General features: G+C 73.2%; 117 protein-coding genes, 1 tRNA gene and 1 pseudogene (2 of these 119 running past the window's edge). 51 read left to right on the forward strand and 68 right to left on the reverse strand.

Features of this window, described 5'->3' with window-relative positions:
- On the reverse strand, positions 1–283 hold the start of the coding sequence (gene glgP, locus BLS70_RS07430) for an alpha-glucan family phosphorylase (protein WP_091765304.1). Its footprint begins 2,267 nt before the window's first position; 283 of the gene's 2,550 nt are visible here — the first part of the coding sequence; the start codon lies at positions 281–283; its stop codon lies off the left edge, out of view.
- Between the two features lie 148 nt (positions 284–431).
- Here glgP and BLS70_RS07435 point away from each other — a divergent pair, with 148 nt between their 5' ends.
- The 5 genes from BLS70_RS07435 (at position 432) to BLS70_RS07460 (ending at position 10,128) form a co-directional block, all read left to right on the forward strand.
- Positions 432–2,465 (forward strand): alpha-1,4-glucan--maltose-1-phosphate maltosyltransferase, encoded by a 2,034-nt coding sequence (locus tag BLS70_RS07435; RefSeq protein ID WP_091765307.1) that lies wholly within the window; start codon positions 432–434, stop codon positions 2,463–2,465.
- A gap of 103 nt (positions 2,466–2,568) precedes the next feature.
- A complete protein-coding gene (treS, locus tag BLS70_RS07440) occupies positions 2,569–4,410 on the forward strand; it encodes a maltose alpha-D-glucosyltransferase (protein WP_091765310.1) in 1,842 nt (613 codons plus the stop codon).
- Positions 4,407–5,792, forward strand: coding sequence for a maltokinase N-terminal cap-like domain-containing protein (locus BLS70_RS07445; RefSeq protein ID WP_091765312.1), 1,386 nt, complete (start codon positions 4,407–4,409; stop codon positions 5,790–5,792). The genes treS and BLS70_RS07445 overlap by 4 nt, the downstream gene beginning before the upstream one ends.
- A 98-nt stretch (positions 5,793–5,890) precedes the next feature.
- A complete protein-coding gene (glgB, locus tag BLS70_RS07455; protein ID WP_176946328.1) occupies positions 5,891–8,695 on the forward strand; it encodes a 1,4-alpha-glucan branching protein GlgB in 2,805 nt (934 codons plus the stop codon).
- Between the two features lie 44 nt (positions 8,696–8,739).
- Complete coding sequence (locus BLS70_RS07460; protein WP_369406222.1) at positions 8,740–10,128, forward strand: neutral zinc metallopeptidase; 1,389 nt, start codon at positions 8,740–8,742, stop codon at positions 10,126–10,128.
- Between the two features lie 10 nt (positions 10,129–10,138).
- Here BLS70_RS07460 and BLS70_RS07465 read toward each other — a convergent pair whose 3' ends face one another.
- The 5 genes and pseudogenes from BLS70_RS07465 to BLS70_RS07485 all read right to left on the reverse strand — a co-directional run bounded on the left by BLS70_RS07465 (position 10,139) and on the right by BLS70_RS07485 (position 14,869).
- Positions 10,139–11,095 (reverse strand): tetratricopeptide repeat protein, encoded by a 957-nt coding sequence (locus BLS70_RS07465; RefSeq protein WP_091765952.1) that lies wholly within the window; start codon positions 11,093–11,095, stop codon positions 10,139–10,141.
- Positions 11,096–11,143: 48 nt separating this feature from the next.
- Positions 11,144–11,617: a hypothetical protein gene (locus BLS70_RS20725; RefSeq protein WP_091765322.1), complete on the reverse strand. Its 474-nt coding sequence runs from the start codon at positions 11,615–11,617 to the stop codon at positions 11,144–11,146.
- Between the two features lie 100 nt (positions 11,618–11,717).
- Positions 11,718–13,733 (reverse strand): annotated as a pseudogene (locus BLS70_RS21615) (penicillin acylase family protein); the annotation flags it as partial.
- Positions 13,734–13,952: 219 nt separating this feature from the next.
- The gene (locus BLS70_RS07480) at positions 13,953–14,327 is read right to left on the reverse strand and encodes a VOC family protein (RefSeq protein WP_255362301.1); all 375 of its coding nucleotides are present in this window, start codon (positions 14,325–14,327) and stop codon (positions 13,953–13,955) included.
- 26 nt (positions 14,328–14,353) lie between these two features.
- The gene (locus tag BLS70_RS07485; RefSeq protein WP_091765325.1) at positions 14,354–14,869 is read right to left on the reverse strand and encodes a MarR family winged helix-turn-helix transcriptional regulator; all 516 of its coding nucleotides are present in this window, start codon (positions 14,867–14,869) and stop codon (positions 14,354–14,356) included.
- 351 nt (positions 14,870–15,220) lie between these two features.
- Between BLS70_RS07485 and BLS70_RS07490 the strand changes: the two genes are divergently transcribed.
- The gene (locus BLS70_RS07490) at positions 15,221–15,733 is read left to right on the forward strand and encodes a C40 family peptidase (protein WP_091765959.1); all 513 of its coding nucleotides are present in this window, start codon (positions 15,221–15,223) and stop codon (positions 15,731–15,733) included.
- A gap of 74 nt (positions 15,734–15,807) precedes the next feature.
- Here the strand turns inward: BLS70_RS07490 and BLS70_RS07495 are convergent, their stop codons facing one another.
- Entirely contained in the window at positions 15,808–17,286 is a 1,479-nt protein-coding gene (locus BLS70_RS07495) for a phytoene desaturase family protein (RefSeq protein WP_091765328.1), read from the reverse strand.
- Positions 17,287–17,422: 136 nt separating this feature from the next.
- Here BLS70_RS07495 and BLS70_RS07500 point away from each other — a divergent pair, with 136 nt between their 5' ends.
- Together BLS70_RS07500 and BLS70_RS07505 are read left to right on the forward strand one after the other, a co-directional pair.
- Positions 17,423–17,914, forward strand: a complete 492-nt coding sequence (locus BLS70_RS07500) for a hypothetical protein (protein WP_091765331.1) — start codon at positions 17,423–17,425, stop codon at positions 17,912–17,914.
- A gap of 5 nt (positions 17,915–17,919) precedes the next feature.
- Positions 17,920–18,813, forward strand: coding sequence for an HTTM domain-containing protein (locus BLS70_RS07505; RefSeq protein ID WP_091765962.1), 894 nt, complete (start codon positions 17,920–17,922; stop codon positions 18,811–18,813).
- On the opposite strand, the gene meaB is transcribed toward BLS70_RS07505, so the two are convergent.
- Together meaB and BLS70_RS07515 are read right to left on the reverse strand one after the other, a co-directional pair.
- The gene (gene meaB / locus BLS70_RS07510; RefSeq protein WP_091765333.1) at positions 18,777–19,805 is read right to left on the reverse strand and encodes a methylmalonyl Co-A mutase-associated GTPase MeaB; all 1,029 of its coding nucleotides are present in this window, start codon (positions 19,803–19,805) and stop codon (positions 18,777–18,779) included. The genes BLS70_RS07505 and meaB overlap by 37 nt on opposite strands.
- The gene (locus BLS70_RS07515) at positions 19,802–20,992 is read right to left on the reverse strand and encodes an acetyl-CoA C-acetyltransferase (protein WP_091765336.1); all 1,191 of its coding nucleotides are present in this window, start codon (positions 20,990–20,992) and stop codon (positions 19,802–19,804) included. The genes meaB and BLS70_RS07515 overlap by 4 nt, the downstream gene beginning before the upstream one ends.
- A 194-nt stretch (positions 20,993–21,186) precedes the next feature.
- On the opposite strand from BLS70_RS07515, the gene mce reads away from it, so the two are divergent.
- From mce to BLS70_RS07535, 4 genes are all read left to right on the forward strand, one after another.
- Entirely contained in the window at positions 21,187–21,648 is a 462-nt protein-coding gene (gene mce / locus BLS70_RS07520) for a methylmalonyl-CoA epimerase (protein ID WP_218122319.1), read from the forward strand.
- A gap of 128 nt (positions 21,649–21,776) precedes the next feature.
- Positions 21,777–23,108, forward strand: a complete 1,332-nt coding sequence (gene ccrA / locus BLS70_RS07525) for a crotonyl-CoA carboxylase/reductase (RefSeq protein ID WP_091765339.1) — start codon at positions 21,777–21,779, stop codon at positions 23,106–23,108.
- Positions 23,109–23,271: 163 nt separating this feature from the next.
- Positions 23,272–24,462, forward strand: a complete 1,191-nt coding sequence (locus BLS70_RS07530; protein WP_091765342.1) for a coiled-coil domain-containing protein — start codon at positions 23,272–23,274, stop codon at positions 24,460–24,462.
- A gap of 80 nt (positions 24,463–24,542) precedes the next feature.
- Positions 24,543–25,814, forward strand: coding sequence for a class F sortase (locus BLS70_RS07535; protein WP_091765344.1), 1,272 nt, complete (start codon positions 24,543–24,545; stop codon positions 25,812–25,814).
- Here the strand turns inward: BLS70_RS07535 and BLS70_RS07540 are convergent.
- The 3 genes from BLS70_RS07540 to nucS form a co-directional block, all read right to left on the reverse strand.
- Complete coding sequence (locus tag BLS70_RS07540; RefSeq protein ID WP_176946329.1) at positions 25,811–26,116, reverse strand: Rv1322 family protein; 306 nt, start codon at positions 26,114–26,116, stop codon at positions 25,811–25,813. The two genes, BLS70_RS07535 and BLS70_RS07540, sit on opposite strands and share 4 nt — an antisense overlap.
- 3 nt (positions 26,117–26,119) lie before the next feature.
- Complete coding sequence (locus BLS70_RS07545) at positions 26,120–27,877, reverse strand: 3-hydroxyacyl-CoA dehydrogenase family protein (protein ID WP_091765350.1); 1,758 nt, start codon at positions 27,875–27,877, stop codon at positions 26,120–26,122.
- 124 nt (positions 27,878–28,001) lie between these two features.
- Entirely contained in the window at positions 28,002–28,709 is a 708-nt protein-coding gene (gene nucS, locus BLS70_RS07550; RefSeq protein WP_255362302.1) for an endonuclease NucS, read from the reverse strand.
- A gap of 21 nt (positions 28,710–28,730) precedes the next feature.
- Here nucS and BLS70_RS07555 point away from each other — a divergent pair, with 21 nt between their 5' ends.
- Entirely contained in the window at positions 28,731–29,627 is an 897-nt protein-coding gene (locus BLS70_RS07555; protein ID WP_091765353.1) for a hypothetical protein, read from the forward strand.
- A 55-nt stretch (positions 29,628–29,682) separates the two neighbouring features.
- Here BLS70_RS07555 and BLS70_RS07560 read toward each other — a convergent pair whose 3' ends face one another.
- A complete protein-coding gene (locus BLS70_RS07560; protein ID WP_091765357.1) occupies positions 29,683–31,041 on the reverse strand; it encodes a dicarboxylate/amino acid:cation symporter in 1,359 nt (452 codons plus the stop codon).
- Between the two features lie 193 nt (positions 31,042–31,234).
- On the opposite strand from BLS70_RS07560, the gene BLS70_RS07565 reads away from it, so the two are divergent.
- Positions 31,235–31,987 (forward strand): YqjF family protein, encoded by a 753-nt coding sequence (locus BLS70_RS07565; RefSeq protein WP_091765360.1) that lies wholly within the window; start codon positions 31,235–31,237, stop codon positions 31,985–31,987.
- 34 nt (positions 31,988–32,021) lie between these two features.
- Here BLS70_RS07565 and BLS70_RS07570 read toward each other — a convergent pair whose 3' ends face one another.
- Positions 32,022–32,792, reverse strand: coding sequence for an enoyl-CoA hydratase-related protein (locus BLS70_RS07570; RefSeq protein WP_091765363.1), 771 nt, complete (start codon positions 32,790–32,792; stop codon positions 32,022–32,024).
- 18 nt (positions 32,793–32,810) lie between these two features.
- Positions 32,811–34,841, reverse strand: a complete 2,031-nt coding sequence (locus tag BLS70_RS07575; RefSeq protein WP_091765366.1) for a protein meaA — start codon at positions 34,839–34,841, stop codon at positions 32,811–32,813.
- Positions 34,842–34,991: 150 nt separating this feature from the next.
- Between BLS70_RS07575 and BLS70_RS07580 the strand changes: the two genes are divergently transcribed.
- Positions 34,992–35,309 (forward strand): hypothetical protein, encoded by a 318-nt coding sequence (locus tag BLS70_RS07580; RefSeq protein WP_255362303.1) that lies wholly within the window; start codon positions 34,992–34,994, stop codon positions 35,307–35,309.
- Positions 35,310–35,317: 8 nt separating this feature from the next.
- On the opposite strand, the gene murA is transcribed toward BLS70_RS07580, so the two are convergent.
- The gene (gene murA / locus BLS70_RS07585) at positions 35,318–36,598 is read right to left on the reverse strand and encodes a UDP-N-acetylglucosamine 1-carboxyvinyltransferase (protein ID WP_091765369.1); all 1,281 of its coding nucleotides are present in this window, start codon (positions 36,596–36,598) and stop codon (positions 35,318–35,320) included.
- 57 nt (positions 36,599–36,655) lie between these two features.
- Between murA and BLS70_RS07590 the strand changes: the two genes are divergently transcribed.
- The gene (locus BLS70_RS07590) at positions 36,656–37,258 is read left to right on the forward strand and encodes a cob(I)yrinic acid a,c-diamide adenosyltransferase (protein WP_091765372.1); all 603 of its coding nucleotides are present in this window, start codon (positions 36,656–36,658) and stop codon (positions 37,256–37,258) included.
- A gap of 1 nt (position 37,259) precedes the next feature.
- Here the strand turns inward: BLS70_RS07590 and BLS70_RS07595 are convergent, their stop codons facing one another.
- The 24 genes from BLS70_RS07595 to argS form a co-directional block, all read right to left on the reverse strand.
- Positions 37,260–37,661: a DUF2550 domain-containing protein gene (locus tag BLS70_RS07595; protein WP_091765375.1), complete on the reverse strand. Its 402-nt coding sequence runs from the start codon at positions 37,659–37,661 to the stop codon at positions 37,260–37,262.
- 37 nt (positions 37,662–37,698) lie between these two features.
- On the reverse strand, positions 37,699–38,088 hold the full coding sequence (locus BLS70_RS07600) for a F0F1 ATP synthase subunit epsilon (RefSeq protein WP_091765378.1): 390 nt from the start codon (positions 38,086–38,088) through the stop codon (positions 37,699–37,701).
- 120 nt (positions 38,089–38,208) lie between these two features.
- Complete coding sequence (locus tag BLS70_RS07605; protein WP_091765381.1) at positions 38,209–38,451, reverse strand: hypothetical protein; 243 nt, start codon at positions 38,449–38,451, stop codon at positions 38,209–38,211.
- A 112-nt stretch (positions 38,452–38,563) separates the two neighbouring features.
- Complete coding sequence (gene atpD, locus BLS70_RS07610) at positions 38,564–40,012, reverse strand: F0F1 ATP synthase subunit beta (protein WP_091765384.1); 1,449 nt, start codon at positions 40,010–40,012, stop codon at positions 38,564–38,566.
- 57 nt (positions 40,013–40,069) lie between these two features.
- The gene (locus BLS70_RS07615; RefSeq protein WP_091765387.1) at positions 40,070–41,044 is read right to left on the reverse strand and encodes a F0F1 ATP synthase subunit gamma; all 975 of its coding nucleotides are present in this window, start codon (positions 41,042–41,044) and stop codon (positions 40,070–40,072) included.
- 3 nt (positions 41,045–41,047) lie between these two features.
- On the reverse strand, positions 41,048–42,685 hold the full coding sequence (gene atpA / locus BLS70_RS07620) for a F0F1 ATP synthase subunit alpha (protein ID WP_091765390.1): 1,638 nt from the start codon (positions 42,683–42,685) through the stop codon (positions 41,048–41,050).
- Positions 42,686–42,741: 56 nt separating this feature from the next.
- Entirely contained in the window at positions 42,742–43,617 is an 876-nt protein-coding gene (locus BLS70_RS07625; protein WP_091765394.1) for a F0F1 ATP synthase subunit delta, read from the reverse strand.
- Positions 43,617–44,183 carry a F0F1 ATP synthase subunit B gene (locus BLS70_RS07630; RefSeq protein WP_091765397.1) on the reverse strand — a complete coding sequence of 189 codons (567 nt, stop codon included), beginning with the start codon at positions 44,181–44,183 and terminating at the stop codon, positions 43,617–43,619. Before BLS70_RS07630 ends, BLS70_RS07625 begins: the two co-directional genes overlap by 1 nt.
- A 41-nt stretch (positions 44,184–44,224) precedes the next feature.
- Positions 44,225–44,452: an ATP synthase F0 subunit C gene (gene atpE / locus BLS70_RS07635; protein WP_164704633.1), complete on the reverse strand. Its 228-nt coding sequence runs from the start codon at positions 44,450–44,452 to the stop codon at positions 44,225–44,227.
- Between the two features lie 64 nt (positions 44,453–44,516).
- A complete protein-coding gene (atpB, locus tag BLS70_RS07640) occupies positions 44,517–45,347 on the reverse strand; it encodes a F0F1 ATP synthase subunit A (RefSeq protein ID WP_091765400.1) in 831 nt (276 codons plus the stop codon).
- Positions 45,344–45,604, reverse strand: a complete 261-nt coding sequence (locus BLS70_RS07645) for an AtpZ/AtpI family protein (protein ID WP_255362304.1) — start codon at positions 45,602–45,604, stop codon at positions 45,344–45,346. The genes atpB and BLS70_RS07645 overlap by 4 nt, the downstream gene beginning before the upstream one ends.
- 94 nt (positions 45,605–45,698) lie before the next feature.
- Positions 45,699–46,199 (reverse strand): Cg1360 family ATP-synthase-associated protein, encoded by a 501-nt coding sequence (locus BLS70_RS07650; protein ID WP_255362305.1) that lies wholly within the window; start codon positions 46,197–46,199, stop codon positions 45,699–45,701.
- Positions 46,196–47,446: a glycosyltransferase family 4 protein gene (locus BLS70_RS07655; RefSeq protein WP_091765403.1), complete on the reverse strand. Its 1,251-nt coding sequence runs from the start codon at positions 47,444–47,446 to the stop codon at positions 46,196–46,198. The genes BLS70_RS07650 and BLS70_RS07655 overlap by 4 nt, the downstream gene beginning before the upstream one ends.
- A 174-nt stretch (positions 47,447–47,620) precedes the next feature.
- The gene (locus tag BLS70_RS07660; RefSeq protein ID WP_255362306.1) at positions 47,621–48,280 is read right to left on the reverse strand and encodes an L-threonylcarbamoyladenylate synthase; all 660 of its coding nucleotides are present in this window, start codon (positions 48,278–48,280) and stop codon (positions 47,621–47,623) included.
- A gap of 28 nt (positions 48,281–48,308) precedes the next feature.
- Positions 48,309–49,832 carry a protein kinase domain-containing protein gene (locus tag BLS70_RS07665; protein ID WP_255362307.1) on the reverse strand — a complete coding sequence of 508 codons (1,524 nt, stop codon included), beginning with the start codon at positions 49,830–49,832 and terminating at the stop codon, positions 48,309–48,311.
- 11 nt (positions 49,833–49,843) lie between these two features.
- Positions 49,844–50,698 carry a peptide chain release factor N(5)-glutamine methyltransferase gene (prmC, locus tag BLS70_RS07670; protein ID WP_091765406.1) on the reverse strand — a complete coding sequence of 285 codons (855 nt, stop codon included), beginning with the start codon at positions 50,696–50,698 and terminating at the stop codon, positions 49,844–49,846.
- Positions 50,695–51,765 (reverse strand): peptide chain release factor 1, encoded by a 1,071-nt coding sequence (gene prfA, locus BLS70_RS07675; protein ID WP_091765409.1) that lies wholly within the window; start codon positions 51,763–51,765, stop codon positions 50,695–50,697. Before prfA ends, prmC begins: the two co-directional genes overlap by 4 nt.
- Positions 51,766–51,849: 84 nt before the next feature.
- Positions 51,850–52,083, reverse strand: coding sequence for a 50S ribosomal protein L31 (gene rpmE, locus BLS70_RS07680; protein ID WP_091765412.1), 234 nt, complete (start codon positions 52,081–52,083; stop codon positions 51,850–51,852).
- Between the two features lie 188 nt (positions 52,084–52,271).
- Complete coding sequence (gene rho, locus BLS70_RS07685) at positions 52,272–54,500, reverse strand: transcription termination factor Rho (protein ID WP_091765986.1); 2,229 nt, start codon at positions 54,498–54,500, stop codon at positions 52,272–52,274.
- Positions 54,501–54,738: 238 nt separating this feature from the next.
- On the reverse strand, positions 54,739–55,677 hold the full coding sequence (gene thrB / locus BLS70_RS07690) for a homoserine kinase (protein WP_091765415.1): 939 nt from the start codon (positions 55,675–55,677) through the stop codon (positions 54,739–54,741).
- Positions 55,674–56,762 (reverse strand): threonine synthase, encoded by a 1,089-nt coding sequence (gene thrC / locus BLS70_RS07695; RefSeq protein ID WP_218122320.1) that lies wholly within the window; start codon positions 56,760–56,762, stop codon positions 55,674–55,676. Before thrC ends, thrB begins: the two co-directional genes overlap by 4 nt.
- Positions 56,759–58,066 carry a homoserine dehydrogenase gene (locus BLS70_RS07700; RefSeq protein ID WP_091765418.1) on the reverse strand — a complete coding sequence of 436 codons (1,308 nt, stop codon included), beginning with the start codon at positions 58,064–58,066 and terminating at the stop codon, positions 56,759–56,761. Before BLS70_RS07700 ends, thrC begins: the two co-directional genes overlap by 4 nt.
- Complete coding sequence (gene lysA / locus BLS70_RS07705) at positions 58,063–59,556, reverse strand: diaminopimelate decarboxylase (protein WP_091765421.1); 1,494 nt, start codon at positions 59,554–59,556, stop codon at positions 58,063–58,065. The genes BLS70_RS07700 and lysA overlap by 4 nt, the downstream gene beginning before the upstream one ends.
- Positions 59,553–61,214, reverse strand: coding sequence for an arginine--tRNA ligase (gene argS / locus BLS70_RS07710; protein WP_091765424.1), 1,662 nt, complete (start codon positions 61,212–61,214; stop codon positions 59,553–59,555). Before argS ends, lysA begins: the two co-directional genes overlap by 4 nt.
- Before the next feature lie 121 nt (positions 61,215–61,335).
- Between argS and BLS70_RS07715 the strand changes: the two genes are divergently transcribed.
- From BLS70_RS07715 to BLS70_RS07725, 3 genes are all read left to right on the forward strand, one after another.
- Positions 61,336–62,154 (forward strand): thioredoxin-like domain-containing protein, encoded by an 819-nt coding sequence (locus BLS70_RS07715; protein WP_091765427.1) that lies wholly within the window; start codon positions 61,336–61,338, stop codon positions 62,152–62,154.
- Positions 62,155–62,161: 7 nt separating this feature from the next.
- The gene (locus BLS70_RS07720) at positions 62,162–62,863 is read left to right on the forward strand and encodes a DUF305 domain-containing protein (RefSeq protein WP_091765430.1); all 702 of its coding nucleotides are present in this window, start codon (positions 62,162–62,164) and stop codon (positions 62,861–62,863) included.
- A gap of 56 nt (positions 62,864–62,919) precedes the next feature.
- Positions 62,920–62,991 (forward strand) — tRNA-Arg (locus BLS70_RS07725).
- A gap of 37 nt (positions 62,992–63,028) precedes the next feature.
- Here the strand turns inward: BLS70_RS07725 and BLS70_RS07730 are convergent.
- Positions 63,029–63,436 (reverse strand): RidA family protein, encoded by a 408-nt coding sequence (locus tag BLS70_RS07730; protein WP_091765433.1) that lies wholly within the window; start codon positions 63,434–63,436, stop codon positions 63,029–63,031.
- A 124-nt stretch (positions 63,437–63,560) separates the two neighbouring features.
- Here BLS70_RS07730 and BLS70_RS07735 point away from each other — a divergent pair, with 124 nt between their 5' ends.
- Complete coding sequence (locus BLS70_RS07735) at positions 63,561–64,451, forward strand: alpha/beta fold hydrolase (RefSeq protein ID WP_091765437.1); 891 nt, start codon at positions 63,561–63,563, stop codon at positions 64,449–64,451.
- On the opposite strand, the gene BLS70_RS21035 is transcribed toward BLS70_RS07735, so the two are convergent.
- From BLS70_RS21035 to BLS70_RS07760, 6 genes are read right to left on the reverse strand one after another with little or no spacing between them, the layout of a single operon-like run.
- Positions 64,427–64,729 carry a glycoside hydrolase family 16 protein gene (locus BLS70_RS21035; protein WP_218122321.1) on the reverse strand — a complete coding sequence of 101 codons (303 nt, stop codon included), beginning with the start codon at positions 64,727–64,729 and terminating at the stop codon, positions 64,427–64,429. The genes BLS70_RS07735 and BLS70_RS21035 overlap by 25 nt on opposite strands.
- Entirely contained in the window at positions 64,696–65,205 is a 510-nt protein-coding gene (locus BLS70_RS07740) for a hypothetical protein (protein WP_218122322.1), read from the reverse strand. The genes BLS70_RS21035 and BLS70_RS07740 overlap by 34 nt, the downstream gene beginning before the upstream one ends.
- Positions 65,206–65,230: 25 nt before the next feature.
- Positions 65,231–66,001, reverse strand: a complete 771-nt coding sequence (locus BLS70_RS07745; protein ID WP_091765440.1) for an SDR family NAD(P)-dependent oxidoreductase — start codon at positions 65,999–66,001, stop codon at positions 65,231–65,233.
- Between the two features lie 21 nt (positions 66,002–66,022).
- Entirely contained in the window at positions 66,023–67,660 is a 1,638-nt protein-coding gene (locus BLS70_RS07750) for an ABC-F family ATP-binding cassette domain-containing protein (protein WP_091765992.1), read from the reverse strand.
- A 35-nt stretch (positions 67,661–67,695) separates the two neighbouring features.
- The gene (locus BLS70_RS07755; RefSeq protein WP_091765443.1) at positions 67,696–68,739 is read right to left on the reverse strand and encodes an adenylate/guanylate cyclase domain-containing protein; all 1,044 of its coding nucleotides are present in this window, start codon (positions 68,737–68,739) and stop codon (positions 67,696–67,698) included.
- An 11-nt stretch (positions 68,740–68,750) separates the two neighbouring features.
- A complete protein-coding gene (locus BLS70_RS07760; protein WP_091765446.1) occupies positions 68,751–69,221 on the reverse strand; it encodes a universal stress protein in 471 nt (156 codons plus the stop codon).
- A gap of 244 nt (positions 69,222–69,465) precedes the next feature.
- Between BLS70_RS07760 and BLS70_RS07765 the strand changes: the two genes are divergently transcribed.
- The 6 genes from BLS70_RS07765 (at position 69,466) to BLS70_RS07790 (ending at position 76,741) form a co-directional block, all read left to right on the forward strand.
- On the forward strand, positions 69,466–70,410 hold the full coding sequence (locus BLS70_RS07765) for an ATP-binding cassette domain-containing protein (RefSeq protein ID WP_091765449.1): 945 nt from the start codon (positions 69,466–69,468) through the stop codon (positions 70,408–70,410).
- Positions 70,407–71,162, forward strand: a complete 756-nt coding sequence (locus tag BLS70_RS07770; protein WP_091765452.1) for an ABC transporter permease — start codon at positions 70,407–70,409, stop codon at positions 71,160–71,162. Before BLS70_RS07765 ends, BLS70_RS07770 begins: the two co-directional genes overlap by 4 nt.
- A 184-nt stretch (positions 71,163–71,346) precedes the next feature.
- Entirely contained in the window at positions 71,347–75,105 is a 3,759-nt protein-coding gene (locus BLS70_RS07775; protein WP_091765455.1) for a multifunctional oxoglutarate decarboxylase/oxoglutarate dehydrogenase thiamine pyrophosphate-binding subunit/dihydrolipoyllysine-residue succinyltransferase subunit, read from the forward strand.
- A 20-nt stretch (positions 75,106–75,125) separates the two neighbouring features.
- A complete protein-coding gene (locus BLS70_RS07780) occupies positions 75,126–75,311 on the forward strand; it encodes a DUF6104 family protein (protein WP_091765458.1) in 186 nt (61 codons plus the stop codon).
- A gap of 49 nt (positions 75,312–75,360) precedes the next feature.
- Positions 75,361–76,074: a metal-dependent hydrolase gene (locus BLS70_RS07785; protein ID WP_091765461.1), complete on the forward strand. Its 714-nt coding sequence runs from the start codon at positions 75,361–75,363 to the stop codon at positions 76,072–76,074.
- Between the two features lie 100 nt (positions 76,075–76,174).
- Complete coding sequence (locus tag BLS70_RS07790) at positions 76,175–76,741, forward strand: AAA family ATPase (protein ID WP_091765464.1); 567 nt, start codon at positions 76,175–76,177, stop codon at positions 76,739–76,741.
- A gap of 33 nt (positions 76,742–76,774) precedes the next feature.
- On the opposite strand, the gene BLS70_RS07795 is transcribed toward BLS70_RS07790, so the two are convergent.
- Positions 76,775–77,971 (reverse strand): NAD(P)-dependent malic enzyme, encoded by a 1,197-nt coding sequence (locus BLS70_RS07795; protein ID WP_091765467.1) that lies wholly within the window; start codon positions 77,969–77,971, stop codon positions 76,775–76,777.
- 53 nt (positions 77,972–78,024) lie between these two features.
- Here BLS70_RS07795 and BLS70_RS07800 point away from each other — a divergent pair, with 53 nt between their 5' ends.
- Positions 78,025–78,627, forward strand: a complete 603-nt coding sequence (locus BLS70_RS07800; protein WP_091765473.1) for a dTDP-4-dehydrorhamnose 3,5-epimerase family protein — start codon at positions 78,025–78,027, stop codon at positions 78,625–78,627.
- Between the two features lies 1 nt (position 78,628).
- Here BLS70_RS07800 and BLS70_RS07805 read toward each other — a convergent pair whose 3' ends face one another.
- Positions 78,629–79,006, reverse strand: coding sequence for a S26 family signal peptidase (locus tag BLS70_RS07805; protein ID WP_091765476.1), 378 nt, complete (start codon positions 79,004–79,006; stop codon positions 78,629–78,631).
- Positions 79,007–79,058: 52 nt separating this feature from the next.
- Between BLS70_RS07805 and sodN the strand changes: the two genes are divergently transcribed.
- The 6 genes from sodN to BLS70_RS07835 all read left to right on the forward strand — a co-directional run bounded on the left by sodN (position 79,059) and on the right by BLS70_RS07835 (position 83,725).
- Positions 79,059–79,460: a superoxide dismutase, Ni gene (sodN, locus tag BLS70_RS07810; RefSeq protein WP_091765479.1), complete on the forward strand. Its 402-nt coding sequence runs from the start codon at positions 79,059–79,061 to the stop codon at positions 79,458–79,460.
- A 141-nt stretch (positions 79,461–79,601) separates the two neighbouring features.
- On the forward strand, positions 79,602–80,867 hold the full coding sequence (locus BLS70_RS07815) for a PP2C family protein-serine/threonine phosphatase (protein ID WP_091765481.1): 1,266 nt from the start codon (positions 79,602–79,604) through the stop codon (positions 80,865–80,867).
- 31 nt (positions 80,868–80,898) lie between these two features.
- Positions 80,899–81,576: a phosphatidylserine decarboxylase gene (locus tag BLS70_RS07820; protein WP_091765484.1), complete on the forward strand. Its 678-nt coding sequence runs from the start codon at positions 80,899–80,901 to the stop codon at positions 81,574–81,576.
- Positions 81,577–81,584: 8 nt separating this feature from the next.
- Positions 81,585–82,382 carry a CDP-diacylglycerol--serine O-phosphatidyltransferase gene (gene pssA, locus BLS70_RS07825; protein WP_143030361.1) on the forward strand — a complete coding sequence of 266 codons (798 nt, stop codon included), beginning with the start codon at positions 81,585–81,587 and terminating at the stop codon, positions 82,380–82,382.
- A gap of 73 nt (positions 82,383–82,455) precedes the next feature.
- On the forward strand, positions 82,456–82,932 hold the full coding sequence (locus BLS70_RS07830; protein WP_091765487.1) for a GNAT family N-acetyltransferase: 477 nt from the start codon (positions 82,456–82,458) through the stop codon (positions 82,930–82,932).
- Positions 82,933–82,942: 10 nt separating this feature from the next.
- Positions 82,943–83,725 carry an HAD-IIA family hydrolase gene (locus BLS70_RS07835; protein WP_255362308.1) on the forward strand — a complete coding sequence of 261 codons (783 nt, stop codon included), beginning with the start codon at positions 82,943–82,945 and terminating at the stop codon, positions 83,723–83,725.
- A gap of 10 nt (positions 83,726–83,735) precedes the next feature.
- On the opposite strand, the gene BLS70_RS07840 is transcribed toward BLS70_RS07835, so the two are convergent.
- Positions 83,736–84,203, reverse strand: coding sequence for a hypothetical protein (locus BLS70_RS07840; RefSeq protein ID WP_091765490.1), 468 nt, complete (start codon positions 84,201–84,203; stop codon positions 83,736–83,738).
- A gap of 93 nt (positions 84,204–84,296) precedes the next feature.
- On the opposite strand from BLS70_RS07840, the gene BLS70_RS07845 reads away from it, so the two are divergent.
- Together BLS70_RS07845 and BLS70_RS07850 are read left to right on the forward strand one after the other, a co-directional pair.
- Entirely contained in the window at positions 84,297–85,322 is a 1,026-nt protein-coding gene (locus tag BLS70_RS07845) for a diacylglycerol/lipid kinase family protein (protein WP_091765493.1), read from the forward strand.
- 304 nt (positions 85,323–85,626) lie between these two features.
- A complete protein-coding gene (locus tag BLS70_RS07850) occupies positions 85,627–85,878 on the forward strand; it encodes a WhiB family transcriptional regulator (protein WP_091765497.1) in 252 nt (83 codons plus the stop codon).
- Between the two features lie 97 nt (positions 85,879–85,975).
- On the opposite strand, the gene BLS70_RS07855 is transcribed toward BLS70_RS07850, so the two are convergent.
- Positions 85,976–87,457 (reverse strand): sensor histidine kinase, encoded by a 1,482-nt coding sequence (locus BLS70_RS07855; RefSeq protein ID WP_091765500.1) that lies wholly within the window; start codon positions 87,455–87,457, stop codon positions 85,976–85,978.
- Between the two features lie 86 nt (positions 87,458–87,543).
- On the opposite strand from BLS70_RS07855, the gene BLS70_RS07860 reads away from it, so the two are divergent.
- The gene (locus BLS70_RS07860; protein ID WP_218122323.1) at positions 87,544–88,050 is read left to right on the forward strand and encodes a GNAT family N-acetyltransferase; all 507 of its coding nucleotides are present in this window, start codon (positions 87,544–87,546) and stop codon (positions 88,048–88,050) included.
- 7 nt (positions 88,051–88,057) lie between these two features.
- On the opposite strand, the gene BLS70_RS07865 is transcribed toward BLS70_RS07860, so the two are convergent.
- From BLS70_RS07865 to BLS70_RS07875, 3 genes are all read right to left on the reverse strand, one after another.
- Positions 88,058–89,011, reverse strand: a complete 954-nt coding sequence (locus tag BLS70_RS07865) for a hypothetical protein (RefSeq protein ID WP_091765503.1) — start codon at positions 89,009–89,011, stop codon at positions 88,058–88,060.
- Positions 89,012–89,085: 74 nt separating this feature from the next.
- On the reverse strand, positions 89,086–89,310 hold the full coding sequence (locus BLS70_RS07870; RefSeq protein ID WP_218122324.1) for a biotin/lipoyl-binding carrier protein: 225 nt from the start codon (positions 89,308–89,310) through the stop codon (positions 89,086–89,088).
- Positions 89,311–89,380: 70 nt separating this feature from the next.
- Positions 89,381–90,430 carry a biotin carboxylase N-terminal domain-containing protein gene (locus BLS70_RS07875; RefSeq protein ID WP_091765508.1) on the reverse strand — a complete coding sequence of 350 codons (1,050 nt, stop codon included), beginning with the start codon at positions 90,428–90,430 and terminating at the stop codon, positions 89,381–89,383.
- Between the two features lie 169 nt (positions 90,431–90,599).
- Between BLS70_RS07875 and BLS70_RS21705 the strand changes: the two genes are divergently transcribed.
- Positions 90,600–90,674: a 50S ribosomal protein bL37 gene (locus tag BLS70_RS21705; RefSeq protein ID WP_014742531.1), complete on the forward strand. Its 75-nt coding sequence runs from the start codon at positions 90,600–90,602 to the stop codon at positions 90,672–90,674.
- 68 nt (positions 90,675–90,742) lie between these two features.
- Here BLS70_RS21705 and rsrA read toward each other — a convergent pair whose 3' ends face one another.
- Positions 90,743–91,072, reverse strand: a complete 330-nt coding sequence (gene rsrA / locus BLS70_RS07880; protein ID WP_091765511.1) for a mycothiol system anti-sigma-R factor — start codon at positions 91,070–91,072, stop codon at positions 90,743–90,745.
- Positions 91,072–91,764: a sigma-70 family RNA polymerase sigma factor gene (locus BLS70_RS07885; protein WP_091765514.1), complete on the reverse strand. Its 693-nt coding sequence runs from the start codon at positions 91,762–91,764 to the stop codon at positions 91,072–91,074. Before BLS70_RS07885 ends, rsrA begins: the two co-directional genes overlap by 1 nt.
- 205 nt (positions 91,765–91,969) lie before the next feature.
- On the opposite strand from BLS70_RS07885, the gene ybaK reads away from it, so the two are divergent.
- Complete coding sequence (gene ybaK, locus BLS70_RS07890; RefSeq protein WP_091765517.1) at positions 91,970–92,443, forward strand: Cys-tRNA(Pro) deacylase; 474 nt, start codon at positions 91,970–91,972, stop codon at positions 92,441–92,443.
- A 9-nt stretch (positions 92,444–92,452) separates the two neighbouring features.
- On the opposite strand, the gene BLS70_RS07895 is transcribed toward ybaK, so the two are convergent.
- Together BLS70_RS07895 and BLS70_RS07900 are read right to left on the reverse strand one after the other, a co-directional pair.
- On the reverse strand, positions 92,453–94,003 hold the full coding sequence (locus BLS70_RS07895; protein ID WP_255362309.1) for a fused MFS/spermidine synthase: 1,551 nt from the start codon (positions 94,001–94,003) through the stop codon (positions 92,453–92,455).
- A gap of 1 nt (position 94,004) precedes the next feature.
- Entirely contained in the window at positions 94,005–94,751 is a 747-nt protein-coding gene (locus BLS70_RS07900) for an SOS response-associated peptidase (RefSeq protein WP_091765520.1), read from the reverse strand.
- Positions 94,752–94,884: 133 nt separating this feature from the next.
- On the opposite strand from BLS70_RS07900, the gene BLS70_RS07905 reads away from it, so the two are divergent.
- The 5 genes from BLS70_RS07905 (at position 94,885) to BLS70_RS21260 (ending at position 100,352) form a co-directional block, all read left to right on the forward strand.
- Complete coding sequence (locus tag BLS70_RS07905; protein ID WP_091765523.1) at positions 94,885–96,336, forward strand: NAD-dependent succinate-semialdehyde dehydrogenase; 1,452 nt, start codon at positions 94,885–94,887, stop codon at positions 96,334–96,336.
- A gap of 42 nt (positions 96,337–96,378) precedes the next feature.
- On the forward strand, positions 96,379–97,662 hold the full coding sequence (gene aroA, locus BLS70_RS07910) for a 3-phosphoshikimate 1-carboxyvinyltransferase (protein ID WP_091765525.1): 1,284 nt from the start codon (positions 96,379–96,381) through the stop codon (positions 97,660–97,662).
- Positions 97,663–97,688: 26 nt separating this feature from the next.
- Positions 97,689–98,678, forward strand: a complete 990-nt coding sequence (gene rsgA, locus BLS70_RS07915; RefSeq protein ID WP_091765528.1) for a ribosome small subunit-dependent GTPase A — start codon at positions 97,689–97,691, stop codon at positions 98,676–98,678.
- Between the two features lie 139 nt (positions 98,679–98,817).
- Positions 98,818–99,429, forward strand: coding sequence for a DUF6318 family protein (locus BLS70_RS07920; protein WP_091765531.1), 612 nt, complete (start codon positions 98,818–98,820; stop codon positions 99,427–99,429).
- Positions 99,430–99,899: 470 nt separating this feature from the next.
- Positions 99,900–100,352 (forward strand): PKD domain-containing protein, encoded by a 453-nt coding sequence (locus BLS70_RS21260; protein WP_255362310.1) that lies wholly within the window; start codon positions 99,900–99,902, stop codon positions 100,350–100,352.
- 17 nt (positions 100,353–100,369) lie between these two features.
- Here the strand turns inward: BLS70_RS21260 and BLS70_RS07930 are convergent, their stop codons facing one another.
- Both BLS70_RS07930 and BLS70_RS07935 read right to left on the reverse strand, forming a co-directional pair.
- The gene (locus BLS70_RS07930; RefSeq protein ID WP_176946330.1) at positions 100,370–101,203 is read right to left on the reverse strand and encodes a hypothetical protein; all 834 of its coding nucleotides are present in this window, start codon (positions 101,201–101,203) and stop codon (positions 100,370–100,372) included.
- Between the two features lie 74 nt (positions 101,204–101,277).
- Entirely contained in the window at positions 101,278–101,814 is a 537-nt protein-coding gene (locus BLS70_RS07935) for a DUF2087 domain-containing protein (protein WP_091765537.1), read from the reverse strand.
- A 51-nt stretch (positions 101,815–101,865) separates the two neighbouring features.
- Between BLS70_RS07935 and BLS70_RS07940 the strand changes: the two genes are divergently transcribed.
- Together BLS70_RS07940 and BLS70_RS07945 are read left to right on the forward strand one after the other, a co-directional pair.
- Entirely contained in the window at positions 101,866–102,048 is a 183-nt protein-coding gene (locus tag BLS70_RS07940) for a DUF2795 domain-containing protein (RefSeq protein WP_091765540.1), read from the forward strand.
- A 22-nt stretch (positions 102,049–102,070) separates the two neighbouring features.
- On the forward strand, positions 102,071–102,871 hold the full coding sequence (locus BLS70_RS07945; protein WP_091765541.1) for an inositol monophosphatase family protein: 801 nt from the start codon (positions 102,071–102,073) through the stop codon (positions 102,869–102,871).
- Positions 102,872–102,889: 18 nt separating this feature from the next.
- On the opposite strand, the gene BLS70_RS07950 is transcribed toward BLS70_RS07945, so the two are convergent.
- From BLS70_RS07950 to BLS70_RS07965, 4 genes are all read right to left on the reverse strand, one after another.
- On the reverse strand, positions 102,890–103,078 hold the full coding sequence (locus BLS70_RS07950; RefSeq protein ID WP_091765544.1) for a hypothetical protein: 189 nt from the start codon (positions 103,076–103,078) through the stop codon (positions 102,890–102,892).
- Positions 103,079–103,167: 89 nt separating this feature from the next.
- Positions 103,168–104,559 (reverse strand): FGGY family carbohydrate kinase, encoded by a 1,392-nt coding sequence (locus tag BLS70_RS07955; protein WP_091765547.1) that lies wholly within the window; start codon positions 104,557–104,559, stop codon positions 103,168–103,170.
- Complete coding sequence (locus BLS70_RS07960; RefSeq protein WP_091765550.1) at positions 104,556–105,347, reverse strand: alpha/beta fold hydrolase; 792 nt, start codon at positions 105,345–105,347, stop codon at positions 104,556–104,558. Before BLS70_RS07960 ends, BLS70_RS07955 begins: the two co-directional genes overlap by 4 nt.
- Positions 105,344–106,348: an aldo/keto reductase gene (locus BLS70_RS07965; RefSeq protein ID WP_091765553.1), complete on the reverse strand. Its 1,005-nt coding sequence runs from the start codon at positions 106,346–106,348 to the stop codon at positions 105,344–105,346. Before BLS70_RS07965 ends, BLS70_RS07960 begins: the two co-directional genes overlap by 4 nt.
- Before the next feature lie 95 nt (positions 106,349–106,443).
- Here BLS70_RS07965 and BLS70_RS07970 point away from each other — a divergent pair, with 95 nt between their 5' ends.
- The 4 genes from BLS70_RS07970 to BLS70_RS07985 all read left to right on the forward strand — a co-directional run bounded on the left by BLS70_RS07970 (position 106,444) and on the right by BLS70_RS07985 (position 109,872).
- On the forward strand, positions 106,444–107,838 hold the full coding sequence (locus BLS70_RS07970; RefSeq protein ID WP_091765556.1) for a cystathionine beta-synthase: 1,395 nt from the start codon (positions 106,444–106,446) through the stop codon (positions 107,836–107,838).
- Positions 107,835–108,971 (forward strand): cystathionine gamma-synthase, encoded by a 1,137-nt coding sequence (locus tag BLS70_RS07975; RefSeq protein ID WP_091765559.1) that lies wholly within the window; start codon positions 107,835–107,837, stop codon positions 108,969–108,971. Before BLS70_RS07970 ends, BLS70_RS07975 begins: the two co-directional genes overlap by 4 nt.
- 4 nt (positions 108,972–108,975) lie before the next feature.
- Positions 108,976–109,266 (forward strand): hypothetical protein, encoded by a 291-nt coding sequence (locus tag BLS70_RS07980; RefSeq protein ID WP_255362311.1) that lies wholly within the window; start codon positions 108,976–108,978, stop codon positions 109,264–109,266.
- 84 nt (positions 109,267–109,350) lie between these two features.
- Positions 109,351–109,872, forward strand: coding sequence for a GNAT family N-acetyltransferase (locus BLS70_RS07985; RefSeq protein WP_091765562.1), 522 nt, complete (start codon positions 109,351–109,353; stop codon positions 109,870–109,872).
- Between the two features lie 2 nt (positions 109,873–109,874).
- On the opposite strand, the gene BLS70_RS07990 is transcribed toward BLS70_RS07985, so the two are convergent.
- Positions 109,875–110,471, reverse strand: coding sequence for an HAD family hydrolase (locus BLS70_RS07990; protein ID WP_091765566.1), 597 nt, complete (start codon positions 110,469–110,471; stop codon positions 109,875–109,877).
- Between the two features lie 24 nt (positions 110,472–110,495).
- Positions 110,496–111,266, reverse strand: a complete 771-nt coding sequence (gene map / locus BLS70_RS07995) for a type I methionyl aminopeptidase (protein ID WP_091765568.1) — start codon at positions 111,264–111,266, stop codon at positions 110,496–110,498.
- A 53-nt stretch (positions 111,267–111,319) separates the two neighbouring features.
- On the opposite strand from map, the gene BLS70_RS08000 reads away from it, so the two are divergent.
- Positions 111,320–111,589, forward strand: a complete 270-nt coding sequence (locus tag BLS70_RS08000; protein WP_091765571.1) for a helix-turn-helix domain-containing protein — start codon at positions 111,320–111,322, stop codon at positions 111,587–111,589.
- 1 nt (position 111,590) lies between these two features.
- Here BLS70_RS08000 and BLS70_RS08005 read toward each other — a convergent pair whose 3' ends face one another.
- Entirely contained in the window at positions 111,591–111,896 is a 306-nt protein-coding gene (locus BLS70_RS08005) for an antibiotic biosynthesis monooxygenase family protein (protein WP_091765574.1), read from the reverse strand.
- Between the two features lie 27 nt (positions 111,897–111,923).
- Here BLS70_RS08005 and BLS70_RS08010 point away from each other — a divergent pair, with 27 nt between their 5' ends.
- Positions 111,924–112,388 carry a CoA-binding protein gene (locus BLS70_RS08010; RefSeq protein ID WP_218122325.1) on the forward strand — a complete coding sequence of 155 codons (465 nt, stop codon included), beginning with the start codon at positions 111,924–111,926 and terminating at the stop codon, positions 112,386–112,388.
- Positions 112,389–112,434: 46 nt separating this feature from the next.
- Here the strand turns inward: BLS70_RS08010 and BLS70_RS08015 are convergent, their stop codons facing one another.
- On the reverse strand, positions 112,435–112,491 hold the final stretch of the coding sequence (locus tag BLS70_RS08015; protein ID WP_091765577.1) for a GNAT family N-acetyltransferase. Its footprint extends 234 nt past the window's final position; 57 of the gene's 291 nt are visible here — the last part of the coding sequence; its start codon lies beyond the right edge, outside the window; the stop codon is at positions 112,435–112,437.

Consider the following 112,491-nt stretch of genomic DNA (forward strand, 5'->3'; position numbering starts at 1 on the left):
AGCGCGGCGTGGAGAGGTACTCCTCCAGGTCGTCGACGGCGTCCTGCAGGCGGCGCACGAACCGACGGTCCTTGGCCAGTGCGGCCAGCCGCTCGGCCGACACCTCGCCCAGGGCCTTGACGGGGTCGCCGCCGCAGCGCTGCCAGAGGCCGGGGTCCAGGGTCTCGAAGAGGTCCCTGGTCTCGGGGTGCCACGACCAGCGGAGGTTCATCACCAGCTGGGAGAGCGGGAGCAGCGGCTCCGGGAGGGCGGCACGGACTGTGAAACGACGGAGGGCTCGCACGGCCCGAGACTAGCCAGCCAGGGCGTCAGCGCCAGGGGTGCGCGGGAGTTCTCTGGCCACCTCCGCCCCACCCGTCCCACGCACGTGCCCACCCGGACGGGTGCCCGCCGAGGTGCCCGCACCCCGGGACCTCGATAGCGTTGCGGCAATGAATGGCCGCGCTGACCTCCGCCTCGGCATCACCGATGTCGCCCCCGTCGTCTCCTGCGGGACCTTCTCGGCCCGTGCGGTCGTCGGCGAGCACCTGCCGATCACCGCCACCGTCTTCCGCGAGGGCCACGACGCCGTCGCCGCGAACGTCGTCTGGACCGCGCCCGGCGCCGACGACGCCGGCGCGCCGTTCGTGCGGATGGCGAAGCTCCCGCCGGAGCCCGACCGCTGGATCGCCACGGTGGTCCCCGACCGCGAGGGGCCCTGGACCTTCCGCGTCGAGGCGTGGAGCGACCCGCTGTCCACGTGGCGGCACGCCGTCGAGGTGAAGATCGAGGCCGGCCAGGGTCCCGACGAGCTGGCCAACGACCTCGAGGAGGGCGCGCGTCTGCTCGACCGGGTCGCGGCGGAGGCCGGCGCCGACTGGCGGGACCGGGTCACCGCCGCGGCCGCCGCGCTGCGCGACGAGTCCCAGGAGCTGACCGTCCGGGTCGCCCCGGCCCTCGCCTCGGGGCTGCAGCAGTACCTCCACGAGCACCCGGTCCGCGAACTGGTCACCCGCACCGAGCCGTTCGAGGTGTTCGTCGACCGGCCGCGGGCCCTCTACGGCTCCTGGTACGAGTTCTTCCCGCGCTCCGAGGGCCCCGTCGTCGGCGGCGTCCCCACGCACGGCACCTTCACCACCGCCGGCGACCGGCTGCCGGCGATCGCCGACATGGGCTTCGACGTGGTCTACCTGCCGCCGATCCACCCGATCGGCTCGGTCAACCGCAAGGGGCCGAACACCGCCCAGTTCCCGGGCGGCAACCCGCACGAGATCGGGCCGGACGACGTCGGGTCGCCGTGGGCCATCGGCAGCGCCGAGGGCGGCCACGACGCGGTGCACCCGCAGCTGGGCACCCTCGACGACTTCAAGGCTTTCGTGGCGCGCACGCGGGAGCTGGGCATGGAGGTCGCCCTCGACCTCGCCCTGCAGGCCGCACCCGACCACCCGTGGGTGCAGGAGCACCCGGAGTGGTTCACCACGAAGCCCGACGGCACCATCGCCTACGCCGAGAACCCGCCGAAGAAGTACCAGGACATCTACCCGGTCAACTTCGACAACGACCCCGAGGGCATCTACGCGGAGGTCCTGCGGGTCGTCCGGCACTGGATGGACGCCGGGGTCCGCATCTTCCGGGTCGACAACCCGCACACCAAGCCGCTGAACTTCTGGCACTGGCTGATCTGGGAGGTCAAGCGGACCGACCCTGACGTGCTCTTCCTGGCCGAGGCGTTCACCCGGCCGGCGATGATGCACCAGCTGGCGCGGATCGGGTTCACGCAGTCCTACACGTACTTCACCTGGCGCACCGAGCGCGACGAGATCGAGGAGTACGGGCGCGAGCTCGCCGCGACCGCGCACTACATGCGGCCCAACTTCTTCGTGAACACCCCGGACATCCTCCACGAGTCCCTGCAGTTCGGTGGCCCGCCGATGTTCAAGATCCGGGCCGTGCTCGCCGCGATGATGAGCCCCACCTGGGGCGTCTACTCCGGCTTCGAGCTGTTCGAGCACGTCGCGGTGAAGCCGGGCAGCGAGGAGTACCTGGACAGCGAGAAGTACTCGCTCCGCCCGCGCGACTGGGCCGGCGCCGAAGCGGCCGGTCGCAGCCTCGCCCCCTACCTGCGGCGCCTCAACGAGATCCGGCGCGCGCACCCCGCGCTGCAGCAGCTGCGCACGCTGCACTTCCACCCCGTCGACAACCCGAACCTGCTCTGCTTCTCCAAGACCGACCCGGACTCGGCCGACGCCGTCCTCGTCGTGGTCAACCTGTCCAGCCGCGACACCCACATCGGGACGACGGCGCTGGACATGCAGGCCCTCGGCCTGGACTGGCACGAGCGCTTCTCGGTCACCGACGAGCTCACCGGCGCCTCCTACGACTGGGGGCAGTTCAACTACCTCGAGCTCGATCCCTTCCGCGAGCCCGCGCACGTCTTCGGGGTCACCTTCCCGCGCCCCGTGCAGTTCCCGCCCCCGGTCTCCTGAAGAAGGACCCCGTGCCCCCCGCCGCTCGCACGCTCGCGACGAGCTCCTGCACGGGGCCGCCACCGCCACTCCTATCCGCTACTCCCCGAGGGCTCCCGCAGCGATGACCGTTCCCGTTCCCGAGTCCGCCCCCGCGCACTCCGCCCTCCCCCCGCCGGGCACCGACCCCGAGTGGTACAAGCGCGCTGTCTTCTACGAGGTGCTCGTCCGCGGCTTCGCCGACAGCAACTCCGACGGCGTGGGCGACATCCGCGGCATGATCGACAAGCTGGACTACCTGCAGTGGCTCGGCGTCGACTGCCTGTGGCTGCCGCCGTTCTTCGCCTCACCGCTGCGGGACGGCGGGTACGACGTCAGCGATTACACCGCCGTCCTGCCGGAGTTCGGCGACATCGAGGACTTCAAGGAGTTCCTCGACGCCGCCCACTCCCGCGGCATGCGCGTGATCATCGACTTCGTCATGAACCACACCTCGGACCAGCACCCGTGGTTCCAGGCCAGCCGCAGCGACCCCGAGGGTCCCTACGGCGACTTCTACGTCTGGGCCGACGACGACTCCGGGTACGCCGACGCGCGGATCATCTTCGTCGACACCGAGAGCTCGAACTGGACCTTCGACCCGGTCCGCCGCCAGTACTTCTGGCACCGCTTCTTCTCCCACCAGCCCGATCTCAACTTCGAGAACCCGAAGGTGCGCGAGGCGATCATCGACGCCCTGCGCTTCTGGCTGGACCTGGGCATCGACGGCTTCCGGCTCGACGCCGTGCCCTACCTCTTCGAGGAGGAGGGCACCAACTGCGAGAACCTGCCGCGCACCCACGAGTTCCTCAAGGAGGTGCGCAAGGTCGTCGACGCCAACTACCCGGACACCGTGCTGCTCTGCGAGGCCAACCAGTGGCCGGCCGACGTCGTCGAGTACTTCGGCGAGGACGGCGACGAGTGCCAGATGGCCTTCCACTTCCCGGTGATGCCGCGCCTGTTCATGGCCGTGCGGCGGGAGCAGCGGTTCCCGATCTCGGAGATCATGGCGCAGACGCCGGACATCCCCGACAACTGCCAGTGGGGCGTCTTCCTCCGCAACCACGACGAGCTGACCCTCGAGATGGTCACCGACGAGGAACGCGACTACATGTGGGGCGAGTACGCCAAGGACCCCCGCATGAAGGCCAACATCGGCATCCGCCGCCGTCTGGCGCCGCTGCTGGACAACGACGTCAACACCCTCGAGCTGTTCAACGCGCTGCTGCTCTCCCTGCCGGGGTCGCCGGTCCTCTACTACGGGGACGAGATCGGCATGGGCGACAACATCTGGCTCGGTGACCGCGACGGCGTCCGCACCCCGATGCAGTGGACGCCGGACCGCAACGGCGGGTTCTCCACCGCCGACCCGCAGCGCATGTACCTGCCGCTCAACGCCGACCCGGTCTACGGCTACCAGGTCACCAACGTCGAGTCCCAGTTGCGCAACACGAACTCGCTCCTCCAGTGGGTCCGCCGGATGATCCAGGTCCGCGGCCAGCACCCGACCTTCGGCCTGGGCACGTTCGAGGAGATCGGTTCGCGCAACCCGACGGTGCTGTCGTTCGTGCGCCGCTTCGGCGACGACATCGTGCTGTGCGTCAACAACCTGTCCCGGTTCCCGCAGCCGGTGGAGCTGGACCTGCGGCAGTTCGAGGGCTACACGCCCGTCGAGCTGACCGGCCGGGTCGAGTTCCCGCAGATCGGCGTCCTCCCCTACATGCTCACCCTCGCCGGGCACGGCTTCTACTGGTTCGAGCTGTCGAGGTCCGCCGAGCCGGCTCCCGACGAGCACGAGGACTGGGAGAGCACCGGCAGCAGCTCGGTCGCCGACTCCCTGCTCGCCTCCGGGGTGGTCAGCGCCGCGGAGGAGACGCCCGGCGACAACCTCCCGGCACCCGACGACTCCTCCGGAGGATCCCGATGAGCGCACTGGCCGGTCTGCTCCGCGAGTGGATGCCCACGCAGCGGTGGTTCGGGAGCAAGGGCCGCGAATGGGCCGACGTCACCGAGGACGGCTTCTTCCTCGACCGCAGCGAGCCCGTCCTGTCCGTGCACCGGGTGCGGGTGACCTACACCGACGGCGGCGGGGACACCTACCTCGTGCCGATCTCCTGGCGCGAGCACCAGCTGGACGAGTTGGACTCGGCGTTCATCGGCACGGTCACCGGCGACGGCGGGCAGGAGTCGCACGCCTACGACGCCATGCGCGACCGCGACGCGACCACCCCTTGGCTGATCCACCTGGTGAACGCCTCGACCGTCGGCCCCATGCACTTCCACCCCGCGGGCGTCGCGTACATCCCCGAGGGCATGCCCGGCGACATCGTCTCGACCGAGCAGAGCAACACCTCGCTGGTCTACGGCTCGGAGGCGATCTTCAAGCTCTTCCGCCGGCTGGAGCCCGGGCTCAACCCGGACGTGGAGATCCACGACGCGCTGCGCCGCGCGGAGAACCCGCACATCGCGCCGCTGCTGGGCCACATCGAGATCGACTGGCTCAGTGATGACGGGGACCCGTCGAACGAGCCGGCCACGGTCGCGATGCTGCAGACCTTCGTCCCCAACGCCAGCGACGGCTGGCGCCTGGCGACGGCGAGCGTCCGGGACCTGTACGCCGAGGGCGACCTGCACGCCGACGAGGTGGGCGGCGACTTCGCCGCCGACAGCGAGCGGCTCGGTGCGGCCACGGCGTCGGTGCACAAGGACATGGCCGCCGTGCTGCCCACGGAGCCGGCCGACCGCGACTGGTACGCCACCATGGCCCGGCAGATGGGCGAGCGCCTCGACGCCGCCATCGAGGTGGTGCCGCAGCTCGCCGAGCACGCCGAGGGCCTGCGCCGGATCTACGCCACGGTCGCCGAGAGCACCGAGCCCACGGTGCGCCAGCGGGTGCACGGCGACCTGCACCTCGGTCAGGTCCTGCGGACGGCGACCGGGTGGATCGTGCTCGACTTCGAGGGCGAGCCGGCCCGCCCGCTGGCCTCGCGCCGCGAACTGGACAGCCCCATGCGCGACGTCGCGGGGATGCTGCGCAGCTTCGACTACGCGGCGCGACACATGCTCGTCGAGCAGCCCGAGGACACCCAGCGGGCCTACCGCGCGCAGGAGTGGGCCGAGCGCAACCGGGCCGCGTTCTGCACCGGTTACTCCGAGGCCAGCGGCCTGGACCCGTGCGGCGGCTCACCACTCCTTCGGGCGTTCGAGGCCGACAAGGCGGTTTACGAGTGCGTCTACGAGGCACGCAACCGACCGCACTGGCTGATGATCCCGCTCGACTCGCTGTCCCGGCTCACCAGCCGCGACTGAGAAAGGACCCCTCTGCCCCCCAGCGCTCGCGAGCTCGCACCGGGACCCTGCAGAGGGGCCACAACTGCTTCAGCACACGGCACCGGAGGAACACGACGATGAGCAGCGATGACCGGAAGGACCCGGTGGCCGACAAGGACGACCTGCAGCGCGCCGTCGAGGAGCGGGTGGCCGCCGCCGAAGCGGCCGCCGGCACGGAGCCGGTGATCAACGCCCCGGCGAAGAAGGCGACCCGCGCGGGCACCACGAAGGCGGCGGCGAAGAAGGCCGCGCCCGCGAAGAAGGCCGCCGCCAAGAAGGCGGCTCCGGCGAAGAAGGCCGCTCCCAAGCGTGCCCCCGCCGCGAAGCGGGCCACGGGCAACGTCGCGCCGGAGGGCGTGGAGACCACCGACGAGCAGCCGAGCACCGCCTCCAGTGCACCCGAAGGCGGACCCACGACCGTGCCGCCGGTCGTGGCCCCGGCGCCGATCGCCGAGCCGGGCGACCCGTCCGGCGCTCCGGCGGCGCCGCCCGAGCCGCCGGACCCCGACCCGGCGGAGCCGATGACCCCGCAGGCCCCCGCGGACGGTGCGCAGACCGGGGTGGCTGCACCTGCGGAGCCGGCGACGCCGCCCGCTCCCGCCGCCGAGGGCGCACCGGCCGGCGGTCCGGCGACCGCGGGCGGGCAGTCCAGCCTGGTCGAGGTGGGCGAGGGCGACCTGCGCGCGATCGTCGACGGCTGGTCCCCCGACCCGCACCGCGTCCTCGGCGCGCACGAGGCCGGCGGCGGCTGGGTGGTGCGCACCCTGCGCCCCGACGCCGTCTCGGTCGCCGTGCTGGACGAGGACGGCAGCCGCCACGACGCCCGCCAGGTGCACCCGGGGGGCATCTACGAGGCGCCGCTCCCCCAGCAGCCCGGCGACTACCGCATCGAGGTGGAGTACCCCGACGGCCAGGGCGGCACGACCCGGTACACCGTCGACGACCCCTACCGGTGGCTGCCGACCCTCGGCCCGCTCGACGAGCACCTCATCCGCGAGGGCCGGCACGAGCGCCTGTGGGAGGTCCTCGGCGCGCACGTCCGGCACTACGACACCCCCCGCGGCACCGTCGACGGCGTCTCCTTCGCCGTCTGGGCGCCCGGCGCGCAGGGCGTCAAGGTCACCGGCGACTTCGACTACTGGGAGGCGCGGGCCTACCCGATGCGCTCCCTGGGCTCCTCGGGCGTCTGGGAGATCTTCGTGCCCGGCGTCCCCGTGGGCAGCCGCTACCGCTACCACGTGCTGGGTGCCGACGGCGTGTGGCGGGAGAAGTCCGACCCGCTGGCCTTCGCCACCGAGGTGCCGCCGCTCAACGCCTCGGTCGTCACCGAGTCCACCCACGAGTGGGCCGATGATGCCTGGCTGGCCGACCGCGCGTCCGGCAACTGGCACGAGCGCCCGGTCAGCGCCTACGAGGTGCACCTGGGTTCGTGGCGGCAGGGGCTCTCCTACCGCGAGATGGCCGACGAGCTGGTCGACTACGTCGCCGCCGCCGGCTTCACCCACATCGAGTGCATGCCGGTGGCCGAGCACCCCTTCGGCGGCTCGTGGGGCTACCAGGTCACCTCGTACTACGCGCCGACGTCGCGCTTCGGCAGCCCCGACGACTTCCGCTACCTCGTCGACCGGGCCCACCAGGCCGGCATCGGCGTCATCGTCGACTGGGTGCCCGCCCACTTCCCCAAGGACGAGTGGGCCCTGGCCCGGTTCGACGGCACGCCGCTGTACGAGCACGGCGACCCCCGCCGCGGCGAGCAGCTGGACTGGGGCACGCTCGTCTTCGACTTCGGCCGCTCCGAGGTCCGCAACTTCCTGGTCGCCAACGCGCTGTTCTGGTGCAAGGAGTTCCACATCGACGGCATCCGGGTCGACGCGGTCGCCTCGATGCTCTACCTGGACTACTCGCGCACCGAGTGGCTGCCCAACAAGTACGGCGGCCGGGAGAACCTCGAGGCCGTGGCGTTCCTGCAGGAATTCAACGCCACGGTCTACCGGGAGGTCCCCGGGGTCATGACGATCGCCGAGGAGTCGACCGCGTGGCCGGGCGTCACCCGGCCCACCCACCTGGGCGGCCTGGGCTTCGGCTTCAAGTGGAACATGGGCTGGATGCACGACTCGCTCGGCTACGTCGAGCGGGAGCCGGTGTACCGCAGCTTCCACCACGGTCAGCTGACGTTCTCGATGCACTACGCCTACTCCGAGAACTACGTGCTGCCGATCAGCCACGACGAGGTCGTCTACGGCAAGGGCTCGCTGCTCCGGAAGATGCCCGGCGATCGCTGGCAGCAGCTGGCGAACCTGCGCGCCTACCTGGCCTACATGTGGGCGCACCCCGGCAAGCAGCTGCTGTTCATGGGCTCGGAGTTCGCCCAGGACTCCGAGTGGGCCGAGAGCCGCTCGCTGGACTGGTGGCACCTCGACGACCCCGCGCACCGCGGGGTGCTCCAGCTGGTCACCGACCTCAACGGCCGCTACCGCGAGCTGGACGCCCTCTACGCCCACGACGTCGACCCGTCGGGCTTCCAGTGGATCGACGCCAACGACGCCGCCGGCAACACGCTGTCCTTCCTGCGCTACGGCAAGTCCACCGCTCCTGAAGGGGTCGAGGGCGAGGACGCCGACGACGCCAGTGACGCGAGCCGCTCCGCGCTGGCCTGCGTCGTCAACTTCGCCGGCGCCCCGCACCACGAGTACCGGATAGGGCTGCCCCGCCCCGGGTTCTGGCGCGAGGTGCTCAACACCGACGCCGAGGGCTACGGCGGCTCGGGCGTGGGCAACCTCGGCGGCGTCGAGGCCGTCGCGGAGCCCTGGCACGGCCAGCCGTACTCGGCGACGATCGCGGCTCCCCCGCTCGGGACCGTCTGGTTGCTGCACGAGGCCTGACCGGCGGAAGTACGGGTAACGGCTGCCTCGTGGGGGAGATCAGCATGCGAGGGCGGCGGTGGGCGACGCTCACCGCCGCCGCGCTCTGCCTGCTCGTGCTCACCGGCTGCTCGGTCGTGGTCACCGGCCTGGCCAGCCCGGCGCGGCCACCGGCCACGGACGTCGCCACCGGGGACGTCGAGGTCGTCGGCGCGACCGACGACCAGGTGGACGTCCTGGCGCGCAACGCGCTCGCCGACCTCGAGACGTTCTGGGCCGGGCAGTTCCCCGACGTCTTCGGGACGGAGTTCCAGCCGCTGCAGGGCGGCTACTTCAGCGTCGATCCGGGGAACGCCGACCCCGCCGCCTACCCCCGCGGCATCGGGTGCGGCGCCGCTGCCTCCGACGTCGAGAGCAACGCCTTCTACTGCACGGCGCCCGACGCCCCCAACTCCGACTCGATCAGCTACGACCGCTCGTTCCTGACCGACCTCGGTGAGGAGTTCGGCCGGTTCATCCCGGCACTGGTGATGGCGCACGAGTTCGGCCACGCGGTGCAGGCCCGGGTGGGCGCGCCGTCGGCCTCGATCGCCGTCGAGACGCAGGCCGACTGCTTCGCCGGCACCTGGACCCGGTGGGTGGCCGAGGGCGAGGCGGAGCACTCGATCCTGCGGACCCCGGAGCTGGACGAGCTGCTGCGCGGCTACCTGCAGCTCCGCGACCCGGTGGGCACCAGCCCGCGCGAGCAGCAGGCGCACGGCTCGTACTTCGACCGGGTCGCCGCCTTCCAGGAGGGTTTCGACGACGGCGCCGAGGCCTGCCGGGACAACTTCGGTCCCGACCGGCGCTTCACGCAGCAGCCCTTCACCACGGACCGGGAGGTCGCCAGCGGCGGGAACGCGGCACCGGACGAGCTGCTCCAGATCATCGGCGACTCACTGCCCACCGCCTGGGGGCAGGCCTTCGACGACGTGTTCGAAGAGCGGTTCGACCCGCCCTCCATCGAGGCGTTCGACGGGGACGCGCCCGGCTGCGCGCCGGACGGCGACCTCGACCTCGTCTACTGCGCCGACGAGAACCTGGTGGGCTTCGACCAGCGCGACCTGGCGGCGCCGGCGTACGAGGACCTGGGCGACTTCGCCGTCGCCACCGCGGTCGCGCTGCCGTACGGGCTGGCCGTGCGCGACCAGCTGGGCCTGTCGACCGACGACGAGGACGCCGTTCGGTCGGCGGTCTGCCTCAGCGGCTGGTACGCCGCACAGTTCTACGCCGGCCAGGTCGGGGGCGAGATCAGCATCTCCCCGGGTGACGTGGACGAGGGCGTGCAGTTCCTGCTCGCCTTCGGCAACGAGCCGTCGGTGGTCCCCGACGCCGACCTCACCGGCTTCCAGCTCGTCGACCTGTTCCGCAACGGTTTCGTCGAGGGGCTCGACGCCTGCGGCCTGGACGTCTAGCGCAGGGCGCTCAGTACAGGGCCATCGTCAGCGCCCGGCGGGCGGGGCCGACGCGGGGGTCCTGGTCGCCCACGACCGTGAAGAGCTCCACGAGGTGCTTGCGGGCCTGGTCGCGCTCCTCCCCGGCCGTCCGGCGGATGACGGCGAGCAGCCGCTCGAAGGCGCCCTCGACGTCGCCGGTGCCGAGGAGGAAGTCCGCGGCGCGGGTCTGCGCGGTCACGTCGTCGGGCGCCGCGTCGGCACGGGCCAGCGCGTCGGGCCCGGCCTCCTCGGCCCGGCGGAACACCTGCACCTGCCGCAGCGCGATCCCGGCGTCGGGGTGGTCGGGCTCCTCGGCCAGGATCGCCTGGTAGGCGGCCTCGGCGGCCGCGAGGTCACCGCGCTCGAGCGCGGCCTCGGCGGCGTCCAGCCGCGGGTCCTCCAGCTCCGGTGCGGCCTCGCCGTCGCCCGGCACCGCTCCGCCGGTGGTGGCGCGGACCAGCTCGGCGACGAACTGCCGGGCCTGCTCCTCCGGGATGGCGCCGTTGAACTCGGCGATCAGCTGGCCCTGCCACACGGCCTTGACCGCCGGGATGCCCTGCACCCGCAGGCCCTGCGCGAGGGCCGGGTTGGCGTCGACGTCGACCTTGGCCAGCACCCAGGAGCCGCCGCCCTCCGCAGCCAGCTGCTCCAGGACCGGCGACAGCTGCTTGCAGGGGCCGCACCACTCGGCCCACAGGTCGAGCACGACCGGCACCTGGAAGGAGCGGTCGAGCACCTCGGCCTGGAACGTCGCCTCGGTGACGTCGACGACGGCGCTGCCCGGCGCCCCGGCCGGAGCCGCGGCGCTCGGCGGCGGAGCAGCCTGGGCGCGCGCGGCGGCCTCGGAGCGCGCCTTGACCGCGGCCAGGTCGACGGCGCCGGCCATGGTGGCGGCCATCTGGGCCTGCGCGCGAGGGTCGGGGCGTCCGGGGCGGGTCGGCTGCATGACCTCGATCATCCCACCGAGCCGTCGGGCGCGTCGGCCGCGGGTGGATCAGCGGTCGCGGTGCCCGGTGAAGCTCACCACCTGCTGGAACGTCGGCCGGTTCTGCCAGTCGATGTCGCGGACGCCGATCACGCCCGTGGCCGTGGCCCGGATGTCGTCGATGTGCTTGTCGTAGGCCAGCTCCGCCACCGATGCGACGCCCTGCTCGGCCAGCACGCGGTCGACGGCCGCCCGCAGGGACGCCCGCAGCTCCCCGGTGCACCGCGCGTCGTCGCCGCCGCCGCAGTACGAACGCGACCAGTGGTCGTCGGAGCCGGCCAGATCGCGGGCGACGTAGCCGTACCAGGCGACGTTGTTCCAGGCCGAGCCCAGACCCTGCCGGGGGTGGTCGTCCAGGCGCTGCGGCAGCTCCGTGACGAGGTCGCCGAGCGTGCCGCGCAGCACGTCGTGCGCCACCGATCCCGCGGTGCCGTCCTCGCCGGTGGCCTCCCACCAGGCGTCGAACAGCGCGATGGCGGCCATCGTAGGCGCCGTCGCGGTCGGCGTCGATCCGGTGTGCGCCGCGGGTCTGCCAGTCGCGCAGCAGCGCGGTCGCCACGGCCAGCTGCGGATCGTCGCCGATCGCGTCGAGCAGCGCGGGCAGGGTGTAGTCGGCACGGACGTCGACGGTCGCCGCGTCCTGCACGAGCGCCACCAGGTCCGTCGTCCGCACGCCGCCGTCCGCGACGAGGGCGTCGAGCCGGTCGGACAGCGCCAGGCTCCGCTGTACCGGGCCCCAGCCCCACACGTCGTCGGCGGCCGCCCAGCCCGGTGCGGGCTTGTTGTTCCACGAGACGAGGTAGCCCGAGGGCGGGTTCACCTGCTGCGGGTGGTCCTCCGGCGCGAGCCAGCCCTGCCAGCCGAACTGCTCGTCGGCCCAGCGCGGCAGGTGCGGGTCGGTGCCCTCGGCGCGCTCCGGCAGCAGCCCGGAGGAGTAGAAGGCGATGTCGCGGTCGTCGGCGTAGAACCAGTTGAACGTGTAGTCGATGGCGGACGCTGCCTCCTGGAAGCTGGCCGCGTCGTGCACGGAGTCCGGGTCGCCGAACCGCTCGAAGCCCACCACCGAGTCGAGCTCCCGGTGGTAGGTGCTGCGCTGCAGGACGATGCCGACCGGCTCGCCGTCCACCGTCGTCCGGAGATGGACGATGCCCTGCTCGGTGCGCAGGACGAGGAAGCGCAGCAGCTGCGGCGCACCGGCCCCGCCCAGCGTGGGGAGCGCCAGCTGCTCGTGGACCCGGCTGTCCATCGCGACGCACCGGTCGCCGTCGAGGTAGCCGGTGGACTCCACGGTGGCGGGTCCGCCACCGGGCTCGCAGAGCCGCACCACGACCGTGTCCACGTTGTCGCTGTTCGCGCTGGTGGCCGACCAGGCGTGGTCGACGCCGCGGCCGAGCTGCACCACGAAGTTGGTGCCGGCGAAGGAGACACCCCGCGCCTGGATGCCCGGCGCGACGACGGCCTGCTCCGTGAGCAGCTGGGGTGCGTAGTAGCTGGTCTGGGGGCCGAAGACGGCACGCGGGTGCCCGTCCTCGGTGTGCTCGCCCGAGACCAGGGCGGCATTGCTCAGGCCGTCGGCCATCGAGCCGAGGTCCAGCGTGCCGAACGGCCCGGTGACCTCCTGCGGCGGAGCGGCCGGCAGGCCGGCGAGCGGGTCCGGGAGCGCTCCCCCGACCGCGGAGCCCGAGCCGGGCGCCGTCGGGCCGTCGAGGTCGGGCAGGGCGACACCGGGCAGGGACGGGTCCACCGGGGTGCCGCCACCGTTCGGGGTCGGCACGGACGACGTCGTCGGCGCCTGCGGGTCGTCGGCCGAGCGCAGGTCGTCGAAGACGCGGCGCCCCTCCTCCGGGCCGAAGCGCTGCTCGAGCTGCTGGAGCCACCGCGCGTTGGCGTACTCGGCGCCGCCGCCCTTGCCGAAGATGCCACCGACGAGCGAGGCGATGTAGACGACGTCCGCGCGGTCCCACGGCTCCGGCACCTTCTGCAGCGCGACGTACTCGACCGGGCAGTCGGCGCCCACCACCAGACCGGGGCACAGCGCCTGCTGCCCGGCGTTGATGCCTTCGACGTAGGCGTCGGTGGCGCGCAGCAGCGCCTGGCCCTCGTCGCCGAAGCGTGCGGCGACGTCCTCGACCTGCGCCTGCGCCTCCTCCTCGGTGTAGAAGGCGGTGCGGAGCTGCTCCTGGTCCATGGCGATGTTCGCGGCACTCGGGCCGAGGAACTCCGAGGCACGGGCCGCCCCGACGTGGCGGAGGACGTCCATGAGGAACATGCGGTCCTGCACGCCCACGTAGCCCGACGCCCAGGCGGCCAGCTCCCGGGTCTCGGCCTCGATGTAGGGGACGCCGAACGAGTCCCTTCGGATCACCACGCCGTCCCGGGGGCGGTCGATGCGGACCGCGTCGGCATCGGAGAGCGTGAGCGGGGCGTCCTTGTAGTACTCGCCCAGCGACTCCTCGGTGAGCGAGCCGAGGTCGGCGGCGTTGAGCGCGTCGTACATCTCCAGCTGGTCGGAGAAGTTGACCGGCGCGTTCCGGCCGTCGACTGCCTGGCGTCCCAGCGGGTCGCCGAGCACCGAGCCGACCGCTCCGGGGAGCGTCATCCCACCGGACTGGCCCGGCGGCAGGATGTTCCGCACCCCGCCGTACTCCTCGGCCGTCTCCTCCGTGGCCTGGGCGGCGGTGGGGAGGACGAGGCCGGTCAAGGCGACCGCTCCTGCCACGAGCACGGTTCCGAGCCGCACGACGAACCTCCGGGTCCGGGAGTGTTGTCGTGGGCAACGACCCGGTCGCCGGTGGGTTACGTCACAGTGCGGCGCCGGTCAGCGCTCGGCCCAGACGCCCAGCTGGTTGCCGCTGGGGTCGGCGAAGTGGAAGCGGCGACCGCCCGGGAACGCGTACGGGCCCTCGGTCACCCGGCCCCCGGCCGCCTCGACGGCGCCGAGGGTCCGGTCCAGGTCGGCGGAGAAGAGCAGGACCAGGGGCCCACCGGGGCTGGGCGGCTGCTCGTCGAGCCGGAGGCCGCCGACCTCGGGCCCTCCCTCCGCGCCCCGGATGCCGGAGTACGCCGGCCCGTAGTCGGTGAACCCCCAGCCGAAGGCGTCGGCGTAGAAGCGCTTCGCCGCGGCGAGGTCGGTGACGGTGAGCTCGACGTAGTCGATGGTGTGGTGCCTGGCACCTGTCATGGCGTCGGTCATGGCGCGCATGGTGCCGGGAGGGTCTGTCAGGAATCGGCGCCCGACACGTCGCCCGCGCCCAGCCGGACGCGGCGGAGCACCTCGAAGAGGGTGCCGAGGTCGTCGTCCGCCAGGTCGCCGAGGCCGAAGTCCAGCTCCGTGAGGGCACGCGTCCCGAGTTCGACCACCGCCCGCCCGGCCCCGGTGATGCCGGCGAGCACGCCGCGCCCGTCGGCCGGGTTCGGACGACGGTCGACGTAGCCGGCCACGACGAGCCGGTCGATCGCGTTGGTGACGCTGGTCGGGTGCACCATCAGCCGGCTCCCGATCACCTTGAGCGGCAACTCCCCGGTGCGGCTGAAGGTGAGCAGCACCAGCACCTCGTACCGAGCGAAGGTCAGCTCGTGCGGCCGGAGCACCTCGTCGAAGCGGGCCAGCAGGATCTGCTGCACCCGGAACACCGACGTCGCCGCCCGCATCGCCGCCGCCGGCCCGAAGCGCTCCTCCCAGGTCTGCCCGGCGCGCTCGATCGGATCGAAGGGCAACCCCAGCGGCCGGACCATGCCCGGGACGCTACCCGTGGCGGCCCGGCGGGCTGTCGCCGATCCGGCTGTGACCGGGGACACCCGACCCCTGTTATCCCAGTGCTGGCGCGACATGTCGACCCGTCGACCTGTCGATCCGGCGGCCGCCGGGTTGAAGCCCGGCACGGCGGTTCGTACGGTGGAGGAGCCGGCCGGGTGGTCGCCGCCCGACGAGGGTGGCCCCGGCCCCGGTACCGCCGCAGCCCGGAGTGGAGCCCCACGAGGCCCCCCGGAGCGCGAGCCGCCCAGCACACCCGACGAACCAGCTCAGGTGTGCTGCGCCGTGCCCGCGACCAGGCTGCGACGGGCGAACGGAAGGAGAGCCACCGCATGGTGACCACTCGCCCGAACAGCACCTCCGCCCACGTCGTCCGCCGCACCGGCGCCGGCCTGCTCGCCGGGGCCGCAGCCTCGCTGGGCCTCTTCCTCACACCCGCCACCGCGGTCGCCGCCGAGCCCGCGGCCGCACCCGTCGCCGCGCAGGCCCCGGCGCCCGCGCCGGCCCAGGTCGCCGTCGACACCGCCCGCGCACAGGTCGGGAAGGCCTACCAGTACGGCGGCAACGGCCCCGACAGCTTCGACTGCTCGGGACTCACCTCCTACGCCTACCGGGCCGCGGGCATCGAGCTGCCGCGCCGGAGCGCCGACCAGGCCACCGTCGGCGTCCCCGTCGCGAGCGCCGACCTGCAGCCCGGCGACCTGGTCTTCTACTACGAGCCGATCAGCCACGTCGGCATCTACGTCGGCGACGGCGTGATCGCGCACGCGGCGACGGAGTCCACCGGCGTGGAGTACCACAGCGTGATCATGGAGGGGTACAACACCGCGCGCCGGATCGTGTGATGAAGGACCCGGTCCTCCTCACCGCTCGCACGCTCGCGGCGAGCCTCGGGACCGGGCCGTAGGCGGCGCCCGGCTCAGCGCAGGGCCGGGCGCAGCGGCGGCACCTCGCGGACGCCGAACACGTCCCGCAGCGCGACCCGGGCGCCCAGGTCACCGCACATGCCGTGCACCGCCGGCCCGGGCGGGGTCGCCGAGGACGCCAGGTACACGCCCTCCACCGGCGTCCGGTAGGTGTTCCAGCGCGGGACGGGCCGGGCCAGCATCTGCCGCAACGTGGCCTGCCCGTTGGAGATGTCGCCCCCGAGGTAGCTCGGGTTCCACTGCTCCATCTGGACGGCGTTCTTGGTCGCCCGCGCGACGACCGTGTCCTTGAAGCCCGGTGCGAAGCGCTCGATCTGGTCCTCGATGGGCCCGGTCATGTCGACGTCGGCACCGTGCGGCACGTGCACGTAGGCCCAGAAGATGTGGCCGCCCTCCGGTGCCCGCGTGGGGTCGGGCACCGTGGGCTGGACGGCCAGCACGTAGGGCTTGTCGGTCAGCCGGCCCTGGTTGGGAGCGCGCTCACCTGCGAGCGTCTCCTCGAGGGTGCCCGCGACGTGGATGGTGCCGGCCCGGCGGACGTCGGGGTTGGTCCACGGCACCGGCTCGGACAGGATCCAGTCGATCTTGAAGACGCCGGCACCGTGCTTGTACCGCCGGACCCAGCGCCGGTAGCCCTCGTTGAGCCGGTCCCCCGCCATCGTCACGAAGTCCTCGGGCGTGGTGTCCAGCAGGACCGCGGGCACCCCCTCGAACTCGCGCAGGTCGGTGACCCGGTGCCCGGTCACGACCTCGCCGCCCTGCTCCTCCAGCGCCGTCACCATCGCGTCGGCCAGCTTCTGCGAGCCGCCCTCGATCACCGGCCATCCGGCGTGGTGGGACAGCATCGCCAGGAGCATCCCCAGCGCGGAGGTCAGCGGCTGGCTCAGGTCCAGCATCCCGTGCGCCGCGGCGCCGGCGACGAGCGCCCGCCCCTCCTCGGTGTCGAAGTACCGGTTGGCCAGCCAGCGCACGTTCGGCAGCCCGGTCAGGGCGAACTTGGTGACCTCGGCGACGCTCTTCGTGGGCAGCGAGCGCAGCCGGCTGGAGAGGAAGAAGTCGACGACGTCGGTGCCGTGGTCGACCAGCGGGCCGAACAGGCGGCGGTAGGCCTCGGCGTCGGGCCCGAGCCCTGCGGCCGTCTCTTCCAGCGAGCGGAACGACAGGGCCGCTCCCCCGCCGTCCAGCGGGTGGGCGAAGTTGACCTCCGGGTGCACGAAGCGGACGCCTCGGCTCTCCACGTCGAACTCGCGGAAGAACGGCGCCGCGACGGCCATCGGCTGCACCGTCGAGCAGACGTCGTGGTGGAAGCCCGGGCGGATCAGCTCCTCGGTGCGCATCCCGCCGCCGGGCCGGTCACCGGCGTCCACCACCTGCACCCGCAGGCCCGCCGCGGACAGCCGCAGCGCGGCGGCCAGCCCGTTGGGCCCCGCTCCGACGACGACGGCATCCGGTCGTCCAGCACGCCCGCTCACCCGGTGATCCTCACGACGGCGCGACCGATCCGCAAGTTCCGGGGCGCGTGGGTCGGGCCGTGCCCGTGAGGCTCGGTGACCGGCGTCGCGCGCGTGCCCGTGGCGGTCGGCGCACGGCCGGATCTAGCCTTCGCCGGTGCAGTCCTCCCTCGATCCCCCACCGACGGCCGAGCCGGAGGTGCTCCGGCTGACCCCCGCCGGGCGCCGGAGCCGTCTCGCGGCCGTGGTGCTCGTCCTGGCGCTGCTGCTCGCCGGCACCGTCTGGGGCGACGACGACGCGTTCCCGTTCGGTCCCTTCCGCATGTACTCCACGCGCAACGACCCGAACACCCCGGTGATCTCCACCCGGGCGGTCGGGGTGACCGCGGCGGGCGAGGAGGTGCGGCTCTCCGGCGGCCAGGTGGGTCTGCGGCGAGCCGAGTTCGAGGGTCAGATCGACCGGCTGCGCGAGCACCCCGAGCTGCTGGGGCTGCTCGCCGACTCGTTCGAGGACGCCAACCCGGACGCCCCGGAACTCGTGAAGGTCCAGATGGTGCACCGGAAGTTCGAGCTGGCCGACGGCAAGCCGACGGGCGACTACACCGACACCGTCGTCGTCGAATACGACCTGGACGAGGGGGACTCGTGACCACGATGTCGACGAACACGACCCCGACCACGGCCGCCCGTCCGCTGACGAGCCGCTGGTGGTTCACCCCCGTACCGCTGGCGAGGATCGCGGTGGTCCGCGTGATCGCCTATCTGTTCATCCCGGTCGACGTCTTCCTCACCACCGCCTGGGTCAAGGCGCACGCCGACGTCCCGACCGAGTGGTACGCCCCGCTGCTGATCGGGCGGGTGCTGCACCTGCCCACGCCCACCCACACCCTGGTCCTCGTCGTCCAGTGGGCGCTGGTGCTGGCCGCGGTGGCGGCCGCCACCGGCCGGGCGCCGCGGCTGCTCGGCACCGCCGTCTTCCTCCTGTACCTGGAGTGGATGGTCATCGCGATGAGCTACGGCAAGGTCGATCACGACCGGATCGCCTTCCTCGTCCTGCTCGCGGTGCTGCCCACGATCGGCTGCGCGCGGTTCCGCGACCGGCGGAGCTCGGAGGCCGCGGGCTGGGCGATGGCGGCCGTGCTCGTGACCGTCATGCTCACCTACTTCCTCGCCGCCTGGGCGAAGATCCGCTTCGGCGGCTGGGACTGGCCGACCGGTTCCACGCTGACCCGGGCCGTGCTGCGCCGCGGCACGTGGGCGTCGGACTGGACGCTCGAGGTGCCCTGGCTGCTGACCGCCGCGCAGTGGGTGATGGTGATCCTGGAGCTCGCGGCGCCGCTCATGCTCTTCGTGCGCAGCGACCGCGCGCGCATCGGGCTGGTGCTCTTCCTGCTCGGCTTCCACCTCATGGTGTTCGCCGGCGTGACGATCATCTTCCTGCCGCACGTCGTCGCGATCCTGTCGATCCTGCCGTGGGAGCGGCTCACCGCCCGCTTCGCACGGCAGGCGCCTCAGAGCCTCGCGACCAGCTCGTCGGCCGCGGCGTAGGGGTCGGTCTCCCCCGCCACGACCCGCTCGGCCAGCGCGCCGAGGGCCGCTGACCCGCGCAGGTCGCCGATCCGGGCACGCAGCGCGGCGAGGGCGATCGCCTCGATCTCCCGCGCCGCACGCTCGGCCCGCCGGCGGTGCCCCTCCCCGGAGGACTCCAGCCAGCTCCGGTGGTCGGCCACCTTCGCCAGGACGTCGTCGATGCCGTTGTCGGTGTCGCGGGAGGCCACCGTCCGGCAGATCGGCGGCCGCCAGCCACCGGGCTCGGAGTACCGGCCGCCGAGGGACTGCATGTAGCGCAGGTCGCGCACCGCCTGCTGGGCGCCGTCGCGGTCGGCCTTGTTCACGACGAAGACGTCGGCGACCTCGAGGATCCCGGCCTTGGCCGCCTGGATGCCGTCGCCCATCCCGGGCGCGACGAGCACCAGGGTCGTGTCGGCGAGCGAGGCGATCTCCAGCTCGGACTGGCCGACCCCGACGGTCTCGATCAGCACGACGTCGCACCCGGCGGCATCGAGCACGCGCAGGGCCTGCGGGGTCGCCCACGACAGTCCGCCCAGGTGTCCCCGCGACGCCATGGAGCGGATGAAGACGCCGTCGTCACCGGCGTGGTCCTGCATGCGCACCCGGTCGCCCAGCAGGGCGCCGCCGGAGAACGGCGAGGACGGGTCGACGGCGAGCACGCCGACGCGCTTGCCGGCCTGCCGGAGCGCACGCACCAGCGCCGTCGTCGTCGTCGACTTGCCGACCCCCGGCGAGCCGGTGAGCCCCAGCACCTGGGCCCGGCCGGTGTGCGGGGCCAGCGCGGACGCGACCTCGCGCAGCGCGGGGCTGGCGTCCTCGACCAGCGAGATCAACCGGGCCACCGAGCGCGCCTCGCCCTCACGGGCCCGCTCGACCAGTGCGGGGACGTCGACAGCACGCCGCCCCCGCCGCCCGGAGGCGGCGGGGGCGGACGTCTGGACCGCGGTCCCCGCAGGGACCTCCGTCACGCGTTGCTGGGCGCGTGCAGGATCAGGGCGTCGCCCTGGCCACCGCCGCCGCACAGCGCGGCGGCACCGACCTTGAGGCCCCGGCGGCGGATCTCCAGCGCGACGTCGAGGACGACGCGGGCACCGCTCATGCCGATCGGGTGCCCGAGGGCGATGGCGCCACCGTTGGGGTTGACCTTCTCGGGGTCGATGCCCAGCTCGCGGGTGGAGACGATGCCAACGGCGGCGAAGGCCTCGTTCAGCTCGACGACGTCGAGGTCCTTCGGGTCGATGCCCTCGCGGGCGCAGGCCTTCTTGATGGCCCCCGACGGCTGGCTCTGCAGCGTGGCGTCCGGCCCGGCGACGACGCCGTGGGCGCCGATCTCGGCGATCGGGGTGATGCCGAGCTCCTTGGCCTTGGCCGCGCTCATGACCACCACGGCGCAGGCGCCGTCGGAGATCTGCGAGGCGGTGCCGGCGGTGATCGTGCCGTCCTTGGCGAAGGCGGGCTTGAGCTTGCTCAGGCTGTCGACCGTGGTGTCGGCGCGGATGCCCTCGTCGTCGGTGAACTCGATCGGGTCGCCCTTGCGCTGCGGGATGAGCACCGGGGTGATCGACTCGGCGAAGACGCCGTCCTTGTGCGAGCGCGCGGCCTTCTGGTGGCTGGCCGCGGCGAACTCGTCCTGCTCCTCGCGGGTCAGGTTGTAGCGGGAGTTGGCCTGCTCGGTGAGCGCGCCCATCGCCACCTGGTCGAAGGTGTCGGACAAGCCATCGTGCGACATCGAGTCGATGAGCTTGGTGTCGCCGAACTTCGTGCCGGTGCGCGAGTTGGCGAGGAGGTGCGGCGCCTGGGTCATCGACTCCTGGCCGCCGGCGACGACGATGTCGTACTCGCCGGCGCGGATGAGCTGGTCGGCCATCGCGATGGCCGACATGCCGGAGAGGCAGACCTTGTTGATGGTCAGCGCGGGCACCGACATCGGGATGCCGGCCTTGACCGCGGCGGGGCGGGCCGGGTTCTGCCCGGCGCCGGCCTGGATGACCTGGCCCATGATCACGTAGTCGACCTGGTCTCCGGAGATACCGGCGCGCTCCAGCGCGGCCTTGATGGCGAAGCCACCGAGGTCGGCGGCGGAGAAGTCCTTGAGCGAGCCGAGCAGCCGGCCCATCGGGGTGCGGGCGCCGCTGACGATGACCGAGCGGGACATGAGGCCTCCAGTGCCGGGCCGCCGATGCGGGCGACCGGTTAAGACAGAGCCGCGCTGAGCGCGCGGCGTCGGGCTGTATACCAGGATAGGACCACGCCCCGGTGGACGTGGTGTGGCCCACTCCCGGTCACCCGACCGGGCAGCCGGACGGCCCCGGAGTGTCGCCACCGGCGGCAGCGCGGCAGGATGCCGACGTGACCACCAACGACGCTGCGGCCACGGGTATGCCCGAGGGTCTGTTCACCACCATCGACCACGTGGGCATCGCCGTACCCGACCTGGACGAGGCGATCGCCTTCTACGCCCAGGCCTTCGGCGTGCGGTCGGTGCACGAGGAGACCAACGAGGAGCAGGGCGTCCGCGAGGCGATGCTCGCCGTCGGGGACGGCGACACCCGCATCCAGCTGCTCGCGCCGCTGACCCCGGAGTCGACCATCGCCAAGTTCATCGGCCGCTCGGGCCCGGGCCTGCAGCAGCTGGCATTCCGGGTCGACGACGTCGAGGCCGTCAGCGCCACCCTCCGCGAGCGCGGCCTGCGGCTGCTCTACGACGTGCCCAAGCGCGGCACCTCGGACAGCCGGGTCAACTTCATCCACCCCAAGGACGCCGGCGGGGTGCTCGTCGAGCTGGTGCAGCCCGCCGCGTCGGCGCACTGACCGCGCGCCCATCCCCGACCACCCTTTCCGGCGGGCCCGTTACCGATCGGTAGCCTCTCCCGTCACCGCAGTGCCCAGTACCGCCCTCGGAGCCGGCCGTCGACGGCCTTCCACGAACAGGAGTTCGCGTGAACGAGATCAGGGACGCCATCCTCGCCGACCAGCTGGACGCGCTGGGGGGCCTGGCCGTGCCGGAGTCCTACCGCGCCGTTGTCGTGCGCAAGGACGAGCAGAACATGTTCGAGGGGGTGCCGACGAAGGAGAAGGACCCCCGCAAGTCCCTCCACATCGACGAGGTGCCCACCCCTGAGCTCGGCCCGGGCGAGGCGATCGTCGCCGTCATGGCGTCGTCGGTGAACTACAACACCGTGTGGACGTCGATCTTCGAGCCGGTCTCGACCTTCGGCTTCCTCGAGCGCTACGGCCGCCTCTCGGAGCTGACCAAGCGGCACGACCTGCCCTACCACGTGGTGGGCTCCGACCTGGCCGGCGTCGTCCTGCGCGTGGGCCCGGGCGTCAACAAGTGGAAGGCCGGCGACGAGGTCGTCGCGCACTGCCTCTCGGTGGAGCTCGAGGACCCGGCCGGTCACGACGACACGATGATGGACCCGCAGCAGCGGATCTGGGGCTTCGAGACCAACTTCGGCGGTCTCGCCGAGCTGGCTCTGGTCAAGAGCAACCAGCTCATGCCCAAGCCGGCCCACCTCTCCTGGGAGGAGGCGGCCAGCCCTGGGCTGGTCAACTCCACCGCCTACCGCCAGCTGGTCAGCCGGAACGGCGCCCACATGAAGCAGGGCGACACGGTGCTCATCTGGGGCGCCTCGGGCGGCCTGGGCTCCTACGCCACCCAGATGGCGCTCAACGGCGGCGCGATCCCGGTGTGCGTCGTCAGCAGCCCGGAGAAGGCGGAGATCGTCCGCAAGATGGGCGCCGAGCTGATCATCGACCGCTCCGCCGAGGGCTACAAGTTCTGGAAGGACGAGCACAACCAGGACCCCAAGGAGTGGCAGCGCTTCGGCAAGAAGATCCGTGAGCTGACCGGTGGCGAGGACGTCGACATCGTCTTCGAGCACCCCGGCCGCGAGACCTTCGGCGCCAGCGTCTACGTCGCCAAGAAGGGCGGGACGATCGTCACCTGCGCCTCCACCAGCGGCTACATGCACCAGTACGACAACCGCTACCTGTGGATGAACCTCAAGAACATCCTCAGCTCCCACTTCGCCAACTACAAGGAGGCGTGGGAGGCCAACCGGCTCATCGACAAGGGCCTCATCCACCCGACCCTGTCGAAGGTGTACCCGATGGAGCAGGTCGGCCAGGCCGCCCTCGACGTCCACAAGAACGCCCACCAGGGCAAGGTCGGCGTCCTCACCCTCGCCCCCGAGGAGGGGCTGGGCGTGAAGAACGCCGAGAAGCGCGAGAAGCACCTCGAGGCGATCAACCGCTTCCGCGGCGTGTAGCCAGCGTCTGACGCACTGCACCGGGCCCGGCTCCCCTTCCCGGGGGCCGGGCCCTCGTGCGTCCACCCCCTGCCCGGCGTGGCTCCCGTGGCGTCGGTGACGATTGGGATCGCACGAGCGCGACACGGTGACGAGCCGATACCCCTTCTGCGAGGATGACGACATGAGCGACCCCCGCCACGAACTGCCGATGCACGAGGCGCAGCACTCGTTCGACGTGGTGCTGCGGGGGTACGACCGCAGCCAGGTCGCCGACACCATCGAGCGGCTCGAGGCGGACTTCCGCATCGCACTGGCCGACCGCGACGCCGCCGTCGCCCGTACCGCTGACCTCGCCGGTCAGCTGTCGGCGATGCACGGCGAGATCGAGTCGCTGCGCCGCAAGGCGGCCACCGCCTCGGCCCCCACCTTCGAGAACATCAGCGAGCGCATCCAGCACATGCTGCAGCTGGCCGAGGAGGAGGCCGGCGAGATCCGCCGCGCGGCCGAGCTCGACGCCCAGGCCGTGCGCGAGCAGACCGACGCCGAGGAGCGCGCGCTGCTCGAGCGCCACGCGGCCGGTCAGGCCGAGGTGGAGCGGATGATCGCCGAGGCGCGTCAGGGCGCCGAGCAGATCATGCAGAAGGCCCAGCTGCGCGCCGACGAGCTCGTCGGCAAGGCCCAGGAGCGGGTCGCCCGCCTCGACGCCGAGTCGCAGGCCCGGCGGGCGAAGGTCGAGGAGGACTTCGACATCGCCCAGCGGGCCCGCCGTGCCGAGGCCGCGCGCGCCGAGGAGGAGCGCGAGCGCGTCTCCACCCAGGCCGCCCGCCAGCGCGTCGCCGCCGCCGAGCAGCACGCGGCCCAGCTGGTCGCCGACGCCGAGGCCAAGGCCGAGGCCATCCGCGGCGTGCGCGACGAGCTCACCAGCCGGCTGGTCCAGGCCCGGCGGCTGCTGGACAACCTGCCCGACCTCGGCGACCGCCCGGAGCAGCCGGCCACCCGTGCCGTGGAGCGCACCGAGCCGGCCGGTCCGGAGACGCGTGCCACCGAGCCCGAGCGGGCCGAGGCGGGCCGGGCGCCCGAGCAGCGCCCGCAGCCCACGCCGCGCGTGACCCAGCCCGCCGCGGCCGCACCCCAGGCCGCCGCCGAGCCGGCCCCGCCCGCGACGACGACGGCGCCTGCCGGTTCGGGCACCCCGGCGTCGCGCGGCGACGGCGAGGCCGCCCGTCAGCCCGCCCGGGCCGAGGGACCGGTCACCCGGCAGCTGCCGCTGCCGCCCCGCCCGAACCAGACCCCCGCCGGCGCCACCGCCGCTCCGGCCGGCGGTCCGTCGACCCAGGCGATCGACCAGCCCGTCGCGCAGGGTCGTTCCTGAAAGAGGACCCCCCTGCCCCCCGACACCCGCAGGCTCGCGCCGGGACCCTGCAGGGGGGCCGCAGGACGCTCGCTCCCGTAGTGGTCGCCCTGCTCTGCTGCCTGCTCTCGATCGTCGGCGGAGCAACCTCCGCGCACGCCGACGAGGAGCCCGGCCGGCTCCGCATCGCCCACCTCTCCTCCGACTCACCGGCCATCGACGTCGCACTGACGCCGGCACCGTCGGGTGGTCCCACCGTCGACGCGGGCACGGACGTCGCGCGGGCACTCGGCTACGGCGACGTGGGCGGGTACCGCGACCTGGCCCCGGGCAGCTACGCGGTCAGCGTGCGGGCGGCGGGCGCTCCGCCGACCACACCGCCGGCCCTCTCGCTCCGCCTCGAGGTCCCTTCCGGCAGCGTCCGCACGCTCGCGCTCTCCGGCGCATTCGCCGACCTCGCCCTTCTCCCTCTCGCCGACGACCTGACCGCCCCGGCCGACGGGACGGCCCGCGTGCGGGTGCTCGCCGCGGCCGCCGGGGCACCGACGGTGGACGTCTCCGTCGAGGGCGGACCCGCCGTCGCCGTGGGTCTGCCCTTCGCCGCCGCGTCGGCCGCCAGACCTGTCCCTGCCGGACCGGCCCGACTCCGCCTGGACGCGGGCGGCCGCACGACCACCGTGCCGGTGGATCTCGTCGCCGGGACGGTGGTGAGCCTGCTCGTGCTCGACGCCCCTGACGGCGGGCTGACCGCGCGGGCGGTCGTCGACGCTGCCGTCCCTGCCGTGGTGCCCGTCGGTGGCGTCGCGGCGGGTGGTCGGGTCGCGGAACGGTTCGCTACCCCCGGGTTGCTGGACGACCTCCGGCCACTCCGGGCGCGGTTCCCCCTGCTGGCTGCGGCCCTCTCGGCCGCCGGCGGTGCACGCACCGGTGATCTGGCGCCGGTGCGCGTCCGGGCACCCGCCGCCGGCATCGACGCCACCCTGGCCGGCTCGGGCCTCGACGCCGTCGGCGGCCTCGCGGTGCCGGCGGATCCCTCGGTGGCCGGGTGGTACGTCGGCGGGCCGCGGCCCGGGGACCCGGGACCGGCCGTGCTCGCCGGGCACGTCGACTGGGCCGGCCGCCCCGCGGTGTTCCAGGGGTTGCACCGGCTCGTACCCGGCGACGAGGTGGTCGTCGACCGTGCCGACGGCAGCGCCGTCCGGTTCGCCGTCGAGCGGGTGGTGCAGGTCGGCAAGGGCGTCTTCCCGACCCGGGACGTCTACGGACCCGTGCCCGGCGCCGAGCTCCGGCTGATCACCTGCGGTGGGGCCTTCGACCGGGCCACGGGCAGCTACGCCGACAACGTCGTGGTGTTCGCCCGGCGCATCGGTTAACGGCGCCGGTCGCGGGCCCGCCAGCAGGTCGTGTGCCAGTGCCGTCGCCAGTCGGCGGCCGAGTCGGTGTCCCACGGCTCGAGGTCGGAGTCCCGGGCGTACGCCGGCCAGGTGACCAGGTGCGGCGTCCCGGGGCGGATCTCCTGATCGCATCCGGGGCAGCGGTAGGTCTTGCCCGTGCCCGCCCCGGTGACCGTGCGGACCACCCAGTCGCCGTCGCCGGCCTCCTCGACCTGCTCAGCGCGACGGCCCGGCTCCCGATCGGCTGATCGGGGGCCGGGCCGTGGGCGCCGGCGGGGCACCTGTCAGCGGCGGCTGTAGTCGTGGAACCCGCGACCGGTCTTGCGGCCGAGGTACCCGGCGGTGACCACGTGCTCCAGGAGCGGCGCCGGGGCGAGCGCCGGGTCGCGGAACTCGGCGTGCAGCTCCTGCTCGATGGCCAGCGAGACGTCGTTGCCGACGACGTCCAGCAGCTCGAACGGGCCCATCGGGTAGCCCAGGCCCGCCTTCACGGCCGTGTCGATGTCGCCCGCCGGCGCGTAGTGCGCCGCCAGCATCGACACGGCGTCGTTGAGGTAGGGGAAGAGCAGCGCGTTGACGATGAAGCCGGCCCGGTCGCTGCAGGAGACCGCGGTCTTCTTGATCTTCGCCGTGACGGCGTGCACCGTGGCGGCCACGTCGGGAGCGGTGGAGACGGTGGAGACCACCTCGACGAGCTTCATGACCGTCGCGGGGTTGAAGAAGTGCATGCCCACCACGTCGGCCGGCCGGCCGCTGGCCTGCGCGCACTTGATGACCGGCAGGCTCGAGGTCGTGGTGGCGAGCACCGCACCCGGCTTGGCGATCCGGCCGAGGTCGGCGAAGAGCGCCTCCTTGACCGGCAGCGACTCGATCACGGCCTCGACGACCAGGTCGACGTCGCTCAGCGCCTCGACGGAGCTGGCGCCGGTGACCCGGCCGAGGACCTCGTCGCGGACGGACTGCTCGAGCCGGCCGCGCTCCACCTGCTTGTCCAGCGACTTCGCCAGGGCCTTCTCGACGCCGGCGACCTTCTCGTCCGAGCGGGCGATGAAGGTGACGTCGTAGCCGGCCTTGGCGACGACCTCGATGATCCCGGTGGCCATCGTGCCCGACCCGACCACGCCGACGCTCTGCACCGGGCGGGCGCCCTCGGCGGCACCACCGGGGGTCGGGGTGGCGGCGTCGGCGACGACCTCGGCCGAACCGGCCTCGGCGTACGTGTAGAAGCCGCGGCCGCTCTTGCGGCCCAGCAGACCGGCGGTCCGCATCTGCTTGAGGACGGGGCTGGGCGCGTGCAGCCGCTTGCCCGAGACCGCGTGCAGCGAGTCGAGGACGTCGTAGGCGGTGTCGACACCGATGAGGTCCAGCACCTGCAGCGGGCCCATGGGGAGGCCGCAGCCGAACCGCATGGCGGCGTCGATGTCCTCACGGCTGGCGTAGCCGTTCTCGAACATCGAGACCGCGTGGTTGAGGTAGCCGAAGAGCAGGGCGTCGGTGATGAAGCCGGGCTCGTCGCCCACCGTCACCGCGACCTTGCCCACGCGCTCGACCAGGGCCACCGCGTCCTCGACCACCGACGGGTCGGTGACGGCCGTGCGGGCGACCTGGACCAGCGTCGCCGTCGGCACGGCGTTGGCGAAGTGCAGACCGAGGACCTTGCTCGGCCGGCCGGTGCCCACAGCGAGCTCGGTGACCGAGAGGCTGGAGGTGTTCGTCGCCAGGATGGCGTCCGGTCCGACGATCTTGTCGAGCTGGGCGAAGATCTCCGCCTTGAGCGCCAGGCGCTCGGGGACGGCCTCGATCACCAGCTCCGCGCCGGAGAGGTCCTCGAGCGACGTGCTGTAGCGGATGCGGCCCAGCGCGGCGTCGTCCGCCTCACCGGCGGCGACCGAGCGCTCGATGGCGGCGCGACCGCGGGCGGCCGCCTCGTCGTCGACCTCGACGGCCGTGACCGACAGGCCCGCCCGGGCGAATACCTCCGCGATGGCGGCACCAGCGGTGCCCAGCCCCACGATGCCGACCTCGTTCAATTCCCTGGCCACGCTGCCATCCCTCCACCGTCGGTGATCGCGGGCAGTCTCTCATTACGGTGACCCACGCCTCCCCGGCCCCTCTGCAGGGGCCCGCCGCGAGCTCGCGAGTGGCGGGGGCAGAGGGGTCCTTCCGCTAGAAGAGGCGCTGGGACGGGTCGTCGGTGCCCTTGAGGACGGCGTAGTCGACGGTGACGCAGTCGATGCCCCGGTCGGCGGCCAGCACCCGCGCCTGCGGCTTGATCTCCTGCGCGGCGAACACGCCCTTCACCGGAGCCAGCAGCGGGTCGCGGTTGAGCAGCTCGAGATACCGGGTGAGCTGCTCGACGCCGTCGATCTCACCGCGCCGCTTGATCTCCACGGCGACGGTCGTACCGGTCGCGTCGCGGCAGAGCAGGTCGACGGGGCCGATCGCGGTGGGGTACTCGCGGCGCACCAACGACCACCCCGCGCCGAAGGTCTCGACGTGCAGGGCCAGCAGGCGCTGCAGCTCGGCCTCGACGCCGTCCTTCTGCAGGCCCGGGTCCACGCCGAGTTCGTGGGAGTGGTCGTGCTCGACGGCCTCGATGGTGATGACCAGCTGCTCGCCGGCCTTGTTCGTGACCGTCCAGGTGCCCGAGCCGTCCACGAGCTCGTCCTTCAGCGTGCAGGGCGGCGTCATCCAGTTCAGCGGCTTGTAGGCGCGGTCGTCGGCGTGGATGGACACCGAGCCGTCGGCCTTGACCAGCAGCAGCCGGGTCGCCATCGGCAGGTGGGCGGTGAGCCGCCCGATGTAATCGACGGAGCAACGGGCGATGACCAGGCGCACGAGCGTCGACGCTACCGGGACCGGGAACGCGCTCACCCACCCCGTCGTCTGGAGGTCATGACGATCGCGCGTGCGTGCCGGGTGGCGACGACGCTGCTCCTCGTCCTGGGCGTGGCCGCCTGCGCGCAGCGCACGGGCACCGCTGCACCGCCACCGGACGCCGACGCGGACCCGTCGCCGAGGGCCGAGCTGCCCTCCGACGCCGCGGCGCTGGTACTCCGTGTCGAGCAGACGGGCGGCTTCACGACGCCGGAGGGCCAGGCTGGCCTCCTACCGCTCATCAGCGCCTACGCCGACGGCCGGGTGCTCCTCCAGGGGCCGGTGGCGGCCATCTATCCCGGGTTCGCCTGGCCCAACCTCCAGGTGCTCGACGTCGGCCCCGACGGTGTGCGAGCACTCGTGGAGCGGGCGCTCGCCGCCGGCGTCGCCGACCCCGACGACCTGGGCACCCCGCCGCTGGCCGACGTGCCCACCACCCGCTTCACGGTGGCGACCGTGGACGCCACGTACGTACGCGAGGCGTACGGCCTGACCGAGACGATCCGCATGCGCGACGGCGGGCTCACCGGGGAGCAGCTGGCCGCCCGTCGGGAACTCCAGCAGCTGGTCGAGGAGCTCGTCGGCCTCGCCTCGGCGGAGCGTCCGGAGGACGTGCCCGGGTCGTGGACCCCGGACGCGGTCGCAGTGATCGCCCGCCCGTGGACCGACCGCGAGGACGGTCTCACCCAGCAGCCGCTGCCGTGGCCGGGCCCGACTCTCTCCGGCGACCAGCTGGGGTGGATCCCCGGCAACACCTGCGTCGTCGCCACCGGCGACCAGGTGCCCGCCCTGATGACGGCGGCCGCGCGGGCGAACGTCCAGACACCGTGGACCACCCCGGACGGCAACCGGTGGTCGGTGACCTTCCGGCCACTGCTGCCGGACGAGTCGAGCTGCGCCGACCTGCTGCGCTGAGACGCCGACGGGCCCGGCCCCTCGAGGAGGGACCGGGCCCGTCGAGGCCACCGGATCAGACGGCGGCGGGCTGGCGCAGGTCGGCGTCGACGCCGTCCTGCTGCTCGACCGTCGCGAGCGGCTCGACCGACGACGTCGAGTTGTAGCGCTCCAGGTCCAGGATGCCCTCGCGCTTGGCGACGATGGTCGGCACCAGCGCCTGGCCGGCCACGTTCACCGCGGTGCGGCCCATGTCCAGGATCGGGTCGATGGCCAGCAGCAGGCCGACGCCGGCCAGCGGCAGGCCGAGGGTGGACAGCGTGAGGGTCAGCATGACCACCGCACCCGTGACGCCGGCGGTGGCCGCGGAACCGATGACCGACACGAGCGCGATGAGCAGGTAGTCGGTGACGCCGAGGTCCACGCCGAAGAACTGCGCCACGAAGATGGCGGCCAGTGCCGGGTAGATCGCGGCGCAGCCGTCCATCTTGGTCGTCGCGCCCAGCGGCACGGCGAACGAGGCGTAGTGGCGCGGCACGCCCAGGTTCTGCTCGGTGACCCGCTCGGTCACCGGCAGGGTGCCGATCGAGGACCGGGAGACGAACGCCAGCTGGATGGCCGGCCAGGCGCCCGCGAAGTACCGCAGCGGTGAGAGGCCGTGGGCCTTGAGCAGCACCGGGTAGACGACGAACAGCACCAGGGCCAGCCCCGCGTAGACGGCGCCGGCGAAGACACCGAGCGAGCCGAGGGAATCCCAGCCGTAGCTGGCGACGGCGTTGCCGATCAGGCCGACGGTGCCGATCGGGGCCAGCAGGATGACCCACCACAGCACCTTCTGGACGATCGCCAGCGCGGAGCGGGTGAGGTTCAGGAAGGGCTCGGCGGCGGGGCCGACCTTGAGGATCGCGACGCCGATCGCGACGGAGATGACGATCAGCTGCAGCACGTTGAACGACAGGCCGATCGAGCCGCCTTCGCCCGCAGAGGCCTGCAGGCCGAGGATGTTGCCGGGGACCAGGCCGGTGAGGAAGTCCCACCACCCGCCGGTCGTGCCGACGTCCTGGGCGCTTGAGGCGTCCACCGAGCTGTTGCGGCCGGGCTGGGTGAGCAGGCCCAGGCCGATGCCGATCCCGACGGCGATCAGCGCGGTGATGGCGAACCACAGCAGCGTCTGGGCGGCCAGCCGGGCGGCGTTGGAGACCTGCTTGAGGTTGGCGATCGAGACGATGACCGCGGTGACGATCAGCGGCGGGACGAGCGCCTTGAGCAGCGCCACGAAGCTGCTGCCGATGGTCTGGAGGGTGCTGGTCAGCCAGTTGGGCGAGCCGTCGGAGACGGGGCCGATCTCGCGGGCGACCAGCCCGAGGGCGACGCCCACGACGAGGGCGAGGAGGACCTGGGCCGCGAAGGGCACGCGGCGGAGACGAGCGAGCACGGGAGGACTACCGATCTACGGGAGGAGGGGGGACGACGGGAGCGGTGAGCGTCGACAGCTCGCGGTCGTCGTCCGGCCGTAGTCGAGCGCGCGCCTGCGCGTCAGGCCCCACAGGTTCTGCACGGGAGGATCAAGGCCCGATCAGCCAGGGGCCATCCCGCCTGTGAGTCGATTCACCTGGGAGGCTGGTGCGATGACCGACGCCGAGCCGGTGACCCCGACCGCACCGCGCCCGGCCGGGAGGGTGCTGTTCACGCAGGGCTGGCGGGACGTCGCCTTCCTGCACTGGGCCGTCGATCGCGCCCGGGTGGCCCCGCTCCTCCCGCCGGGCACCCGGCCCGACGAGCACGACGGCGCCACCTACGTGGGCCTCGTCCCCTTCCGGATGCGCCGGATCGGGCTGCTCGGCACCCCCGCGCTGCCGTGGGTCGGCTCGTTCCTGGAGACCAACGTGCGCCTGTACTCGGTGGACGAGCAGGGGCGCCGCGGGGTCGTCTTCGCCTCGCTGGACGCCGAGCGGCTGCTCCCCGTGCTCGCCGCCCGCTGGGTCGCCGGGCTGCCGTACCTCTTCGCGCGGATGCGCTGCACGCGTGTCGGCGACGTCGTCACCTACACGTCCAGCCGGCGGTGGCCGGAACCGCGGGGCACCCGCGGCGACGTCGTCCTGCGGGTCGGCGACCGCCTGGCCGACCCGCCGCCGCTGGCCCGCTTCCTCACCGGCCGCTGGGGTCTGCACCAGACCGATCGGCGGGGCCGCACCGCCTACTGGCCGAACGAGCACCCGGAGTGGCCGCTGCACGCCGCCTCGGTCCTCGAGCTCGACGAGGGCCTGACCACCGCCGCCGGGCTGGCCGTGGACGGACACCCGGACAGCGTGCTGTTCTCCCCGGGCGTCGACGTCCGCTTCGGACCGCGCGTGCTGGCCCCCGTGCAGGGTCCCGCGTGAGCGTGCGAGCGGCGGGGGGCACGGGGGTCCGTTTTCAGTCGGTCCAGACCGGCGGGCGCTTCTCCAGGAACGCGGACATCCCCTCGCGGGCACCGTCGAGCTGGCTGGCCGCGGCCATGACCTCGATCGCCGTGGCGTAGGCGTCCCCCTGCGGACGGTCCAGCTGGGCGTACATCGTCTGCTTGCCCCAGGCCTTGCTGGCGCGGGAGCCGCGGGTCGCGCGCGAGAGAAGATCGTGGACGGCGGCGTCGAGCTCGGCATCGGGGACCACCCGGTTCACCAGGCCCCAGTCCAGGGCGGTCCGGGCGTCTATGACGTCACCGGTCAGGGCCAGCTCCATCGCCCGCTTCCGGCCGACGTTGCGGGCGATCGCGACCATCGGGGTGTGGCAGAACCAGCCGCCCTTGCCGCCGGGGGCGGCGAAGCCGGCCGACTCGGCCGCGACCGCCAGGTCGCAGGACGCGACGAGCTGGCAGCCGGCGGCCGTGGCGAGCGCGTGCACGCGGGCGACGACCACCTGCGGCACGTCCTGGATCGCCGACATCAGGTCGGTGCACAGCCGGAGCAGGCTGCGGACCTCGGTCAGCGGCTTCCCGGCGACGTCGGCGAAGTCGTGCCCGGCGCTGAACACCGGCCCCTCGGCGGCGAGGACGATGCCGGTGGCGTCGGTGCCTCCGGCCTCCGTGACCGCCGCGAGCAGCTGGGTCAGGTGCTCGCGGGAGAGGGCGTTCCGGCGCGCCGCCCGCACCATCGTGATGCGGACGACGTCGCCGTCGCGCTCTACCCGGGGTGCGCCGTCAGCCATCCTCCGACGCTAGACCGATCAGGCCGGTGCCGGCACCTTCTCGGTGGGGTGGGTGGGGAGTTCATTCGCCTCGCGGATGACGTCGACGACCGAGCCCATGATCTCGGTCAGCCCGAAGTCCTTGGGCGTGAAGACGCGCGCGACGCCCTGCTCGCGCAGCCGCCGGGCGTCGCTGTCGGGGATGATCCCGCCCACCACGACCGGGACGTCGTCCAGGCCGGCCTCCTTGAGGCCGCGCAGCACCGCCGGCACCACCTGCAGGTGCGAACCGGAGAGCACCGACAGGCCGACGACGTGCACGTCCTCCTCGACCGCGGCGGACACGATCTGCGCCGGGGTGAGCCGGATCCCCTGGTAGATGACCTCGAAGCCGGCGTCCCGGGCGCGGACGGCGATCTGCTCGGCACCGTTGGAGTGCCCGTCCAGGCCCGGCTTGCCGACCAGGAAGCGCAGCCGGCCGCCGAGCTCGTCGCCGGTCTCCTGCACGCGCCGGCGGATGTCGATCAGGGTGTCGTCGGCCTCACCACCGGCGCTGGCGGAGGCCACGCCCGTCGGCGCCCGGTACTCGCCGAACACCTCGCGCAACACGCCGGCCCACTCCCCCGTCGTGACGCCGGCGCGGGCGCAGTCGAGGGTGGCGGCCATCAGGTTGACGTCGGTGGCGGCTGCCGCGCGCAGGGCGTCGAGCGCCTTGTCGGCCGCGGCCTGGTCGCGCTCGGCCCGCCACTTCCGGACGGCCTCCTGAGCGGAGGCCTCCACGGCCTGGTCCACGACCATGATCGCGGCGTCCAGGTCGGCGGTGAGCGGGTTGGGCTCGGTGGTCTCGAACTTGTTGACGCCGACGACGACGTCCTCACCGCTCTCGATCCGCCGCCGACGCTCGGCCAGCGAACCGACCATGGCGCTCTTCATGTAGCCGGACTCGACCGCCGCGACGGCGCCGCCCAGCTCCTCGACGCGGGCCATCTCGGCCTTGGCGCCCTCGACCAGTTCGGCGACCTTCTTCTCCACGACGACCGAGCCGGTGAAGAGGTCCTCGTACTCGAGCAGGTCGGTCTCGTAGGCCAGCACCTGCTGCAGCCGCAGCGACCACTGCTGGTCCCACGGCCGGGGAAGGCCCAGCGCCTCGTTCCAGGCCGGCAGCTGCACCGCGCGGGCGCGGGCGTCCCGGGAGAGGGTGACGGCGAGCATCTCCAGGACGATGCGCTGGACGTTGTTCTCCGGCTGGGCCTCGGTGAGGCCGAGGGAGTTGACCTGCACGCCGTAGCGGAAGCGGCGCTGCTTGGCGTCCTCCACGCCGTAGCGCTCCCTCGTCAGCTCGTCCCAGAGCTGCGTGAAGGCGCGCATCTTGCACATCTCCTCGACGAAGCGGACACCCGCGTTCACGAAGAAGGAGATGCGGGCGACGACCTCGCCGAACTTCTCCTGCGGCACCTGTCCCGAGTCACGCACCGAGTCGAGGACCGCGATGGCGGTGCTGATCGCGTAGGCGATCTCCTGCTCCGGCGTCGCCCCGGCCTCCTGCAGGTGGTAGCTGCAGATGTTGATCGGGTTCCACTTCGGCATGGTCGTCACCGTGTAGGCGACCATGTCGGTGATCAGCCGCATCGAGGGAGCCGGCGGGAAGACGTAGGTCCCCCGCGACAGGTACTCCTTGATGATGTCGTTCTGCGTCGTGCCCGCCAGCTTGCTGACGTCGTGCCCGTGCTCCTCGGCGACGGCCTGGTAGAGCGCGAGCAGCCACATCGCGGTGGCGTTGATCGTCATCGACGTGTTCATCTCGTCGAGCGGGATGCCGTCGAAGAGCGCGCGCATGTCACCGATGTGCGTGACCGGGACGCCTACCTTGCCGACCTCACCGACGGCGAGCTCGTCGTCGGGGTCGTACCCGGTCTGCGTCGGCAGGTCGAAGGCCACCGAGAGGCCGGTCTGGCCCTTGGCCAGGTTGCGCCGGTACAGCGCGTTGGACTCGGCCGGCGAGGAGTGGCCGGCGTAGGTGCGCATGACCCAGGGACGGTCACGCTCCTCCGGTGATGACGGGAACGGCATACCGGCGGAGTGTAGGGCGGTCGGGGGGCGCAGGCAGCCCCGCCCGGGCAACGATGACCGGTGGCACACTCGAACGGCGTAAGGACCCCGTCCTCCTCACCCCTCGCTCGCTCGGGGCGAGCCTCGGGACGGAGCCAGAAAGGGATCGTCGTGACCGAAGGCGGCGGGGCCATGGGGCCGATGCTCGTGATCATCGTCGTCCTGGCCGGCCTGGCGCTGGTGATGCGCTGGGCCTTCGGGTCGGGCTACGGCCGGTCGCCCCGCGCCCCGGAACCCGCCGACGCCGGGCTGCTGGTCCGCGTCGCCACCGTCTCGGCGCCGGAGACCGCCCGCGCGCTGCGGGCCGTCCTGTCCGACGCCGGCATCCGGTCCACGCAGCGCACCCCCGCCCAGCACCGCACCGACGTGCTCGTCTTCCCCGACGACGCGGATCGTGCCCGCGCCCTGGCGGCGTCCTTCCCCGGCTAGGCCGGGTCTCAGCCCGGGCGCTGCGTCCGCTTCACCTGCGCACCCAGGGAGCGCAGCTGCTCGACGAAGTGGGGATAGCCGCGGTCGACGTGGTGGGCGTCCTGCACCTCGGTGACGCCGTCGGACACCAGCCCGGCCAGCACCAGACCCGCACCCGCGCGGATGTCGGTGGCCACGACAGGCGCGCTGGACAGCCGCTCGCGCCCGCGGACGACGGCGTGGTGGCCGTCGATGCGGATGTCGGCGCCGAGGCGCACCAGCTCGTTCACGAACATGAACCGGCCGTCGTAGACGTTCTCCGTGATCAGCGCCGTGCCCGTCGAGACCGCGGCCAGCGCGACGGCCATGGGCTGGAGGTCGGTCGGGAAGCCGGGGAACGGCAGGGTGACGACGTCGATGCAGCGCGGCCGGTCGGCCATCGCCACCCGGAGTCCTTCCGGGAGCACCTCGACGGTCGCTCCGGCGTCGACGAGCTTGTCCAGCGCCACCCTGAGGTGCGCGGCGACCGCACCCTCGATGACGACGTCGCCGCGCGTCATCACGGCGCCGATCGCCCACGTGCCGGCCACGATGCGGTCGGGCACGGTCGTGTACTCCACGGGCGACAGCGAGTCGACGCCCTCGACGGTGATGGTCGAGGTGCCGGCGCCGTCGATCCGGGCGCCCATGGCGACGAGCATCGAGCAGAGGTCGAGGATCTCCGGCTCGCGGGCGGCGTTGTCGATGACCGTGGTTCCCCGCGCGAGCACCGCCGCGGTGACGAGGTTCTCCGTGGCGCCGACCGACGGGAAGTCCAGCCAGATCGAAGTGCCGGTCAGCCGCGGCGCGGTGGCCACGAGGAAGCCGTGCTCGCTGACGATGGTCGCGCCGAGCCGCTCCAGGCCCGCGATGTGCATGTCCAGCCCGCGCGACCCGATCGCGTCGCCGCCGGGCAGGGCGACCCGGGCGCTGCCGCACCGGGCGACCAGCGGGCCGAGCACGTTGATCGAGGCGCGCATCTTGCGGACCAGGTCGTAGTCGGTCTCCGTCGACGGCTGCTCGGGCACGTCGACGACGACGCGTCCGCCGCCCCCGCTGCCCGGGGTCGGGGTGTAGGTGACCCCGCAGCCCAGCCGGCGCAGCACCTCGCTCATGATCGACACGTCGAGGATGTCGGGTACCTCGTCGATGGTGGTGCGCCCCGGCGCCAGCAGTGCGGCCGCCATGAGCTTGAGCGCGCTGTTCTTCGCCCCGGTGACCCGTACCCGTCCGGACAGGGACGCTCCACCGGACACCTCGAAGCACTCCACCCGACCACCCTACGGCGGCGGCCGGGGACTCTCCGTACGACGCCTTAGGCTGCGGGCATGACCGTCCGGCTCACCCGCATCTACACCAAGACCGGCGACGCCGGCCAGACGCACCTGGGCGACATGAGCCGGGTGTCGAAGACCGACCCCCGGCTGGTCGCCTACGCCGACGTCGACGAGACCAACAGCGTGCTCGGGACGGCGCTGGCCCTCGGCTCGCCCGAGCCGGCTCTGGCCGACCTGCTGCGCGGCATCCAGAACGACCTGTTCGACGTCGGGGCCGACCTCTGCACCCCGATCACGCCGGACCCGAAGTACCCGCCGCTGCGCGTCACGGCCGCCTACACCGAGCGCCTCGAGGCCGCCTGCGACGAGTACAACGGGACGCTGCCCAAGCTCGACAGCTTCATCCTGCCCGGCGGCACCCCGCTGGCCGCCCTGCTGCACCAGGCCCGGGTCGTGGCCCGGCGGGCGGAGCGCAGCGTGTGGGCGCTGCTCGAGGCCGACGAGGCGGCGGGGCGGACCGGCGTCACCAACGCCGAGACCGCCCGCTACCTGAACCGGCTCTCGGACCTGCTGTTCATCCTGTCCCGCGTCGCCAACCCCGGCGGCGACATCCTGTGGCAGCCGGGCGGCGCGAGCCGCCACGACGCCGACTAGGTCACTGCCCGGGCGGGGCCGACTCCACCCAGGAGAGGAAGCCGGTCACCGTCGAGCGGTCCATCGCCAGGTCCCGGTGCCCGGCGGCGGTCGAGCAGGACAGCACGACGACGTCCTCGGGCAGGGCGAGGTCGTCCCGGCCTGCCCGGCGCTGCGACTCCACGGCGAAGTTCGACCGGCAGAGCCGGTGCTGCGGACGCACCGACAGCGACAGCGCCCGGTACCAGAGCAGCGCGTCCCCGCCGTACCAGGCGACGCCCACGGACCAGCGCGGGGAGTCGGAGGTGCGCAGCCACATGGTGACCGCTCCCAGCCCCGAGAGCAGGAAGCGCCGGCGGAGCAGGAACACCACCACGAGGACGACGACCAGCAGCCCGAGCAGGACCAGCAGGATCGTGGTCACGGGAGAGCCGGGGGCCGCGCGTGAGGGGCCGAGGGCCTCAGACGGTCTCGCCGGCCGCGCGCAGGCGGGACTGCGCCCGGCGGGCGGCGTCCAGCGCGCCGGGCTCGTCACCGGCTGCCTCGGCGCGGCTGAGGGCCTCGCGGGCGCGCTCGACGTCGATCTCGGTGGAGATCTCCGCCGTCTCGGCGAGGATGGAGACGCCCCGCTCGCTCACCGACAGGAATCCGCCGTGGGCGGCGACCGTCAGGTCCTCGCCGGTCTCGGTCCGGATCGTGACGACGCCACCGGGGGCCAGCTGGCCCAGCAGCGGTGCGTGGCCGGGCAGCACGCCCAGTTCGCCCTCGGTCGTGCGGGCGATGACCATCGTGGCCTCGCCGGACCAGATCTTGCGCTCGACGGCCACCAACTCGACCTGCAGGGTCGCCACGACACTCCTCGGGATCTCCGGACGGGCCTTCACTCTAGCCGCGAGGTGAGGAGCTGGAACGGCCACCCTTCAGGGGCCCGCGCCGAGCGTGCGAGGCGTGGGGGAAGGGTGGTCCTTCTGTCAGGCAGCGCGGCGGTACAGCAGCGTGAAGCGGCCCACGCGGACCCAGGGGTGGCGCACGGTGGACGCGGGCGCCCACTCCTCGATCCGGTAGCGGGCCAGCTCGACCGGCTCCTCGGGCGCGTAGGGCGCCCAGGCCCAGCCGGGCTCCCCCGCTCGCTCCTGCGCTGCGCTGAACAGATCCACGTCGAACCCCTGCGCCGGCGCCCGCCACTCGGGCGCTCCACCGCTGATGGTCGGCACCGGGGGCCCTGAACTGGAGTACCCGTGCCGAAGAAATACCCGGTCGGGTGACGGGATCGACGACGGCCGGGCCTCCCCGGAGGGAGACCCGGCCGTCGGGGCCGTGCTGTGGTTACGCCTTCTTCAGCTTGTCCGCGTTGCGCTCGAGGTCCTCGAGGCCACCGCACATGAAGAACGCCTGCTCCGGGACGTTGTCGTACTCGCCCTCGGTGATCGCCTTGAACGCCTGCAGCGTCTCCGACAGCGGCACGAACGAGCCGGGCTGACCGGTGAAGGCCTCGGCGACGAACATGTTCTGCGAGAGGAACCGCTCGACGCGACGGGCGCGGTTGACGGTGACCTTGTCCTCTTCGCCGAGCTCGTCGATGCCGAGGATGGCGATGATGTCCTGCAGCTCCTGGTAGCGCTGCAGCACCTGCTTGACCCGCTGCGCGGTGTCGTAGTGCTCCTGCCCCACGTACTGCGGGTCGAGGATCCGGCTGGTGGAGTCCAGCGGGTCCACGGCCGGGTAGATGCCCTTCTCCGAGATCGGCCGCGAGAGCACGGTCGTCGCGTCGAGGTGGGCGAACGTGGTGTGGGGCGCGGGGTCGGTGATGTCGTCGGCGGGGACGTAGATCGCCTGCAGCGAGGTGATCGACCGGCCACGGGTCGAGGTGATGCGCTCCTGGAGCTCGCCCATCTCGTCGGCGAGGGTCGGCTGGTAACCCACGGCCGAGGGCATGCGGCCCAGCAGCGTGGAGACCTCGGAACCCGCCTGGGTGAACCGGAAGATGTTGTCGATGAAGAGCAGCACGTCCTGGTTCTGCTCGTCGCGGAAGTACTCCGCCATCGTCAGAGCGGACAGCGCGACCCGCAGGCGGGTGCCCGGCGGCTCGTCCATCTGGCCGAAGACCAGCGCGGTCGAGTTGATGACGCCGGACTCGGTCATCTCCGTGATGAGGTCGTTGCCCTCACGGGTGCGCTCGCCGACACCGGCGAACACCGACACACCACCGAACTCCTGGGCGACGCGGCGGATCATCTCCTGGATCAGCACGGTCTTGCCGACGCCGGCACCACCGAACAGACCGATCTTCCCGCCGGCCACGTAGGGCGTGAGCAGGTCGATGACCTTGATGCCGGTCTCCAGCATCTCGGTGCGGCCCTCGAGCTGGTCGAACCGGGGCGCGTGGCGGTGGATCGTCCACCGGGGGGCGTCCAGGCCGTAGCCGGGCTCGTCGAGGCACTCGCCCAGGGCGTTCCAGACGTGGCCGGTGGTGACGTCGCCGACGGGCACGCTGATCGCGCTGCCGGTGTCGGTGACCTCCGACCCGCGGACGAGGCCGTCGGTCGGGGCCATCGAGATGGTCCGGACGACGTTCTCGCCCAGGTGCTGGGCGACCTCGAGGGTCAGGGTCTTGCTCAGGTCGGCGAGCGTGACGTCGACCTTCAGGGCGTTGAACAGGTCGGGCATCGCGTCGCGCGGGAACTCGACGTCGACGACCGGCCCGGTGACCCGCACGACGCGGCCGGTGCTGGCCTGCGTCTGCGAGCTGGTCGGACGGTCCTCGGTGACGGTCATCTGTACTGCTCTCCTGCCCTCGGGCTCGTGCTTCGTGGGGGAACGGTGGTGAGCGGGTCAGTCGCCCGCGTTGGCCGAGACCAGCGCGTCGGCGCCGCCGACGATCTCGCTGATCTCCTGGGTGATCTCCGCCTGGCGGGCCTGGTTCGCCTGCCGGGACAGGTTCTTCGCCAGCTCCTCGGCGTTGTCCGAGGCGGACTTCATCGCCCGACGCCGCGACGCCGACTCCGAGGCCGCTGCCTCGAGCATCGCCGCGTAGATCCGGGTGGTGATGTACTTCGGCAGCAGGGCGTCCAGCAGGCCCTCGGCCGACGGCTCGAACTCGTAGGAGGTCGGGACGCCCGAGTCGTCGGCAGTCCCGCGCTCGCGGTCCTCCCGCTCGTAGTCGAACTCCTCGACCTCCTCCACCTCCAGCGGCGCCATCCGCTTCGCGACGGGCACCTGGGCGAGCAGCGAGCGGAACTCGGTGTAGACGATGTGCAGCTCGTCCACGCCGAGGATGCCGTCGTCGCCGGCGCCACCCTGCTCGTCGTCGTCCTCACCGGCGGTGAAGACGTCGATGAGCGCGGCGCCGACCTCCTGCGCGTCCTCGTAGCCGGGCTGCTCGGAGAAGCCGGTGAACGTCGCCGCCATCTCGCGGTCGCGGAAGGAGTAGTAGGTCTCTCCCTTGCGGCCCACGACGTAGAGCACCGGCTGCTTGCCCTCCTGGCGGAGCAGCGAGAGCAGCTCCTCCGTGCGGCGCAGCACGTTGACGTTGTACGAGCCGGCGAACCCGCGGTCGGAGGTGATGACCAGGACGGCCGCGCGCTGGGGGTTCTCCCGCTCGGTGAGCAGCGGGTGGTTCAGCGATGCCGACGACGCCAGGGCGGAGAGCACCCGCGTGATCTCCCGGGCGTAGGGCTTGGACGCCTCCACCCGGGCCTGGGCGCGCACGATGCGGGCACCGGCGATCAGCTCCTGAGCCGAGAAGATCTTCTTCGTCGACTGCGTGGAGCGGATGCGGCGCCGCAGGGCGCGCAGAGAGGCGGCCATGGGTCAGCTGCTCCGCTTGACCTGGACGCGCTCCTGACCCCGCTCCGAGGCGTCCATGGCCTCGGCCTCGGGCTCGTTCACCTGGAGGGACTCGCCCTCACCGGTGGTGAACTGCCCGTAGAAGGTCTCCACCGCACGCTCGAGGCTCGAGACGGTGTCGTCCTCGAGCTTCTTGGTGCTGCGGATGGCGTCGAAGATCCCGTTGTCACCGCGACCGACGAAGTCGAGGAACTCGGACTCGAAGCGCCGCACGTCGGACACGGCCACGCGGTCGAGCTTGCCGGTCGTGCCCAGCCACAGCGAGACGACCTGCTTCTCCACCGGGTAGGGGGAGTACTGGCCCTGCTTGAGCAGCTCGACCAGGCGCATGCCGCGGTCCAGGGTGGCCCGGCTCGTGGCGTCCAGGTCGGACGAGAAGGAGGCGAAGGCCTCCAGCTCGCGGAACTGCGCGAGGTCCAGGCGGAGGCGGCCGGCGACGGACTTCATCGCCTTCACCTGCGCCGAGCCGCCGACGCGGGACACCGAGATGCCGACGTTGATGGCGGGACGCACACCGGAGTTGAACAGACCCGTCTCGAGGAAGATCTGGCCGTCGGTGATCGAGATGACGTTGGTCGGGATGTAGGCCGACACGTCGTTGCCCTTGGTCTCCACCAGCGGCAGCCCGGTCATCGAGCCGGCACCCAGCTCGTCGGAGAGCTTCGCGCAGCGCTCCAGCAGACGGGAGTGCAAGTAGAAGACGTCGCCGGGGTAGGCCTCGCGGCCCGGCGGGCGACGCAGCAGCAGCGAGACGGCGCGGTAGGCCTCGGCCTGCTTCGACAGGTCGTCGAACACGATGAGGACGTGCTTGCCCTCGTACATCCAGTGCTGGCCGATGGCCGAGCCGGTGTAGGGGGCGATGTACTTGAAGCCCGCGGCCTCGGACGCCGGAGCCGCGACGATCGTCGTGTACTCCATCGCGCCGGCCTCTTCGAGGGCGGTGCGGAGGGCCGCGATCGTCGAGCCCTTCTGGCCCACGGCCACGTAGATGCAGCGCACCTGCTGGGCCGGGTCTCCGGTGGCCCAGGCTTCCTTCTGGTTGATGATCGTGTCGGTCGCCACCGCGGTCTTGCCGGTCTGGCGGTCACCGATGATCAGCTGGCGCTGGCCGCGGCCGACGGGGGTCATGGCGTCGATGGCCTTGATCCCGGTCTGCATCGGCTCGTGCACCGACTGGCGCTGCACCACGGTGGGGGCCTGCAGCTCGAGGGCGCGGCGACCGGTGGTGGCGATGGGGCCGCCACCGTCGATGGGGTTGCCCAGCGGGTCGACGACGCGACCGAGGTAGCCGTCGCCGACGGGGACCGAGAGGACTTCGCCGGTGCGGCGGACCTGCTGGCCCTCCTCGATGCCGGAGAAGTCGCCCAGGACGACGACGCCGACCTCGCGCACGTCGAGGTTCAGGGCCAGTCCGCGGACGCCGCTCTCGAACTCGAGCAGCTCGTTGGTCATGACCGAGGGCAGGCCCTCGACGCGGGCGATGCCGTCGCCGGCCTCGGTGACCGTCCCGACCTCCTCGCGGGAGACGTCGGGCCGGTACTCGGTGACGTAGTTCTGGATGGCACTGCGGATCTCGTCTGCGGAGATCGTCAGCTCGGCCATGGCTCTGGTCCTCTTCCCTGCGGGGGTCGTGTCGTTGTGGGGTGCGGAGGGGGCGGTCAACCGGCCAGCCGCCGTCGGGCGGCTTCCAGCCGGTGGGCGATGCTGCCGTCGATGACCTCGTCGCCGACCTGGATGATCAGGCCGCCGAGCACGTCGGGGTCGACCGTGACCTGGAGCCCGACCTGACGGCCGTACAGGCGGCCGAGCACGTCGACCAGCTGCTGCTCCTGAGCCGGCGTCAGCGGGACGGCGGTGGTCACCCGGGCGACCGACTGCCCGCGGCGGCGGCTGGCCACCTCGGAGAGCCGCTCGATGGCGATCTCGGCGGTACCGACGTGCGCACCGGTGAGGATGTTGCGCAGCAGCAGCTCCGTCACCGGGTTCACCCGACCGGGCAGCAGCCGGTCCAGGAGCGCCTTGCGGCCCTCCACGGAGGCCTTGCGGTCACTGAGGACGCGGTTGAGCTCCCGATCGCCGGCGACGATCCGCCCGAACCGGAAGAGCTCGTCCTCGACGCCGTCGAGCTCGCCGTTCGCGTCAGCGGCGTCCAGCGCGGCCTCGGTGGCCACGGTGATCGTCGCCTCGACCAGGTCGATCGGCCGCGACCAGCGCTGCCGGGCGATGGTCTCGACGAGGTCCAGCGCGGTGGACGACAGCTGGGAGGCGAAGAGGCGGCGCACCAGGGCGGCGCGCTCCTCCGGCTTCCCGGCCGGGTCGGCCATCGCGCGTCGCAGGCCGAGCTGGCTGTCCAGCACCCGCGACACCGCGAACAGCTCGTCCGCGAGGGAGAGCATTTCCGGCCCCGTGGCGGCCCGCGCGGGCTGGCCGGTGAGCCGGTCCCGCGCCTTTTCCAGCAGGCCGGAAGTGGGGCGCGTCAGCTGCTCGAGGCGCTGGTGCACCTCGACCGTGGCTGCGCGGGTGGAGGCCTCCATCAGCGGTTGCTCTCCGCCACGGTGGCGCCACGCCCGTCACCGGAGGTGGCCATGCCGTCGAGCTCCGCGAGGAAGCGGTCGACGATGCCGCTCCGGCGGGCGTCGTCGGCGAGCGACTCGCCCACCACACGCCCGGCCAGGTCCACGGCCAGCGTGCCGATCTGGCCACGGAGCTCGTGGACGATCTGCTGCCGCTGAGCCGCCAGCTGCTCCTCGCCACGGGCGACGATGCGGGCCGACTCCTCCTGCGCCTGGGCGCGCAGCTCCTCGAGGATCTGCTGCCCCTCGGCGCGGGCGGCGTCGCGGATCTGCGCGGCCTCGCCGCGGGCCTCCGCCAGCTGCGCGCGGTACTGCTCGAGAGAAGCCTTCGCCTCGGCCTGCATGGCCTCGGCGCGCTCGATACCGCCCTCGATCGCCTCACGACGGGCGACGAAGACCTGCTCGAAGCGCGGCACCACGTACTTGATCATCACGAAGCAGAGGATCGCGAACGTGATGGTGCCGACGACGATCTCGCCCACGGGTGGGAGGAGCGGGTTCGAGCTCTCCGCAGCGAGGATGTTCATGCTCTGCACGTCCCTAAGTCAGCTGGACAGGACCGGCGGGCTCAGCCGTAGATGAAGGGCGCGACCAGGCCGATGAGCGCCAGCGCCTCGGAGAGGGCGGCACCGAGGAAGGCGTAGGTGCGGGTGAGGCCGGCCGACTCGGGCTGACGGGCGGTCGCCTGGATGTAGGCGGCCCACACGATGCCGACACCGATACCGGGGCCGATGGCGGCGAGGCCGTAGCCGACAGCGCCGATGTTGCCCTCGAGCTCTGCGAGAACCTCGATCATTGGGGGGTCTTCCTCCTGTGTCGGTCACCCGGGGTCGTCCCGGGTGGCTGGCGGGGTGGAGCGGTCAGTGGGCGGGTTCGACGGCGCCGTTGAGGTAGGTGGCCGTCAGAACGGTGAACACGTAGGCCTGGAGCACGATCACCAGGAGCTCGAAGAACGTCATGGCCAGGGCCATGAGGAACGAGAACGGGGCGAAGATGATGGAGAAGTTGCCCACGTTGAGCAGGTAGACCGTGCCGAGTGCGAACACCGCCAGCAGCATGTGGCCGGCGAACATGTTGGCGAAGAGTCGGACGGCGAGGGTGAACGGCCGGATCACGAAGACCTGCAGCAGTTCGATCGGCGTCACGAGGATGAGCGCCCCGACCGGCACCCCCGGGGGGATGGCGGCGTCCTTGAAGTAGCGGCCGGCGCCCTGCTCGCGGATGCCCACCCAGTTGTAGAGCACCCAGACGATGACGGCGAGGACCAGCGGGAACGCGAACTTCGACATCGGCGAGATCTGCGCGAACGGGATGATGCTCATCGCGTTGTTCGCCAGGATGAAGAAGAAGAGCGAGGCGAGGAACGGTGCGAACGGCAGGCCCTTGGGGCCGATGACGTCGCGGGCCATCCCGTCGCGGATCAGGGAGTAGCCGCTCTCGCCGATGAACTGCAACTTGCCCGGCACGATGGAGGGCTTCCGCACCGCGGCCACCATCAGGGCGATCATCACGGCGGTCGCGATCCACAGGATCAGCGTGATGCGGGTGATCTCGAAGGCGATCCCGAGGAGATCGAACTCGGCGATCGGCTCCGGGTAGAACTCCTCGACGGTCGGGGCCTGGAAGCCGTCGTCCCCGCCGGATCCTTCGGCCGCGAGCACGCTGGCGAGCGCTGAGGCGCTGGAGGTCACCGTCGTCCCTTCTGCGTCTTGCGGTACTCCGGTGGCCGGCTCCGCTGCCCGCCCCGGGTCGTGCTGGTGGGCCGACCCCCCGCAGGCGGTTCGACGGCCCCGTACTTGACGACCACCAGGTAGATGGCCACACCCAGACCGAGCAGCACGCCCACCAGGGTGAAGACGCGGGTCTCCAGCCAGCGGTCGAGCAACCAGCCGACCCCGCCCCACACGAGCATCCCCGAGAGCATGGTCCCGGTGATGCCCCAGCCCATGTCCGCCCCGGAGGGATGACGTTCGGCATCTGCGGTGCGCGGTCGAGTTTCCCTAGGTTCAGGGCTGTTCTCGGCCATCACTCGGGACACTATCTCAGCCGTTGGACGCCGGGCGGGCCGGGTCTGGGGCACCGGCGTCAGGACCACCCGCACGGGTGGCCGCGGGAGCAGCGGGCGGCGACACGTAGAAGACCTGCCGGGTCCAGACCCAGCGCATCTGGACACCGCTCCACAGCAGGGCGCCGGCGATGACGGTCCAGGCGAGGACGAGCCGGTCGAGCCAGCCGTCCTCCGGCAGCGAGCCCAGCAGCGCGAAGAGCACCAGCAGCTTGACCAGGAAGGTCCCGAGCGCGGCCGGGAGGGCCAGCGAGTCCTCGATGCCGCCGGCCCAGGCGATGACCAGGCCGGACACGACGAAGAAGGCGACGACGGTGGCGGCGCCGACGAGAACGGCCACCGCGCTCCCCCAGCCGCCGAGGATCCCGGCGACGGGCGCGGCGACGGCGGTGACCGCGGCGGAGACCAGGGCCCCCACGCGGAGGAAGGCGAGGTCCCAGGGCGCGCTGGACGCGGGCGTTCTCGGTGCGGCGGTCATCTCAGGGCCTTCCGGGACTCGGCGGTGCGGGCGGCGGCACGGACGGCGCGCGCCTCGCTGCCACGGCTGCGCACCGCGCGCGCGGTGGGGTGGTCGGCGCGGCTGCGTTCCCGCTGCGCCGCGAGCTCGGCCGCCCGCGCCTCGCGGGCGGCGCGGCGGGCCCGCGGGCTGAGGACGACGACCGTGCCCACGACGAGGAGGACGGCGATGGCCACCAGCAGTTCCGCCGTCCCGCCGGTGATCGACAGGGCGACCGCACCGAAGGAGAGCAGCGCCGCCCAGAAGTACATGACCAGCACCGCGCGCCGGTGCGAGTGGCCGATGGAGAGCAGCCGGTGGTGCAGGTGCATCTTGTCCGGCGCGAACGGCGAGCGACCCTGGCGGGTGCGCCGGACCACCGCCATGACGAGGTCGATGAAGGGGATGAAGAGCACCGCCACCGGCACCAGCAGCGGCAGGGTGAGCGGCAGCAGGGTGGCGGCCGAGTCGAAGGACTGCGGGTCCACTCCCCCGGTCGCCGTGACCGCCGCGGCCGAGAGCATCAGGCCGACCAGCATCGAGCCCGAGTCGCCCATGAAGATGCGCGCCGGGCTGAAGTTGTGCGGGAGGAAGCCCAGGCAGGCACCGGCCAGCACGGCCGTGATCAGCGCCGGCGCGCTCGCCACGTCGTCGTAGCCGACCAGGCCCAGGTGGTAGCTGTACGCGAAGAAGGCCAGGGCCGCGATCGCCGAGACGCCGGCCGCCAGCCCGTCCAGTCCGTCGATGAAGTTCAGGGCGTTGACCACCAGGACGGTGAGCAGGATGGTCAGCGGCAGGCCGACGTCGGGGCCCAGCGAGATGGTGCCGATGTCGGCCACCGGCAGGAACAGGATGGACAGCTGCACGCCCAGCAGCCCCATCAGGCCGGCGGCCGCGATCTGCCCGGTGAGCTTCGTCAGGGCGTCCAGGCCCCACTTGTCGTCCAGCACGCCCAGGGCGCAGATGAGCCCGCCGCCGATGAGGACCGCGTAGGTCTGGGTGTCCTCGAAGGTGCGCTGCAGCGCCGGCAGCCGGCTGGCGACGAACACCGCCGTGACCACACCGAGGTACATGGCCACGCCTCCCCCGCGGGGCGTGGGGATGGAGTGCACGTCCCGCTCCCGGGGAGCGGCCATCATGCGGAAGCGGACGGCGAGCATCCGCACCACCGGGGTGGTCAGGAAGGTGACCAGCGCGGCGGTGAGCAGGACGACGGCGTACTCGCGCATCGGCTCAGCCGGCGCGGTTCGGCTCGGGACGGGTCCCGGGAGCAGGCGTGCTCATCCAGCCGCCTCCCGGACGTCGTCGGGCCGCGACACCTGTGGGCGCCGCGGCGGTCGTCCCACGGTAGCGCTCGGACCTGGCAGCGCTCCGCGTCGCGCCGCCGCGTGCCGTCCCCGGCGTCAGTCGGTCAGTTCCGGGACGGCGTCGCGCAGCCGGTCGACCGGGACGGCGCCGACCCGCAGGACGCGCGGCACGGGGCTGGTGCAGTCGACGATCGTGCTGGCCGCGGAGTCGGTGCGCGGCCCGCCGTCGAGCACCACGGCGGCGTGCTCGCCCAGCTGGGCGGCCGCCTCCTGCGCGGTCGTGGCGGCCGGCCGGCCCGAGCGGTTGGCGCTGGACACCGCCAGCGGGCCGGTGCGCCGCAGCAGGTCCCGGGTCAGGTCGTCGTCGGGGAGCCGGACGGCGACCGTCCCCTCGGCGTCCCCGAGGTCCCAGGCCAGTGACGGCGCGTGCTCGAGCACCAGGGTCAGGCCGCCGGGCCAGAAGGCCTGCGCCAGCGCGGTCGCGGCGGGCGGCGTCTGCAGCACCAGGCCGGCCAGCGTCGAGGCCTCACCGATCAGCACGGGGACCGGCATGCCACGGCCACGGTTCTTGGCGGCGAGCAGCGCGGTGACCGCGTCGGGGTTGAACGCGTCCGCGCCCACCCCGTAGACGGTGTCGGTGGGCAGCAGGACCAGCCCGCCGGCGGCGATCGCGGCGGCCGCGGCGTCCAGGCCGGCGGTGCGTGCCTCGGGGTCGGTGCAGTCGTAGGTCTCGGCCACGGGGACGAAGTCTGTCACCGGCGCGGAGTGCGCGTGGCGGCCGGGCTCACTCGTCGCCACCGCCGTCGTCGTCGCCGCCGCCGTCGTCGCCGCCGTCCTCGTCACCACCACGGCCGCCGTTGCCGCCGTTTCCGTTGCCGTTGCCGTTGCCCTGGTTGCCCTCGTTCCCGTTGCCACCGCCTTCGTTCCCGTTGCCGCCACTGACGTTGCCGTTGCCGTTGCCTTCGTTCCCGTTGCCGCCGTCGTCGACCGGGGCGGGAGGCGGGGCCGGCTGGGGCACCGGTACGGCGTAGCTCAGCCGGACCAGCGCGTCGGGCGGCAGGGTGCCGGTCGGGTCGACGGCGGTCACCAGGCCGGCGGCCACCTCGCCGGTCTCCACGGCGACCAGTTCGACCCGGAGCCCGCGGCCCACCAGCACGCCCTCGACCTCCTGCACCGGCCGGCCGAGCAGGTCCTCGGCGACGACGTCCACGCCGGCGGGCGTGGTCGCGGTCGCCTCCTGCTCCGTCGTCCGGCCGGTCGGTGGCGTCGGGTCGTCCCCGCGCGTGAGCGCGAGGACACCCGCGCCCGCGGCGAGGAGCAGCACGGCCAGCAGCGCGACGAGCGGCCACCTCCGCCGACGGGGACGGGCGGCTGCCCCGCCCGGCACGGCCGGCAGGACGGCGGTCGGTGCCGGCGCAGGCGACGGCGCTGCGGGGAGGACGGCGGTCGGTGGCAGGGCGACCGCGGCCGGCGCCCCGGCGCGGACGCCGTCGACCGCGTCGCGCAGGGCGCCACCGTCCGGGTAGCGGGCGGCGGGGTCCTTCGCCATCGCCCGCTCCACCAGTGCGCGGACGGCGGGCGGGACGTCGGCCGGCAGCGGGTCGGGCTGGTCGCGGATCTGCATGACCGCGATCTGGACGGCGCTCTCCCCCTCGAACGCCCGCCGTCCGGCCAGGCACTCGTAGCCGACGGTGCCGAGGGCGTAGACGTCGCTGGCCGGGCTCGCGGGCTGCCCGGACGCCTGCTCGGGGGAGAGGTAGTGCGCGGTGCCGAGCACCTGGCCCGTCGCCGTGATCGCGACGCTGGCCGCCGAGCGGGCGATGCCGAAGTCGGTGAGCTTCACCCGGCCGTCGTGCCGCACCAGCAGGTTGGCCGGCTTGATGTCGCGGTGCACGACGCCTGCCTCGTGGGCGGCACCGAGGCCGTCCGCCGCCTGCCGGAGGACGTCCAGGGTGCGCGGCAGGTCCAGCCGCCCTTCGCGGCGGAGCACGTCGGCCAGCGACTCGCCCTCCACCAGTTCCATCACCAGGTAGGCCACCGGTGGGGTGCCCGGCGCGCCCTGCGCCTCGCCGTAGTCGAACACCGCGGCGATGTGCGGGTGGACGAGGGTGGCGGCGTGCTGGGCCTCCGCGCGGAAGCGGGCCCGGAAGCCGGGATCGGCGGCGAACTGGTCGCGGAGCACCTTGACCGCCACGGGGCGGTCGAGCAGCGTGTCGCGGCCGCGCCAGACCTGGCCCATGCCGCCGCCGGCGATGAGGGCCCCCAGTCGGTAGCGGCCGGCGAGGAGGGTGCCCTGCGGTTCCGTCACGGGTCCTCCTGTCAGCCGCGGCGGGCGGTCGTGAACCGGGGGCGGCCGGCGAGGTCGGGATGGTCCTCCACGGCGGTGAAGCCGCCGTGCGAGCGGACCACGGCCGGCAGCGCCGTCCCCTGCTGGTCGGCGTGCTCGATGCCCAGCCAGCCTCCCTGACGCAGCAGACGGGCGGCGACCCCGAGCATGCCGCGCACCACGTCGAGGCCGTCGGGACCGCCCCAGAGCGCCAGCGGCGGATCGTGGTCGGCCACCTCGCGCGGGACCCGGGCGCCGTCGGGCACGTAGGGCGGGTTCGAGACGACCAGGTCGACCCGCCCGTCCAGCTCGGTGAGGAGCGCGGGGTCGGTCATGTCGCCGGCGACGACGCCCATGGGGGTGTCCCGGGCACCGGCCCGCGCCAGCGCGTTGTGGCGGGTCCAGGCGAGCGCTCCGGGATCCCGCTCGACGGCGGTGACCCGCGCACCGGGGTGCTCGTGCGCGATGGACAGCGCGATGGCGCCGGACCCGCTGCCCAGGTCCACCACGATCGGCCCGTCGAGCCCGGCCAGCCGGGTCAGGGCCCACTCCACGAGCAGCTCGGTCTCCGGGCGCGGGACGAACACCCCGGGACCCACCGCCAGTTCGAGCAGCCGGAACGGGGCCCGGCCGGTGAGGTGCTGCAGGGGCACCCGGTCGGCCCGCTGCTCGAGCAACCCGGCGAACCGGGCGGCGTCCTCCGCGGCGACGGCGTCGAGCGTCAGGAGCCCCGTGCGGGCGCAGCCGACGACATGGGCCAGCAGCAGCTCGGCGTCCACCCGGGGTGACTCGACGCCGGCCTCGGCGAGGCGCCGTGCCGCGTCGGCCAGGAGCGTGCGCGGGTTCAGGAGCCGGCCGCCAGCAGTTCAGCGGTGTGCGCGCTGCTCAGCGCGTCGATCACCGCGTCCAGGTCGCCGTCGAGTACCTGGTCGAGGTCGTGCGACTTGTAGCCGACCCGGTGGTCGGAGATCCGGTTCTCCGGGAAGTTGTACGTGCGCACCCGCTCGCTGCGGTCCACGGTGCGGACCTGGCTGCGCCGCTGGTCGCTCGCGGTGGCGGCGGCCTCCTCGCGGGCCGCGGCCAGCAGCCGGGAGCGCAGCACCCGCAGTGCCGACTCGCGGTTCTGCAGCTGGCTCTTCTCGTTCTGCGAGCTCACCACGATGCCGCTGGGCAGGTGGGTGATCCGCACGGCCGAGTCGGTGGTGTTGACGCTCTGCCCACCGGGGCCCGACGAGCGGAAGACGTCGATGCGCAGGTCGTTCGCGTCGACGGTGACGTCGACCTCCTCGGCCTCCGGCAGCACCAGCACGCCGGCGGCCGAGGTGTGGATGCGGCCCTGGCTCTCGGTGGCCGGCACCCGCTGGACCCGGTGCACGCCGCCCTCGAACTTCAGCCGCGACCAGATCCCCTCGTCGGTGCGCGACTTGATGGCCACCGCGACGTCCTTGTAACCACCCAGCTCGGCGTCCTGGGCGTCGAGCACCTCGGTGGCCCAGCCACGGCGCTCGGCATAGCGCAGGTACATGCGCAGCAGGTCCCCGGCGAACAGCGCCGACTCCGCGCCGCCCTCCCCCGCCTTGATCTCGAGGATGACGTCCTTGTCGTCGTCGGGGTCCTTGGGCAGCAGCTCCTCGTTCAGCCGGCCGGTCAGCTCCTCGATCCGGCGCTCGAGAGCGGTCGCCTCGGCGGCGAAGGAGGCGTCCTCGGCAGCGAGCTCCCGGGCGGTGCCCAGGTCGCCGCGGGCCTCCTCGAGGGCGCGGGCGGTCTCCACGAGCGGAGCCAGCCGGGCGTAGCGGCGGCTCAGCCGGCGGGCGCGGGCCTGGTCGCCGTGCACCGCCGGGTCGGCGAGCTCCTGCTCCAGCGACGCGTGCTCGGCGAGCAGGCTCGCCAGCCGGTCGGGTGCGGGGCTGCTCACGGGGTCACTCCTCGGTGCGGACGGGGGCGGACACGACGACGGCGCCCGCCCCACCGCGAGGTGGGACGGGCGCCGTCGGAGGTGCTACTTGTCGGCCGGGGCCTCGGTGGCGTTGCGCTTGCCGAACCGCTTCTCGAAGCGGGCGACGCGGCCACCGGTGTCGAGGATGCGCTGCTTGCCGGTGTAGAAGGGGTGGCAGGCGGAGCAGGTCTCGACGGTGAGCGTGCCGGTCGGCGAGGTGCTGCGGGTGGTGAAGGTGTTGCCGCAGCCGCAGGTCACCGTGGTGACGTTGTAGGCCGGGTGGATGTCGGGCTTCATGGCTGCTGCCTCTTCTACGAAGTCTGGGTCGTTCAGTGCTGTGAACGCCGGGGACCGGACGGCTATTTCCGGCGAGCCGGCGGGGCTCGGTCGTCCAGTCTCCCAGATCGGCCGGTAGGTGCTGGAACGGCCCCCGTCCAGGGTCCCGCCCTGAGCGTGCGAAGGGTGGGGTGGACGGGGGTCCTTCCTCAGTCCTTGTCGGGGCCCAGCGTCGTCTTCTGGATCTGCATGAGGAACTCGACGTTGTTGCGGGTCTTCTTCAGCTTGTCGAGCAGCAGTTCCAGAGCCTGCTGGGGCTCCAGCGCGCCGAGGACCCGGCGCAGCTTGATGACGATGGCCAGCTCGTCGGGCGACATGAGGATCTCCTCCTTGCGCGTGCCCGACGCGTTGACGTCGACGGCCGGGAAGACCCGCTTGTCCGCCAGCCGGCGGTCGAGCTTGATCTCCGCGTTACCCGTGCCCTTGAACTCCTCGAAGATGACCGTGTCCATCGTGGAGCCGGTCTCGACCAGCGCCGAGGCGATGATCGTGAGCGAGCCGCCGTTCTCGATGTTGCGGGCAGCACCCAGGAATCGCTTGGGCGGGTAGAGCGCCGTGGAGTCGACACCGCCGGAGAGGATGCGCCCGCTGGCGGGGGCCGCCAGGTTGTAGGCGCGGCCCAGGCGGGTGATCGAGTCCAGCAGGACGACGACGTCGTGGCCCATCTCGACGAGGCGCTTGGCCCGCTCGATGGAGAGCTCGGCGACCGTTGTGTGGTCCGACGGCGGCCGGTCGAAGGTCGAGGCGATGACCTCGCCCTTCACCGAGCGCTGCATGTCGGTGACCTCTTCGGGCCGCTCGTCGACCAGTACGACCATCAGGTGGCACTCGGGGTTGTTCGTCGTGATGGCGTTGGCCAGCGCCTGCAGCACCATCGTCTTGCCGGCCTTCGGCGGCGACACGATGAGTGCGCGCTGCCCCTTGCCGATCGGCATGACCAGGTCGATGACCCGGGTGGTGAGCAGGTGCGGCTCGGTCTCCAGCCGCAGGCGCTCCTGCGGGTAGAGCGGGGTCAGCTTGGTGAACTCGGGGCGGTTCTTCGCCTGCTCCGGGTCCAGCCCGTTGACCGTGTCCAGCCGGACGAGCGCGTTGTACTTGTCCTTGCGCTCGCCCTCGCGGGGCTGGCGGACGGCGCCGGTGATCGCGTCACCGCGGCGCAGGCCGTAGCGGCGCACCTGCGACAGCGACACGTAGACGTCGTTCGGGCCGGTCAGGTAGCCCGAGGTGCGCACGAACGCGTAGTTGTCGAGCACGTCGAGGATGCCCGCGACGGGCAGCAGGACGTCGTCCTCGCTGATCGTCGGCTCGCCCTGGTCGAAGCGCTCACGACCACCCACGGCCGTGCCGCGCTTGTTCCGGTCGCGGTAGCGGCGTCCCCGGCGGCCGCGGCCGCCCTCGAAGTCGTCGTCGTCCTCGTCGGTGGCGTTGGGGCCCCGGCCGGTGTCGTTGCGGTTGTCGGTGCGGTTGCCCGGCCGTCCGTCGCGGTCGGTGCGGTCGCCGCGGTCGGGCCCGCGGTTGCCGTCCCGGGCGCCGTCACGGGCGCCATCACGGTTGCCGTCGCGTGCGCCGTCGCGGTTGCCGCGCTCGGGACGGTCGCCCCGCTCGGCCCGGTCGCCACCGTCGCGGTTGCCGCGCTCGGGACGGTCCCCGCGCTCGGCCCGGTCGCCGCCCTCGCGGGCACTCCCGTCGCGGCCGTTCTCGCGGTTGCCGTCCCGCTCGCCGCGGTTGCGGTTGCGGTTGCGCTGGGGACGGTCGCCGTCGCGCGGCTCGGCGTCGGACTGCTCGCCGTCCCGCGGTCCGCTCTCGGCCGGCGCGGTGTCGGCCGGCGGGGTGTCGGCCCGCTCGGTGTCGGCCGGCGCGGTGTCGACGTCGGCGCGGGCCTCGGCGCCCTCGACGTCGGCCGCCGGTGCGGCCGTCACCTCGGCGGTCGGGGAACCGGCCGGGCGGCTGGCGCCCCGACGGGCCCGGGTCGGGCGCGCGTCGGCGTCGCCGGTGGTGAGGGGGCCGCCGTTGGCGCCCCCGCTGATCGGCGCCTCGAGGGGCGTGGCCGTGGCGGCCACGCCACGTGCACGGTCGGCGCCGTCGGCTCCGGTGTCCTGGCTCTCGGCGCGCGGCGCCGGGGCCGGGGCCGGGGCCGGGGAGCCGTTCTCGCCCACCTGGCGGGCGGAGATGGCGGCGACGAGGTCGCCCTTGCGCATCCGTCCGGTGCCGGGGATGCCCAGCTCGGTGGCCAGGCGCTGCAGCTCGGGCAGCAGCATGCCGGACAGGCCGGTGCCGCGGCGCCGGGCTCGGCCCGCCGTCTCAGGAGCGGCGGGTGCCTCGCTCGTGCCGGCGGCGTCCTGCGCGCCCGTCACGTCGAGGTCGGTGCTTTCGCTCACGTACAGGTCCTTCCCTGCGGTGACCTGCGCGTTCCAGCGCAGGGGGTGCACCGCTCCTTGTGGACCCGGGCATGAGGCGGGGGCCTAGATGAGGAGCGGGTGGAGAATGTGGAGCGGATCAGCGGCGGCATCGCCGGCTTCGGCCCCACGCGAGGCTCGCCCGAGTGGGCGGCTACGCCGTGAGCCTAGACGCGGCTCACGGAGGAGACAACACCGGTTGTTTCCAGCGTGTTCCTCGTTATCGAGACGATACCTGCCGCGCCGGGCGGTCCACCCTGGCCCCGGTGGGGTCGACGTCGAGCGGCAGCACCGTCCAGCCCTCGGGAACCAGGCTCGAGATTGCCTGCACCTCGCCGTCACCGGCACGCTCACCGACGACCGCGGTGCGACGTGCCAGGACCAGGACCGACGGACCGGCCCCGGAGATGACCGCGGCGTGCCCTGCCGCGCGCAGGCGGTCGACGAGCGCCAGGGACGCCGGCATCGCCGCGGTGCGCTGGCGCTGGTGGAGCCGGTCCTCGGTGGCCTCGAGCAGCAGCGTCGCCGAGGTCAGCGCGTGCACGAGCAGCGCGGACCGTCCGGCGTTGAACGCGGCGTCGGCGTGCGGCACGACGTCGGGGAGCAGCCCTCGGGCGACCTCGGTCGAGAGCGTCGCGCCGGGCACCAGCACCACGGGGCGGACGTCCTCGTGCACCGGCAGGGAGTCCGCACCGGCGCCGCGCTCCCCCATCCAGGACAGCGTCAGCCCGCCCAGCAGGCAGGCGGCGACGTTGTCGGGGTGCCCCTCCAGCTCGGTGGTCAGCCGCAGGACGGCGTTCCCGTCGACGGCGTCGACGTCGGGGCAGAGCGCCCACGCACCCAGTACCCCGGCCACCACCGCGGCGGCCGAGGAGCCCATGCCCCTGCCCTGCGGGATGGCGTTGCGCGCCGACAGGCGCAGCCCGGCCGGCGACCAGCCCAGCTCGGCGCAGGCCGCCCGGAAGGCGCGGACCACGAGGTGCGACTCGTCGGTGGGCAGCTCCCCGGCGCCGACGCCGTCGATCTCGACGGTGAGGCCCTCGCGTACGACAGCGAAGTCGAGGACGTCGTGGTGCGCCAGCGCGAGCCCGGCGCAGTCGAACGCCGGCCCGAGGTTGGCGCTGGTGGCGGGAACGCGCACCGTGACCCGGTCGGTCACAGGCCGAGCTGGGTGGCGGCGGCGGCCGCGTCGACCGGGATGGTGATCGGGGCCGGCGCACCGGAGATCGCCCACTCCGGGTCCTTCAGGCCGTTGCCCGTGACGGTGCAGACGACCCGCTGACCCGGCTCCAGCTCCCCGGCCGCCGCCACCTGCAGCAGGCCGGCCACCGAGGCTGCGGACGCGGGCTCGACGAAGACCGCCTCACTGCGGGCGAGCAGCCGGTAGGCGGAGAGGATGGCGCGGTCGGTGACGGCGTCGATCCGCCCGCCCGACTCGTCGCGGGCGGCCAGCGCCTTCGTCCAGGACGCGGGGTTGCCGATCCGGATGGCGGTGGCGATCGTGCTCGGGTTCTCGACCACCGCGCCGTTCACGATGGGGGCGGCGCCGGCGGCCTGGAAGCCCCACATGGCCGGGGTCCGCGTCGCGGGCCCGGGGGCCTCGGACGTGTCGCAGTACTCCCGGTAGCCCTGCCAGTAGGCGGTGATGTTGCCGGCGTTCCCGACCGGGAGGCAGTGGATGTCGGGGGCGTCGCCGAGCACGTCGACGATCTCGAACGACGCCGTCTTCTGGCCCTCGATGCGGAACTGGTTGACGCTGTTGACCAGGCTCACCGGGTAGTCGATGGCCAGCTTGCTGGCCAGTGCCAGGCAGTCGTCGAAGTTGCCCTCGACCTGCAGCAGCTGCGCGCCGTGCACGAGCGCCTGGGCCAGCTTGCCCATCGCGATCTTGCCCTGGGGCACGAGGACGGCGCAGGTGATGCCGGCGCGGGCGGCGTAGGCGGCGGCACTGGCACTGGTGTTGCCGGTCGAGGCGCAGATGACCGCCTTGGCGCCCTCCTCGACGGCCTTGGTGATGGCCATCGTCATCCCGCGGTCCTTGAAGGAGCCCGTCGGGTTGGCGCCCTCGACCTTGAGGTAGACCTCGCAGCCCGTGCGGTTGCTCAGCTCGCGGGCGTGCACCAGCGGCGTCGCGCCCTCGTGAAGCGTGATGACCGGGGTCGAGTCGCTGACCGGCAGCCGCGACCGGTAGGCCTCGATCAGCCCCGGCCACCCCGGGGACACCTTGGTCGGCGAGACGCTCATGACAGACCCTCCACGCGCAGGACGCTGGTGACGCCTCGGACCGCGGGCATGTCCCGCAGTGCGGCGATGGTGGCGGACAGCGCCGCGTCGGGCGCGCTGTGGGTGACGATGACCAGCGTGGCGGCGTCGCCCCGGCCGGTCTGGCGGACGGTGGAGATGCTGACGTCCTGCCGCGCGAACTCCTGCGCGACGGCCGCCAGGACACCCGGCTTGTCCGCCACGTCCAGACTGACGTGGTACCGGGTCGGGGTCTCCGCCATCGGGCGGACGGCGAGGTCGGCGTAGCCGGTCGGGCCCTGGCCGGAGGCGCCGGCGACGCGGTTGCGCGCCACCGCCACGAGGTCGCCGAGGACGGCGCTGGCGGTGGGCTCGCCGCCGGCGCCCTGGCCGTAGAACATCAGCTGGCCGGCGGCCTCCGCCTCGACGAAGACGGCGTTGAAGGCGCCGCCGACCGAGGCCAGCGGGTGGGTGGTCGGGATCATCGCGGGGTGGACCCGCACGGCCACGGAGTCCCCGTCAGCCGCGTCGTCGCCCGCCCGCCCGACGCGCTCGCAGATGGCGAGCAGCTTGACGGTGCAGCCGATCTCCGCGGCGCGCGCCACGTCGGTGGCCGAGACGGCGGAGATGCCCTCGCGGTGCACGTCGGCCGAGGACACCGGCGTGTGGAAGGCCAGCGAGGCCAGGATCGCCGCCTTGGCCGCGGCGTCGAAGCCGTCGACGTCGGCGGTCGGGTCGGCCTCGGCGTACCCGAGCTCGGTGGCCTCGGCCAGCGCCTCGGCGAAGCCGGCGCCGGTCTCGGCCATGCGCGAGAGGATGTAGTTCGTCGTCCCGTTGACGATGCCGACGACCCGCCGGAGCTGGTCACCCGCCAGCGACTCGCGCAGCGGCCGCAGCAGCGGGATCGCGCCGGCGACGGCGGCCTCGTAGTAGAGGTCGACGCCGGCCTTCGCGGCGGCCGCGTGCAGCCCGGGGCCGTCCTCGGCGAGGAGTGCCTTGTTGGCGCTGACCACCGACTTCCCCGCCTCGAACGCCGCGTACATCAGGCTGCGCGCCGGCTCGATTCCGCCGATGACCTCGACGACCAGGTCGACGTCGTCCCGGCGCACCAGTGCGGCGGAATCGGTGGTGAGCAGGTGCTGGGGGACGTCGGGGTGGTGGGCAGGACGGCGCACGGCGATGCCGGCGACCTCGATCGGCCGGCCGATGCGGGCGGCGAGGTCGTCGGCCTGGTCCTCGATCAGCCGCAGGACGGCGCTGCCTACCGTGCCGCAGCCCAGCAGCGCGACCCGCAGCGGCGCGCTCACGAACGGGCTCCCGCGGCGTGCTCGGGGGCCGGCTGGGACGGCGCGACGGGAGGCGCGGGCACGTCGGCGAGGACGGCGTCGAGGGCGAACACGTCCGACAGTGTCTGACGCCGGACGATCTCGGTGGCGACGGCGTCCCGCACGGCGACCACCGGAGGCTTGAGCAGGTAGTTGTAGTTGCTCGCCATCGACCAGCAGTAGGCGCCGGTCGCGGCCACCGCGAGCAGGTCGCCGGGCGCCACGTCGGACGGCAGCCAGAGGTCGCGCACCAGGATGTCGCCGCTCTCGCAGTGCTTGCCCACGACGCGGCACAGCGCCGGCGGGGCGTCGGAGACGCGGTTGGCCAGCACGCAGGTGTAGCTGGCGTCGTAGAGCGCGGTGCGGATGTTGTCGCTCATCCCGCCGTCGACCGAGACGTAGTTGCGCACCGCCGGCGTCCCGGGGGTGCCGCCGGACCCCAGCCGCACGGGCTTGATGGTGCCGATCTCGTACAGCGTGACCGTGCCGGGACCGGCGATCGCCCGGCCCGGCTCGACCGCCAGGCGGGGCACGGGCAGGCCGAGCGCCGCGCACTCCGCGGCGACGACCGACCGGAGCCGGGTGGCGACGTCGTCGGCGCTGACCGGGTCGTCCTCGGCGAGGTAGGCGATGCCGAACCCGCCGCCGAGGTTCAGCTCGCCCAGCAGCTCGCCGGTCGCCTGGTGGATCTGGCCCATGAGCCCGACGACCCGGTGCGCCGCTGCCTCGAAGCCGGCGGTGTCGAAGATCTGCGAGCCGATGTGGCTGTGCAGCCCGGCCAGCCGCAGCGCGGGCTCGCGGATGACCCGTACCGCCGCGGTCAGCGCGTCGCCGGTGGCCAGCGAGAACCCGAACTTCTGGTCCTCGTGCGCGGTGGCGATGAACTCGTGGGTGTGCGCCTCGATGCCGACGGTGGCGCGGATGAGCACCGGCACCGGCTCACCGCCGGCGGCCACGCGGTCGGCCGCGAGCGGGGCCAGCCGGTCGATCTCGTCGAAGGAGTCGAGCACGACGTGCCCGATCCCCGAGTCGACGGCCAGCCGCAGCTCGACCAAGGACTTGTTGTTGCCGTGCAGGGCGATCCGCTCGGCCGGGAAGCCGGCAGCCAGGGCCAGGGCCAGCTCGTTGCCGCTGCAGGCGTCCAGGTGCAGGCCGTCCTCGGCGATCCACCGGGCCACCTGCCCGCAGAGGAACGCCTTGGAGGCGTAGTGCACGTCGGCGCCCTCGAACGCGGTGGCGAAGTCCGCGGCCCGGCTGCGGAAGTCGGCCTCGTCCAGCACGAACAGCGGCGTCCCGTGCTCGCGGGCGAGGTCGGTGACCGCGCGCCCGGCGATGTGCAGCTCGCCGTCGACCCGGGTGGCCGACCGCGGCCAGACCTGCGGGTCCAGGGCGCCCAGCTCGGCCGGGGGCGCACCGGCCGGACTCGGCTGCTGGATGTTGCCGTGGAGGGGACCTGCGGGGTGCGCTCTCACATCCGCTCCGGTGCGCTCACGCCGAGGACGGCCAGGCCGTTGCGCAGGACGGTCGCGGTCGCCGCGCACACCCACAGCCGGGCGGTCGTCAGGGAGGTGACCTCCTCGTCGCCACGGGGCAGCACGCGGCACGAGTCGTAGAAGCGGTGGTAGGTGCCGGCGAGTTCCTCCAGGTACCGGGCGACGCGGTGGGGCGCGCGCAGCTCGGCGGCGGCGGTGAGGACCCGCGGGAACTCGCCGATCGCGCGCAGCAGGTCGTTCTCCCGCTCGTGGACCAGCGCGGCGACGTCCACGTCGTCGGCCTCGCCGAGGGTGAGCCCCAGGTCGGCGGCGTTGCGCAGCAGGGAGGAGATCCGGGCGTGCGCGTACTGGACGTAGAAGACCGGGTTGTCGTTGGTCCGGCGGCTCCACAGGTCCAGGTCGAGGTCGATCGTCTGGTCCACCGAGGCGCGGGCCAGGGCGTAGCGCGCGGCGTCGGCACCCACGGCCTCGACCAGGTCCTCCAGCAGGACGACGGTGCCGGCGCGCTTGCTCATCCGCACCGGCTCGCCGTCGCGGACCAGGTTGACCAGCTGGCCGAGCAGGATCTCGAGGTTGACCTCGGGGTCGTCGCCGACGGCGGCCGACAGCGCCTTGTACCGGCCGACGTAGCCGGCGTGGTCGGCGCCCAGCATGATCACGACCTTGTCGAAACCGCGGTCGCGCTTGTCCTGGTAGTACGCGCAGTCGGCCGCGAAGTAGGTGGGCGCGCCGTCGCTCTTGATCAGCGGACGGTCCTTGTCGTCGCCGAAGTCGGTCGTCCTGAGCCAGACCGCCCCGTCGGCCTCGTAGACGTGGCCGTTCTCCCGCAGCCGGGCGATCGCCTTGTCCAGCGCCCCGGTCTCGTGCAGCGTGCGCTCGCTGAAGTAGACGTCGAAGACCACGCCGAAGTCCGCCAGCGTCCGTTTGATCTCGGCGAACATCAGGTCGACGCCGCGCACCCGGAAGCGCTCCTGCTGCTCGTCCTCGGGCCGCTCGAGCAGCCCCGGCTCCGCGGCGAGCACCTGCTGGGCGATCTCGGCGATGTAGTCGCCCGCGTAACCGTCCTCCGGCACCGGGCGGCCGTGGGCGGCGGCCATCAGGCTCAGGGCGAACCGGTCGATCTGCGCACCGGCGTCGTTGAAGTAGTACTCCCGGGTGACGGTGGCGCCGCTGGCCTCCAGCAGCCGGCCCAGGGCATCACCCACCGCCGCCCACCGGGTGCCGCCGATGTGCACCGGCCCGGTGGGGTTGGCCGAGACGAACTCGAGGTTCAGCTTTTGCCCGGCGAGGGTGTCGGTGCGCCCGTACGACGGGCCCGCGGTGACCGCCCGGACCGCGATGGTGCCCAGCGCGCCCGTGGCGAGGGTGATGTTCATGAACCCGGGGCCGGCGACGTCGACCGACGCGATGCCCTCGTGGGCCCGCAGCTCCGCGGCGAGCAGCTCGGCCACCTCGCGTGGCGGGCGCCCGGCGGGCTTGGCCAGCCGGAGGGCCACGTTGGTGGCGTAGTCGCCGTGCTCGGGGTTCCTGGGCCGCTCGATGACGACCTCGCGCGGGACCTCGACGGGCAGCGCGCCGCGATCGACGACCGCCCGCACGGCGGTACCGACGACGTCCTGCAGCTGCTCCGGTGTCACCGCACGAGCGTACTGACCGTCCCCTGCCGCCTCGGCGCCCCCGCCCGGCGCTTGCAGGGAACCCCCAGCTTCGCAACCTAGACTCGCCCGCGCACCGTGCAGCCCGTATCGAGGAGTGGCCTTGGCCAAGGACCGTAAGCCCGACGACGCCCGCCCCAGCGGCGGCGCCACCCGGTCCGGAGGCGGCAACCCCAACCGCGCCCGCACGGGCGGCAAGAGCGGGCGCACGCGCCCGCCGACGCAGGTCGTGGCCAATGCCCACAAGCGCCCGTGGGGCCTCATCGCCGGCGCGGTCGCCGTCGTGGTGTTCGCCGCCGCCGTCATCGGCTACGCCGTGGTGCAGGTGAACGAGGCCAATGCGAACAAGCTGGAGTCGATCGAGGAGATCAGCGGCGTCGAGGCCGCCGAGTACTCCCCCGGTCAGGACCACGTCACCACCGAGGTCGACTACACGGAGGCGCCGCCGGTCGGCGGCCCGCACGACGGCAACTGGGCCGACTGCACCGGCACCGTCTACGACATCGACATCCGGCACGAGAACGCGGTGCACGGCCTCGAGCACGGCGCCGTGTGGATCACCTACAACCCGGACGAGGTCTCCGGCGCCGACGTCGACACGCTCGCCGAGCTGGTCGACGGCGAGTCCGGCCGCATGCTCTCCCCCTACGCCGGCCTCGACTCCCCGATCAGCGTCCAGTCGTGGAACCACCAGCTCAAGGTGGACAGCGTGGACGACGAGCGGATCGAGCAGTTCGCCGACTTCATGACCTACAACCGCTCCCCGTACGGCGACGACACCGAGAAGAACGAGGCGCTGGCCTTCCCGGAGCCCGGCGCCACCTGCGAGAACCCGGCGTTCGCCGCGGAGCCGCTCGTCGAGGGCGACCCGAGCACCCCTGTCGGCCCCAGCGACATGCCGTCGACGGAGGAGCAGGGCTGACCCGCGCATGACCACGACCGAGCTCCCGCACGCACCCGAGGGGGTGGCCGACCTGACCGCTGATCCCGGCCGCACCGGCCGCCCGCTGCGGGTGGTGCTGCTGGCGGTCATCGCCGTCGGCCTGGTGCTGCTCGGCGGGGGTCTCGCCGTGGCACTCGGCATCGGCCGTACCGACCCCCCGGATGCGGACTCGGTGGCGGCCGGATTCGCCCGGGACATGAGCCGCCACCACCTGCAGGGCGTCGAGATGGCCAACATGGTGGCCGAGCGCAGCGAGGACCCGGAGATCCGGCAGATCGCGTTCGACATCTCGGCCACCCAGACCAACCAGGCCGGGCGCATGCAGGGCTGGCTGGCGCTGTGGGGCGTGCCGCAGAGCGGCGGCGAGACCATGGCCTGGATGGCCGAGGGCGGGGAGCACGGCCACGACATGGCCGTGGACGGCGGCCTGATGCCCGGGATGGCGACCGAGGAGGAGCTCGCGAACCTGCGCGACCTCCGCGGGACGGCGTTCGACGTGGAGTTCCTGCGGCTGATGATCCGCCACCACCAGGGCGGGTTCGACATGGCCGAGTACGCCGTCGAGCACGCCGGTGTGCCGGCCGTGCGGGACCTGGCGCAGGCGATCGCCCGGGCCCAGTCGGCCGAGACGCGGACGATGGCGACTCTGCTCACGGCCCGCGGCGGGACGCCGCTCCCGGCGCCCTGAGGCCCTCCGCCCGTCCTCCCGCCCGGGGCTGATACGTTCATCCCCGAACGAGACGAGCCCCCGTAGCTCAGGGGATAGAGCACTGCCCTCCGGAGGCAGGGGCGCAGGTTCGAATCCTGCCGGGGGCACTCTTCTCCATCCGCCGGTACCGCATCGGCGCGGCGCTCACGCCAGCACGGCGACCGCCTCCACCTCCACGAGCAGGTCGGGCTCGCCCAGGGAGGCGACGCCCAGCAGCGTGATCGGCTTGCGCGGGTCGACGCCGAGGCGCTCCGCCACGCGTGCCACGCCCTCGCCCAGGCCCGCCAGCTTCTCCGGTGACCAGTCGACGACGTAGACGGTCAACCTGGCGACGTCGTCGAAGGTGCCGCCCACCGCGGCGAGCGCGGTCGCGACGTTGGAGTAGGCCTGCTCCACCTGCGCAGCCAGGTCCCCGGGACCGACGGGGTTGCCCTCACCGTCCCGGGCCACCTGTCCGGAGAGGTAGACGGTGCGGCTACCGGTGGCGACGGCGACCTGGACGTAGTGCTCGGGCTGGGGCAGCCCCTCGGGGTTCAGCAGCTGGACGGGCACGGGGGCCTCCTCGGACGGGCGCTCCGCCGGGTCCGGCGGTGGAGCCACCCCACCACCGGCCACCGACAGTTCCGGCCCGGGGCAGTGATGGACGTCTCAGCCGGCTGCACTAGGTTCCGCGGTCATGCAGAGCACCGGCATCACGACAGCCACCGTCGGCGACATCGAACTGGCCTACGAGACCTTCGGCGACCCCGGCGGCACGCCGCTGCTGCTGGTCAGCGGCCTGGGTTCGCAGATGATCAGCTATGCCGACGAGCTCTGCGCCGGCTTCGCCGAGCGCGGCATGTTCGTCATCCGGTTCGACAACCGCGACGTGGGTCTGTCCACCCACCTGCACTCCGCCGGCATTCCCCGCCTCGGCGACGTCCGCCGCGGGGACCGGTCGACCGTCCACTACGAGCTGGCCGACATGGCGGCCGACACCGCCGGGCTGATCGAGGCCCTGGGCCTGGACTCGGTGCACCTGGTCGGGGTGTCCATGGGCGGGATGATCGCCCAGCGCGTCGCCATCACCTACCCCGAGCGGGTGCGCAGCCTCACCTCGATCATGTCCACCACCGGCGACCGGTCGGTGGGCGGTGCGTCCCCGGAGGCCCAGGCTGTGCTCTACGCACCGCCGGCCACCGACCGGGAGGGCGCGATCGCACGGCAGCTGGAGACCTCACGGGTCATCGGCTCCCCCGGCTTCCCGTTCGACGAGGAGGCGGTCCGTGCGCGGGCCGGCCTGGCCTACGACCGGGGGCACGATCCGGCCGGGGTGGCCCGCCAGATGGCCGCCATCGTCACCAGCCCCGACCGGACCGCGGACCTCGGGAAGGTGGCCGTCCCCACCCTCGTGATCCACGGCTCGGACGACGCCCTGGTGAACGTGTCGGGCGGCCGCGCCACCGCCGCGGCGGTCCCGGGCTCCGAGCTGGTCGTGATCGACGGCATGGGTCACGACCTGCCCCGCGCGCTGTGGCCCGAGCTGACCGAGCGGATCACGGCTCACATCAAGCGCGCCGAAGGCTGACCGGACTCCCCGCGGACGGCGGAGACCACCAGCCCGAGGACGAAGCCCGGCGCGCGCCCGGCGGCGCGCGCCGGGAAGTCGAACACACCGATCATCAGCTGCACCGGGTAGTCCGGTGCCTGATGCAGCTCCCGCACGACCTCGCCGTCCGCCGAGAACACCAGCCGACCCGGCGTCCAGTCCACGGCGTAGTCGTGGGCTCGGGTGACGTCGAGCGGGAGCCGTACCGCGGCGAAGTCCTCGGTCAGCAGCGGGTCGCGGAAGGCCTTGACGCCCATGCCGACCGCCGCCGAGCCCGGCCGCACGGCGTCCCCGAAGATCTCCGCCACGCAGATCTCGCCCGAGCGCCCGGCCGGTCCTCGACGCCGGACATCCAGAAGGCGACCATCGACGCGTCGTCGAGGACCGCCCGCATGCGCACCTGGCCGCGCCCGTACTCCGGCGTCCACCCCCGGAACTCCGGCTGCTCCTCGCGGACGACCAGCCCGTCGGCGAACGGCTGCTGCCCGACCGCGCTGCCCACCGGGCCGGAGAAGCTCCCGGTCTGCACGCAGGAGACCCGCAGCGGCTCCCCGTGCGTGTCCGGGCACCACAGCGGCTGCTCCGGCGGGATGGTCAGGTGCAGCTCCCCCGCATGGACCGACCACGTCGCCGCGGACTCCGCGCGCGTGCTCCAGTGCGGCAGGTAGTACGGGAACCAGACGTCCCGGTCCAGGTCCGGGCCGGGGAACAGCTCGTCGAGCGCAGCACGCACGGGCGGACGCTAGCGCGAGGGCGGCTCAGCTGGTGAGCATCCCGCCCTCGACCGGGATGGTGGTGCCGGTGACGTACCCGCCGGCATCGCTGACGAGGAAGATCAGTGCCGCCGCGAGCTCCTCGGGGTGCCCCTTGCGGCCCACCAGGATGCGGGGCATCTGCGAGTCGAGGTACTCCTCGGGATAGGCGTCGGTCATCTCCGAGGCGAAGAACCCGGGAGCGAGGGCGTTCACGCGGATGCCCTTGCGCCCGGTCCACTGCTGGGCGAGGTCACGGGTCAGGCCGATGAGGCCCGCCTTGCTCGCGGCGTAGGCGGCCTGCGGCAGCCCGGCCGTGGTCAGGCCGAGCATGCTGGAGATGTTGACGATGGAGCTGCCCGGCTTCATGACCCGTCCGCAGGCCTGCGCCATCCAGTAGCAGCCGTTGAGGTTGACGTCGATCACCTGGCGGAACTGCTCGGGGGTCTCGCGGGTCGCCGGGTAGGCGGTCCCGACCCCGGCGTTGTTGACCAGGATGTCGACCTTCCCGAACTCGGCCACGGCGGCCTCGACGAGCGCCGTGCAGTCCTCCGGGAGGGCGACGTCGGTGCGGACGGCGAGCGCCCGTCGGCCCACGGCCTCCACCGCCGCCTGCGTCTCGGCCAGCCGGTCGGTCCGCCGGGCCCCGAGGACGACGTCGGCGCCGGCCTCGGCCAGCGCCCGCGCGAAGACCGCCCCCAGGCCGGAGGAGGCCCCCGTGACGACGGCGACGCGGCCGTCGAGGCGGAACAGGTCCAGGATCGGGCGCTCGGTCACCGCCCGAACCTAGCCCAGCGGTCAGCCCTCGACGACCTGTCCGCCGGAGACGTGCAGCCGCCTCGTGGTGTGCACGGCGTCGAGCATCCGGCGGTCGTGCGTGACGAGCAGCAGCGTGCCCTCGTAACCGGCCAGCGCCTGCTCCAGCTGCTCGATCGCCGGGAGGTCGAGGTGGTTGGTCGGCTCGTCGAGCACCAGCACGTTCACGCCGCGCGCCTGCAGCAGCGCCAGCGCGGCCCGGGTCCGCTCCCCCGGTGACAGCGTCTCGGCCGGGCGCAGGACGTGCTCGGCGGTCAGCCCGAACTTGGCCAGCAGCGTGCGCACCTCCGACGTCGGCCAGTCGGGCACCTCGGCGCCGAACGCGTCGAGCAGCTGCTGCGCCCCGAAGAACAGCCCGCGGGCCTGGTCGATCTCCCCGATGCGCACCGCCGGCCCCAGCGACGCCGTCCCCGCGTCCAGCGGGACCCGGCCGAGCAGCGCCGCGAGCAGCGTGGACTTCCCCGACCCGTTGGCGCCGGTGATCGCCACCCGGTCGCCCCAGTCGACCTGCAGGTCCAGCGGGCCCAGCACGAAGTCCCCGCGTCGGACGACGGCGCCGCGCAGGGTGGCCACCACCGCTCCGGCCCGGGGCGCGGCGGCGATCTCCATCCGCAGCTCCCACTCCTTGCGGGGCTCCTCCACGACGTCGAGCCGCTCGATCATCCGCAGCGTCTGCTTGGCCTTGGCGGCCTGCTTCTCCGACGACGCCCGGTTGTGCGCCTTGATGTGCTTGTCGCCGTCCTTGGACTTCTTGATCGAGTCGCGGACGCCCTTGGCCATCCAGTTCTTCTGCATCCGGGCACGCGCCTCGAGGCCGGCCCTGGTGTCGGCGAACTCCTCGAACTCCTCGCGCGCGTGCCGCCGGGCGACCTCTCGCTCGGCCAGGTACGCCTCGTACCCGCCGTCGACGACGCGGACGAGCTGCTGGGCGAGGTCGAGCTCCACGACCCGGGTGACCGTCCGGGAGAGGAACTCGCGGTCGTGGCTGACCACGACGATGCCGGCGCGCGAGCCGGCCACGAAGCGCTCCAGCTGGTCGAGGCCGCCGAGGTCGAGGTCGTTGGTGGGCTCGTCGAGCAGCAGCAGGTCGTAGCGGGAGAGCAGCAGCGAGGCCAGCCCGACGCGGGCGGCCTGGCCACCGGAGAGCCCCGTCATCGCGGCGTCGAGGGCGACTCCGGGCGCCACGTCGGCGACGACCTCCGCCGCCCGCTCCTCGAGGTCGGCCCCACCGAGGGCGAGCCACCGCTCCAGGGCTTCGCCGTAGGCGTCGTCGGCGCCGTCCTCACCGGCGGTCAGCCGCTCGGTGGCGTCGTCGAGGGCCGCCTGTGCGGCCGCGACGCCGGTCCGGCGGGCGAGGGCGCCGAGCACGGTCTCCCCCGGGTGCCGCTCGTGCTCCTGCGGCAGGTAGCCCAGCGTCGCGGACGGCGGGCTGACCACGATGCTGCCGGCCTCGGCGGGGATCTCCCCCGCGAGCGTGCGCAGCAGCGTCGACTTGCCCGCTCCGTTCACCCCGACCAGGCCGACGACGTCGCCCGGGGCGACGACGAGGTCGAGGTCGGCGAACAGCACGCGGGCGCCGTGACCGGCGGCCAGGCCGCGCGCGACGAGGGTGGCACTCACGGGGTCCAGGGTGCCATCGCCCCCGGCGGGCCCGATCACTCCTGGTCGAACGAGTCCTCGTCGTAGCCGCTCTCGTCCGGGGCGTCGTCGGCCCGGCGGCGCCGCACCAGCCAGGGCTGGAGGTGGTCGTAGCCGCGGACCGAGACCCGGCGCAGCGGACGCACCCGGTACTCCTGCAGCTCGCGGATGCGGTGCGCCAGCTCCCGGTCGACCAGGAAGGTGCCGGGACGGGCGATCGAGGTGAGCCGGCTGGCCAGGTTCACCACCGGTGAGTAGATGTCGCCGAGCCGGGTGAGCACCGCGCCGAAAGCGGCCCCCACCCGCAGGAGGGGGCGCTCGGGCGAGGTCCAGGCGTCCGGCAGTGCCAGGCCGATGGCGGCGGCGTCGGCGGGGACGTCCGCGGTGAACAGCACGCCGTCCCCGACGGTCTTGACCACCCGGCCGTGGTGCCGGGCGATGACCTCGGCGGCGATGCTCTCGAAGTCCTCCACCATCGCGCCGAGCTCCCGGCCGCCCATCCCCCGGCTGCGCGAGGTGTACCCGACGAGGTCGGCGAAGCCGACGGTGAGCTCGCGGCGGTCGCCCTGCTCCACGGCGGTCACCAGCCGGCCGGCGTTGGCCGCCAGGTGCCGGCGCCACACGTAGTCCTGCACCTGGCGCAGCCGGGGCAGGAGCGCCCGCGCGGCCTCCACGGCGTCCTCCGGCGAGACCGCCCGCGGGCCCGGACCCGCGGCCCGGGCCAGGGAATCGGCCAGCATGTCGGTCTGCCAGTCGGCCAGCCGGGACAGCGACTGCCCCATCGCGCGGGCGATCGAGGCCTCCGTCGCGGGGTCGACGAAGCCGGAGTCGATCAGGGTGGAGAGCACGCCCAACGCCTCGACGTCGGCGTCGGTGAAGGCCGGGTCGTCGTCGGCGGCGTCGGGGAAGCCCAGCGCGCGCCAGAGCCGCTGGGTCCGTTCGGGCGGGATGCCGGAGAGCTCCGCCACCTGCAGCCGGGTGTACCGGCGCGGCCCGTCGAGCAGCAGCCGCTCCAGCGCGTCCCGGGCGGCGGAGCCCGGATCGGTCCCGGGGTCGTCCATGCGCGGGCGGCTCAGCCGGTGGTGTGGACGATGAGCACGTCGCACGTGGAGCGGCGGGTCGCGTCGGCCGGCACGGAGCCGAGCAGCCGTCCCTTGATCCCGTTCAGGCCGCGGTTGCCGACCACGAGCAGGTCGGCGTCCTCGCGGCGCACCACGTCGAGCAGCGCCTCCACGGGCGAGCCCTGGACGGCGACGGTGCGCACCTTCGCCGCTCCCGCCGCGCCGGCGCGCTCGGCGGCGGTGCGCACGGTGTCCTCGGCCGGGTGCGAGCCCACGACCTGGTAGGCCTCGTCGCGCAGCACGTCCTGCGCGCGGGAGAGCTCGCGGTCGTCGGCCTCGGTGGGCAGGTAGGCGCAGGCGATGACCAGGGTGGCCCCGGTGGCGCCGGCGATGGACCCGGCCCGGGCGACGGCCCGCAGGGACGACTCCGACCCGTCGGTGCCGACGACGACCGTGCGGTAGGCGTTCGCGCTCTGGCTCACGGGGCGAACTCTAGGGGAACGTTTGCCCGGGGACACCCGGAGATCCGGGCGACCGGGCCGCCCGGCGGGCCTCCGACCAGCACCGACGCGCGGGTCGTCCGTGCCGGGCTGCCCGTCGCCGGTGACGCGCCGACTCCGGAGAGGACTCCCGTCCGAAGGGGCCGGTGCGCTTGGATGACCGGGTAACGGGCCAGACGACGAGGAGAACGCCATTTCCAGCGCAACGACCGCGGCGCCCGCCCCCGTGCGGGTCGAGGTCCGCGGCCTGACCAAGTCCTTCGGGGCCGTCCGGGCGGTGAGCGACCTGAGCTTCACCGTCGAACCCGGGCAGGTCACCGGCTTCCTGGGCCCGAACGGCGCCGGCAAGACCACCAGCCTGCGCATGGTGCTCGGACTCATCCGACCCGACTCCGGCACGGCCACCTTCGACGGCGTGCCCTACACGGCCCTGCCCGATCCCTCGCGGACGGTCGGCGCGGTGCTGGAGACCGCCTTCCACCCGGCACGATCCGGACGCAACCACCTGCGGGTGTACTGCCGCGCGGCCGGACTGCCGCTCGAGCGCGCCGACGAGGTGCTCCGCCAGGTGGGACTGTCCGACGCCGGCGGCCGTCGGGCGGGCAGCTACTCCCTGGGCATGCGGCAGCGGCTGGCCCTCGCGGCGGCGCTGCTCGGCGACCCCGGCGTGCTCGTGCTCGACGAGCCGGCCAACGGGCTGGACCCCGAGGGCATCCAGTGGCTGCGCGGCTTCCTCCGGCACCTGGCGCACGACCAGGGCCGCACCGTGCTCGTGTCCAGCCACCTGCTGTCGGAGGTCGAGCAGACCGTCGACCGCGTCGTCATCGTGGGCGCCGGCCGGCTGGTCCGGGAGGGCTCGATGGCCGACCTGCGCGCCGGCGCCGCGAGCGGCGGCACGGTGCTCGTCCGCAGCCCGGAGGCACCCCGGTTGGCCGACGCGCTGCGCGCCGACGGCGCCCAGGTGGCGGCGGACGGCGACGGTGCCCTCACGGTCAGCGGCCGCACAGCGGCCGAGATCGGCTCCCGGGCCTTCGCCGCGGGTGTGGAGCTGCACGAGCTGCGGCCGCACACCAGCGGGCTCGAGGAGATCTACTTCCAGCTCACCGCCGGCCAGGAGCAGTTCGCCGCTCCGACGCCCGGCGCTCCGGTCGCCCAGGGAGCAACCCGATGATCCGCCTCGTCCGCGCCGAGTGGACCAAGCTCTTCACGACCAAGGTGTGGCTCGGCCTGCTCCTGGGGTCGGTCGTGATGGTGGCCGCGTTCGCGGTCTTCTTCACCGCCTTCGCCGGCGAGGACGAGTCCGGGCTGCCGGCGGTCGGGACGCCGCTCTACGAGGACCTGATCCTCTCCACCGCGGCCAACGCCAACATCCTGTTCCTCATCCTCGGCATCATCGGGATGACGCAGGAGTACCGGCACCGGACGGCGACGCCGACCTTCCTGACCTCGCCGCGCCGCGGCCAGGTGGTCATCGCCAAGCTCATCGCCTACGCGCTGGCCGCCGCGGCGTTCGCGCTGGTCGTCGTGATCGTGAACTACGTCGTCGTGGTCATCCACGCCGGCGCCCGCGGGGCGGCCCCCTCGCTCGACGGCGACAACCTCGCCACCCTCGCCGCCTCCCTGGTGGCGCTGGTGATCTACGCGGTGATCGGCGTGGGACTGGGCGCACTGCTGCGCAACCAGGTCGGCGCGATCGTCGGCGGGCTGGTCTACCTGTTCGTCATCGAGCCGATCATCCGGTCGGTGCCGGCGACCGCCGGCGCCTACAAGTGGATGCCCGGCGGCGGTCTGGAGGCCCTCACCGCGACCTTCGAGGGCCCCGACCTCCTGGAGGCCTGGCAGGGCGGTCTGGTCCTGCTCGGCTACGGCCTGCTCGCCGCGCTCCTCGGCACCCTGCTGGCGGTCCGGCGCGACGTCGTCTGAGCGGGGCGACACGCCCGGGGGCGGCTGGGTGCCGCTCCCGGGCGGGCGCCGCCCCGGCCCCGGCAGGAGCCCTGCCACGCCCCGTCGCCACGCCCGGTCGCCCCACCCGGACGGGCGTAGACTCCACCTTCGACCAACGCAGCCCCGAAGACGCAGCCCAGAGACGAAGAAGGCACTCGACCCCGTGTCAAGCGAGAACGCATCCCGGACCTCCGCCCACTCCCCGGTGACGGGCTTCGGCACCAACGAGTGGCTGGTCGAGGAGATGTACCAGCAGTACCAGTCGGACCCCTCCACGGTGGACCAGGCCTGGCACGAGTTCTTCGCCGACTACCGGCCCGGCAGCCCGGTCGACGGCGGCGTCCGCGAGAACGCGCCGGCGCCCGCCGCGGCCGCGCCCGCACCGGCCGCGAAGCCCGCGCCGCAGGCACCCGCCCCGAAGGCCCCCGCCCAGGAGCCCCCCGCACCGCGGATCGAGCCGAAGACCGAGGCGACCGTCGTCGCCCGGGCCGCGGACCGCGCCGACCAGCAGAAGCCCGCCGCCCCGGCGCCGAAGCCGGCCACCCCCGCACCCGCCACGGGCTCGACGCAGTCGCCGCTGCGCGGTGCGGCCGCCGCCGTCGTCAAGAACATGAACGCCTCGCTCACCGTGCCGACGGCGACGAGCGTCCGCGCGGTGCCCGCGAAGCTGCTGGCCGACAACCGCATCGTCATCAACAACCACCTCAAGCGGGCCCGCGGCGGGAAGATCTCCTTCACCCACCTGATCGGCTACGCCCTCGTCCGTGCGCTGGACGCGTTCCCGAACATGAACAGCGCGTTCGCCGAGGTCGACGGCAAGCCGGTGCACGTGCAGCCGGAGCACGTGAACTTCGGTCTGGCCATCGACCTGCCCAAGCCCGACGGCTCGCGGTCGCTCGTGGTCGCCTCGATCAAGGCCGCCGAGCAGATGGACTTCGCCCAGTTCTGGGCCGCCTACGAGGACATCATCCGCCGGGCGCGGAACAACAAGCTGACGATGGAGGACTTCTCCGGCACCACGATCAGCCTGACCAACCCGGGCACGATCGGCACCAACCACTCGGTGCCGCGGCTCACCGCGGGTCAGGGCGCGATCATCGGCGTCGGGGCCATGGAGTACCCGGCCGAGTTCCAGGGGATGAGCCCCGAGGCGCTCACCGAGATGGGCATCTCCAAGATCATCACGCTCACCTCGACCTACGACCACCGCGTCATCCAGGGCGCGGAGTCCGGCGACTTCCTGCGCACGCTGCACGGCCTGCTGCTGGGTGAGGACGGCTTCTACGACGAGGTCTTCCGCTCGCTGCGCATCCCGTACGAGCCGGTGCGCTGGATGCCCGACGTCCGGGTCAGCACCGAGGGCCAGATCGACAAGGAAGCCCGCGTCATCGAGGTCATCGAGGCCTACCGGCGCAACGGCCACCTCATGGCCGACACCGACCCGCTCGAGTTCAAGGTCCGCACCCACCCCGACCTCGACATCCGCGAGCACGGGCTGACCCTCTGGGACCTCGACCGCAAGTTCCCGGTCGGCGGCTTCGCCGGCGAGCGGATGATGGCGCTGCGCGACATCCTCGGCGTGCTGCGCAACTCGTACTGCCGCACCGTCGGCGTCGAGTACATGCACATCACCGACCCCGAGGAGCGCGAGTGGCTCCAGAAGCGGGTCGAGGTCGCGCACGAGCAGCCCGACCGCGAGAAGCAGAAGCACGTACTGGGCCGGCTCAACGCCGCCGAGGCGTTCGAGACCTTCCTGCAGACGAAGTACGTCGGCCAGAAGCGGTTCTCCCTCGAGGGCGGCGAGTCGCTGATCCCGGTCCTCGACGAGGTCCTGATCGCCGGCACCGACCACGGCCTCGACGAGGTCGCCATCGGCATGCCGCACCGCGGCCGGCTGAACGTGCTGGCCAACGTGCTCGGCAAGAGCTACGCGAAGATCTTCGGCGAGTTCGAGGGCAACATCGACCCGGGCACCGTCCAGGGCTCCGGCGACGTGAAGTACCACCTCGGTGCCGAGGGCACCTTCAAGAACCCGTTCAAGGACGGCGCGGAGATCTCGGTCTCCCTGGCCAGCAACCCGAGCCACCTCGAGACGGTCAACCCGGTGCTCGAGGGGGTCGTGCGCGCCAAGCAGGACATGATCGACAAGGGCGACCACGGCTTCACCGTGCTGCCGGTCCTGCTGCACGGTGACTCGGCCTTCGCCGGCCAGGGCGTGGTCCAGGAGACGCTGAACCTCTCCCAGCTGCGCGGCTACCGAACCGGCGGCACCGTGCACGTCGTCGTCAACAACCAGGTCGGCTTCACCACGAGCCCGGCCGCCGCGCGGTCGAGCCTCTACTCGACCGACGTGGCCCGGATGGTCAACGCGCCGATCTTCCACGTGAACGGCGACGACCCCGAGGCCTGCGTCCGCGTGGCCCGGCTGGCGGTCGAGTACCGGCAGGCGTTCCGCAAGGACGTCGTCATCGACCTGGTCTGCTACCGCCGTCGCGGCCACAACGAGGGCGACGACCCGTCGATGACCCAGCCGCTGATGTACGACATCATCGACCGCAAGCGCTCGGTGCGGAAGCTCTACACCGAGGCGCTGGTCGGCCGCGGGGACATCACCCTCGAGGACGCCGAGGAGGCCCTCAAGGACTACCGCGGGCAGCTCGAGCGGGCCTTCGCCGAGACCCACGACGCCAAGGACTCCTCCGGCCCCGAGCCGGTCATGGACCCGCGGACCGCGCAGGAGTCGCAGGTCGCGACGGCGATCACGCCCGAGGTGCTCAAGACCATCGGCGACGCGCACGTGTCCTTCCCGCCGGACTTCACCCCGCACCCGAAGCTCAAGAAGATGCTCGAGCGGCGGGCGGCGATGGTGACCGAGGGCGGCGTCGACTGGGCCATGGGCGAGCTGCTGGCCTTCGGGTCGCTGCTCATGCAGGGCGTCCCCGTCCGGCTGGCCGGCCAGGACTCCCGCCGCGGCACCTTCGTGCAGCGCCACTCTGTCCTCATCGACCGCGAGACCGGCGCGGAGTACACGCCGCTGGCCAACCTCACCGACGACCAGGCGAAGTTCTTCGTCTACGACTCCCTGCTCAGCGAGTACGCCGCGCTGGGCTTCGAGTACGGCTACTCGGTGGCCAACCCCAAGGCCCTGGTGCTGTGGGAGGCGCAGTTCGGTGACTTCGTCGACGGCGCGCAGATGGTCATCGACGAGTTCATCAGCTCCGGCGAGGCCAAGTGGGGCCAGCGCTCCGGCGTCGTCATGCTGCTGCCGCACGGCCTCGAGGGCCAGGGCCCCGACCACTCCAGCGGCCGCATCGAGCGGTTCCTCCAGCTGTCGGCGGAGAACAACATGACCGTCGCCAACTGCACCACCCCGGGCAACTACTTCCACCTGCTCCGCCGCCAGGCGCTCGCGGACGTGCACCGGCCGCTGGTCGTGTTCACCCCGAAGTCGCTGCTGCGGGCCAAGGTGGCGGTCAGCCCGGTCTCGGACTTCACCGACGAGGTGTTCCGCCCCGTCCTGCCCGACCCGGGCGTCAACGGGAAGCCGCTGGACGGCTCGGCCGTGCGCCGCGTGCTGCTGTGCAGCGGCAAGGTGGCCTACGACCTGATGGCCCAGCGCGAGTCGGAGGGCACCTCCGACGTCGCCGTCGTGCGGGTCGAGCAGCTCTACCCGCTGCCCGCCCAGCAGATCGTCGAGACGCTCGAGCAGTACCCGGACGCCACCGACGTGGTGTGGGTGCAGGAGGAGGCGGCGAACATGGGCGCCTGGCAGTTCATGGCCGTCAACCTCCCCGAGCACCTGCCCTCTGGCCGGACGCTGCGGCGGGTCAGCCGGCGGGCGTCGGCCAGCCCGGCCGTCGGCTCGGCCAAGGTCCACGACGTCGAGCAGCGCCAGCTCGTCGCCGAGGCCTTCGCGGACTGACCGGATCGCGGGACGGCACCGTGTACTTCACCGACCGGGGGCTGGAGGAGCTGGCGGCACGGCGGGGCGAGGAGCAGGTGACCCTCGCCTGGCTGGCCGACCAGCTCCAGGCCTTCGTGGACCAGAACCCCGACTTCGAGGTGCCGGTCGAGCGGTTGGCCACCTGGCTGGCCCGTGGCGGCACCGACGACGTCGAGGACGACTGAACCGGAGCGCCTCCGCCGCGGACCGCTGACCAGGGCGCACGCTGGGTGCATGCTCGGTCACTCGCATGCGCTCTCCGGTCTGGCGGCGGGGGCGGCGACCCTGCCATGGGCCCCGCTCCACGGCACCGTCGCGCAGATGTCGTGGATCGCGGCCGCCGGCGGCTTCGCCATGCTGCCCGACCTCGACCACCGCGGATCGACGGTCTCGGACATGTGGGGGCCGGTGACCGACGTCCCGTCCGGGCTCGTCGGCAAGCTCACCGGTGGCCACCGCTGGGGCACCCACGACGCCGTCCTCGCGCCGCTGGCGCTCGGTGGGCTGGCCATCCTGGCGGCGGACACCTACTGGTCGAGCCTGCTGCTCATGGCGCTGGCCATCGGGCTGGCGCTGCACGCGCTGCACTTCGTCATCCCGGGCACCACCGAGACGACCATCGTCGGGAACATCGCGCTGTCGTGGGCGGGTGCCTGGTGGCTGCTGGACCACAGTCCGCAACCGACCTGGCTGCCCTGGGCGGTGGCGCTCGGGGTGCTCACCCACATCGCCGGTGACGCCCTCACCACGGCCGGGATCCCGCTGCCCGTGCTCTGGCTGCTCCGGCGGACCCGGCTCGCCTTCTCCCCCATGCGCACCGGCACGGTGATCGAGAAGGCGGTCCTGGTGCCGCTGTTCATGGTCGCGACCGTCGGCTTCATCTGGGTCAACACCGACATCCGGGACGCCTTCGACCCGATCGTCGACCGGTTCGTCAGTGCCGGCTGACTCCGGACGTCCAGGAGCAACGCGATGGACCTGCTGATCGGGACGGGCGGCGGCGGCTCGGTCTGAACGCCGCGGACCGACGGCGGCTAGCGTCGGACCGGTGACCGCCGGGGCGCGACCGCGACTCGTGCTGCTCAACGGTCCCCCGGGGATCGGCAAGACGACCCTGGCCCGGCGGTACGTGCGCGATCCTCCGCTGGCGCTGGCACTCGACATCGACACGCTGCGCCGGGGCCTGGGCCAGTGGGAGACGAATCTGGAGTCCGCGGGACAGCTGGCCCGCAGGATGGCTCTCGCCATGATCGGGACGCACCTCGCGGCCGGGCACGACGTGATCGTCCCGCAGTACGTGGCTCGGGCCGACTTCCTCGACGCCCTCGCCGCGGCGGCAGAGGCAGCGGGCGGGCGCTTCCTCGAGGTGTACCTGACCGACGATCGGGCCGCCGCCCTGGAGCGCTTCGAGGCTCGGGCACGTGACGAGGCGGCCGTGGAGCACCACGCCGAGACAGTCCGCGACATCGGCGGACCCGCGGGCCTGGCCGCGATGGTGGACCGCATCGAGGCCGTGCGCGCCCAGCGGCCGCGGGCGATCTCGGTGCCCACCCGGGCCGGCGAGATCGAGGACTCCTACCGGGCCCTGGTCGCGGCCCTCGAGTCGGCGTCCTGAGCCGGACGGCACCCGGCCGGCGTCGGCGTCCCCTCAGACGGTGACGTGCTGCTCCCGGGCGCAGGCGGCGACCGCGTCGGCGACGGCCGCGGCCACCCGGCGGTCCAGCGGGCTGGGCACGATGTAGTCCGGCCGCAGGTCGTCCCCGACGACGCCCGCGATCGCCTCGGCGGCGGCCAGCTTCATCTCCTCGGTGATGCTCGTGGCACCGGCGTCGATGGCGCCCCGGAACACCCCCGGGAAGGCGAGCACGTTGTTGATCTGGTTGGGCAGGTCGCTGCGCCCGGTGGCGACGACGGCGGCGTGGCGGGCCGCCATCTGCGGGTCCACCTCGGGGATCGGGTTGGCCAGCGAGAAGACGATGGAGTCCTCGGCCATGGCGGCGATGGCCGACTCCGGCACGGTTCCGCCCGACAGCCCGAGGTAGACGTCGGCTCCGGCGAGCGCGTCGGCCATCGTCCCGGCGTGACCGGCGCGGTTGGTGTTGTCGACCAGCCACTGCTTGCTCGCCGTCAGGTCGCCGCGGCCGGCGTGCAGGAGACCCCGCGAGTCCGCCACCGCCAGCTCCCCCACGCCCGCCTCGAGCAGGATCTTCGTGCAGGCCACCCCGGCCGCCCCGGCACCGGAGACGACCACGCGGAGGTCACCGAGCGTCCGGCCGGTCACCCGCGCCGCGTTGCGCAGCGCGGCGAGCACGACGATCGCCGTCCCGTGCTGGTCGTCGTGCATGACCGGGATGGACAGCCGCTCGCGCAGCCGGTCCTCGATCTCGAAGCAGCGCGGGGCGCTGATGTCCTCCAGGTTGATGCCGCCGAACGACGGCGCGATCGCCGCGACGGTGTCCACGATCTCGTCGACGTCGGTCGTCGCCAGCACGATGGGCACCGCGTCGAGACCGGCGAAGTCGGAGAACAGGCAGGCCTTGCCCTCCATGACCGGCAGGGCTGCGGCCGGCCCGATGTCGCCCAGGCCGAGCACGGCGGTGCCGTCGGAGACGACGGCGACCACCCGCGGGGCCCAGGTGAACCGGCGCGCCAGCGCCGGCTGGGCCGCGATGGCGCTGCTGACCCGCGCGACGCCCGGCGTGTAGGTCAGGGAGAGGTCTGCGATCGACTCGATCGTCCGGGTCGGGACCACCCTGAGCTTGCCGCCCTCGTGCACCGCGAACGCCGGGTCGTCGGCGAAGCGGTCGGTCTGGTCGTCGTTCCCCGCACGCCGAAAGCCGCTCATGGATGCAGGAGCGTAACCGGGGTGGCGGGGGCTGCTGCCGCTACCGTGCCCCCGTGGAGATCCGCGAACTGGCCGTGCCCGACAGCTACGCCTTCGACCTGGTACCGCACGGCGACACGCGTGGCCGTTTCACCGAGTGGTACCGAGCAGACCTGCTGTCCCAGGCAGTGGGACACAGCCTTCCCCTCGCCCAGGCCAACCACAGCGTCTCGGCCCGCGGTGTGCTGCGCGGCATCCACTTCGCCCTGGTCCCGCCCGGTCAGGCCAAGTACGTCTACTGCCCCGCCGGGCGGGTGCTCGACGTCGTCATCGACGTGCGGGTCGGGTCGCCCACCTTCGGCGTGCACGACTCCGTCGTCCTCGACAGCGAGCAGCCGCGGGCCGTGTACCTCGCCGAGGGTCTGGGCCACGGCTTCGTGTCGCTGGCCGACGGCAGCTCCCTGACCTACCTCGTCTCCAGCGGCTACGACCCGGCGCGCGAGTTCGGTGTCCACCCGCTCGACCCGGCGCTGGACCTGCCCTGGCCGGCCGACCTGGAGTTCGAGCTGTCAGCGAAGGACCAGGCGGCCCCCACGCTCGCCGAGGCGCAGGCGCAGGGCCTGCTGCCGACCTACGCCGAGAGCACCGCCCGGTACTCCGAGCTGCGCGGCCGCTGACTCACCCGGCGAGGACGTCGGGCGCGGGCGGCAGCAACCCCGGCCGCGGCCACAGCCGGGCCACCACGCGCCCCACGACGACGGCCGGACCGAACGCCCGGCTGTCGTCGGTGACGAACGGGTTGTCGCCCTGCACCCAGTGACCGCCCTCCACGGCGCGGCGCACCCGCTTCACGACGAGCAGCTCCGGCCGGGCGGAGAAGCGCGCGAGCACGACGTCGCCCGCTCCGACGGCACCGGCGTCGCGGACCCGGCGCACCAGCAACCGGTCGCCGGACGCCACGGTCGGCGACATCGAGGGGCCGGTCACCCGGGCCAGCGCCCAGGCGCTGCCCAGCGGAGGAACTCCCTGGTCACCCGCACTGTCCCCGTTGCTCACCGCGGGTAGGGTCGCAGACGAACGTCATTCCACGACAACCGGAGGCATCTCCATGCGTCTCACCCGCCTGTTCTCCGCCGTGGAGGCCACCGCGCACTGCGACCTCCCCTGCGGCGTGTACGACCCCGCCCAGGCCCGCATCGAGGCCGAGTCCGTCAAGGCCATCCAGGAGAAGTACCAGGCCAGCGACGACGAGGTCTTCAAGATGCGCTGCGTGCTCATCAAGGAGCAGCGCGCCGACCTGGTCAAGCACCACCTGTGGGTGCTGTGGACCGACTACTTCAAGCCCCCGCACTTCGAGAAGTACCCGGAGCTGCACGAGCTGATCAACAAGGCCACCAAGCAGGCCGGCGCCGCCGGCGGCAAGGGCAGCATGGACCCCGCCGAGGGCCAGAAGCTGCTCGACTACATCGCCGAGATCGACAAGATCTTCTGGGAGACCAAGGCCGCCTGAGGCCGGCCTCCGTCATCCGGTTGCGTACGAGGTAAACTCGTAGGCGACGAGGCAGCTGCCGGGCCCGACCCCTCTGGGGTGGCCCGGCAGTCGTCTGTCGCGCTCCCTCGCCGCAGTCGCGCGTGCGCCTAGGGTCTGCCCATGCGCGGCTCGGAGGATCACGTGATCGACGTCGGCGCGCTGCTCCAAAAGGTGGAGGACGCAGCCCCCATCGAGGCCGTCGAGGTCATCGCCGCGGAGCTCGGCGCGATGGTCGGCGCCCGGCTGGTCACTTTTCTGATCGCCGACTTCAGCGGCCGCTCGGTCGTCCGGCTCACCTCCTCCGAGCCCGTCTCCGGCGCCCGCCGGCACGGTGCCGACCAGGCCGAGACGCTGCCCCTCGCCGACACGCCCTACGAGCAAGTACTGCGCACCCAGCGCCCCGACGTCGAAAGCGCCGATGGGGGCGCCCGGGTCATCGTCCCGGTCACCGACCGCGGCGACGCCATCGGTCTCCTGGAGCTGACGCTCCCCCGGCGTCCCAGCGCCGCGGAGGTCGACGAGATCGGCAGCGCAGCGCACGCCCTGGCCTACGTGGTCATCGCCGCGCGGCGGCACACCGACGTCTTCGAGTGGGGGCAGCGCTCGCTGCCCTTCTCCCTCGCCGCGGAGATCCAGCGCCGCCTGCTGCCGGCCTCCTACAACTGCGAGGCAGGCCAGTTCACCCTCGCCGGCTGGCTCGAGCCCGCCGGCTCGGTCGGCGGGGACACCTTCGACTACTCCCTCGACCGCAACCGCCTGCAGATCTCGATCACGGATGCCGTGGGTCACCAGGTGGAGGCCGCGCTGCTGGCCACGCTCCTGGTCGGTAGTCTCCGCAACAGCCGCCGCCGGGGACTGGACCTTGCGGAGCAGGCCGCGGAGGCCAACGACGCGCTGGCCGAGAACTCCGAGCCCGGCCAGTTCGTCACCGGGCAGCTGCTCACCGTCGACCTCACCACCGGGCTCGCCCAGGTCATCAACGCCGGTCACACCCTGCCGCTGCGCCTGCGCGACGGGCGGGTGGAGGAGGTGGGACTGCGCGTCGAGCCGCCGTTCGGCGTCCTCCCGGGCAAGACGTTCGAGGTGCAGTCGTTCCCGCTCGAGCCCGGGGACCGGATCGTGTTCCTGACCGACGGCATGCTCGAGCGCAACGCCGCGACTCTCGACGTCGCCGCGGCGCTCGCCGACAGCGCCGCCCTGCACCCGCGCGAGGTGGTCCACGAGCTGGGCGCCGCGGTCCTCCGCGCCACGGACAACGACCTGAAGGACGATGCCACGATGGTCTGCCTTGACTGGTACGGCGGCCCGCAGCGGGAACGCAGCACCCAGTACGGCGCCGACCCGGAGCGCGCCTCGGGCGTGGGCACCTCCGCGCGCCCGGACTGACCCGGCACCCGGCCGGTACGGTTCAGCCACGATGCGCATCGATCGGGCCGGGTGGCCTTTCCTCACCGGACCCCTGCTCCCCGCCGCCGTCCTGGCCGGCGCCGGCCGGGCCACCGGGCGTCACGGCCTCGGCCGGGCGGCCTGGCCCTTCCTGGCGCTCTCGGCCTACATGGCGCTCTTCTTCCGCGACCCGGACCGGCGCTGCGACCGGACCCCGGCGGGGCCGGACGAGGTGCTCTCCCCCGCTGACGGCGTCGTGATGGTCGCCGGGGAGCCGCAGGAGGGCGTCGCGCCCGACGGCGACTGGCAGCAGGTGAGCGTGTTCCTGTCCGTCGTCGACGTGCACGTCAACCGGTCGCCCTACCGCGGCGAGGTCGTCGAGAGCTCCTACCGCAAGGGCAGCTTCCTGGCCGCCTACCGCCGCGAGTCCGCCCACCGCAACGAGCGCAGCGAGCTGTGGCTCAGGGACTCCGAGGGCCCCGCCACCCGCACCGTCGTCTTCCGGCAGATCGTCGGCGTGCTGGCCCGCCGCATCGTGACCCGCACCGCCGTCGGCCGGCACCTCGAGACCGGCGAACGGATGGGTCTGATGAAGTTCGGCTCGCGGATGGACGTCTTCGTGCCGCCCGCGTGCGAGCTCACCGTGACGAAGGGACAGCGCGTGCGGGGCGGCGAGACCGTCATCGCCCGCTGGCCCGCGACCCGCTGAGGTCCGCGGTGCCGACCCGGCGCACGGCCACCGTCGAGTTCGTCCGCGGGTCCGTCCGCGGCTCCCGACGACGCGCCCTGGCGACCCTGCCCAGCCTCTTCACCCTCGCCAACATGGGATGCGGCTTCGGCGCGATCCTGGTGTCCATCCGCGGCGAGCACGAGCTGGCGGCGGTCCTCATCGGGCTGTCGGTGCTCTTCGACATCGTCGACGGCGCGGTGGCCCGCAAGGTCGGCGCCGTCACCCCCTTCGGGCTCCAGTTCGACTCGCTAGCCGACCTCGTGTCCTTCGGGCTCGCCCCCTCGCTCATCGCCTTCACGCTGTTCTCCGAGGGCCGGGAGAAGTGGGACGTGCTGGCCTGGGTCGTCTGCTTCCTCTGGGTCGCGTGCGCCGCCATCCGGCTCGCCCGCTTCAACGTCACCATCGACCCGACCGCCGACAAGCGGTACTTCACCGGCCTGCCCAGCCCCGGCGCGGCCGCCGTGGTGCTGGCCTCGGTGTTCGCCTTCGACGACCAGATGCAGGGCCGGGACCGGCTGTGGGTGCTGCTGGTCATGGCGGTTCCGGCGCTGCTGATGGTGAGCAACGTCCGCTACCGCTCGTTCCGCTCGCTGGTCAGCCCGCGCAGCGGCAAGCCCTACGGCCCGGTGGCGGTGGCCGCGGTGCTCGTCGTCGCCCTCGCGGTGGCGCCGGTCGTCACCGCGATCGTGCTGGCCTACGGCTACCTGTTCGCACCGGTCCTCGTGCCGGTACTGACCCCGCTGGCCCGGTTCGTGCCGGCCTCGGTGAAGGAGGCGCTCTCGTGACCGAGCTCGCGAGGCCACGCGAGGACAGTGCAGCGGCGCGCACGGGAACGACGAGCGCCGGCGAGGAGGGCACGTGAGCGTGCGGCCGATCCGCCCCGACGACATCCCGGCCGTCGTGGGGCTGGTGCGCGAGCTGGCCGACTACGAGCGGGCCCTGTCCGAGGTGCACCTCACCGAGGAGCAGCTGCGCGCGTCCCTGTTCGGCGACTCCCCCGCCCTGTTCGGCCACGTCGCCCGGGACGACGACGGGACGGTCGTCGGCGTCGCCCTGTGGTTCCTGAACTTCTCCACCTGGCGGGGTACCCACGGCATCTACCTCGAGGACCTCTACGTCCAGCCGGGGCACCGGGGACGCGGTCTGGGGCGGGAGCTGCTGCGCACGCTGGCCGCAGTCTGCGTGGAGCGGGGCTACTCGCGCCTGGAGTGGTCGGTGCTCGACTGGAACACCCCGTCGATCGACTTCTACCGGGCCGCCGGCGCCGTCCCCATGGACGAGTGGACCGTCTTCCGGCTCACCGACGAGGCGCTGACCGGCTTCGCCGGGCACTAGCGTGGCGCCCGTGACCACCGAGCGCCTTCCCGCGGAGTGCTGGCTGACCGACATGGACGGCGTCCTCGTCCACGAGGAGAAGGCGCTGCCGGGGGCAGCCGAGTTCCTCGAACGGCTGGTCGACCGCGGCCGCCGCTTCCTCGTCCTCACCAACAACTCGATCTTCACCCCCCGCGACCTCGCCGCCCGCCTGGCGCGCACCGGGCTGCACGTGCCGGAGGAGTCCCTCTGGACCTCCGCGCTGGCCACCGCGGATTTCCTGCACACCCAGCTGCCGGGTGGCTCCGCCTACGTGATCGGCGAGGCGGGCCTGACCACCGCGCTGCACGAGGTCGGGTACGTCATGACCGACACCGACCCGGACTACGTCGTGCTCGGCGAGACGCGCACCTACTCCTTCGAGGCGATCACCCGAGCCATCCGTCTCGTGGGCCGCGGTGCCCGCTTCATCGCCACCAACCCGGACGTGACCGGCCCCTCGCCGGAGGGCCCGCTGCCGGCCACCGGATCGGTCGCGGCGATGATCACCCGCGCGACCGGCGCCGAGCCCTACTTCGTGGGCAAGCCCAACCCGATGATGTTCCGCAGCGCGATGAACCGGATCGAGGCGCACTCGGAGTCCACGATCATGATCGGCGACCGCATGGACACCGACGTCGTCGCCGGCATCGAGGCCGGGCTGGACACGATCCTCGTGCTCTCGGGCTCCACCGCGGCGTCCGACGTCGCCCGTTTCCCCTTCCGCCCCGGCCGGATCCTCGACTCGATCGCCGACGTCATCGACCTCGTCTGACGGCCCGGCGTCACCGATCGAGGTAGGCCAGCCGGGCCTCGGGCGTCATGAGCAGGTAGACGGCGGCTGCGGCCAGGGCCAGGGCGGGCACCCCGATCTCCGGACGGCCGGCCTGGAAGGCGACGAGCCCCGAGGCGGCGAACAGGATCTGCAGCGCGATCACCGGCCCCCTGGCCCAGCCCGCGAGACGGCGCAGCCCCGCCGCCGCCGCGCCCAGCAGCGCCGCCACCAGACCCACCAGGACAACCTCCGCCAGCGCCCGCGGCACGCTCTCCGGATCGCCGGTGAGGGTCAGCCACAGCAGCAGGACGGCGAGGACGACGAAGACCGCTGCCTCCCCGGCGACGACGACGGCGGCCTGCCGGACCGACCGCGGCGCCTCGGGACGCGGCTGCTGCGGCCGGGCCTCCGGTGCCGGGGTGACCGCGCCGAAGAGGCGATCGGCCAGCCGGCGAGGCTGCGGCGTCTGCTCGGGCACGACGGCGAGATTACGCGGCGCCCTGCCCGAGGCTGCGTCGTCGCCGGCTGCACCTCCCACGACCCGCGCGGGCGCGCCGTTAGCCTGGAGTTCATGCGTGCGCTCGTGGTGGTCAACCCGGCGGCGACCAGCACCACGGCCAAGATGCGCGACGTGCTCGTCGGCGCGCTGGCCAGCGAGCTCAAGGTCGACGTCGCCGAGACCGAGCACCGCGGCCACGGCCGGGAGCTCGGCGCCCGTGCCGCTGCTGACGGCCTGGACCTCGTGGTCACCCTCGGCGGGGACGGCACCGTCAACGAGGTGGTCAACGGGCTGCTCGAGCGCGGCCCCGGCCCGCACCTCCCCACGCTGGCCGTGGTGCCGGGCGGCTCGACCAACGTCTTCTCCCGTGCGCTGGGGCGCTCCCGCGATCCGGTCGAGGCCACCGCCGAGATCCTGGGGTCCATCCGGGCGGGGCGGACCAGGACGGTGTCGCTGGGCACGGCCAGCGCCACGGGCACCAGCACCGCGCCGCTGACCGAACGCGACCCGGCCGCCGCCGCCCGCAACGCCGCCGCCGACGCGGCCGCCTCGGAGCCGGAGTGGACCCCGCCCCGCTGGTTCGTGTTCGCCGCCGGGCTCGGCTTCGACGCCGAGGTCATCGCGCGGGTCGAGGCGCAGCGGGCCCGCGGGCGGCGGTCCACCGGGGCCCTGTACGTGCGGGAGGCCACCAGCGCCTTCCTCACCGGCCGCGAGCGGCGCCGTCCGGCGATGACGCTGCACGTCCCCGGGGAGCCCGACGTCCGGGACCTGTTCCTCTGCCTGGTGTCGAACGTCAGCCCGTGGACCTACCTGGGGGCCCGGCCGGTCAACCCGTCGCCCGAGGCGTCCTTCGACGCCGCCCTCGACGTCTTCGCCCTGGGCCGCACCCACCCGGTCGGCATGCTGCGGACGCTGCGCCAGGCGCTGTCGGCGTCGCCCCGGTTCCGGGGCCGCGGTCTGCACCGCCGGCACGACCTGGAGGAGCTGTCGCTCAGCGCCGTCCGCCCGCAGGGCTGGCAGGTGGACGGCGACCACCTGGGCACCGCGACGGGCCTGCGGCTGCGCTCGGTCCCGCACGCCCTGCGCGTCGTCTCCTGAGCTCCCTCAGCCAGGTATCGGCGGCTCGCGCAAGGGGGCTCGCCCTGCCGAGTGGCGGGCCTATCACGGGCGTGGTGAGCTTGCTCACGCGGGGGTCGGCGCCGGGCTGGTTTCGCTTGACAGGCGACGGTCTCGTGAAAGCATCGCATCCAGAACGCAACCTGCCGGTAACAAGGCAGGCAGTCGCTGCCGTCAAGGCGCTGGTACCTCCGGTGTCGGTCCGGCCGCGTCGGTCCGGCCCCTGGCCGGACCGGGTTCAGCGACTGATGTAGCACCCATTGACGACACCGAGGAGAACACAGCCATGGACTGGCGCCACCGCGCGCTCTGCCGGGACGAAGACCCCGAGCTGTTCTTCCCGATCGGGACGGCCGGCCCTGCAGTCGTCCAGATCGAGCAGGCCAAGGCCGTGTGCCAGCGCTGCCCCGTCGTGCAGTCGTGCCTGGACTGGGCCCTGAGCTCCGGCCAGGACTCCGGTGTGTGGGGCGGCCTGTCCGAGGACGAGCGACGGGCCCTCAAGCGCCGTCAGGCCCGTACCCGGGTCCGCACCGCCTGACCTGGAGCACCACGGGCCGCTGGACGGCTCGGCGATCGCCACGAGGCCGGTCCGGGATCCTCCCGGACCGGCCTCGGCGTTCGTCCACCTGCTTCCGCTAACGGCGCGGCAGACCCGCGCCGGGGAGCGTGAGCACGACCTCGGTCCCCCGTTCCCCCGGCGGCACCCCCATCGCCAGGCTGCCGCCCAGCTCGCTCACCACGAGCGTCCGCACGATCTGCAGGCCCAGCCCCTGGCCGGCCGCCGGATCGAACTCCTCGGGCAGTCCACGTCCGTCGTCGCGCACCCGCACCACGAGGTCGTCACCGGTCCGCTCGGCGACCAGCTCGATGACCCCGGGCTCGCCCTCGGGGAAGGCGTGCTCCGCCGCGTTGTGCAGCAGCTCCGTCACGGCGAGGACGAGTGGCGTCGCGGTGGCCGCGGGCAGCTCCCCGAACGAGCCGGTGCGCCGCGTGCGCGCGGCCGGCCCGATAGAGGTGAGGTCGCCCAGCATGGGCATCACCTGGTCGAGCACCTGGTCGACGTCGACGACGTCCTCCCGGCTGCCCGCCAGCGTCTCGTGCACCACGGCGATCGAGGCGACGCGGCGCACCGACTCCTCCAGCGCCGCCCGCGCGGCCGGCTCGGTCATGCGCCGTGCCTGCAGCCGCAGCAGCGCGGCGACGGTCTGCAGGTTGTTCTTCACCCGGTGGTGGATCTCGCGGATCGTCGCGTCCTTGCTCAGCAACGCCCGGTCGCGGCGGCGGACGTCGGTCACGTCGCGGACCAGCACCAGCGCTCCCGCCTCGGCGCCGGGCGGCTGGAGCGGCAGGGCGCGCACGAGCATCGTCGCGGCGGCCGCCTCGACGTCCATGGGGTCGGGGAAGCGCCCGGCCACGGCGGCGGTGATGCCGGCGGCCACCTCCTCCCCGGCGACCCGCTCCCGGGCCGCTGCCCGGGTCACCTCGGCCAGGTCCCGGCCGACGACGTCACCGGCGACGCCGATGCGGCGGTAGGCCGACAGCGCGTTCGGGCTGGCGTAGACGGCCCTGCCCCGTCCGTCCAGCCGCAGCAGCCCGTCGCCCACCCGCGGGCTCATCTCGGCGTCCTGGAGCTTCTCCGGCGGGAAGGTCCCCGCCGACACCATGAGGCAGAGATCCGCGGCGATGTCCAGGTAGGTCAGCTCCAGGGTGGAGGGAGCGCGGGTCACGGCCAGGTTGGTGTCGCGGGCCAGCACCGCGACCACGACGCCGTCGTGACGGACCGGGATCACCTCGAGCCGGCGGGGTGCGGGTCCGGACCAGTCCGGCGCCCCCTCGGTCACCGGCCGGCCCTCTCGGTAGGCGATCCGGAAGGGATGGGCGTCCTCCCCCGCGACCTCGACGCCGACCATGTCCTCGGGGCGGCTGGTCGGTGCGGTGAGCGGCCGCACCTGGGCGACGCACCACCACGACCCTTCGGCCAGCGGCACCCACAGGGTCAGGTCGGCGAAGGAGAGGTCGGCCAGCAGCTGCCAGTCGGCGACCAGGCGGCGGCAGTGGTCGATCTGCGCGGGGCTGGAGGCCGATCCACGGGTCAGGCGCTCGGAGAGGCTGTTCATGGTGCGACCGAGCCTATGGCCCCGTCCCGAGGATCGGCCCGAGCCTGCGAGGGTGGAGGGTGACGGGGTCCTTCTAGGCTCGTCGCGTGGTCGACGTCCCTGCCCTGCCCGCTGTCCGCATCGAGCACGCCACGGCCGAGGACCACGCCGCCATCGCCGAGCTGACCGTGTCGGTCTACGTGGGCGGCGGGCTGGCCGGCCCCGACTACGGCGTCGAGCTGGCCGACGTGGCGCGCAGGGCAGAGCTGGCCGAGCTGCTCGTCGTCCGCGACGAGGCCGACCGGCTGATCGGCAGCGTGGCACTGGTCCTCGACGGCGACTTCGGGGAGGTCACCGAGTCCGAGGACGAGGCCGCGGTGCGCATGCTGGTCGTCGACCCGTCGGCGCAGGGGCGGGGCATCGGGGCGCTCCTGATGACCGAGTGCCTGCGGCGTGCGCGGGCGGCCGGCAAGCGGCGCATGGTGCTGTCCACGAGCACGGCGATGACCGCGGCGCACCGGCTGTACGAGCGGCTCGGCTTCACCCGGCTCCCCGAGCGCGACTGGTCACCCGTCCCCGGCGTCGACCTGCTGGTCTACGCCCTGGACCTCTGACCGGGCTTCACCGGCGCAGCCAGGGGAAGCCGAGGCCGTACCCCTGCCCGAACCCGTCGCGGTCGCTGCGGACGACGGTCGAGCAGTTCGAGTCGAGGACGGTGACCGCGCGGCGGGTGCCGGTCCGGTCCTCGACGACGGCGGTGTGGGTGGGGTCGGGGCTCTCCTGGCAGTCGACCATGCCGCCGTAGATCGCGTGCAGCCCGATCCGGACGCGCTCGGCTTCCTGGGCGGTGAGCTCCCGGATCCCTGGCTCCTCGGCCCCCCACGGCCAGGTGCAGACGATCCCGCGCACCGCCGTCAGCGGCAGGACCATCGGACTGCGCACGCCCAGGACGTAGCCGGTGGTCAGCGAGGCCGACGCGCCGTCGACGGACACGCTGTCGGGGTCGCCCGGGTCCTCCGGGCAGACGAGCGGTTCGTCGCTCGGGGAGTTCTCGAACGCGTCGGCGTACTGGCGCCCGAATGCCGTCATCAGCACGCCGTACACGCCGAGCTCGTCGGGCCCGCCGACCCCCGTGCCGTTCGAGAGCTTCCCGGTGCACGGGGGATCGGTGCGCCCGACGATCGTCGCGACGCGGCCGTCGGCGTAGCCGATCTGGACCTCGTAGCTGCGGCCCCCCGACAACTCACTGCACGGCCACCCCGCTCGAAGCTCCTCGCCGTCCCGCTCCTCGAGGTGGGCGAGCAGGTCCAGGTGCGTGGTCAGCGCCTCGGACGGCACCTCGGCCGGTTCGGTGTACCTCTCGGGTCCTGGACAGAACCTCGCCCACACCGGCGTCCCCTCGACGCTGTTCCGCGTCGCCTCCGAGGTGTCGATGCACTCCTCGGGCGCCGCTCCGGGTGAGCCCTCGGCGGCTGCGCAGGCCGTCGTCGACATGCCCGCCAGGCACGCCAGCAGGGCGACGGCGCGCCGCACCCGCCCGTGCCCGTGCGCGATCCGCACCTGCTCGACCGTCACGTTCCGCTCCCGTCAGCCGTCTCCACCCGGTAGGACGCATCGAGCACGGGCCGGCGCTGCACGCCGACGAAAGATCAGCCGGTGGCGACGGTCGCGATGAGGTCGCCCTCCTGGAGGACCTCGCCCTCGACGACGTGCATCGCCTGCACGGTCCCGGAGAGCTCGGTGAGGACGGGGATCTCCATCTTCATCGACTCGAGGATGACCAGCGTGTCACCGGCCGCGACCTGGGCCCCGGGGCTCACCAGGACCTTCCACACGCTGGAGACCATCTCGGCGTGGATCTCCTCGACCGCCACCGGACCTCCTCGCACGTGGGCGGCCCACCGTTGCGGTGGGCCCGACGACATCCTGGCACGGCCGACCGGCTCAGGCCCCCGGCACGACCTGGCCGGCGGCGAGCCGCTGCAGGACGCCGCAGACCTCCTGGCCGTCGTGCGGCACGCCGACCTCCGGGAGCCCCGACAGCGCCTCGCTCGCGGCGCGCGCAGCCGACGCCGTGTCCGGGGCTCCGGCGCTGACCGTGGCCAGCAGCGCGTCGTACCAGCCGTCCAGCCGGTCGCCGGGCTCGTACCCGCCGACGGCGACCAGGTCGACGTCCGGCTGTGGCTTCGGGTCGGGACGCCCGGTCCCGGGCAGCCGCCCGGTGATCCGCCCCGCCTCACCCGGCGGCAGGGTGGCGCGCAGCTGCACGGCCACCGCAGGCCGCCAGGGCGCCGAGGAAGGCGCCGGGACGTCGCCGCGGGGAGGCGCTGCGCTCCGCAGGGCCAGCTCGACGGCGTCGACGCCGTGAGCCCGCTCGAGAACGGCGATGTCCAGCGAGAACCCGGCGGCCACCTCGGCCAGCTCGCCGTCGGGTGCGATGCCGACCGTGACCAGACCCCGCCAGCCGACCTCGGCGAGGCGGTGAGCGGCCGCGGGCAGTGGCGCGTCCGCGTCCGGGGTCCACGAGACCCGCGCGATGCCGGCAGCGCGGTCGCGCAGGACGGGGGTGGGGAACTGCAGGCCCTCTCCGGTCACCCAGGCCAGCAGCCCGCGCTCGCTGGCCGGCTCCACGCCGTCGCCGCCGAGCCGCTCCAGCACGTCCGGGTCGGGGCCGACCCACAGCAGGCCGGCATCGCGGACCGCTGCGGCCAGCTTCGCGTTGCCGGCCAGGGCCGGGGGCACCGGCAGCACGGCGGAGACGCCGCTGCGGCGCGCGGCCTCGACGATGCGGTCGACGGCGAGGTAGGACTCGGCGGCCGGGGCCGGGCCGAGCAGGACGGCCTCGTCGGCCATGCGCACGTGCCGCGCCGAGCGCTCGGCCTCGGAGTGCACGGCCACCGACTTCACGTCCAGCCGCGCGCACGAGGCGATGACGCCGCACGCAGCGGGCCCGCGCCCCGCCACGAGCACGCTCTCGATCCCCACCTGTGCCACGGCTCCTCCTGCGTTCCCCCGCCCGGCGCATGCCCGCCGCTGCCCCGTGAGAGGCTGGCAGCTGTCAGCTTGGCGGGTCAGGCGTCGCCGCGCACGATACGTGCGCCGTCGTCCGGGTCCGCGAACCACCGGGTCACGGCGGCCCACCGGCAGAGAGAGGAGGGCAGCGATGTCCAAGCGTGGACGCAAGCGTCGCGCTCGCAAGAAGAGCGGCGCCAACCACGGCAAGCGCCCCAACGCCTGAGCCTCGGCTCCAGTGCGCACGAAGGCCCCGTCCCCGCTGCTGCGGGAACGGGGCCTTCGCCGTCCGGGCTAGTCGCCCGAGCGCTCGACCGTGATCCGCTCGACAGTGACCTGCGTGCCGTCCTCCTCGAAGGAGACGCTGGTCAGCTGCATCTTGATCCGCTCGCGCAGGGAGGGCGGCGGCACGTCCCCGCCGCACCGGCGCCGGACCAGGGCCTTGAACTCCTGCTCGATGCCGAACTCGCGCAGGCACGAGGAGCAGTCCTCGAGGTGCTCGGCGATCACGCCCCGGCGGGCGTCGCTCGTCTCGTGGTCGAGGAACTCGAACACGTGGGTCAGGACGTCGTCGCAGGAGTTGATCTCGATCGGCTCGTCAACCTGAGGGGCGTCGTCGGCCATCAGGAGCTCGCCTCCTCACCGGCTCCGGCGCGGACGAAACCGCGCTCGCGGGCGTAGTCGGCCAGCAGCTTCTGGAGTCCGCGGCGTCCGCGGTGCAGCCGGGACATCACCGTGCCGATGGGGGTCCCCATGATCTCGGCGATCTCCTTGTAGGCGAAGCCCTCGACGTCGGCCAGGTAGACGGCCAGCCGGAAGTCCTCGGGCAGCTGCTGCAGGGCCTCCTTGATGTCGGAGTCCGGCAGGTGGTCCAGCGCCTCGATCTCGGCGGAGCGCAGGCCGCTGGAGCTGTGCTCCTCCGCGGCGTAGAGCTGCCAGTCCTGGATCTCCTCGGTGGGGTACTGCTGCGGCTGCCGCTGCTTCTTGCGGTAGCTGTTGATGTAGGTGTTGGTCAGGATCCGGTACAGCCACGCCTTGAGGTTCGTGCCCTCGGCGAACTGGTGGAAGGCCGAGTAGGCCTTCACGAACGTCTCCTGGACCAGGTCCTCGGCATCGGCCGGGTTGCGGGTCATCCGCAGCGCCGCCGGGTACAGCTGGTCGAGGAAGGGCAGGGCGTCCCGCTCGAACCGGGCGTCCCGCTCGGCACGGGTCTCGGCGACCTCCGTGCGGCTGCCGCCCTCGCGCGCCTCGGGAACCTCGACCGGGGCTCCAGCGGGCGTCTGAACGGGGTCGTCGATCGTGGGCTCTTCGGGCACCGACCGTCCTCTCTGCGTGCCCCTGACGCGGGGCACCACATCGATCGATCCTAGTCGCGCGGCATCCGGACGGCCGGGCGGCCGCCGGGGCGCGACCCGCGGGCGGGTGCTGGAGACGGTGCTGCTCACGGCCCGTCCAACGGCGGCGCCGTCCTGCCGCATTCCCTTCGTGGTCCCGGTGTGGAGGTCGCTACAGTCGCGCGCCGTGGCGGCGACCCCGGCGGTGCGGACCCTGGAGCAGGCGAAGGTGGCCCACACGCTGCACCCCTACGACGCCGGGCACCCGGCCGAGGCCGGCTACGGCGAGGCGGCCGTGGCGGCCCTGGGCGTCGACGCCCGGCAGCTGTTCAAGACGCTGGTCACCGTGGTCGACGGCGCCCTCACCGTGGCCGTCGTCCCCGTGGCGACGACGCTGGACCTCAAGGCCCTCGCCGCGGCGGTCGGGGGACGCAAGGCCGCGATGGCCGACCCTGCCGACGCCGAGCGCGCGACCGGCTACGTGCGCGGCGGGATCAGCCCGCTCGGACAGCGGAAGTCATTGCCGACGGTCGTCGACTCCACGGCCTCGGACTTCCCGACCGTGCTGGTGAGCGCCGGGCGACGCGGCCTCCAGGTGGAGCTGTCGCCTGCCGACCTCGTCCGGCTGACCCGCGCCCGCACCGCCCCGATCGGCCGCTGAGCAGCCCGATCAGGGTCGGCCGTACGGGGTGAGCAGCTGATCGACCGGGGCGTGGTCGTCGGTCAGGACCTCGGCGTCGCCCACGAAGGCGTCCAGGTCGGGGCCCTCGGCCACCCGCCAGGCGAGGTCCTTGCCGGTCATGGCGGCGGCGATCGCGTCGGTGTCCAGCGGCTGCCGCGAGGCGACCGCGATGACGTTGCCGCCGTCCTCTCCGGTGAGCACCGGCACCCGGGCGAGCAGGACCACGTGGTCGAACACGTCGCGCAGCGTGGCGAGCTCCGCCCGCACGAACTCCAGGGGCGGGTTGTCGATGAGGTTCACCGCGTAGACGCCGTCGTCGGCCAGCGCCCGGTCCACCAGCCGGAGAGCCTCGCGGGTGGTCAGCTGCCACGGCACCGAGAGGCCGCCGAAGGCATCGCCGACCACGAGGTCCCGCTCCCCCGCCGGTTCCTCCGCCAGCCCCACGCGACCGTCGGCCACGTCGACGCGCAGGACGCCGGAGGTTTCGAGTCCCAGCTGTTCGCGGTCGATGTCCACCACCCCGGGATCGACCTCGACCACCCGGCTCACCGTCCCCGGGCGCACCTCGGCCAGGTAGCGGGGCAGCGTCAGGCCACCGCCGCCGACGTGGAGGGCGGAGATCGGCTCGTCGGCGGGGAAGGCGGCGTCCGCGACCGAGGCGATCGCCCGCACGTACTCGAACTCGAGGTGCGTGGGGTCGTCCAGGTCGACGTAGGAGTGCCGGAGGGTGTCCAGCATCAGCACCCGCCCGGACTCCCGCTCGGGGTCGGCCGCGACCCGGGCGCAGTGGTAGGCGGTCTCCTCCTCGCACGGCGTGGGGGCGACGGCGGCGAGCAGCGACCCGGCCACCGCGAGCAGCAGCAGCGCGACCGGCACCCGCCGGCGGCCACCGGACCCGCGCTGCAGCACCACCCCGAGGGCGAGCCCGGCGAGAACCGTGACCGCTCCGGTGCCGACCAGGATCACGCTGCTGGGCAGGACCGCGATCAGCAGGAACCCGGTGACGAAGGTTGCCGCGATCGCGCCGAGCGTGCCGATGCCCGAGAGCTTTCCCACGACGGCGCCGGTCTCGGCCAGGTTCGACAGCTGCAGCTTCACCACCATCGGAGGGACGGCGGAGAGCAGCGCCGCGGGCACCACGACGGCGACCGCGGCCAGCAGCAGCACCGCACCCGCGTCCGCACCGCTCACCAGGTCACCCGTGAAGCGCACGAGCGGAAGGATGGCGATGACCAGCGCGCCCCCGGCGACCATCAGCGGGGCGATGAGCCTCCGCGGGTCGACGCGGTCGGCCACGGCGCCGCCCGTCCACGCCCCGAGCGCGATGGCGGCCAGGGCGAACCCGATGACGGCCGTGCTGGTCTGCAGGGTGACGCCGACGTAGGGCGCGATCAGCCGCAGCCCGACGATCTCCATCACCAGGACCGCGCCCGAGCTCAGGAAGGTGACGACGGCGGCCACCCAGCCGGGCAGCGGGGCGCCTGCGGTACCCGGGGTGCCCGCGTCGGCGGCCGGTTCGGACGTGGTTGCTCCGGCCACGTCAGAAGAGGGCCGGCTGGTCGGCCGGTTCCGCCACCGTCTCGGCCCGCTCGGTCAGCTGCCGGCCGTTGTTGCCCACGTTGTTCACCGCGGTGCTCACCGGACGCAGTTCGAGGGCCTCCACGACCTCCGGCGGGGTGGGCTCGGTCAGCTGCTCGACGTCCTCCCGGCCGGGGTCCAGCCAGTCGGCCCAGCGCTCGCGCGGGAGGACCAGCGGCATCCGGTCGTGGATCTCCTGCAGCGGGCCGACGGCCGGGGACGTGACGACGGTGCACGTGTAGAGGCGGTCCTCGCCGCGGCCCCAGACCTCCCACAGCCCGGCCAGCGCCAGCACGGACCCGTCCTGCGGCGTGATGAAGTACGGCTGCTTGGTCGGGCTGTCCAGGCGCTTGGCCCACTCGTACCAGCCGTCGGCCGGCACCAGGCAGCGCCGGGTGCGCGCCGCCGTCCGGAACGCCGGCTTGTCGGTCAGCGACTCGACCCGGGCGTTGATCATCCGGTTGCCGATGGACACGTCCTTGGCCCACGAGGGCACGAGCCCCCAGCGCACCGCGCGGAGCTCGCGGTGGCCGCCGCCGGTCAGCGCGCCCTCGGCGTCGCGTTCCTTCTTCCAGCGGACGACGTGCACGTCCTTGGTCGGGGCGACGTTGTAGTCGGCCGCCACCGGCTGCTGACCTCCGGCCGGCACGGCCTCGAACTCCAGCGCCAGATCCTCCGGCTTGCGGCTGGCGGCGTAGCGACCGCACATGGGGGCCTCCTGGCACGTGTTCGGCTGACCGTTCGCACTCTAGGTCCGCCTGATGACACCGGGCCGCCCGTGACAGCCGACCACCGGTGGGGTAGGCCTAGCCGGACAGCCGACGAGAGACGAGGATCACCGCGTGACCGCTACGCAGAACGCCCCCACCACCGCAAGCGACAGCGCCGAGCGGCGCTACGCGACCGTCAACCCCTTCACCGGCGAGACGGAGAAGGAATACCCCTTCACCGAGACGTCCGAGATCGACGGCATCATCGGCCGGGCCCACGCCGCCTACCAGGAGTGGCGCGACCGCTCGGTCGAGGAGCGCGCGGCCGTCGTCCAGAAGGCCGCCGAGCTGCTGGACGAGCGGATCATGGACTACGCCGCCCTCATCACCAAGGAGATGGGCAAGCGCCGCGACGAGGCCGTCGGCGAGCTCTTCCTCTGCTCGATGATCCTGAAGTACTACGCCGGCAACGGTCCGAAGTTCCTCGAGCCGACCTCGATCGAGCCCATGATGGGCGGCGGCGAGGCGGTCGTCGAGACGCGGCCGGTCGGCGTCCTGTTCGCCATCGAGCCGTGGAACTTCCCCTTCTACCAGGTGGTCCGCGTGGTCGGCCCGAACCTGGTGCTGGGCAACACGGTCATCCTCAAGCACTCGGAGATCAACCCGCAGTGCGCCGAGGCCATCGAGCAGCTCTTCATCGACGCCGGCGCCCCGGCGGGCGTCTTCACCAACACCTTCCTCCGCATCGCCGACGTCGAGCAGGTCATCGCCGACCCCCGCATCCAGGGCGTCACCGTCACCGGCAGCGAGCGGGCCGGCTCCTCGGTCGCCGCACTCGCCGGCAAGTACCTGAAGAAGTCGGTGCTGGAGCTGGGTGGCAGCGACCCGTTCATCGTGCTCGACGCCGAGGACTTGGAGGCCACCGTCAAGGCGGCCACCGCGGGCCGCATGCAGAACACCGGCCAGGCCTGCACCGCGTCCAAGCGGCTGATCGTGACCGAGGACGTCTACGAGCCCTTCGTCCAGGGCCTCAAGCAGGCGTTCGGCACCTTCGCCCCCGGCGACCCGTCCGACCCGGCGACGTCGCTGGCCCCGCTGTCCAGCGAGCGGGCGGCCGCGGACCTGCAGGCGCAGATCCAGGACGCCATCGACAAGGGCGCCACGGTCGTCGCCGGCGGCAAGCGCCCCGAGCACGCCGGAGCGTTCGTCGAGGCGACCATCCTCACCGACGTCACCCCCGACATGCGGGCCTTCCGCGAGGAGCTGTTCGGCCCCGCCGCCGTCGTCTACAAGGTGAAGGACGCCGCCGAGGCGGTCGCCCTGGCCAACGACAGCGACTTCGGGCTCGGCGCGACGGTCATGAGCAGTGACCTCGACCGTGCGCGCGAGGTCGCCGACCAGCTCGAGGCCGGCATGGTGTGGATCAACCAGCCCACCGGTTCCTCCCCCGAGCTGCCCTTCGGTGGCATCAAGCGGTCGGGCTACGGCCGCGAGCTGTCCGAGCTGGCCATGTTCGAGTTCGCCAACCGGCGGCTGCTCCGCACCGTCCCGGTGAAGAAGGCCGAGAAGCCGCAGGCCGGCTGAGCAGGTGCGCGGTGGTGCGGTGCGGGCGGGCAGACTGATCTCGTGAGAGACGTCTGGTCCGCGCCGCACCACCCTGCTCCGGTCGACGCCGTCGCGCCCCTGCCGGGGTCCAAGTCGCTGACCGCCCGGGCTCTGGTGCTGGCCGCCCTGTCCGACGGCCCGAGCCGGCTGGTGCGCCCCCTGCGGGCCCGCGACACCGACCTCATGGCCGGTGCGCTGCGCGCCCTCGGGGTCGGCATCGAGGACGTCGAGGGCGGCGACTGGCTGGTCGCACCCGGAGCGCTCCGCGGGCCGGTCACGGTCGACGCCGGGCTGGCCGGCACGGTGCTGCGCTTCCTGCCTCCGTTGGCCGCCCTCGCCGACGGCCCGGTGACCGTGGACGGCGACCCGCGGCTGCACGACCGCCCTAACGCCGGCCTGATCGACGGCCTGCGCGGCCTGGGCGTCCGGGTCGACGACGGTGGGCGCGGCCGGGCGCCGTTCACCGTGCACGGCACCGGCGCGGTCCGCGGCGGAGCCGTCGAGGTGGACGCCAGCGAGTCCTCGCAGATCGTCTCCGGGCTGCTGCTGGCCGCCGCCCGGTTCGACGAGGGCATCGACCTGACCGTCGCCGGCGGGCTCCCGTCGCTGCCGCACGTCGACATGACCGTCACGACCCTGCGCGAGCACGGCGTGCAGGTGACCGCGACCGACCGCGGCTGGCAGGTGGCGCCCGGTCCCATCGCCGCGCTCGACCGTGTCCTGGAGCCCGACCTCTCCAACGCCGCCCCCTTCCTGGCCGCCGCACTGGTGACCGGCGGGCGCGTGACCGTGCCGGACTGGCCCGAGCTCACCACCCAGCCCGGGGCGCAGCTGCAACGGCTCCTCGGCCTGATGGGCGCGGACGTCGAGCGCACCCCGGAAGGGCTGCAGGTCACCGGCACGGGCTCGATCTCGCCGCTCGTCGAGGACCTCGGCGAGGTCAGCGAGCTGGCGCCGGTGCTGGCCGCTCTCGCCGCCCTGGCGGACGGCCCGTCGCGGTTCACCGGGATCGCACACATGCGCGGGCACGAGACCGACCGACTCCAGGCGCTCGACGAGGTGCTCACCGCGGTCGGTGCCCGCGTGCGGCAGCTCCCCGACGGGCTGGAGGTCGAGCCCGGTCCCCGCCGGCCGGCGCTGCTGGACTCCTACGCCGACCACCGCATGGTCATGGCCGCCGCCGTCCTCGGGTTGGCGATCGACGGCGTGGAGGTGGCCGACCCCGGGGCGGTCACCAAGACCCTGCCCGACTTCCGCGAGCGGTGGGCCCGCCTGCTCGGCGATCCGGTCGGAGCGACCCGCTGAGCGCCCATCAGCGCGACGCCCGGCGGATGGACGAGGACGACGTCCGCGTCCGTCCCGGCCGACGGGGGTCCCGCCCACGCACCCGCATCCGCCCCGCACACGAGGACGCCGTCCCCGGACTGGTCATCGCCGTCGACCGCGGCCGGATGACCGTGCGGGTGGAGGGCGCCGAAGGCCCCGTCGACGTCACCACGATGCGGGCACGGGAGCTCGGCAAGCACGGCGTCGTCGTCGGTGACCGCGTCCGGGTGGTCGGCGACACCAGCGGCCGCACCGACAGCCTGGCGCGCATCGTGACCATCCAGGAGCGGACGACGTCGCTGCGCCGCACGGCCGATGACACCGACCCCACGGAGCGGGTCGTCGTCGCCAACGCCGACCTGCTCGTGATCGTCACCTCGGTGACCGACCCCGACCCCGCGCTCGGCTTCCTCGACCGGTGCCTGGTGGCCGCCTACGCCGGTGGGCTGGAGCCGCTGCTGTGCCTCACCAAGACCGACCTCGCCTCCGCGCAGCCGTTGCTCGACCGGTACGCCGGCCTGCGCCTGGACGCGGTGCCGATGTCGCGCGAGCAGCCGCTCGACGAGCTGCTGGGCCACATCCGCGACCGGACGAGCGTCTTCGTCGGCCAGTCGGGCGTCGGCAAGTCGACGCTGGTCAACCGACTCGTCCCGGACGCGCTACGAGCCGTCGGCGACGTCAGCAAGATCGGCAAGGGCCGGCACACGTCGTCGTCGGCGGTGCTGTTCGACCTGCCGGGTGGCGGGACGGTCATCGATACCCCTGGCATCCGGTCCTTCGGGCTGGCGCACGTCACTGCCGGCGACGTCCTCTCCTCCTTCGACGAGATGGCGGACGTCGCCGCCGACTGCCCGCCCGGCTGCGGGCACACCGCCGAGGACCCGGACTGCGCGCTGGACGCGTGGGCCGACGCCGGTCCTCCCGAGCGGCGGGACCAGCTGGCCGCGCTCCGTGTGCTGCTGGGTGCGGTCGGCCAGGTCGGCCCCGGCTACTGACCGCTGCTGAGGTGAAGTTCCGCGCTCCTGGGGTGCTGCAGGACCTCACCAGCGCGGAGGTTCGCCCGTGGAGCGATCGGGTGGTTGTCCACAGCGGAGGTGCATGCGGGTTGCTGGCCTGCGTAGTCTCCGGCGACCGGTGATCAACACGCGGAGGGACGACGTGACTCGACGGTGGGCGCTGCGCCTGTCGGTCTGCCTCGTGGCCGGAGCCGCCGCGCTGACCGGGTGCTCGGAGAAGCAGGAGGCCAACGAGAGCCTGCCGACGACGAGCAGCGCGGAGCCCAGCGAGGACGCCCTGCCGCCGCTCGGTCCTCAGGACCTGCCGATGCCGGACGAGGCCCGCACCCAGGACGCCGCCGGCGCCGAGGCCTTCGTTCGCTATTACTTCGCGCTGCTCAACAAGTCACTGACGGACATGGACCCTCAACACCTGCGCCAATTCGCCGAGGACGGTTGCGACGTCTGCGAACGCGTTGCTCGCGAGACGGAGAGCGACGCCGCCCAGGGTTATACGTACCGCGGGGGCGAGCTCACCGTTGCGGGCGAGGTTTCCGTGACCATGACAGGGCCAGCCGAGGCGCAGTCAGCCTTCATCGCGGACCAAGCTCCCATGACAGTTCTGGATCGCACGGGTGTTCCGGTACCGGGCCTTGATTTCGATGGTGAAGAAGCCCTGTCATCGGGGACGATCACCGTCTGGGACCCGTCGCTGCGCTCTTGGCAGCTGACGGAGCTGACTCTCGGGTGAGGATGACCCGGCTGACTCTTTTTTTCGCGCTCGTCGCCTCATTACTAGGCGCACCTGCATCTTCATTGGCGGCACCGGTATCGAGCAACGAGTGTCGACGCGGGGAATGTCCCAGCGTCCAACCAGGCGTGGGCTCCTTCACAGCCGCATATCTGGAGCAGACGCCGAGCGGCGGATGGGTCGCTTCGAATGCCGCGCCTGCGGAACACCCGTTCACCTATCAGCTGTCGCATCCCTGCGTCGTCGATGACCGCGAGACCGGAGCGTGCCGAGGCAGCGACTTCTTCCAGTGCCCTGCCCCGCCTGGCCGCGTCGTCGAGGACCTGATTCCCGAACAGCGCCGGCTCGTGCTCTCAGGCGAGGGCGGCGCGACCAGGACGATCGACGGGTTCCCTCCCGGTGACGTCCCGGTTGGATCGCCTGTCGGACCGTGGATCGGCGGCACGCGAGCCTGCATCGACATCACGGCGTTGAACCCGGCGCCCTCACCCGCGGAGGTCTTCCGCTACTTCCAGACGCTGCCGCTCCCCCAGTTGCCCACCAAGCAGCAGCCGCCGGGCAACGGACTCGTCGGGCTCCCCGTCATCTTCTTCACCGACGGCCCCACCACGCAGACCTTCACCCTCGACATCCGCGGTTTCACCGTCGACATCACCGCCACCGCGTCGTCCTTCACCTGGCACACCGGCGACGGCACCGACCTCATCACCACCGATCCGGGCGCCCCCTACCCCGACCACACGATCAGCCACGACTACGCCAGCGGGACCTACACGGCTTCGCTGACCACGACCTGGACGGCCACCTTCAGCATCGACGGGGGCCTGACCGTCCCCGTCCCCGGCAGCACCACCACCGAGGGCCCACCGGTCACCTTCGACGTCCTCCAGGCCCGGCCCGTGCTGACCAACCCGTTCGACTGAGTGCGGCGCCCCGCCGGTCACCGACGCCGTCGGGCCCGCTCGGCCCGCCGCGCGCCACGCTTCTCGAGCCAGTCGGCCAGACCGCCCCGCTCCTCCCGGCGACGCCGCACGAACAGGGCGTCGTCCATCGGCTCGTTCACCGCCTCGATGCGCAGGTCGTGCCCCTTGCCGGGACTCAGCCCGCCGATCTCCTCGGTGAGCACGCAGACGCCCGTCTGCACGTCCAGCCGCACGCGGAACGCATCGGGGTAGACCTCGAGCAGGTGCTCCGGGTGGTCCTCGAACTCGACCAGGTCCACCGCCCGGGTCCGCAGCAGCGGGCAGCACCCGCAGCGCGGCTCGTAGGTGTCCTCCGGGACGACCACGGCCTCCCACGCCGCCCGCCCCGCGTGCTCGACGGCCTCCACTGACTCCACGCGCAGCGCCGGCGTCCGCTCACCGGTCTGGCGGTCGACGCCGTCGGCTAGCTCGGCCGGGTCGAGCATCGCCACCCAGTGGTAGCTGTCGTGCATGGGGTCGTCGTAGGTGACGAACGGGTCGTCGGGGCGCTCGGCGACGAACCCGTCCGGCCGGAGGGCCGGCGGATCCGTCTGCGACGCCCAGGCCGCCGTCCGGGTCGTTCCGCCGCCGGGACCGAGGATTCCGATCGTCGGTGCAGGCGTCCGTTCAGCGCGCAGGAGCCCGCCGTCGACGGACTCGACACGGAGCGCGTCGGGACGACGGAGCCAGGCGCGGACCGCCCCGGTCGTCCACCGGTCGCCCGGCCAGGTCACCGTGAACCGCAGCGTCGACCACCGCCAGGGCGACGAGCGCGCGAGGGCGGCGAACGAGTCGGCGGACGGAGCGGGCACGCGAGCAGTGTGCGGACGTCAGGCGCTGGTCGTCGAGGCGATTCGGCGACCTGTCGACTCGTCGACGAGCCGACTCACACCTCGACGTAGCCGCCGCTGCGCCAGTAGACGCCCGCCTCACGGGTGAGCAGGCCCTCATCGACGAGGTAGCGGCGCAGCGCCGCTACGTCGGGGTGCCAGACGGCCAGCAGCACGTTGACCTCCCGCTCCGGGTAGCGGACGCCGGGCTCGAAGACGCGGACCAGATGATCGAGCACCACGAGCCGCTTGCTCCGGTGCGCCGGGATCGACGTCAGTCGGCCGTCGCGGACGAACGCCGACAGGACGGCGTCCTGCGCGGGGTCCTCCGACAGCGGCTCCGGCGGTGGAGCCGCCTCGGCCGCGGCCCGCGCCGCGGCCCCGAACAGCTCCGCGCGCAGCGCCAGCGCGTGCCGGTCGCGGGACACCAGGCCGGCGCGGCCGAGCCGGCGTGCGGCGAGGGCGACCTCCTTGAGCGACAGTCCGGAGGCCTCGGAGACCTCCTCGATCGTGCCTGCGCCCAGCGCGAGCGCGGCGACGACCTTGAGCCGTGCAGGGTCGGCCAGCAGCCCGGCGATCGTCGCTGCGTCCACGTTCCGACGGTATCGAGGCATCCACGACGCCGTCGTGGGTACCGGCCCGGCATGGTCAGCCCCATCGACATCCAGAAGGCCCTGTCGGGCATGGACTACCCGGCCGGCAAGGACGACATCGTGTCGCACGCGGAGCAGCAGAACGCCGGGGACGACGTGCTGGAGGCGCTCCGCGGGATCGAGGACCGGACCTACGAGGGACCGAGCGGGGTCAGTTCAGCGGTCTTCGACTGAGCCCCGACTAGGTTCGGTGCCCATGACATCGGGTCGGGGCTTCTCAGAGGACATGCGGCTGGCACACGTGCTGGCCGACCAGGCCGACTCGATCAGCATGGACCGGTTCAAGGCCCAGGATCTGACGGTCGAGACCAAGCCGGACCTGACGCCGGTGACCGACGCCGACCGGGCGATCGAGGAGCAGCTCCGCATCTCGCTGAGCCGGGCCCGCACCCGCGACGCGGTCATGGGCGAGGAGTTCGGCACGACCGGGCACGGTTCGCGCAAGTGGGTGCTGGACCCCATCGACGGCACGAAGAACTTCGTCCGCGGCGTGCCGGTCTGGGCGACGCTCATCTCCCTCATGGACGGCGACGAGGCCGTCGTCGGCCTCGTGTCGGCCCCCGCGCTGAACCGGCGATGGTGGGCGGCCAAGGACGTCGGCGCCTGGACCGGCCGCCGGCTGGAGAACGCCGTCCGCTGCACCGTCTCCGGGGTGCGGGAGCTCGGCGACGCGAGCCTGTCCTACTCGAGCCTGTCCGGCTGGGAGGAGCGGAAGGCCCTCGACGGCTTCCTCGACCTCACCCGCTCGGTGTGGCGCACCCGCGCGTACGGCGACTTCTGGAGCTACGTGCTGCTGGCCGAGGGCGCGGTCGACATCGCCTGCGAGCCGGAGGTGTCGCTCTGGGACCTGGCCGCCTTGGACGTCATCGTGCGCGAGGCCGGCGGCCGGTTCACCGACCTGAGCGGCACCCCTGGGCCGGCAGGGGGCAGCGCGCTGGCCACCAACGGTGCCCTGCACGACGCCGCCCTGCGGCACCTGCGCCCCGCGACCCCCTAGGCCGCGGGGCCGGCCGGGTCAGTGACCGGGACCGGTGCCCGTGCCACCCTTGCCGCCGCCCTGGAACCGACGGCGGGCGTCCTCGATCTTCGCCTTGGTCTTCGGGTCGCTGGCCAGCTGCTGGGCCTTCTCGGTGGCCTGGCGGATGGCCTGCTTGCCCTTGGGGCTGTTCGCCAGCTGGACGACCTTGTTGAACAGCGACGCCATGTCGGCACGCCTCCCTCTTCCGTCCGCGCGGGACCGATCGGCCCCGTCTCCTGCCTCAACGGTCGCAGGATCGGCTCCGTTCCGCCGGGTCAGCGCCCCCCGGCCCAGCGCCGGGCGGCGTCGGCCAGCCGCGGATCCGGTCGCGGCTCCACCAGCGGTCCCGGACGGCGCTGCGGTTCGACGTCGGCGCCCACGCCGCGGGCGGCGAGCACGGCCGCGCCGATCGCCGACGCGCTGCGCAGGCGCAGGTACCGGACGGGCCGGTCGAGGACGTCGGCCAGCACCTGCTGCACCTCCGGCGCCCGCGCGGCCCCGCCGGTCACCACGACGGGCGCGCCGTCCTCGCCGCCCAGGGACCTCGCCGCCGCGGCGACGGCGAAGGCCACCCCCTCGACCGCCGCGCGCACCAGGTGGCCGCGGGTCGTGGCCGCGGACAGCCCGGTCCAGCCGCCCCGGTCGTCGGGGCCGGCGACCCCGCCGCGCTCACCGGTGAGGAAGGGCCGGAACAGCACTCCCCCGGCACCCGGAGCGGCGTCGCGCACCGCCGTCACCAGCTCCGGCCAGCCCAGCCCGAGCACCTCGCGCACCCAGGTCCATGCCGACCCCCCGTTCTGCAGGGCCGCCATCGCGTACCAGCCGCCGGACACGTCGGCGTAGCCGTGCGTGCTGGGCTCGTCGGCCGGAGCAGGGGTCCAGCCCGGCCGCACGATCTGCGCACCGGTGCCGAGGTTGACCTGCAGACCGCCCGCGGTCCCGGCGGCGAGCAGGGCCAGCGGCGTGTCCGCGCCGCCGACCACCACCGGCACCTCGGCGCCACCGATCGACGTCGTCCCCGTCACCTCCGCGCTCCCCCGCACGACCGGCAGCAGCTCCGCCGGCACCCCCGCCGCACCGGTGGCCGCCGGGGACCAGCCGTCGGCGACGACGTCCCACAGCAGCGTCGCCGAGGCGTCGCTGCGGTCGGTGACCGCCACGTCGGCCCCCGGCACCAGCGCGACCCGCAACGCGTCCTTGGGCAGGAGCACCGCGGCCGCCCGCGCGACCGCCGCCGGCTCGTGGGCGGCGAGCCAGGCCAGCAGCGGTCCGGTCATGCCGGCCACCAGCGGGTTCGCCAGCGCGGCGCGGTCGGCGGGGGCCAGCCGCCGCCAGCGCGCCAGCTCGCCGATGGCACGGCCGTCGGGCCAGAGCAGCGCGGGCCGCACCGGCCGGCCCCCGTCGTCGACCAGCACCGCGCCGTGCATCTGCCCCGACAACCCCAGCGCCCGGACGGTCCGTCCGCCCAGCCCCGCGACCAGCTCGGCGACGGCGGCGTCGAAGGCCGTCCGCCACACGCGGACGTCGATCTCGGCCCGGCCCGGCGCCGGTCGGTCGTAGGCGTAGTCCCGTTCCGCCTCGACCACCACGTCCCCGGCGTCGTCGAGGGCCACCACCTTCAGCCCGCTGGTGCCGAGGTCGGCGCCGAGGAACACCGCACCGGTCACGAGCCGCCGTCGTCCCCCAGGAAGCCGACCAGCGCAGCGACGAACTCCGGGGTGCGCACGGCGCCCAGGTGGTCGCCGGGCACCGTGACCAGCCGAGCTCCGGAGATCGCGTCGGCGAGCACCTGGGGCCGGACGGCGAGCGGATCGGCGTCACCGGCGACGACGAGCGTCGGCGCCGCGATGTCCGCCAGCGGCAGCGGCTCCGTGTTGATCGCGCGGACGTGGGCGGCCAGCGCCAGCCGGTCGGCGCCCGTGCTGTCGGCGAAGGCCCGGAAGGCGGCCGCCGTCGGGTCGGGGATCGAGGCCGGGTCGTCGGTCTCGAGCGCGGAGACGAGGGCGGTGCTGCGGACGGCCCGGGTGTCCAGGCCGCCCCGCTCCACCACGCCGGCCCCGATGCCGCCGACCACCAGCCGGCGCACCCGCTGGTCGGTGCCGGCCAGCACCAGCGAGACGATCCCGCCCATCGAGTACCCGGCGAGATCGAACCGGTCCAGGTCCAGGGCGTCGGCGACCTCCGCCAGGTCGGTGGCCATCGCGCGCTCCCCGTAGCGCTCGGGCTCGTGCGGCTTGTCGGAGGCGCCGTGCCCGCGGGCGTCGACGGCCACCACCTCGCGGCCGTCGGCCAGCAGCGCCGCGACGACGCCGCTGGCCTGCCAGTTGCGGATGCTGTCGGCCGCGAACCCGTGCTGCAGGACCACCACCGGCCTCTCCCCCGGCGCGCCCCAGCGGTGCACCGCCACCTCGACGCCGTCCCGGCCGCGCACGCGGCTGGACACCGGCGCCGTCACGCGGCGCGCTCCGGGCTGTCGCCGTAGGCGTAACCGCTGTCGGGGTACCGGGTGCCCGATGCCGCGCCGGGGGGCGCGATCGCCTCGAGGCGGGTCAGGTCGTCGGCGGACAGCTGCACCGCCACGGCGCCGGCGTTCTCCTCCAGGTAGCTGCGCCGCTTCGTGCCGGGGATGGGCACGACGTCCTCGCCCTGCGCCATCACCCAGGCCAGGGCCAGCTGGCCGGCCGAGACACCCTTCTCGGTGGCCATCGCGCGGACGGCGTCGACCAGGCGCAGGTTCGCCTGGAAGGCCTCGCCCTGGAACCGGGGCTGGTTCTTGCGGAAGTCGTCGTCGCCGAAGTCGTCAGGAGTGGTGATCGCGCCGGTGAGGAAACCGCGTCCCAGGGGGCTGAACGGGACGATGCCGATGCCGTGCTCGCGCGCGACGCCGAGGACCTCCTCCTCCAGGTCGCGGGTCCACAGCGACCACTCGCTCTGCAGCGCCGCGATCGGGTGGACCGCGACCGCACGGCGGATGGATGCGGCACTGGCCTCCGACAGCCCGAGGTGGCGGACCTTGCCCTCCTGCACCAGCTCGGCCATGGCGCCGACGGTGTCCTCGATCGGGACCTTCGCGTCGACCCGGTGCTGGTAGTAGAGGTCGATGACGTCGACGCCGAGCCGCCGCAGGCTGGCCTCGGCGCAGGCCCGCACGTTCTCCGGGCGGCCGTCGATGCGCATCCGGCCGCGCTCGTCGCGGGAGATGGAGAACTTGGTGGCCAGCTGCACCTCGTCGCGGCGGCCGGCGATCGCCTCGCCGACGAGCTCCTCGTTGTGCCCGTCGCCGTACACGTCCGAGGTGTCGAGGAAGGTGACCCCGAGGTCGAGGGCCCGGTGGATCGTCGCGAGGGACTCGGAGCGGTCGGCCGCGCCGTAGCTCTGGCTCATGCCCATGCAGCCGAGGCCGAGCGCGGAGACGGAGAGGCCGCCGAGGGAGCGGGTGGGTGCTGGAAGCGTCATGCCCCGCATCCTGGTCCCACGTGACCGGAATGGGCACCTCTGGTGGGATGGTGACCGATGGGTGCCGGTGGCCGGGACCCCCGAGGAGGCCCGCAGTGCAGTACGCCGAGTCCGTCATCGACCTGGTCGGCAACACCCCGCTGGTGCGGCTGTCCTCGGTCACCCGCGACCTGGGTCCCGACGCCCCGCTGGTGCTGGCGAAGGTCGAGTACCTCAACCCCGGCGGCTCGGTGAAGGACCGGATCGCGGTCCGCATGGTCGACGCCGCGGAGGCCAGCGGCGAGCTGAAGCCCGGCGGCACCATCGTGGAGCCGACCAGCGGCAACACCGGCATCGGCCTGGCTCTCGTGGCCCAGCAGCGCGGCTACAAGTGCATCTTCGTGTGCCCGGACAAGGTCGGGCAGGAGAAGGTCAACGTGCTGCGGGCCTACGGCGCCGAGGTCGTCGTCTGCCCCACCGCGGTCGACCCGGCCGACCCGCGGTCCTACTACTCGGTGTCCGACCGGCTCAGCCGCGAGACCCCCGGCGCGTGGAAGCCCGACCAGTACTCCAACCCGAACAACCCGCGCTCCCACTACGAGACGACCGGTCCGGAGATCTGGGCGCAGACCGAGGGCCGGATCACCCACTTCGTCACCGGGGCCGGCACCGGCGGCACCATCAGCGGCGTCGGCCGCTACCTCAAGGAATCCTCCGGCGGACGGGTGCAGGTCATCGGCGCCGACCCCGAGGGCTCGGTCTACTCCGGCGGCACCGGCCGCCCGTACCTGGTCGAGGGCGTCGGCGAGGACTTCTGGCCCAGCACCTACGACCAGGACGTCGCCGACGAGATCATCGCGGTGTCCGACGGCGACTCCTTCGCGATGACCCGCCGGCTGGCCCGCGAGGAGGGGCTGCTCGTCGGCGGCTCGTGCGGCATGGCCGTCGTCGCCGCGCTGCGGGTCGCCGAGCGGCTGACGAAGGACGACGTCCTCGTGGTGCTGCTGCCCGACGGTGGCCGTGGCTACCTGAACAAGATCTTCAACGACGCCTGGATGGCCGACTACGGCTTCCTCGAGGCGGCTGGTGGCGAGACCATCGGCGAGCTGCTCGAGGCCAAGGGCGGCAGCACCCCGACCCTGGTGCACACCCACCCGAACGAGACCGTCCGCGACGCCATCGACATCCTCCGCGAGTACGGCGTCAGCCAGCTGCCCGTCGTCCGGGCCGAGCCGCCGGTCACCGCAGGCGAGGTGGTCGGCTCCATCGACGAGAAGACGTTGCTCGACGCGCTGTTCGCCGGCAAGGCGTCGCTGGCCGACCGCGTCGAGAAGCACATGTCGCCGCCGCTGCCCATCGTCGGGTCGGGCGAGGCGGTCAGCGCGGCTGTCGCACAGCTCGGCGGCGCGGACGCGCTGCTGGTGCACGTCGACGGCAAGCCGGCCGGCGTCGTCACCCGCCAGGACGTGCTGGGACACCTCGCGGGGCTCGCGCCTACGGTCGGGCCATGACCGGCTTCAACACCCGCGCGATCCACGCGGGCCAGGACCCCGACCCGGCGACCGGCGCGGTCATCCCGCCGCTGCACCTGACCACGACCTACAAGCAGGACGGCGTCGGCGGGCTGCGCGGCGGCTACGAGTACAGCCGCAGCGGCAACCCGACCCGCGACACCCTCCACGCCGCACTGGCCGCCCTCGAGGAGGGGACGACCGCGCTGGCCTTCGCCTCCGGCCTCGCCGCCGAGGACACCCTGCTGCGCACGGTGTGCCGGGCCGGCGACCACGTCGTCCTCGGTGGGGACGCCTACGGCGGCACCTTCCGGCTCATCTCCCGCGTGCTGTCCGAGTGGGGTCTCGAGCACACCCCGGTCGACCTGGACGACCCCGACGCCCTGCGCGCCGCGATCCGTCCCACCACCCGTGTCGTCTGGTGCGAGACGCCCAGCAACCCACTGCTCAACATCACCGACATCGAGCGGACGGCGGCCGTCGCCCACGAGGCCGGCGCGGTGCTCGTCGTCGACAACACCTTCGCCTCGCCCTACCTGCAGCGACCGCTGACCCTGGGCGCCGACGTCGTCGTGCACTCGACGACGAAGTACCTGGGCGGGCACTCCGACGTCGTCGGCGGTGCGCTGGTCACCTCGGACGCCGCGCTGGGCGAGCAGCTGGCCTACAACCACAACGCGATGGGTGCGGTCGCGGGTCCCTTCGACGCGTGGATGGTGCTGCGCAGCCTCAAGACCCTCGGCGTCCGGATGGACCGGCACTGCGCCAACGCCGCCCGGGTCGCGGACTTCCTGGCCGCCCGCTCCGACGTGTCGGCGGTGCTCTACCCCGGCCTGCCCGGGCACCCCGGCCACGCGACCGCGGCGAAGCAGATGTCCGGCTTCGGCGGGATGGTCTCCTTCCGGCTCCGGGACGGCGAGGAGGCGGCACTGCAGGTGTGCGAGCGCACCGAGCTGTTCACGCTGGCCGAGTCGCTGGGCGGTGTCGAGTCGCTCATCGAGCACCCCGGCCGCATGACCCACGCCAGTGCCGCCGGCTCGCCGCTCGAGGTGCCCGCCGACCTCGTCCGGCTGTCGGTGGGCATCGAGGACGTCGACGACCTGCTCGCCGACCTCGAGCGCGCCCTCGGCTGACGCCGTGCGCGACGACGAACGCGCACTGACGGCCGAGGAGTCGTGCCTGGCCGCAGGGCTCGAGGCGCTGCTGTACCGCCACGACCCCATCGGCATCGCTTTCGGTGACAACCCCGACGAGTACTCGCCGGAAGCCCGAGCGCTTCTGCCTCGCCTGGTGGAGACACGGACCGTCGACGACGTCCAGGACGTCGTGCACGCCGTCTTCGTCCAGTGGTTGGACGAGGGGACCGCCGGGCCGAGGACCCGGTACCGGCTGATCGCCGAGGAGATCTCGGCGCTGCTCCGACACTGACGTCGACCACTGCCCCGCACGCGCCGGAGACCACGCGCCGGAAACGGAGTGCCGTCCGGCCCACGCAAGCGCCATGCTGCCTGCGTGACGACGGAGTACGCGGTCCGCCCGGTGCGGGCGCACGAGTGGCGCCAGGTCAGGCAGCTGCGCCTGGCGGCCCTCTCCGACGAGGCGGCTCCCATCGCTTTCCTGCAGACCTACGACGAGGCCGCCGCCCGGCCAGACGGGTTCTGGCAGGAGCGGGTCGAGGCCTCCGCGATCGACGCCGGCACCGACGCGACCGCCCGCCAGCTCATCGCCGTCCACGAGGACGGCACCTGGGTGGGCGGCATCGTGGCGCTGGTCGACGCCGCAGGGACCCCCGCCGCCAGCAACGTCGTAGCCGTCCACTTGCTGCCGGAGCACCGAGGCCGGGGCGTCGTGCAGCAGATGCTGGAGGAGGCAGCCGACTGGCTGCGCGAGCGCGGGCTCCACGAGGCGCGGCTGCACGTGCACGCCGACAACGCCCGGGCCCAGCGCGCCTACGCGAAGGCGGGCTTCACCCCGACCGGAGCCAGGTTCACGAGCACCATCGGGCCCGAGATCGAGATGGCCCGCCCGCTCTGAGCTCATCCGCAGCGGGCGAGGAAGGCTGAGAGCTCGGCGGCCGAACGGAAGTGGTGCGCTTCCAGGCCGACCTGCGCAGCCGCCGCCACGTGCTCGGCCGAGTCGTCGACGAACAGGCACTGCTCGGGCGCGAGGCCGAGCGCCGCGCAGGCCAGGGTGAACACCGCGCGCTCGGGCTTGGCGACCCCGAGCTCCGCGCTGCTGAAGACCACGTCGAACTCCTCGTCCAGGGAGAGCGCGCGCAGGTCCGACCGGAGCCGGTCGGTGGCGTTGCTCAGCAGCGCCACGGTGCGCACCCGCCGCTGCGCACGGACAAGCTGGAGGACGTCGGCGTCCGCCTCTCCCACCGGCGCCGACCACTCCCGGACCGCGTCCGCGCCGCCGGCACCGTGCCGCCGGGTCAGCTCCTCGGCCACACCGGCGCGCCAGTCGGCATCGGTGACCCGGCCGGTGACCGCCGGGAGCAACCGTTCCGGGGCGAACGCGACGGCGGTCAGCGATCCGGGGGGCAGCCCGTGCCGCCGTTCGATGACGCCGGTCCGCTGCCCGGCCCAGCTCCGGAGGACGCCGTCCAGGTCGATGAGGAGCGCCTCGTGCACCGGCTCAGTCTGTCGGGGCCCCGCTCAGCGCGGCGCGGTCAAGATCCTGGGCCCGTCCTCGGTCACGGCGACGGTGTGCTCGACGTGGGCGGCACGGCTGCCGTCGGCGCTGCGCAGCGTCCACCCGTCGGCGTCCACGGTGTAGTCGTCGCTGCCCCCGGCCAGGAACCAGGGCTCGATGGCGATGACCAGCCCGGCCCGGAGTTTCACGCCCCGGCCGGGGCGGCCCTCGTTCGGCACCGACGGCGGCTCGTGCATCTGCCGGCCGACGCCGTGCCCGCCCTGGTCGGTGTTGATCCCGCACCCGCCGGCCCGGCCGACCGCACCGATGGCGGCGGAGACGTCGCCGATCCGGTTGCCGACGACGGCCGCCGCGATGCCCGCCGCCAGTGCCCGCTCGGTGGTGTCGACCAGCGCGAGGTCCTCGGGCCGCGGGGTGCCGATCGGGAAGGTGATCGCGGCGTCGCCCACCCAGCCGTCGAGCACCGCGCCGGCGTCCACGCTGAGCAGGTCGCCGTCGTCGAGGACCTCGGGCGTCGGGATGCCGTGCAGGGCGACGTCGTTGACCGACAGGCAGACCACGCCGGGAAACGGCGGGGTGGTCGACAGCGGCGCGTACCCGAGGAACGGCGAGGTCGCGCCGGCGTCGGAGAGGACGTCGCGGGCGACGGCGTCCAGCTGGGTCAGCCGGACGCCGGGTGCGGCGAGCGCACGGACCGCGGCGTGCATGTCGGCGACGACCGCTCCGGCCGCCCGCATGGCGTCCAGCTCGCCGGGGGTGCGCAGCTCGATCACGGGGTTCTCCTCGGTGCTTCCGGTATTGCTATCCCGGTATTACTATCACGACCATGGTCCGACCGTCGTTGACACCCGAGGAGCGCGAGCGCGGCCGCCGACTCGGCGCGCTGCTCCGGCAGGCACGGGGCGACCGCACCCCGGCCGAGGTCGCGGCGAGCTCCGGCGTCAGCCTCGAGGTGCTGCGCAAGATCGAGTCCGGCCGCGTGCCGACGCCGACCTTCTTCACCGTGGCCGCGCTGGCCCACGCGCTCGGCTTGCCGCTCGACGGCCTGGTCGAGCAGCTCGGCGACTCCGCCGACCGCGCCGCGCTGACCGCCTGAGTCAGGACGGATCGGCCGTCAGCACGGTCGCGAAGTGCTCGACGACCGGGAACGGGTCGTAGAAGGAGTGCAGCAGCGCCTTCCACTCCTGGTAGGCCGGCGATCCGCGGAAGCCCTCGGTGTGGTCCTCCAGCCGGTCCCACTCGACGAGGAGCAGGTACCGGTCCTCGCGCTCGAGACAGCGGGACAGCGACAGCCGCCGGAACCCGGGCATCCCGGCGATGAGGGTCCGGGCCTGCCTGAACGCCGCCTCGAAGGCGGTGCTCCGAGCGGGTTCGACCGCCAGCAGCGCGTGCTCCAGGATCATGGCCTCGACCCTACGGAGAGCGCGGGCATGATCAACGCGCCGGCGACGTTGGCGGCGGTCATGGACGACGCGCTGCGCGAGCAACTGACCGGCATCTACCGCGACACCCGGACGATTGCCGTCGTCGGCGCCTCGGCCGACGAGTCGAAGGCGGCCCACCGCATCCCGGCCTACCTGCAGCAGCAGGGCTACCGGATCCGGCCGGTGAACCCCCGCGGCGGGGAGCTGTTCGGCGAGCCCGTGGCCACGTCCCTGGCCCAGGTGGACGGTCCGGTGGACGTCGTCGACGTCTTCCGGCCGGCCGCGGAGGCGGCGGACATCGCCCGCCAGGCGGTCGCGATCGGGGCGAAGGTGCTCTGGCTGCAGCTCGGCATCGCCGACGAGGAGGCGCGCCGCATCGCCGGGGACGCCGGGCTCACCGTCGTCATGGACACCTGCATGGGCGCGGCCCACCGCGAGCTCGGGCTCGGCCCCGTTCCCGCCTCCGCCTGACGCACGGACGGGCACGGCGCTGCAGCGCAGCGCCGTGCCCGGGTGGTCAGCTCTCCGATCCGGCGAGCAGGTCGGCGTAGTCGTCGTGCTTGCCGATCCAGCC

It is taken from the genome of Blastococcus aurantiacus, from assembly GCF_900102425.1.
In the GTDB taxonomy this organism is placed as follows: Bacteria; Actinomycetota; Actinomycetes; order Mycobacteriales; family Geodermatophilaceae; genus Blastococcus; species Blastococcus aurantiacus.

Coding starts and splice junctions, on each gene's coding strand:
- BLS70_RS07435 (WP_091765307.1), top strand. CDS start 432: ATGAATGGCCGCGCTGACCTCCGCCTCGGCATCACCGATGTCGCCCCC.
- treS (WP_091765310.1), top strand. CDS start 2,569: ATGACCGTTCCCGTTCCCGAGTCCGCCCCCGCGCACTCCGCCCTCCCC.
- BLS70_RS07445 (WP_091765312.1), top strand. CDS start 4,407: ATGAGCGCACTGGCCGGTCTGCTCCGCGAGTGGATGCCCACGCAGCGG.
- glgB (WP_176946328.1), top strand. CDS start 5,891: ATGAGCAGCGATGACCGGAAGGACCCGGTGGCCGACAAGGACGACCTG.
- BLS70_RS07460 (WP_369406222.1), top strand. CDS start 8,740: ATGCGAGGGCGGCGGTGGGCGACGCTCACCGCCGCCGCGCTCTGCCTG.
- BLS70_RS07465 (WP_091765952.1), bottom strand. CDS start 11,095: ATGCAGCCGACCCGCCCCGGACGCCCCGACCCTCGCGCGCAGGCCCAG.
- BLS70_RS20725 (WP_091765322.1), bottom strand. CDS start 11,617: ATGGCCGCCATCGCGCTGTTCGACGCCTGGTGGGAGGCCACCGGCGAG.
- BLS70_RS07480 (WP_255362301.1), bottom strand. CDS start 14,327: ATGACCGACGCCATGACAGGTGCCAGGCACCACACCATCGACTACGTC.
- BLS70_RS07485 (WP_091765325.1), bottom strand. CDS start 14,869: ATGGTCCGGCCGCTGGGGTTGCCCTTCGATCCGATCGAGCGCGCCGGG.
- BLS70_RS07490 (WP_091765959.1), top strand. CDS start 15,221: ATGGTGACCACTCGCCCGAACAGCACCTCCGCCCACGTCGTCCGCCGC.
- BLS70_RS07505 (WP_091765962.1), top strand. CDS start 17,920: ATGTCGACGAACACGACCCCGACCACGGCCGCCCGTCCGCTGACGAGC.
- BLS70_RS07515 (WP_091765336.1), bottom strand. CDS start 20,992: ATGTCCCGCTCGGTCATCGTCAGCGGCGCCCGCACCCCGATGGGCCGG.
- BLS70_RS07530 (WP_091765342.1), top strand. CDS start 23,272: ATGAGCGACCCCCGCCACGAACTGCCGATGCACGAGGCGCAGCACTCG.
- BLS70_RS07555 (WP_091765353.1), top strand. CDS start 28,731: ATGACGATCGCGCGTGCGTGCCGGGTGGCGACGACGCTGCTCCTCGTC.
- BLS70_RS07565 (WP_091765360.1), top strand. CDS start 31,235: ATGACCGACGCCGAGCCGGTGACCCCGACCGCACCGCGCCCGGCCGGG.
- BLS70_RS07570 (WP_091765363.1), bottom strand. CDS start 32,792: ATGGCTGACGGCGCACCCCGGGTAGAGCGCGACGGCGACGTCGTCCGC.
- BLS70_RS07575 (WP_091765366.1), bottom strand. CDS start 34,841: ATGCCGTTCCCGTCATCACCGGAGGAGCGTGACCGTCCCTGGGTCATG.
- BLS70_RS07590 (WP_091765372.1), top strand. CDS start 36,656: ATGACCGTCCGGCTCACCCGCATCTACACCAAGACCGGCGACGCCGGC.
- atpD (WP_091765384.1), bottom strand. CDS start 40,012: ATGACCGTCACCGAGGACCGTCCGACCAGCTCGCAGACGCAGGCCAGC.
- BLS70_RS07615 (WP_091765387.1), bottom strand. CDS start 41,044: ATGGCCGCCTCTCTGCGCGCCCTGCGGCGCCGCATCCGCTCCACGCAG.
- atpA (WP_091765390.1), bottom strand. CDS start 42,685: ATGGCCGAGCTGACGATCTCCGCAGACGAGATCCGCAGTGCCATCCAG.
- BLS70_RS07625 (WP_091765394.1), bottom strand. CDS start 43,617: ATGGAGGCCTCCACCCGCGCAGCCACGGTCGAGGTGCACCAGCGCCTC.
- BLS70_RS07630 (WP_091765397.1), bottom strand. CDS start 44,183: ATGAACATCCTCGCTGCGGAGAGCTCGAACCCGCTCCTCCCACCCGTG.
- atpE (WP_164704633.1), bottom strand. CDS start 44,452: ATGATCGAGGTTCTCGCAGAGCTCGAGGGCAACATCGGCGCTGTCGGC.
- BLS70_RS07645 (WP_255362304.1), bottom strand. CDS start 45,604: ATGGGCTGGGGCATCACCGGGACCATGCTCTCGGGGATGCTCGTGTGG.
- BLS70_RS07650 (WP_255362305.1), bottom strand. CDS start 46,199: ATGACCGCCGCACCGAGAACGCCCGCGTCCAGCGCGCCCTGGGACCTC.
- BLS70_RS07655 (WP_091765403.1), bottom strand. CDS start 47,446: ATGCGCGAGTACGCCGTCGTCCTGCTCACCGCCGCGCTGGTCACCTTC.
- rpmE (WP_091765412.1), bottom strand. CDS start 52,083: ATGAAGCCCGACATCCACCCGGCCTACAACGTCACCACGGTGACCTGC.
- thrC (WP_218122320.1), bottom strand. CDS start 56,762: ATGAGCGTCTCGCCGACCAAGGTGTCCCCGGGGTGGCCGGGGCTGATC.
- BLS70_RS07720 (WP_091765430.1), top strand. CDS start 62,162: ATGACCACGACCGAGCTCCCGCACGCACCCGAGGGGGTGGCCGACCTG.
- BLS70_RS07735 (WP_091765437.1), top strand. CDS start 63,561: ATGCAGAGCACCGGCATCACGACAGCCACCGTCGGCGACATCGAACTG.
- BLS70_RS21035 (WP_218122321.1), bottom strand. CDS start 64,729: ATGGGCGTCAAGGCCTTCCGCGACCCGCTGCTGACCGAGGACTTCGCC.
- BLS70_RS07755 (WP_091765443.1), bottom strand. CDS start 68,739: ATGGACGACCCCGGGACCGATCCGGGCTCCGCCGCCCGGGACGCGCTG.
- BLS70_RS07770 (WP_091765452.1), top strand. CDS start 70,407: ATGATCCGCCTCGTCCGCGCCGAGTGGACCAAGCTCTTCACGACCAAG.
- BLS70_RS07785 (WP_091765461.1), top strand. CDS start 75,361: ATGCTCGGTCACTCGCATGCGCTCTCCGGTCTGGCGGCGGGGGCGGCG.
- BLS70_RS07795 (WP_091765467.1), bottom strand. CDS start 77,971: ATGAGCGGCTTTCGGCGTGCGGGGAACGACGACCAGACCGACCGCTTC.
- sodN (WP_091765479.1), top strand. CDS start 79,059: ATGCGTCTCACCCGCCTGTTCTCCGCCGTGGAGGCCACCGCGCACTGC.
- BLS70_RS07815 (WP_091765481.1), top strand. CDS start 79,602: ATGCGCGGCTCGGAGGATCACGTGATCGACGTCGGCGCGCTGCTCCAA.
- BLS70_RS07820 (WP_091765484.1), top strand. CDS start 80,899: ATGCGCATCGATCGGGCCGGGTGGCCTTTCCTCACCGGACCCCTGCTC.
- BLS70_RS07845 (WP_091765493.1), top strand. CDS start 84,297: ATGCGTGCGCTCGTGGTGGTCAACCCGGCGGCGACCAGCACCACGGCC.
- BLS70_RS07850 (WP_091765497.1), top strand. CDS start 85,627: ATGGACTGGCGCCACCGCGCGCTCTGCCGGGACGAAGACCCCGAGCTG.
- BLS70_RS07855 (WP_091765500.1), bottom strand. CDS start 87,457: ATGAACAGCCTCTCCGAGCGCCTGACCCGTGGATCGGCCTCCAGCCCC.
- rsrA (WP_091765511.1), bottom strand. CDS start 91,072: ATGGCCGACGACGCCCCTCAGGTTGACGAGCCGATCGAGATCAACTCC.
- BLS70_RS07900 (WP_091765520.1), bottom strand. CDS start 94,751: ATGTGCGGTCGCTACGCCGCCAGCCGCAAGCCGGAGGATCTGGCGCTG.
- rsgA (WP_091765528.1), top strand. CDS start 97,689: ATGGACGAGGACGACGTCCGCGTCCGTCCCGGCCGACGGGGGTCCCGC.
- BLS70_RS07940 (WP_091765540.1), top strand. CDS start 101,866: ATGGTCAGCCCCATCGACATCCAGAAGGCCCTGTCGGGCATGGACTAC.
- BLS70_RS07945 (WP_091765541.1), top strand. CDS start 102,071: ATGACATCGGGTCGGGGCTTCTCAGAGGACATGCGGCTGGCACACGTG.
- BLS70_RS07950 (WP_091765544.1), bottom strand. CDS start 103,078: ATGGCGTCGCTGTTCAACAAGGTCGTCCAGCTGGCGAACAGCCCCAAG.
- BLS70_RS07965 (WP_091765553.1), bottom strand. CDS start 106,348: ATGACGCTTCCAGCACCCACCCGCTCCCTCGGCGGCCTCTCCGTCTCC.
- BLS70_RS07975 (WP_091765559.1), top strand. CDS start 107,835: ATGACCGGCTTCAACACCCGCGCGATCCACGCGGGCCAGGACCCCGAC.
- BLS70_RS08000 (WP_091765571.1), top strand. CDS start 111,320: ATGGTCCGACCGTCGTTGACACCCGAGGAGCGCGAGCGCGGCCGCCGA.
- BLS70_RS08005 (WP_091765574.1), bottom strand. CDS start 111,896: ATGATCCTGGAGCACGCGCTGCTGGCGGTCGAACCCGCTCGGAGCACC.
- BLS70_RS08010 (WP_218122325.1), top strand. CDS start 111,924: ATGATCAACGCGCCGGCGACGTTGGCGGCGGTCATGGACGACGCGCTG.